General features: G+C 65.2%; 101 protein-coding genes, 7 tRNA genes, 1 other RNA gene and 1 riboswitch (2 of these 110 cut by a window edge). Of the genes, 56 read left to right on the forward strand and 53 right to left on the reverse strand.

Going from position 1 to position 115,343, the window contains the following annotated elements; all coding sequences use genetic code 11:
* Positions 1 to 1,968 carry the 3' portion of a transglycosylase domain-containing protein gene (locus V3G39_00355; protein ID XAS76520.1) on the forward strand. The gene continues 204 nt to the left of window position 1, outside the view, so only the last 1,968 of its 2,172 coding nucleotides appear in the window; its start codon lies off the left edge, out of view; its stop codon occupies positions 1,966 to 1,968.
* Between the two features lie 12 nt (positions 1,969 to 1,980).
* Here the strand turns inward: V3G39_00355 and V3G39_00360 are convergent, their stop codons facing one another.
* Positions 1,981 to 2,451, reverse strand: a complete 471-nt coding sequence (locus V3G39_00360; GenBank protein XAS76521.1) for a GatB/YqeY domain-containing protein — start codon at positions 2,449 to 2,451, stop codon at positions 1,981 to 1,983.
* Positions 2,452 to 2,487: 36 nt separating this feature from the next.
* Between V3G39_00360 and V3G39_00365 the strand changes: the two genes are divergently transcribed.
* The 7 genes from V3G39_00365 to V3G39_00395 all read left to right on the forward strand — a co-directional run bounded on the left by V3G39_00365 (position 2,488) and on the right by V3G39_00395 (position 8,207).
* Positions 2,488 to 3,423, forward strand: coding sequence for a metallophosphoesterase (locus tag V3G39_00365; GenBank protein XAS76522.1), 936 nt, complete (start codon positions 2,488 to 2,490; stop codon positions 3,421 to 3,423).
* A gap of 124 nt (positions 3,424 to 3,547) precedes the next feature.
* Positions 3,548 to 3,621 (forward strand) — tRNA-Pro (locus V3G39_00370).
* A 267-nt stretch (positions 3,622 to 3,888) separates the two neighbouring features.
* Entirely contained in the window at positions 3,889 to 5,217 is a 1,329-nt protein-coding gene (locus V3G39_00375) for a permease (GenBank protein XAS76523.1), read from the forward strand.
* On the forward strand, positions 5,214 to 5,633 hold the full coding sequence (locus V3G39_00380; GenBank protein ID XAS76524.1) for a metalloregulator ArsR/SmtB family transcription factor: 420 nt from the start codon (positions 5,214 to 5,216) through the stop codon (positions 5,631 to 5,633). The genes V3G39_00375 and V3G39_00380 overlap by 4 nt, the downstream gene beginning before the upstream one ends.
* A gap of 43 nt (positions 5,634 to 5,676) precedes the next feature.
* A complete protein-coding gene (locus V3G39_00385; protein XAS76525.1) occupies positions 5,677 to 6,381 on the forward strand; it encodes a response regulator transcription factor in 705 nt (234 codons plus the stop codon).
* The gene (locus tag V3G39_00390) at positions 6,378 to 7,568 is read left to right on the forward strand and encodes a HAMP domain-containing sensor histidine kinase (protein ID XAS76526.1); all 1,191 of its coding nucleotides are present in this window, start codon (positions 6,378 to 6,380) and stop codon (positions 7,566 to 7,568) included. The genes V3G39_00385 and V3G39_00390 overlap by 4 nt, the downstream gene beginning before the upstream one ends.
* A 12-nt stretch (positions 7,569 to 7,580) precedes the next feature.
* Positions 7,581 to 8,207: a DUF305 domain-containing protein gene (locus V3G39_00395; protein ID XAS76527.1), complete on the forward strand. Its 627-nt coding sequence runs from the start codon at positions 7,581 to 7,583 to the stop codon at positions 8,205 to 8,207.
* Positions 8,208 to 8,287: 80 nt separating this feature from the next.
* Here V3G39_00395 and V3G39_00400 read toward each other — a convergent pair whose 3' ends face one another.
* Genes V3G39_00400 through V3G39_00410 form a run of 3 tightly spaced genes read right to left on the reverse strand, consistent with a single transcriptional unit; the run spans position 8,288 to position 10,853 of the window.
* Positions 8,288 to 9,157, reverse strand: coding sequence for a DUF3105 domain-containing protein (locus V3G39_00400; GenBank protein XAS76528.1), 870 nt, complete (start codon positions 9,155 to 9,157; stop codon positions 8,288 to 8,290).
* A 53-nt stretch (positions 9,158 to 9,210) separates the two neighbouring features.
* A complete protein-coding gene (cobA, locus tag V3G39_00405) occupies positions 9,211 to 10,215 on the reverse strand; it encodes a uroporphyrinogen-III C-methyltransferase (protein ID XAS76529.1) in 1,005 nt (334 codons plus the stop codon).
* Positions 10,212 to 10,853 carry a pyridoxamine 5'-phosphate oxidase family protein gene (locus V3G39_00410; protein XAS76530.1) on the reverse strand — a complete coding sequence of 214 codons (642 nt, stop codon included), beginning with the start codon at positions 10,851 to 10,853 and terminating at the stop codon, positions 10,212 to 10,214. The genes cobA and V3G39_00410 overlap by 4 nt, the downstream gene beginning before the upstream one ends.
* A gap of 162 nt (positions 10,854 to 11,015) precedes the next feature.
* Between V3G39_00410 and V3G39_00415 the strand changes: the two genes are divergently transcribed.
* From V3G39_00415 to V3G39_00425, 3 genes are all read left to right on the forward strand, one after another.
* Positions 11,016 to 11,255: a hypothetical protein gene (locus V3G39_00415; GenBank protein XAS76531.1), complete on the forward strand. Its 240-nt coding sequence runs from the start codon at positions 11,016 to 11,018 to the stop codon at positions 11,253 to 11,255.
* 56 nt (positions 11,256 to 11,311) lie between these two features.
* Positions 11,312 to 12,469, forward strand: coding sequence for an SPFH domain-containing protein (locus V3G39_00420; GenBank protein ID XAS76532.1), 1,158 nt, complete (start codon positions 11,312 to 11,314; stop codon positions 12,467 to 12,469).
* Positions 12,470 to 12,588: 119 nt separating this feature from the next.
* Complete coding sequence (locus tag V3G39_00425; GenBank protein ID XAS76533.1) at positions 12,589 to 13,761, forward strand: acyl-CoA dehydrogenase family protein; 1,173 nt, start codon at positions 12,589 to 12,591, stop codon at positions 13,759 to 13,761.
* 28 nt (positions 13,762 to 13,789) lie between these two features.
* Here V3G39_00425 and V3G39_00430 read toward each other — a convergent pair whose 3' ends face one another.
* The 6 genes from V3G39_00430 to V3G39_00455 all read right to left on the reverse strand — a co-directional run bounded on the left by V3G39_00430 (position 13,790) and on the right by V3G39_00455 (position 21,593).
* Complete coding sequence (locus V3G39_00430; GenBank protein ID XAS76534.1) at positions 13,790 to 14,617, reverse strand: amino acid ABC transporter ATP-binding protein; 828 nt, start codon at positions 14,615 to 14,617, stop codon at positions 13,790 to 13,792.
* Positions 14,614 to 15,978 (reverse strand): ABC transporter substrate-binding protein/permease, encoded by a 1,365-nt coding sequence (locus V3G39_00435; protein ID XAS76535.1) that lies wholly within the window; start codon positions 15,976 to 15,978, stop codon positions 14,614 to 14,616. Before V3G39_00435 ends, V3G39_00430 begins: the two co-directional genes overlap by 4 nt.
* Before the next feature lie 165 nt (positions 15,979 to 16,143).
* Entirely contained in the window at positions 16,144 to 18,108 is a 1,965-nt protein-coding gene (locus V3G39_00440; protein XAS76536.1) for a penicillin-binding transpeptidase domain-containing protein, read from the reverse strand.
* Between the two features lie 66 nt (positions 18,109 to 18,174).
* Positions 18,175 to 19,227, reverse strand: a complete 1,053-nt coding sequence (locus tag V3G39_00445; GenBank protein XAS76537.1) for an aspartate-semialdehyde dehydrogenase — start codon at positions 19,225 to 19,227, stop codon at positions 18,175 to 18,177.
* 21 nt (positions 19,228 to 19,248) lie between these two features.
* Positions 19,249 to 20,295 carry an aspartate-semialdehyde dehydrogenase gene (locus V3G39_00450; protein XAS76538.1) on the reverse strand — a complete coding sequence of 349 codons (1,047 nt, stop codon included), beginning with the start codon at positions 20,293 to 20,295 and terminating at the stop codon, positions 19,249 to 19,251.
* Entirely contained in the window at positions 20,292 to 21,593 is a 1,302-nt protein-coding gene (locus V3G39_00455) for an aspartate kinase (protein ID XAS76539.1), read from the reverse strand. Before V3G39_00455 ends, V3G39_00450 begins: the two co-directional genes overlap by 4 nt.
* Before the next feature lie 151 nt (positions 21,594 to 21,744).
* Between V3G39_00455 and V3G39_00460 the strand changes: the two genes are divergently transcribed.
* On the forward strand, positions 21,745 to 22,551 hold the full coding sequence (locus tag V3G39_00460) for a phosphatase PAP2 family protein (GenBank protein XAS76540.1): 807 nt from the start codon (positions 21,745 to 21,747) through the stop codon (positions 22,549 to 22,551).
* Between the two features lie 32 nt (positions 22,552 to 22,583).
* Here the strand turns inward: V3G39_00460 and V3G39_00465 are convergent, their stop codons facing one another.
* From V3G39_00465 to V3G39_00490, 6 genes are all read right to left on the reverse strand, one after another.
* The gene (locus V3G39_00465) at positions 22,584 to 24,038 is read right to left on the reverse strand and encodes a hypothetical protein (GenBank protein ID XAS76541.1); all 1,455 of its coding nucleotides are present in this window, start codon (positions 24,036 to 24,038) and stop codon (positions 22,584 to 22,586) included.
* Between the two features lie 52 nt (positions 24,039 to 24,090).
* Positions 24,091 to 24,690 carry a recombination mediator RecR gene (recR, locus tag V3G39_00470; protein XAS76542.1) on the reverse strand — a complete coding sequence of 200 codons (600 nt, stop codon included), beginning with the start codon at positions 24,688 to 24,690 and terminating at the stop codon, positions 24,091 to 24,093.
* A gap of 6 nt (positions 24,691 to 24,696) precedes the next feature.
* Positions 24,697 to 25,392, reverse strand: a complete 696-nt coding sequence (locus V3G39_00475) for a lysophospholipid acyltransferase family protein (GenBank protein XAS76543.1) — start codon at positions 25,390 to 25,392, stop codon at positions 24,697 to 24,699.
* Complete coding sequence (locus V3G39_00480) at positions 25,385 to 27,727, reverse strand: DNA polymerase III subunit gamma and tau (GenBank protein ID XAS76544.1); 2,343 nt, start codon at positions 27,725 to 27,727, stop codon at positions 25,385 to 25,387. The genes V3G39_00475 and V3G39_00480 overlap by 8 nt, the downstream gene beginning before the upstream one ends.
* A gap of 51 nt (positions 27,728 to 27,778) precedes the next feature.
* Positions 27,779 to 28,534: a sigma-70 family RNA polymerase sigma factor gene (locus tag V3G39_00485; protein XAS76545.1), complete on the reverse strand. Its 756-nt coding sequence runs from the start codon at positions 28,532 to 28,534 to the stop codon at positions 27,779 to 27,781.
* Between the two features lie 133 nt (positions 28,535 to 28,667).
* On the reverse strand, positions 28,668 to 28,814 hold the full coding sequence (locus V3G39_00490; protein ID XAS76546.1) for a hypothetical protein: 147 nt from the start codon (positions 28,812 to 28,814) through the stop codon (positions 28,668 to 28,670).
* Positions 28,815 to 28,917: 103 nt separating this feature from the next.
* On the opposite strand from V3G39_00490, the gene V3G39_00495 reads away from it, so the two are divergent.
* Positions 28,918 to 29,604, forward strand: a complete 687-nt coding sequence (locus V3G39_00495) for a response regulator transcription factor (GenBank protein XAS76547.1) — start codon at positions 28,918 to 28,920, stop codon at positions 29,602 to 29,604.
* Between the two features lie 43 nt (positions 29,605 to 29,647).
* Here the strand turns inward: V3G39_00495 and ffs are convergent.
* Positions 29,648 to 29,744, reverse strand: an RNA gene (gene ffs, locus V3G39_00500) — signal recognition particle sRNA small type.
* An 85-nt stretch (positions 29,745 to 29,829) separates the two neighbouring features.
* Here ffs and V3G39_00505 point away from each other — a divergent pair.
* From V3G39_00505 to V3G39_00515, 3 genes are all read left to right on the forward strand, one after another.
* Positions 29,830 to 29,919: transfer RNA gene (locus V3G39_00505), tRNA-Ser, on the forward strand.
* A 159-nt stretch (positions 29,920 to 30,078) separates the two neighbouring features.
* Complete coding sequence (locus V3G39_00510) at positions 30,079 to 30,864, forward strand: LytR C-terminal domain-containing protein (protein XAS76548.1); 786 nt, start codon at positions 30,079 to 30,081, stop codon at positions 30,862 to 30,864.
* A 175-nt stretch (positions 30,865 to 31,039) separates the two neighbouring features.
* The gene (locus V3G39_00515) at positions 31,040 to 32,500 is read left to right on the forward strand and encodes a cytosine permease (GenBank protein XAS76549.1); all 1,461 of its coding nucleotides are present in this window, start codon (positions 31,040 to 31,042) and stop codon (positions 32,498 to 32,500) included.
* A 32-nt stretch (positions 32,501 to 32,532) separates the two neighbouring features.
* Here V3G39_00515 and V3G39_00520 read toward each other — a convergent pair whose 3' ends face one another.
* Positions 32,533 to 34,107, reverse strand: coding sequence for a helicase HerA-like domain-containing protein (locus tag V3G39_00520; protein XAS76550.1), 1,575 nt, complete (start codon positions 34,105 to 34,107; stop codon positions 32,533 to 32,535).
* A gap of 72 nt (positions 34,108 to 34,179) precedes the next feature.
* On the opposite strand from V3G39_00520, the gene V3G39_00525 reads away from it, so the two are divergent.
* The 3 genes from V3G39_00525 (at position 34,180) to V3G39_00535 (ending at position 35,104) form a co-directional block, all read left to right on the forward strand.
* A complete protein-coding gene (locus V3G39_00525) occupies positions 34,180 to 34,473 on the forward strand; it encodes a type II toxin-antitoxin system VapB family antitoxin (protein ID XAS76551.1) in 294 nt (97 codons plus the stop codon).
* On the forward strand, positions 34,470 to 34,964 hold the full coding sequence (locus V3G39_00530; GenBank protein ID XAS76552.1) for a LytR C-terminal domain-containing protein: 495 nt from the start codon (positions 34,470 to 34,472) through the stop codon (positions 34,962 to 34,964). Before V3G39_00525 ends, V3G39_00530 begins: the two co-directional genes overlap by 4 nt.
* A gap of 50 nt (positions 34,965 to 35,014) precedes the next feature.
* Positions 35,015 to 35,104, forward strand: a tRNA-Ser gene (locus V3G39_00535).
* Between the two features lie 208 nt (positions 35,105 to 35,312).
* On the opposite strand, the gene V3G39_00540 is transcribed toward V3G39_00535, so the two are convergent.
* Entirely contained in the window at positions 35,313 to 35,975 is a 663-nt protein-coding gene (locus V3G39_00540) for a hypothetical protein (protein ID XAS76553.1), read from the reverse strand.
* A gap of 361 nt (positions 35,976 to 36,336) precedes the next feature.
* Between V3G39_00540 and V3G39_00545 the strand changes: the two genes are divergently transcribed.
* Together V3G39_00545 and V3G39_00550 are read left to right on the forward strand one after the other, a co-directional pair.
* The gene (locus V3G39_00545; GenBank protein ID XAS76554.1) at positions 36,337 to 37,785 is read left to right on the forward strand and encodes an FAD-binding domain-containing protein; all 1,449 of its coding nucleotides are present in this window, start codon (positions 36,337 to 36,339) and stop codon (positions 37,783 to 37,785) included.
* A gap of 883 nt (positions 37,786 to 38,668) precedes the next feature.
* Entirely contained in the window at positions 38,669 to 40,105 is a 1,437-nt protein-coding gene (locus V3G39_00550) for a sugar porter family MFS transporter (GenBank protein XAS76555.1), read from the forward strand.
* Here V3G39_00550 and tadA read toward each other — a convergent pair whose 3' ends face one another.
* Entirely contained in the window at positions 40,106 to 40,612 is a 507-nt protein-coding gene (tadA, locus tag V3G39_00555) for a tRNA adenosine(34) deaminase TadA (protein XAS76556.1), read from the reverse strand. It lies immediately after the preceding gene.
* A gap of 20 nt (positions 40,613 to 40,632) precedes the next feature.
* On the opposite strand from tadA, the gene upp reads away from it, so the two are divergent.
* Complete coding sequence (upp, locus tag V3G39_00560; GenBank protein ID XAS76557.1) at positions 40,633 to 41,271, forward strand: uracil phosphoribosyltransferase; 639 nt, start codon at positions 40,633 to 40,635, stop codon at positions 41,269 to 41,271.
* 79 nt (positions 41,272 to 41,350) lie between these two features.
* Here the strand turns inward: upp and V3G39_00565 are convergent, their stop codons facing one another.
* Positions 41,351 to 43,024 carry an APC family permease gene (locus V3G39_00565; GenBank protein ID XAS76558.1) on the reverse strand — a complete coding sequence of 558 codons (1,674 nt, stop codon included), beginning with the start codon at positions 43,022 to 43,024 and terminating at the stop codon, positions 41,351 to 41,353.
* Positions 43,025 to 43,282: 258 nt separating this feature from the next.
* On the opposite strand from V3G39_00565, the gene V3G39_00570 reads away from it, so the two are divergent.
* The 6 genes from V3G39_00570 (at position 43,283) to V3G39_00595 (ending at position 47,972) form a co-directional block, all read left to right on the forward strand.
* Positions 43,283 to 43,456, forward strand: coding sequence for a hypothetical protein (locus V3G39_00570; GenBank protein XAS76559.1), 174 nt, complete (start codon positions 43,283 to 43,285; stop codon positions 43,454 to 43,456).
* A gap of 39 nt (positions 43,457 to 43,495) precedes the next feature.
* Complete coding sequence (locus V3G39_00575; protein ID XAS76560.1) at positions 43,496 to 44,389, forward strand: PH domain-containing protein; 894 nt, start codon at positions 43,496 to 43,498, stop codon at positions 44,387 to 44,389.
* A 48-nt stretch (positions 44,390 to 44,437) separates the two neighbouring features.
* On the forward strand, positions 44,438 to 45,013 hold the full coding sequence (gene def, locus V3G39_00580) for a peptide deformylase (protein ID XAS76561.1): 576 nt from the start codon (positions 44,438 to 44,440) through the stop codon (positions 45,011 to 45,013).
* Between the two features lie 88 nt (positions 45,014 to 45,101).
* Positions 45,102 to 45,956: an SMP-30/gluconolactonase/LRE family protein gene (locus V3G39_00585; GenBank protein XAS76562.1), complete on the forward strand. Its 855-nt coding sequence runs from the start codon at positions 45,102 to 45,104 to the stop codon at positions 45,954 to 45,956.
* Positions 45,957 to 46,055: 99 nt separating this feature from the next.
* Positions 46,056 to 46,128 (forward strand) — tRNA-Arg (locus V3G39_00590).
* A 122-nt stretch (positions 46,129 to 46,250) separates the two neighbouring features.
* On the forward strand, positions 46,251 to 47,972 hold the full coding sequence (locus tag V3G39_00595; protein XAS76563.1) for an MFS transporter: 1,722 nt from the start codon (positions 46,251 to 46,253) through the stop codon (positions 47,970 to 47,972).
* Between the two features lie 82 nt (positions 47,973 to 48,054).
* Here the strand turns inward: V3G39_00595 and V3G39_00600 are convergent, their stop codons facing one another.
* Positions 48,055 to 48,954, reverse strand: a complete 900-nt coding sequence (locus tag V3G39_00600) for an NADP-dependent oxidoreductase (GenBank protein XAS76564.1) — start codon at positions 48,952 to 48,954, stop codon at positions 48,055 to 48,057.
* A 180-nt stretch (positions 48,955 to 49,134) separates the two neighbouring features.
* On the opposite strand from V3G39_00600, the gene V3G39_00605 reads away from it, so the two are divergent.
* Together V3G39_00605 and V3G39_00610 are read left to right on the forward strand one after the other, a co-directional pair.
* On the forward strand, positions 49,135 to 49,893 hold the full coding sequence (locus V3G39_00605; protein XAS76565.1) for a beta-phosphoglucomutase family hydrolase: 759 nt from the start codon (positions 49,135 to 49,137) through the stop codon (positions 49,891 to 49,893).
* Positions 49,890 to 52,250: a glycosyl hydrolase family 65 protein gene (locus V3G39_00610; protein ID XAS76566.1), complete on the forward strand. Its 2,361-nt coding sequence runs from the start codon at positions 49,890 to 49,892 to the stop codon at positions 52,248 to 52,250. Before V3G39_00605 ends, V3G39_00610 begins: the two co-directional genes overlap by 4 nt.
* Positions 52,251 to 52,253: 3 nt before the next feature.
* Here V3G39_00610 and V3G39_00615 read toward each other — a convergent pair whose 3' ends face one another.
* Positions 52,254 to 53,054: a DUF3105 domain-containing protein gene (locus tag V3G39_00615; GenBank protein ID XAS76567.1), complete on the reverse strand. Its 801-nt coding sequence runs from the start codon at positions 53,052 to 53,054 to the stop codon at positions 52,254 to 52,256.
* A gap of 97 nt (positions 53,055 to 53,151) precedes the next feature.
* On the opposite strand from V3G39_00615, the gene corA reads away from it, so the two are divergent.
* The 8 genes from corA to V3G39_00655 all read left to right on the forward strand — a co-directional run bounded on the left by corA (position 53,152) and on the right by V3G39_00655 (position 63,693).
* Positions 53,152 to 54,309: a magnesium/cobalt transporter CorA gene (corA, locus tag V3G39_00620; protein XAS76568.1), complete on the forward strand. Its 1,158-nt coding sequence runs from the start codon at positions 53,152 to 53,154 to the stop codon at positions 54,307 to 54,309.
* A 269-nt stretch (positions 54,310 to 54,578) separates the two neighbouring features.
* Positions 54,579 to 56,399: a phosphoenolpyruvate carboxykinase (GTP) gene (locus tag V3G39_00625; protein ID XAS76569.1), complete on the forward strand. Its 1,821-nt coding sequence runs from the start codon at positions 54,579 to 54,581 to the stop codon at positions 56,397 to 56,399.
* A gap of 126 nt (positions 56,400 to 56,525) precedes the next feature.
* Entirely contained in the window at positions 56,526 to 57,335 is an 810-nt protein-coding gene (locus V3G39_00630; GenBank protein ID XAS76570.1) for a siderophore-interacting protein, read from the forward strand.
* Positions 57,336 to 57,359: 24 nt separating this feature from the next.
* A riboswitch (cobalamin riboswitch) is annotated at positions 57,360 to 57,517 on the forward strand.
* A gap of 90 nt (positions 57,518 to 57,607) precedes the next feature.
* Entirely contained in the window at positions 57,608 to 59,044 is a 1,437-nt protein-coding gene (locus V3G39_00635) for a hypothetical protein (protein XAS76571.1), read from the forward strand.
* The gene (locus tag V3G39_00640) at positions 59,044 to 60,054 is read left to right on the forward strand and encodes a hypothetical protein (GenBank protein XAS76572.1); all 1,011 of its coding nucleotides are present in this window, start codon (positions 59,044 to 59,046) and stop codon (positions 60,052 to 60,054) included. The genes V3G39_00635 and V3G39_00640 overlap by 1 nt, the downstream gene beginning before the upstream one ends.
* Complete coding sequence (locus V3G39_00645; protein ID XAS76573.1) at positions 60,051 to 61,208, forward strand: energy-coupling factor transporter transmembrane component T; 1,158 nt, start codon at positions 60,051 to 60,053, stop codon at positions 61,206 to 61,208. The genes V3G39_00640 and V3G39_00645 overlap by 4 nt, the downstream gene beginning before the upstream one ends.
* Positions 61,205 to 62,818, forward strand: a complete 1,614-nt coding sequence (locus V3G39_00650) for an ATP-binding cassette domain-containing protein (GenBank protein XAS76574.1) — start codon at positions 61,205 to 61,207, stop codon at positions 62,816 to 62,818. The genes V3G39_00645 and V3G39_00650 overlap by 4 nt, the downstream gene beginning before the upstream one ends.
* Positions 62,815 to 63,693: an ECF transporter S component gene (locus V3G39_00655; protein XAS76575.1), complete on the forward strand. Its 879-nt coding sequence runs from the start codon at positions 62,815 to 62,817 to the stop codon at positions 63,691 to 63,693. Before V3G39_00650 ends, V3G39_00655 begins: the two co-directional genes overlap by 4 nt.
* A gap of 117 nt (positions 63,694 to 63,810) precedes the next feature.
* Here V3G39_00655 and glpK (V3G39_00660) read toward each other — a convergent pair whose 3' ends face one another.
* Both glpK (V3G39_00660) and V3G39_00665 read right to left on the reverse strand, forming a co-directional pair.
* A complete protein-coding gene (gene glpK, locus V3G39_00660) occupies positions 63,811 to 65,340 on the reverse strand; it encodes a glycerol kinase GlpK (protein ID XAS76576.1) in 1,530 nt (509 codons plus the stop codon).
* A 50-nt stretch (positions 65,341 to 65,390) separates the two neighbouring features.
* On the reverse strand, positions 65,391 to 66,116 hold the full coding sequence (locus V3G39_00665) for an MIP/aquaporin family protein (protein ID XAS76577.1): 726 nt from the start codon (positions 66,114 to 66,116) through the stop codon (positions 65,391 to 65,393).
* Positions 66,117 to 66,339: 223 nt separating this feature from the next.
* On the opposite strand from V3G39_00665, the gene V3G39_00670 reads away from it, so the two are divergent.
* From V3G39_00670 to V3G39_00690, 5 genes are all read left to right on the forward strand, one after another.
* A complete protein-coding gene (locus V3G39_00670; GenBank protein ID XAS76578.1) occupies positions 66,340 to 67,113 on the forward strand; it encodes an IclR family transcriptional regulator in 774 nt (257 codons plus the stop codon).
* Positions 67,113 to 68,618, forward strand: coding sequence for a glycerol kinase GlpK (glpK, locus tag V3G39_00675; protein XAS76579.1), 1,506 nt, complete (start codon positions 67,113 to 67,115; stop codon positions 68,616 to 68,618). The genes V3G39_00670 and glpK (V3G39_00675) overlap by 1 nt, the downstream gene beginning before the upstream one ends.
* Before the next feature lie 94 nt (positions 68,619 to 68,712).
* On the forward strand, positions 68,713 to 70,440 hold the full coding sequence (locus V3G39_00680; protein ID XAS76580.1) for a glycerol-3-phosphate dehydrogenase/oxidase: 1,728 nt from the start codon (positions 68,713 to 68,715) through the stop codon (positions 70,438 to 70,440).
* A gap of 103 nt (positions 70,441 to 70,543) precedes the next feature.
* The gene (locus tag V3G39_00685) at positions 70,544 to 71,263 is read left to right on the forward strand and encodes a response regulator transcription factor (GenBank protein ID XAS76581.1); all 720 of its coding nucleotides are present in this window, start codon (positions 70,544 to 70,546) and stop codon (positions 71,261 to 71,263) included.
* Between the two features lie 18 nt (positions 71,264 to 71,281).
* Positions 71,282 to 72,799 (forward strand): ATP-binding protein, encoded by a 1,518-nt coding sequence (locus V3G39_00690; protein XAS76582.1) that lies wholly within the window; start codon positions 71,282 to 71,284, stop codon positions 72,797 to 72,799.
* 104 nt (positions 72,800 to 72,903) lie between these two features.
* Here V3G39_00690 and V3G39_00695 read toward each other — a convergent pair.
* Positions 72,904 to 72,995: transfer RNA gene (locus tag V3G39_00695), tRNA-Ser, on the reverse strand.
* Between the two features lie 227 nt (positions 72,996 to 73,222).
* Between V3G39_00695 and V3G39_00700 the strand changes: the two genes are divergently transcribed.
* Positions 73,223 to 74,740, forward strand: a complete 1,518-nt coding sequence (locus tag V3G39_00700; GenBank protein XAS76583.1) for an LCP family protein — start codon at positions 73,223 to 73,225, stop codon at positions 74,738 to 74,740.
* A gap of 160 nt (positions 74,741 to 74,900) precedes the next feature.
* Here the strand turns inward: V3G39_00700 and V3G39_00705 are convergent, their stop codons facing one another.
* The 4 genes from V3G39_00705 to V3G39_00720 all read right to left on the reverse strand — a co-directional run bounded on the left by V3G39_00705 (position 74,901) and on the right by V3G39_00720 (position 78,113).
* Positions 74,901 to 75,104, reverse strand: a complete 204-nt coding sequence (locus V3G39_00705) for a cold-shock protein (GenBank protein ID XAS76584.1) — start codon at positions 75,102 to 75,104, stop codon at positions 74,901 to 74,903.
* Positions 75,105 to 75,445: 341 nt separating this feature from the next.
* Positions 75,446 to 76,969: an AMP-binding protein gene (locus tag V3G39_00710; protein ID XAS76585.1), complete on the reverse strand. Its 1,524-nt coding sequence runs from the start codon at positions 76,967 to 76,969 to the stop codon at positions 75,446 to 75,448.
* Complete coding sequence (locus V3G39_00715) at positions 76,966 to 77,934, reverse strand: phosphotriesterase-related protein (protein XAS76586.1); 969 nt, start codon at positions 77,932 to 77,934, stop codon at positions 76,966 to 76,968. Before V3G39_00715 ends, V3G39_00710 begins: the two co-directional genes overlap by 4 nt.
* A gap of 92 nt (positions 77,935 to 78,026) precedes the next feature.
* Positions 78,027 to 78,113: transfer RNA gene (locus V3G39_00720), tRNA-Ser, on the reverse strand.
* 152 nt (positions 78,114 to 78,265) lie between these two features.
* Here V3G39_00720 and V3G39_00725 point away from each other — a divergent pair.
* Positions 78,266 to 78,715 carry a hypothetical protein gene (locus V3G39_00725; protein ID XAS76587.1) on the forward strand — a complete coding sequence of 150 codons (450 nt, stop codon included), beginning with the start codon at positions 78,266 to 78,268 and terminating at the stop codon, positions 78,713 to 78,715.
* A 217-nt stretch (positions 78,716 to 78,932) separates the two neighbouring features.
* Positions 78,933 to 79,208, forward strand: coding sequence for an HU family DNA-binding protein (locus V3G39_00730; GenBank protein XAS76588.1), 276 nt, complete (start codon positions 78,933 to 78,935; stop codon positions 79,206 to 79,208).
* 141 nt (positions 79,209 to 79,349) lie between these two features.
* Here the strand turns inward: V3G39_00730 and epsC are convergent, their stop codons facing one another.
* Both epsC and cysK read right to left on the reverse strand, forming a co-directional pair.
* Positions 79,350 to 79,928 (reverse strand): serine O-acetyltransferase EpsC, encoded by a 579-nt coding sequence (gene epsC, locus V3G39_00735; GenBank protein XAS78153.1) that lies wholly within the window; start codon positions 79,926 to 79,928, stop codon positions 79,350 to 79,352.
* Between the two features lie 41 nt (positions 79,929 to 79,969).
* Entirely contained in the window at positions 79,970 to 80,905 is a 936-nt protein-coding gene (cysK, locus tag V3G39_00740) for a cysteine synthase A (GenBank protein XAS76589.1), read from the reverse strand.
* A gap of 175 nt (positions 80,906 to 81,080) precedes the next feature.
* Between cysK and V3G39_00745 the strand changes: the two genes are divergently transcribed.
* Positions 81,081 to 83,315: a heterodisulfide reductase-related iron-sulfur binding cluster gene (locus V3G39_00745; protein ID XAS76590.1), complete on the forward strand. Its 2,235-nt coding sequence runs from the start codon at positions 81,081 to 81,083 to the stop codon at positions 83,313 to 83,315.
* Positions 83,316 to 83,374: 59 nt separating this feature from the next.
* Here the strand turns inward: V3G39_00745 and V3G39_00750 are convergent, their stop codons facing one another.
* The gene (locus tag V3G39_00750; protein XAS76591.1) at positions 83,375 to 84,571 is read right to left on the reverse strand and encodes a cytochrome P450; all 1,197 of its coding nucleotides are present in this window, start codon (positions 84,569 to 84,571) and stop codon (positions 83,375 to 83,377) included.
* A 163-nt stretch (positions 84,572 to 84,734) separates the two neighbouring features.
* On the opposite strand from V3G39_00750, the gene V3G39_00755 reads away from it, so the two are divergent.
* From V3G39_00755 to V3G39_00765, 3 genes are read left to right on the forward strand one after another with little or no spacing between them, the layout of a single operon-like run.
* On the forward strand, positions 84,735 to 85,157 hold the full coding sequence (locus V3G39_00755; GenBank protein ID XAS76592.1) for a hypothetical protein: 423 nt from the start codon (positions 84,735 to 84,737) through the stop codon (positions 85,155 to 85,157).
* The gene (locus tag V3G39_00760; protein XAS76593.1) at positions 85,154 to 85,783 is read left to right on the forward strand and encodes a hypothetical protein; all 630 of its coding nucleotides are present in this window, start codon (positions 85,154 to 85,156) and stop codon (positions 85,781 to 85,783) included. Before V3G39_00755 ends, V3G39_00760 begins: the two co-directional genes overlap by 4 nt.
* Before the next feature lie 34 nt (positions 85,784 to 85,817).
* Entirely contained in the window at positions 85,818 to 87,254 is a 1,437-nt protein-coding gene (locus V3G39_00765; GenBank protein XAS76594.1) for a hypothetical protein, read from the forward strand.
* A gap of 17 nt (positions 87,255 to 87,271) precedes the next feature.
* On the opposite strand, the gene V3G39_00770 is transcribed toward V3G39_00765, so the two are convergent.
* From V3G39_00770 to V3G39_00800, 7 genes are read right to left on the reverse strand one after another with little or no spacing between them, the layout of a single operon-like run.
* Entirely contained in the window at positions 87,272 to 89,203 is a 1,932-nt protein-coding gene (locus V3G39_00770) for an ABC transporter ATP-binding protein (GenBank protein XAS78154.1), read from the reverse strand.
* 23 nt (positions 89,204 to 89,226) lie between these two features.
* Complete coding sequence (locus tag V3G39_00775) at positions 89,227 to 90,957, reverse strand: ABC transporter ATP-binding protein (protein ID XAS76595.1); 1,731 nt, start codon at positions 90,955 to 90,957, stop codon at positions 89,227 to 89,229.
* Positions 90,958 to 90,960: 3 nt separating this feature from the next.
* A complete protein-coding gene (locus V3G39_00780; protein ID XAS76596.1) occupies positions 90,961 to 91,584 on the reverse strand; it encodes a TetR/AcrR family transcriptional regulator in 624 nt (207 codons plus the stop codon).
* Positions 91,585 to 91,626: 42 nt separating this feature from the next.
* The gene (locus V3G39_00785) at positions 91,627 to 92,280 is read right to left on the reverse strand and encodes an alpha/beta hydrolase (GenBank protein ID XAS76597.1); all 654 of its coding nucleotides are present in this window, start codon (positions 92,278 to 92,280) and stop codon (positions 91,627 to 91,629) included.
* Positions 92,280 to 92,855, reverse strand: a complete 576-nt coding sequence (gene dcd / locus V3G39_00790; protein ID XAS76598.1) for a dCTP deaminase — start codon at positions 92,853 to 92,855, stop codon at positions 92,280 to 92,282. The genes V3G39_00785 and dcd overlap by 1 nt, the downstream gene beginning before the upstream one ends.
* A 37-nt stretch (positions 92,856 to 92,892) precedes the next feature.
* Complete coding sequence (locus tag V3G39_00795) at positions 92,893 to 93,591, reverse strand: response regulator transcription factor (GenBank protein ID XAS76599.1); 699 nt, start codon at positions 93,589 to 93,591, stop codon at positions 92,893 to 92,895.
* Positions 93,588 to 94,856: a histidine kinase gene (locus V3G39_00800; protein XAS76600.1), complete on the reverse strand. Its 1,269-nt coding sequence runs from the start codon at positions 94,854 to 94,856 to the stop codon at positions 93,588 to 93,590. The genes V3G39_00795 and V3G39_00800 overlap by 4 nt, the downstream gene beginning before the upstream one ends.
* Positions 94,857 to 94,891: 35 nt before the next feature.
* On the opposite strand from V3G39_00800, the gene V3G39_00805 reads away from it, so the two are divergent.
* Positions 94,892 to 95,785 carry a DUF4352 domain-containing protein gene (locus tag V3G39_00805; GenBank protein XAS76601.1) on the forward strand — a complete coding sequence of 298 codons (894 nt, stop codon included), beginning with the start codon at positions 94,892 to 94,894 and terminating at the stop codon, positions 95,783 to 95,785.
* A 91-nt stretch (positions 95,786 to 95,876) separates the two neighbouring features.
* A tRNA-Gly gene (locus V3G39_00810) sits at positions 95,877 to 95,947 on the forward strand.
* Positions 95,948 to 96,006: 59 nt separating this feature from the next.
* Here V3G39_00810 and V3G39_00815 read toward each other — a convergent pair.
* Genes V3G39_00815 through V3G39_00830 form a run of 4 tightly spaced genes read right to left on the reverse strand, consistent with a single transcriptional unit; the run spans position 96,007 to position 99,064 of the window.
* Positions 96,007 to 96,555: a YbhB/YbcL family Raf kinase inhibitor-like protein gene (locus V3G39_00815; GenBank protein ID XAS76602.1), complete on the reverse strand. Its 549-nt coding sequence runs from the start codon at positions 96,553 to 96,555 to the stop codon at positions 96,007 to 96,009.
* A 1-nt stretch (position 96,556) separates the two neighbouring features.
* The gene (locus V3G39_00820) at positions 96,557 to 97,048 is read right to left on the reverse strand and encodes a Fur family transcriptional regulator (protein ID XAS76603.1); all 492 of its coding nucleotides are present in this window, start codon (positions 97,046 to 97,048) and stop codon (positions 96,557 to 96,559) included.
* Entirely contained in the window at positions 97,045 to 98,040 is a 996-nt protein-coding gene (cutA, locus tag V3G39_00825; protein XAS76604.1) for a divalent cation tolerance protein CutA, read from the reverse strand. The genes V3G39_00820 and cutA overlap by 4 nt, the downstream gene beginning before the upstream one ends.
* Positions 97,997 to 99,064, reverse strand: a complete 1,068-nt coding sequence (locus V3G39_00830) for a P1 family peptidase (GenBank protein XAS76605.1) — start codon at positions 99,062 to 99,064, stop codon at positions 97,997 to 97,999. Before V3G39_00830 ends, cutA begins: the two co-directional genes overlap by 44 nt.
* A 136-nt stretch (positions 99,065 to 99,200) precedes the next feature.
* Here V3G39_00830 and V3G39_00835 point away from each other — a divergent pair, with 136 nt between their 5' ends.
* A complete protein-coding gene (locus V3G39_00835; protein ID XAS76606.1) occupies positions 99,201 to 101,057 on the forward strand; it encodes an acyl-CoA dehydrogenase in 1,857 nt (618 codons plus the stop codon).
* A 54-nt stretch (positions 101,058 to 101,111) separates the two neighbouring features.
* Complete coding sequence (locus V3G39_00840; protein ID XAS76607.1) at positions 101,112 to 102,158, forward strand: aldose epimerase family protein; 1,047 nt, start codon at positions 101,112 to 101,114, stop codon at positions 102,156 to 102,158.
* A 1-nt stretch (position 102,159) separates the two neighbouring features.
* Here V3G39_00840 and V3G39_00845 read toward each other — a convergent pair whose 3' ends face one another.
* The 9 genes from V3G39_00845 to V3G39_00885 form a co-directional block, all read right to left on the reverse strand.
* Positions 102,160 to 103,635, reverse strand: a complete 1,476-nt coding sequence (locus V3G39_00845; GenBank protein ID XAS76608.1) for a rhamnulokinase family protein — start codon at positions 103,633 to 103,635, stop codon at positions 102,160 to 102,162.
* Positions 103,604 to 105,634: a bifunctional aldolase/short-chain dehydrogenase gene (locus tag V3G39_00850; protein XAS76609.1), complete on the reverse strand. Its 2,031-nt coding sequence runs from the start codon at positions 105,632 to 105,634 to the stop codon at positions 103,604 to 103,606. Before V3G39_00850 ends, V3G39_00845 begins: the two co-directional genes overlap by 32 nt.
* The gene (rhaI, locus tag V3G39_00855) at positions 105,634 to 106,800 is read right to left on the reverse strand and encodes an L-rhamnose isomerase (protein XAS76610.1); all 1,167 of its coding nucleotides are present in this window, start codon (positions 106,798 to 106,800) and stop codon (positions 105,634 to 105,636) included. Before rhaI ends, V3G39_00850 begins: the two co-directional genes overlap by 1 nt.
* Positions 106,801 to 106,839: 39 nt before the next feature.
* Positions 106,840 to 108,297: an L-fucose/L-arabinose isomerase family protein gene (locus V3G39_00860; protein ID XAS76611.1), complete on the reverse strand. Its 1,458-nt coding sequence runs from the start codon at positions 108,295 to 108,297 to the stop codon at positions 106,840 to 106,842.
* Positions 108,287 to 108,691, reverse strand: a complete 405-nt coding sequence (locus V3G39_00865) for an L-rhamnose mutarotase (GenBank protein XAS76612.1) — start codon at positions 108,689 to 108,691, stop codon at positions 108,287 to 108,289. Before V3G39_00865 ends, V3G39_00860 begins: the two co-directional genes overlap by 11 nt.
* 3 nt (positions 108,692 to 108,694) lie before the next feature.
* The gene (rhaS, locus tag V3G39_00870; protein ID XAS76613.1) at positions 108,695 to 109,777 is read right to left on the reverse strand and encodes a rhamnose ABC transporter substrate-binding protein; all 1,083 of its coding nucleotides are present in this window, start codon (positions 109,775 to 109,777) and stop codon (positions 108,695 to 108,697) included.
* A gap of 93 nt (positions 109,778 to 109,870) precedes the next feature.
* Positions 109,871 to 110,935, reverse strand: a complete 1,065-nt coding sequence (locus V3G39_00875) for an ABC transporter permease (protein ID XAS76614.1) — start codon at positions 110,933 to 110,935, stop codon at positions 109,871 to 109,873.
* The gene (locus V3G39_00880) at positions 110,925 to 111,944 is read right to left on the reverse strand and encodes an ABC transporter permease (protein XAS76615.1); all 1,020 of its coding nucleotides are present in this window, start codon (positions 111,942 to 111,944) and stop codon (positions 110,925 to 110,927) included. The genes V3G39_00875 and V3G39_00880 overlap by 11 nt, the downstream gene beginning before the upstream one ends.
* Positions 111,941 to 113,461: a sugar ABC transporter ATP-binding protein gene (locus tag V3G39_00885; protein XAS76616.1), complete on the reverse strand. Its 1,521-nt coding sequence runs from the start codon at positions 113,459 to 113,461 to the stop codon at positions 111,941 to 111,943. The genes V3G39_00880 and V3G39_00885 overlap by 4 nt, the downstream gene beginning before the upstream one ends.
* A gap of 253 nt (positions 113,462 to 113,714) precedes the next feature.
* Here V3G39_00885 and V3G39_00890 point away from each other — a divergent pair, with 253 nt between their 5' ends.
* Entirely contained in the window at positions 113,715 to 114,749 is a 1,035-nt protein-coding gene (locus V3G39_00890; protein XAS76617.1) for a LacI family DNA-binding transcriptional regulator, read from the forward strand.
* A gap of 25 nt (positions 114,750 to 114,774) precedes the next feature.
* Positions 114,775 to 115,343: the 5' portion of a (Fe-S)-binding protein gene (locus V3G39_00895; protein ID XAS76618.1), read on the forward strand. 169 nt of this gene lie beyond the right edge of the window; the window shows 569 of its 738 coding nt (coding positions 1–569); its start codon is at positions 114,775 to 114,777; its stop codon lies beyond the right edge, outside the window.

Below are 115,343 nucleotides of genomic sequence, written 5' to 3' on the forward strand. Positions count from 1 at the left end.
CTCGCCGCTGACGGCTCGACCATCGCCACACCGTTCAACGAGAACCGCATCGTGGTGCCACTCAGCAAGGTAGCGCCGATCATGCGTAAGGCGCAGGTTGCCATCGAAGATGAGCGTTTCTATCAGCACGGTGGCATCGACCCCAAGGGCCTGCTGCGCGCGGTGGCATCGAACGCCCAGGGCGGCGGCACCCAGGGCGCCTCGACCCTCACCCAGCAGTACGTCAAGGTCGCCCTGCAGAATCAGGCGATAGCCGCTGGTAACCCGAAGGGCGCCAAGAATGCCGTTGCCCGTGAAGGTCTGCAGGGGTATGTGCGCAAGCTGCAGGAGCTGAAGTACGCGACGTCGCTGGAACAGAAGTATTCCAAGGACCAGATCCTCGACGGTTACCTCAACATCGTCTATTTCGGCGATCAGCAGTACGGCATCGAGGCCGCATCGCAGCACTACTTCAGCGTGCACGCCGCCCAGCTGACCCTGCCGCAGGCCGCACTGCTCGCCGGTGTCGTCAACCAACCGACGACCTTCGACCCGGTCACCAATCCCAAGAACTCCGAGGCCCGGCGCAACATCGTGCTGCAGAAGATGTACCAGCAGAAGATCATCACCTTCAAGCAGTACTCGGACGCCTCCGTCATCCCCGTGCCCAGCATGTTAAAACTGAAGAACATCAGCGGTAACTGTTCGTCCTCGAAGTACCCCTACTTCTGCAGCTACGTCCAGAACTGGCTGTATCAGCAACCTGCGCTCGGCAAGACCCGCACCGAGCGCCAGGCGGCGCTCAAGAGTGGCGGTCTGACGATCAAGACGACCTTCCAGCCCAAGATGGCTGCCATCATCGACAAGCAGCTGCGCGCCAAGGTCCCCGAGAAGAACGCGACCGATGTCAACACTGCCGCGGCCGTCATCCAGCCGGGGACGGGGAATATCCTTGCGATCGGTCAGAACACATCGTTCAGTAATTCGCCAGGTAAAGGCAAGACCTCTCTGGACCTGAGCAATGCGAAGTTCAACTTCGGGTCATCGGCAAAGTTCTTCGCGATCGTCACCGCGCTGGAGCAGGGAGCATCGCCCGACAACACCATTGACGTCCTGCCGCAGAACGTTACGCAGAAGGATGGCAACCCAGGTCGTAATTTCCCCTTCAAATCTTTTCGGGGCCCCTGCTTCAACGGCGGCGGGTCGTGGGCTGTCGGTAACGACTTCGGAGTCCCGCCGGGGCCGATGACCTACTCCCGCGCGACGGCATGGTCGGTGAACACCGCGTTCGCCCAACTCGCGCAAACGGTTGGTATCTGCAATATCGCGGACACCATGGTCACGCTCGGACTCGACCGTCAGTCGCTGGCGCTGAACCCATCGGGGATCATCCTCGGAACCAGCCTCGCGTCACCGATCGAGATGGCAAACGCCTACGCGACGGCGGCCGCCGGTGGGAAGTACTGCACACCCCGCCCCGTGACCTCGATCCTCGACGGCAACGGTAAGTCGATGAAGCTCGCCATCCCGCCCTGCAAGCAGGTGATGACCCCGCAGGTTGCCGCGCAAACGAGCAAGATCTTCCAGGCCGTTCTGAACCCCGATGACCCCAAGGCAACCGCCCACCAGGACGCACTTGCCAATGGCCGCCCGGCGGCGGGTAAGACGGGCACTGTGAACGAGGCGAAGAACATCTGGTTCGTCGGTTACACCCCACAACTGTCCACCGCGGTCTGGGTGGGCCACGGCGGCAAGAGTCAGACTCCGTTGAAGAACATCACCCTGGCGGGGAAGTACTACGGCGACTACATCTTCGCCAGTGACCTGCCCGCACCGCTGTGGAAGAACATCATGGACCTTTCGCTGAAGGGGCAGCCGAACAAGAACTTCCCCGCCGTGCCCGGCTTTAAGGACAACCCGACGGGTACGCCATCCAATTCGTCCTCCGGTGCCACTGCTCCGTCGAACCCTCCCCCGACGACGCAGTAGGCGTCCGGACGCTCAGCCCTGGTTGAGAGCGGACCTCACCGATGCTGCGACCTTGCTGCCGTCGGCGCGACCGGCGATCTGCGGCTGCAGCACCTTCATGACCTGGCCCATGCCCGCCATCCCGGACGCGCCGGTGGACTCGATGGCTGCGGCGATCATCGCGTCGAGGTCTGCGTCGCTCAGCGGCGCGGGCAGGTAACGCTCCAGCACGACGAGTTCGGCGCGCTCAGCGTCGGCCAGCTCGGGGCGTGCGGCGTCGTCGTATGCGGTGGCAGCCTCGCGGCGCTTCTTGGCTTCCTTGGCGATGCAGCCCATCACCTCGTCCTCGGTCAACTCGTGTTTGGTGGTGCCACTGACCTCAGCGGTCCGCACGGCAGCGAGCGCCATCCGGAGCGTCTGAATGCTGGTCTTGTCCTTCGCTCGCATCGCGGCGGTGAGGTCGCTCTGCAGCGTGTCTTTGAGCTTCACGTCGTTCGTCGTCATACGGGGCAGTGTGTCACCGGGTGTGAGGATGGGCGGATGCACACTCTGGCCAAGGCCGTCGGCACTATGGGTGCCGCCTCGATCGGCGCCCTGGGGTGGGCGTCCCTGGTCGAGCGCAACTGGTACGCCGTCCGGCGTTACTCGCTGCCCGTCCTGCCCCGCGGCTGCGCACCGCTACGGGTATTGCATGTCTCAGATCTGCACCTCGTGCCGCGTCAGTCGCGTCGGATCGCGTGGGTGCGCGGGTTGGCCGCGCTGGAGCCCGACCTGGTGATCAACACCGGCGACAACTGCTCTGACATCAACGCGGTGCCTGCCGTACTGCAGGCCCTGGAGCCGCTGATGGACTGCCCCGGAGCGTTCGTACTCGGCTCGAACGACTACTTCGCCCCGACGTTCAAGAATCCGTTGCGCTACTTCAACCTGTCGCACCAGCGCGGCGTCAATGCCGGAGGCGCGCAACTGCCGTGGCCGGAGCTGGTCGCGGGCTTCACCGGCGCAGGCTGGTTGAACCTCACGAATGCCCGCGCGACGTTGAGCGTGCGCGGTGTCGACCTGGAGTTCGTGGGCGTCGATGACCCACACCTCAACTACGACCGCTATTCACGCGTCGCCGGTCCGGCCGATCCTGCCGCCGACCTCACGTTGGGTGTGCTGCACGCGCCGTATACGAGGGTGCTCGATGCGATGGCCGACGACGGGGCCCGCGTCCTGCTGGCCGGGCACACCCACGGCGGACAGCTGTGCGTGCCCGGTTACGGCGCGCTGGTGACCAACTGTGACCTGGACCGCCTGCGGGCAAAGGGCGTGTCACGGTGGTGGCCGGGCGCCGCGGGCACCCCTTCCTCGCGCGCTCCGCGCGACGCTGCGTGGCTGGAGGTGTCGGCGGGGCTGGGGCACAACAAGTACACACCGGTGCGTTTCGCCTGTCGTCCGGAAGCCACGCTGCTCACCCTGAGGCCCACTTCGTGAGGTCGATCTCGCTTTTGCCGGGCCTGCCCGCACCTCCCGATTGGGAGATGTCTCAGCCTTCGCGGTATCGTGACCAGTGCTGCATCCGACTCGTGCCTAATCCGTGCGACGGGTGCAGCAGCCACGGGGTGTGGCGCAGTTTGGTAGCGCGCGTCGTTCGGGACGACGAGGTCGCAGGTTCAAATCCTGTCACCCCGACAGGCACAAGGAGTGGCCCTGACCAGCGGAGACGCGGTCAGGGCCAGTTGCTTTTTCTGGCTTCTGGGCAAACCGGGCACAACCAGGGATCTCGCAGGCGTGCCCATCGGCAACGCGTCGACCGCACTGGCCGATGACTCCGCCACATCTGCAGAAGTTGAGCCATTTACTGAATAACCGGGGCACCCCGCAGACGACGGGAATGCATAGGTCTCATACCTTGTTACCCGTACGACTGCACGGGTATTCGGACTTCACGAGGTGGGCATGAACATTTTGAGCGGTATCGGAGACGGCCTGAACGAGGCGTTCTTCATGTTCTGGGCGACCCTGTGGGCGTTGGTGCTCGGATTCACCCTGTCCGGGGCGGTACAGGCGTTCGTCTCTCGAACCCAGATGCAGCAAACCCTGGGCGATCACGCCCCCAGGACGTTGGCGAAGTCCTCGTTCTTCGGGATGATCTCTTCCTCCTGCTCCTACGCTTCATCGGCGCTGGCCAAGAGTTTGTTCGCCCGTGGCGCGGATTTCACTGCGGCGCTGGTGTTCATGGTCGCCTCGACCAACCTGGTGTTGGAGTTGGGAATCGTGCTGTGGTTGTTGATCGGCTGGCAGTTCGCGCTGGCCGAATTCGTGGGTGGAGCGATCATGATCGTGCTGCTGGGTCTGGTCGTTCCCCGGGTGCTGCCGGCGAGTTGGACCGACGCGGCCCGTGACCGCCTGAACGAAGGTAACGACGGCGACGGATCCGGCAACGCCCCAGGTGAGCACGACGCATCGCAGGATGAGCCGCTGACCCAGCGGATCCGCAGCCGTAAGGGGTGGGGCGACGCGTCGGGATACACGATCAGCGACCTCACGATGTTGCGTAAGGAACTGTTCATCGGGTTCGTAGTGGCCGGGTTTCTCGCGGCGCTGGTTCCGACGTCCTTCTGGCAGTCGATCTTCTGGACCGGGCACGGGTTCGCCTCCAGCCTGGAGAACGTGATCATCGGACCGCTGCTGGCGATCCTCAGCTTCGTCTGCTCCGTCGGCAACGTGCCCCTGGCCGCGGCACTGTGGCAGGGCGGCATCAGTTTCGGTGGGGTGGTGTCGTTCATCTTCGCGGACCTGATCACGTTGCCGTTGCTGGCGATCTACCGCAAGTACTACGGCACCGCGATGATGCTGCGGATGCTGGGCGTGATGTGGGCGACCATGAGCATCGGTGGTCTTGCGGTGGAGTACCTCTTCAAAGCACTTCAGATCTCTGCTCCTGGGCGCCCGTCGCTGGTGGTGCAGACCGGGTTCTCGTGGAACTACACCACCGTGCTGAACATCATCGCCCTGGTCGGGTTCGCGATCATCTACTGGCTGTACAAGCACCGCGACGCCGCAGGTGGACGCTTCGCGCAGGACCCGACGTGTGGGATGCAGGTAGAGATCGCCCAGGCCCCCGCTCACCGCACCACCCACAGCGAGGACGGGACGGGTGAAACGGTGTATTTCTGCTCAGACGGCTGCGCGGCCCGGTATGACCAACAGCAGACGCGCCCGCAGTCCACCGTCAACCGCACAAGCAACGACGCGAACGCGCATCAGCACGGAGGAACCTCATGAGCATGTTGGACCACGAGCACCCGATCGACCCGGTGCGGGTCGCGCATGCCCGCTCCCGGCTTCCGTCGGCCGAAGACGCCGGGCGGTTGACGAGTCTGTTGTCGCTGATGGCCGACCCGGTTCGGCTGCGGCTGATCTACGCCCTGGACGTCACCGAGGAACTATGTGTCGGGGACCTGGCCCTGGCGTTGGAGGTCAGCGAGGACTCGGTCTCCTACGCGCTACGCCTGTTACGTACTGCGGGGCTCCTGGTCACCCGCAAACAGGGCCGGGTCGTCTACAACCGACTCGCCGACGACTTCCCCGCACCGCTACGCGACCACTGCCTGCGCCAATTGGTCGCCCTGACCCGCACCGACAGCCACATCAACGACACCGACATCAACGACACCGACAACAGCCAGGGCAGTGCCTGATGCGAGCGAACTGCCCGGTCTGCCGCCGCATCAAAGAAGCGATGTGAACGCGGCCCCGACCCGGGTGCTGGTCGTAGATGACGAACCAGCCCTGGCAGGGATGGTCGCCACCTACCTGGGCCGCGCCGGCCACGATGTCCAGATCGCCCACGACGGCCTGGCAGCGGTGGACCAGGCCCGTCAGTGGACCCCCGACGTAATCGTGCTGGACCTGGGGTTACCCGGCCTGGACGGGGTCGAGGTCTGCCGTCAGGTGCGCACCTTCTCGGACTGTTTCGTGCTGATGGTCACCGCCCGCGACGACGAGGTCGACGTGTTGATCGGCCTGTCGGTCGGTGCGGACGACTACCTGACCAAACCATTCCGGGTGCGTGAACTCGTCGCCCGCGTGGCTGTACTGCTACGTCGCGCCCGGGTCGGCACTGCACAGGACCCAGGCGCGGCCCCGGTACGGTTGGGCTCACTGATCCTGGACCCATCAACCCGGGAAGTGCGGATCGGCAAGGATGACGTGAACCTGACGCGCACCGAATTCGACCTGCTGGCAGCCCTGGCATCCCGGCCGCGGGTGGTCTTGTCGCGCCGGCAACTCATCGACCAGGTGTGGGGACCCGGATGGGTCGGGGATGAGCACCTGGTCGACACCCACATCGGCCACCTGCGCCGCAAACTCGGCGACGCAGCGCCCGGGCCGTCGTTCATCGCCACAGTCCGCGGCGTCGGCTACCGCGCGATCGCGCCAGCATGAGCCACACCGCACGTCGTCGCCCACGGTTGGTGACCCAGCTACTGGCAGCCCAGGTGGGTGTTCTGGTCGTAGCAGCTGTTGTCGCGACCCTCGTGGCCGTCACCGTGGGTCCGAGCCTGTTCCATGAGCACCTGCAACGAGCGGGGATGTCCGGCACGGGTGACATGTCGGTGCACGTGGAGGAGGCATTCACCTCCACCGGTCTGATCACCCTGGTGGCCGCTCTGGGTGCGGCCCTCGCGGTCGCGACGGGTGCCACCGTCCTGCTCGCCCGGCAGGTGACCCAGCCGCTGGGTGCACTGCACGAGGCAGCCCGACAAGTCGCCGGCGGCGGGTACAACGACGCGACCATGCTGCAGACGAGCGGCCCGGCTGAGTTCGCGGACGTAACCACAGCGTTCGTGCAGATGGCCACCCGGTTGCAATCGGTCGAACAGGTACGGCAACGGATGCTGTCGGACCTGGCGCACGAGATGCGCACCCCGCTGGCCACCCTCACCGTCTACCTGGATGCTGTCGATGATCGCGTCGCGGCGCTGGACGAAGGCACCACCAGTGTGTTGCGCGACCAGGTGATCCGGCTCGAGCGACTCGTCCGCGACATCAATACGGTCTCCAGGGCTGAAGAAGACCCACTGCACGTGACCACCCTCGACATCGCCGAACTGACCCGTACGCTCGTCGAATCGTTTGACAAGCCCGGGACGGACCATCGAATACGGGTAACCACCCCAGGGCCCAGCGTGCGCATCGCTGGCGACCGTGACCGACTCACCCAGGTGCTCACCAATCTGGTCGACAATGCGCTACGGCATGCCGGACCCACCGGGCAGGTCGAGGTCACCGTGCGGCACTGCGAAGGACAGGCGGTGATCACCGTGGCCGACGACGGGGACGGAATACCCGCCGGCGCGCTCCCGCACATCTTCGAACGGTTCTACCGCACCGACACTGCGCGCGATCGGGCGCACGGTGGCGCGGGGATCGGCCTGGCCATCTGCTCTGCGCTGGTGCGGGCCCACCACGGCACCATCACCGCGCGCAGCCCCGGCCCCGCAGAGGGAGCCACGTTCACCGTCACCCTGCCAGCTCAGATCTCCATGAAAACTCCATCCAATCGTGAGTCAAACCCAGGGACAGGCGACGCACAGTGGACACCACGTCCACCCCACGTGACCCCCACCTGAAAGGCCACATCCGTGCCCACCCGCCGCACCCTCATCACCACCCTCGCCTCCGCGACTGTCGCCCTGACCCTGGCCGCGTGTGGCGGCGCGAGCAGCAACGCCACCAGCAGCGCCACCAGCAGTGCACCGGTGACGAGTACCCCGGCCAGCAAGACGCCTGCGGGGCGAACCGGTGACATCTCCTTCGCCCAGCAGATGATCCCCCACCACCGCCAGGCCGTGCTGATGGCCGACATGGCCCTGCGCAACAAGACCGCGTCGGCGAAGGTCCGCTCGCTGGCGACCGAGATCAAGAAGGCTCAGGGGCCAGAGATCACCACGATGACCGGATGGCTCACCCGCTGGAACGCGCCCACCACCTCGGCAATGAGCGGGATGAGCGGGATGGATGGCATGCACGACATGGAGGGGATGATGAGCAAGGAGGACATGACCAGCCTCGGCGCCGCAACCGGAGCTACCTTCAACCGCCAGTGGCTGACCATGATGCTCGCCCATCACCGCGGGGCGATCACCATGTCGAACAACGTGCTCAAGACCACCAGCACCCCGAGCGTCCAGCAGCTCGCGCGGTCCATCATCAGCGGCCAGACCACCGAGATCACGACCATGCGCACACTGCTCGCCAGCACTGCCTGATCCAGCCTCAGGATGAACCGTCAGCACCGGGCGTGCTGGCGCCCGCCACCGCACCGGCTGTGCGGATCTCCCTGCTGTTCTCAGTTGGCCGCGGTGCCACTGGGGTTGGCGACAGTACCGCCGTCGGTGGCGGCAATTCCACCGGTCCCGGTGGGGACCCCGTCGACCGGCGAGCCGTATTCAGGGGTGTAGGTGGAGCTGTTGCGGAACGTATCGACGAACTTCTGCATCCGCGGATCGGTAGGGCTGGTGACCTGCAGTTGGTGCCCCCACGACGACAACACGATCGGACTCGGTAGCGAGTTGGATGCCCAGGGACTGAGGTCCATATATCGGTTCTTCGCGCCGACAAGCCTCGGATCCTGTTGCCCCAGAGACGCCTCGGGGATCAGCGACTGTCTGGTCACGAATGCCACCAGCTGATCCACCTGGGCGGTGGGCAGCTTCGGGTCATAGGTGATCCAGATCGCACCGTGCTCCAGGGTGTGCACAGCACGCTCGTTCGGCACCGGTTTGGTGTAGACGCCCGCGTTCATCCACGTCGCGTCGTGCGGGCCACCGACCGGTGGCGTCACGGCGTAGGTCACCGCACCGCTCACGTGGTCGTGCCCGAGCGTGCCCGCGTTCGCGGTTCCAGTGCCGGGGTATCCGCTGGTGTCCCATGCCAGGACCCCGGAGATACCCGAGGTGTCCTTGACCCTGGTCGGTGCCGGCTGGGTGGTTTTAGGTCCGGTCACGGCCGAAGGCAGCACCTGTTTGCCGGCTTTCAGACCGCCAGCCGATGTGCCGCCACCACCACCTCGAGTGGCGACGAACACCCCCACTCCAGCGATCACCACGACCAGGACCACCGCCAGCACGAGCGGAATCAGCCACCCTGGGCGGGGCCTCTGCTGCTTCTTGAGTGCCGCGAGTTTTGCAGCGCGATCGGACTGCGACGAATCAGGCATGCACACGATCCTAGGTTGGACACCACCGGCACCCGGATTCACCACGCAGGTTCTCAGCCGGATCCCGGCTGCAGCAGAACGTTGACGGTGGGGCCGATCACGGTAACCGCCGGCGGTCGTATGCCGCCGGATCTGGTCAGTTCGGCGATCTCACCCAACGCCCCCGTCACGCTGCGCTGACTCGGCATCCCGGCATCAGCGATCGATGCCGCGGGCGTTTGCGCATCGAGACCGTGCTCGATCAGGTACGTCGCGATCGCGCCGAGGGTACGCACCCCCATCAGCACCACAATCGTCAGTTTTGTCTGCGCAATGGCTGACCAGTCGACGTCGTTCCGCGCGTCGTCAGGTGCCACGTGGCCGGACACCACCACGAAACCCTGCGTCAGGTTGCGGTGGGTGACCGGCACTCCCGCAAGCTCCGGAGCAGCGATCGACGACGTCACACCAGGGATGACCCGCACGGGCACCCCAGCCTGCACGCATGCATTCCATTCCTCCCCGCCGCGGCCGAATACAAAGCTGTCGCCGCCCTTGAGCCGCACCACCGACCGTCCCGCCAGCGCCTGCTCGACGAGGATGGCGTTGATCTGTTCCTGTGGGGTGAACTGCCCCTTCGGAATTTTGCCGACGTGGATGACGAGTGGCCGGGGTTCCAACTCCTCCAGTACACCCAGCGGTGCCAGCCGGTCACACACGACGACGTCCGCCTCCCGTAAAGCCGCCATCCCGGCCAGCGTCAGCAACCCAGGGTCACCCGGCCCTCCCCCGACGAGCACCACCTGCCCCGAGCCCGACGAAGGCGCCGGGCGCACTGCGGACTCAGCCGGCCGAGCCAGCGGATCGCGTAGGACCACGTCGTACGCCGAAAGGTCGGGCTCACCCACCACCTGCACCAGGTTGCGGGACGCCAGATCGGCAAGCACCGGGTCGGTCGCGGATCCTTCGACGTGCACGCGAGCGCCGCCGTCGGTGAGCCTGTGCAGAATCTCCGCGACGCGCGGTCCCGCCTCCCTCACCAGCACCAGTGCGCCGTCGCCGGGTATCTCGATCCTCATCCCGAGTGCCCCCGCATCGCGGCTGCCCGTACCGCCCGCGGCACGACACGGCCCGGCAGCAGATCGGGCGCCGGCTCGACGACTCCGATCCGATCGGCGTATCGGATCACGCCCGCCCACGTGTCCGTGGCGATATCGTCCGCGTCGTCCTCCGGCCATCCGTCGGAGATCCGCAACGTCCACTTCTGCAGCGGTAGGTAGAGCACTTGTGTCGCAGCGAGTTCTTTTCGGGTCGAGCCGCGCACCTCGCCGGTCCGACCGGGGATCAACCGCTCGGTGATCGCCTCCAGGGCCTCCCGGTGCGCAGACCCGCTCAACGGTGAGAACTGCCCGAAGATGACGGCACTCCGGTACAGCATCGAGGATTCGAACGCCGAGCGCGCGACAACGACCCCGTCCAACGCGGTCACCGACACCGCCACCGCGACGCCTGAGGCAATAGCGCCCATCCATCGTGACCCGGTGGACCCGTGCACCACGATGCCGCCGTCGAACCGGGCCACCGCCGTAGGTAACACTGCCGGTCGACCGTCGTGCACGAAGGCGACATGGCCGAGCACACACGAAGCAAGAAGCTCCTCCAGCCGCGCCCGGTCGGTCGACATCTTCTCCGGCATCCGCGCTGGCCTGACATCCATTCCGGCATATTCGCAGGTATGACTCGACACCCGCAGGCATGCCCACCGGCAGGCGGGTCACAGCCTGGTTGCGACCTGGGAATTCCTTTCGTCTCCGAGTTTGCTGGGTGTAAATTATGAAGCACATGGCGACCGCGGGGGCCGCCCGAGCCGGAAAGTCGGATGAGCACTTCTGATCTGTCGCCAGTCGGCCTGCTCGGCCAACTGACGGTTGCAACACGCGGTGATGACGGACCGGGAGAAGCGGTCTTTCGCATCAGGGGTGGCACCGAGACCTTCCTTGCACATTCTCCCGAGCCGCTGATGCGCGGCCAGGAGATCGTCTGCGTCAAAGAACTCGGCGCTCGAGTGGTGGAGGTCGCCCCCTGGGGCGAACGCCTCGACTCGGGGCTCCGCCTGTAAGTCTTTTCTGCTGCGCCCCTCGCTGGTGCGCGGTCCTCATCTCATCAAGGAGCAATATGTTCGGGTATCGGGTTCCGCGTGCTGACCAGGCAATGCTCATCTCCGGCGGCAAGGGGTCCGGCACCCAACCATTCCGTGTCGTCACCGGCCACGGAGCATTCATCATCCCCGTCTTCCGTAAAGTGCAGTTTCTGAGCCTTTCGCTGTTCGAGGCCGAGGTGGAGGAGCCGTGCGTCACCAGGCAGGGCATCGCTCTGCACGTCAAGGCAGTCATCGCGGCGAAGATCGGCTCCGACAACGACTCGATCGTGAACGCAGGCCAACGGTTCCTGTCCGATCAGCACCAGATGTCGATCCTGACCGGACGCATCTTCGCCGGTCACCTACGCAGCATCATCGGATCGATGACCGTCGAAGAGATCATCACCGAGCGCCAGAAGCTCGCCACCGAGGTGCTCGAGGGCTCCAAGGAGGAAATGGGCCGGATGGGCCTGATGATCGACGCGCTGCAGATCCAGAACATCGATGACGGCGGGCTCGGCTACATCAAGGCGATGGCTGCGCCGCACAACGCGCGCATTCAGCAGCACGCTCAGATCGCGCAGGCCAACGCCAACCAGGCGTCTGCGGAGGCCGAGCAGCAGTCGCTGCGGATGCAGTCGCAGTTCGAGCGCGACACGGCGGTGACCAAGGCCGGCTACATGGCAGAGACCCAGTCCGCCCAGGCGAACGCGTCCACTGCGGGTCCGTTGGCAGAGGCACAGTCGCAGCAGCAGGTCCTGGATGCTCGCACGGTGCTGGCCCAACGCAACGCCATCCTGCGCCAACAGCAGTTGGTCGCCGAAGTGATCAAGCCTGCTGAGGCCGAGGCCGAACGGGTCCGCATCCTCGCGCGGGCCGATGCGGAGAAGGTGCAGATCCAGGCGGCTGCTGCGGCGTCCAGTAACCGGGTTGCGCTCGACCAGGCGTTGATCGAACAGTTGCCTCAGATCGTGGAGAAGGCTGCGGCGGGCCTGGCCGGCGCCAACATGACGGTCCTGAACGGTTCGGACGGGCTGTCGGATCTGGTCACCGGCCTCGCCGGTCAGGGCCTCGCCATCTTCAACGCGCTGAAGCACGATGTCGGCTCCGAGCATGACAAGGAAGCCCGGTCGGCCGACGGCAGCGCAGCCTCCACCGATGACAACACCAAGCGCATCGAGCCCCGCAACTGACATACGGGCCGCTTGCCTGAAAAGTTGTGGGAACGTGCGCGCTGTACAGAGCGCGCACGTTCCCACAACTTTGATCCGACGAAACTTTGCACACACCGCAGTAGGTGCATGATGGTCAGGTGACTGCCCACGCCGCCCTGGACAAGTTGACCGCCGTCGATTCCCTGCTGTCGGAGGAGGAACGCGACCTCGCCTCGATGGTGCGCTCCTTCGCCGACGACAAACTACGCCCGCATCTGCCGCAGTGGTACGAGGCCGGTGAGATCCCTGCCCGCGAGATCGCCAAGGAACTCGGCGCCCTCGGTGTGCTCGGGATGCACCTGGACGGGTACGACTGCGCAGGTGCCTCGGCCACGATGTACGGCCTCGCCTGCCAGGAGCTGGAGGCCGCCGACTCGGGCCTGCGCAGCCTGATGTCGGTGCAGGGATCGCTGGCGATGACCGCGATCCACCGCTTCGGCAGCGAAGAGCAGAAGCAGCAGTGGCTGCCCCCGATGGCCGCCGGTTCGGCGCTGGGTTGTTTCGGCCTGACCGAACCTGACTTCGGTTCCGACCCGGGCGGTATGCGCACGCGTGCCAAACGTGACGGAGACGATTGGGTCATCAACGGCTCCAAGATGTGGATCACCAACGGCACCGTCGCCGACGTGGCCGTCGTCTGGGCCCAGACGGAGGAAAAAATCCGCGGCTTCGTCGTACCGACCGACTCCAAGGGCTTCACCGCGACCGAGGTCGGTCACAAACTCTCGCTGCGCGCCTCGATGACCGCCGGGCTCTCCTTCGAGGACCTACGCCTACCCGGCGATGCCGTGCTGCCTGAGGTCTCGGGCCTACGTGGGCCGCTGACGTGCCTGTCCGAAGCGCGCTTCGGCATCATCTTCGGGGCGATGGGGGCCGCTCGCGACTGTCTGGAAACCGCCCTGGAGTACGCCGACTCGCGCATCATCTCCGGCAAACCGCTGTCGGGGTACCAGCTCACCCAGGCCAAACTCGCCGACATGACGCTGGAGTTGATGAAGGGCCAGCTGCTCGCGTTGCACATCGGACGGATGAAGGACGCAGGCACCCTGCAACCGGCTCAGGTCAGTGTCGGCAAGCTCAACAGCTGTCGTGAAGCAATCAAGATCGCCCGCGAATGCCGCACCATTCTGGCCGCGAACGGGATCACCACCGACTACCCGGTGCTGCGGCACGCCAACAACCTGGAGTCGGTGATGACCTACGAAGGCACCTCGGAGGTACACCAGCTCATCATCGGCCAGTCGCTAACCGGACAGGCCGCCTTCCGCTGACCCGCCGGACCACCTCACCGACCGGGGGTCAGAGCGGTTCGAGGATCCGGCGCAGGAATGCGCGGGTGCGCTCATGCTGGGGATCAGTGAGTACCTGCTCGGGTGGGCCGGACTCCACCACCACCCCGCCGTCGATGAACAGCACCTGATCGGCCACCTGCCGCGCGAATGTCACCTCATGCGTGACCACGACCATCGTGCGACCTTCGTCTGCCAGATCCCGCATCACCTCCAGCACGTCTCCGACCAGTTCCGGGTCCAACGCCGACGTCGGTTCATCGAAGAGCAGCAGGTCCGGGCGCAGGGCGAGCGCACGCGCGATACCGACGCGTTGCTGCTGCCCCCCGGACAGCTCGAACGGGTGCTTGTCGCCCTGATCGGCGAGCCCCACCTTCGCCAGCAGCTCGCATGCTTCGAGCCGTGCCTCCTGCGCAGGGCGGCGCTGTACGACGATCGGCCCCTCGGTGACGTTTTCCAGCACCGACCGGTGCGGGAAGAGGTTGTGACTCTGGAAGACCATCCCGCTGTGCGCGCGGTACTGCGCGATCAACCGGGTCTGGGCCTTCGGCAGTCGCCCGCCGCGTCCCGGTGTGATCGAGGAGAAATCCACGCGGGTGTCCGCAATCTGTACGGTGCCCGCGTCCGGGATCTCCAACGCGTTCAGGGAACGCAGCAGGGTGGTCTTGCCCGAACCCGACGGACCGAGCACCACGGTGACCGACCCGGAGCCCACGCTCAGAGAGATGTCGCTGAGGACCTCGTTGTCCCCGAATGATTTTCGCAGGCCCTCAACCTGTACCAGGTCACCGGTGTACTGACCGGTGGATGCCTGCTGGCTCGATGTTTTTCTACTCATTGCGCCACAAACCTGTTCAGTCGCCCTTCAAGACGGTCCTGGCCGAATGCCAGCACCACACACACGATCCAGTAGTAGAGGGCCGCGACTCCGTACAGCTGCAGATAGTCGAACGTCGGCGCGGCAGCGTCCTGGGCCTTGCGCAGCAGTTCGGTCACCAGAATCGTCGACGCCAGCGAGGTGTCCTTGACCAGCGAGATCAGCTCGTTGGACAGGGGTGGGACCGCAGTCCGCGCGGCTTGCGGCAGGATCACCCGACGCAACGCAGTGCGGTAGTTCATCCCGATCGTCGTCGCGGCTTCCCACTGGCCACGCGGGATGCTCTCGACCGCCGATCGGATGATCTCGGCTGCGTAGCCACCGACGTTGAGGCTGAAGGCAATTGCGGCAGCCAGGAACGCCGGGAACTTCACCCCCAGCTGTGGTAATCCGTAGAAGATGATGAACAACTGCACCAGCAGCGGAGTGCCTCGGATGATCGAGATGTAGAGCCGTGCGAGCGCGGAGGCCGCCGCTCGGGTGGACATCCGGGCGACCGCGACACCGAGGGCAATGATCAGTCCGGCCACGAAGCTGATCGCGGTCAACGGCAAAGTGCCGGTGATCAACCCACGCAGCATCGGCACCAGATTGCTACGGACCGTGTCCCAGCTGCTGACCTTGGTGGATGCGGCTTTGAAGTAGGTGTCGTAGATCTTCTGCAGCGAGCCGTCCTTCTTCATGGCCGCGATCTGCGCGTCGATCTGCGGCATGAACCCGCTGCCCTTGCGTGCCGCGAATGCCGACTGGCTCTTGTCCGGAGTCTCGGCAACGATCTTGAAATCCTTGGCACCGCTGGTGGTCAGGTAGTTCTGGACCGCCAATTTGTCGTTGACCACCACGTCCACCCGGCCCTGCGACAGCAGATCCATCGCGAGGTTGAGTTGCTCGACGGTCTTGGTACGGGCGCCCGCCTTACGCGCGACATCGCCCCAGTTGCTGGTACTGCTCTCGGCTGCGAGCCGGCCCTTGATGTCGGCCAGCGAGGTAATCCCCTTCTCGCCCTTGCGGGTAACCACGACGCCAGTCGTATCGACGTACGGTGTGGACAGGTCGTAGATGGCCTGCCGCTTGGGGTTCACGGTGATCTGGTCGGCGACCATGTCGATCCGACCGGCCTGCAACGCCGCGAAAAGGCTGTCGAACGGGACCTGCACGAACTGCACCTGCACGCCGAGCCGTCTGGCGATCTCCCGCACGACCTCTACATCGAAGCCGGTGAGCTTGCCGCTCTTCTCGAAGTCGAACGGCGGATAGGTGCCCTCGGTGCCGACTTTCAACACCTTGGGCACCTGGGCCGCCTGCGGACGAACTGCATTCACGGTGGTCACCGGGCCGGCTGACAGTGCTGCACCCGCGGCGGGAAACACCAGGAACCCACCGAACGCTACCGTCAGGAGCAGGCTGAGCCAACGATAAAACGGTAAGCGATGGTTATGGAGCACGCACAAACTGTAATGCCCCGACCGACGTGGCCCGGCACACGCTCAGCCGGTGGCAGCGGCCGTCAGGAAGCTCTGCACGATCGGCAGACAGGTCACCCCGCCGTACCCGCCCGTTTCGACGAACACCGCGAGCGCCAGATCGCCCTGCACGGCAATCATCCAGGAGTGGGTCTGCGGCGGGGTATCTGTGCCGTACTCCGCAGTGCCCGTCTTGGCCAGCACCGGCGCACCGGGCATCGACTTCAGACCGGCGGCGCCGCCCTCGGTCACGACGCCTCTCATCAGCGCCTGCAACGAGGCAGCTTCGGCGCTGGTCAGTGGTGTTGCCGGTGCCTTGGGGGCTGCCGGCTTGTCGGTGGGCACCAGGTAGGGCGACACCCGGCTGCCGTGCGCGACCGAGGCCGCCACGGTCGCCATTCCCAGCGGGGAGGCGAGCACCCGGCCCTGACCGATCATCGAGACCTGATGGTTGCCGCCGGTGTCTCCGGGCGGCACACTGCCGAAGAACGAGCCGTCGCCCGATGGCTGGGTCAGGCCCAAGGACTCGGCTGCCACAGCGAGGGAGGCCTGTGTCGCCCGGTCGGCTCCGCGGATCATCACCGTGTTGCATGAATTGGCGATCGCCGTCTTGAACGGAATTCTGCCCAACTTGTCCTTGGGGTAGTCCGGAAAGTTCTTCACGATCCGGCCCTGCACCGAAATGGTCGGGGTGCAGTCGACGGTGTCGGTGATCTTCAGTCCGGCGCGCAGCAGAGCGAGCGAGGACACGACCTTGAAGGTCGAGCCCGGCGCGTATCTGCCGAGGAATGCGGTGTTGTATCCGTTGGATCCCGCGCCCGAGGCCGCCACGAGGATCTCGCCGCTGGACGGGCGGATCGCGACCAGTGCCGACGCGCTTCGCTGCGCCTTGAGCAGCTGCTCCGCGACGCCCTGCAGATCCTGGCGCAGCGTTGTGCGCAGTGGCACCGGGGCGGTCCCGCCGAGACTGGTGAGCACTCGCGTCGACTGGGGCCCGTCCGCGCCGGGCAGCACCGCGTTGATCCGCAGGGTCGGCGCACCCCGCAACTGTGCGTCGTACCTACCCTGCAGACCCCCGGACCCGACCATGTCGGCCCCGGACACCGGATTTCTGCTCGTGGCAGTCGCCTTGACCGAATCGGCGGTCGCCGGGCCCACCGTGCCGAGGATCGCCCGCGCGAAAATCGATGAGGATGCGAGCGGCCGCCGGTCGTTCAGCAGTACCGCGCCCGGTATCGCCCTGATCTGGGCGGCTTTCGCGTCGGGAACGGTCTCGGTGCGCAACACGATCGCCTCGACGAAGGCCGCCGGACCTCCGGCAGCGACCTGCTTCGCGTAGGCAGGCGCATCAATTCCTACCAGCGTCGCCAATTTCGTCGCCGCAACCTGTTGCCCGGCGGCGCCAACCTTCGTCTTGTCGATCCCGACCCGGTAGACGGGCCGGTATTTCACGATGGGCGCACCTGCCCCGTCGGTGATATCGCCACGGTCGACAGCCACGGCAACCGCGGTGAGGTGCTCGCCGGTGTGCAGATCAGGATGCACCAGCGACGGCGCCCAGGGCGTACTCCACTTCCTGCCCGCCGCGTCCTTCTCCACTGGCGATATCGCAACCTTGTGGGCGTAGCTCCACTGCCGGCCATGCACTGCCCAGGTCGTCATCAACGAGACCAGTTTGCCGTTCGTGGTGGTCTTCGCCGGGTCGGCGACCACTGTGGTCACCCGCACGGTGTGCGCCGTCGCCCCCAGTCCCCTGGTGACCGCCGCGAAAGAGGCATCGACACCCTGCGCCGAGACCGGACTACCTGCAAAACGGCCCGATTGCAGCGCTGTGGCCAGCGCAGTGGCCGCCTCGGCACTGCCGTCATCCGTTGATCCAGACCCGCTGCAGGCAGCCAATACTGCGGCAGGTAGCGCCAAACCGGCCGACAGGACAACCCGACGGGTGGCTGTCGATGGGGTATCCCGCGGCACAGATCGGTGGGTCATGGCCGACACATTAACCCGATTCGACGACCGCGATTCCCCGGCGACCACGGTCAGGAGACCACAAGTTCAGGAGACCACAAGCTCTGCAATCTCCAGCAGGTTCAGCGCGGAGCCCTTACGCAGGTTGTCACCACACACGAAAAGGTCTACCGAACGGGGGAAGTCCTCCAGCTGCCGGATACGGCCGACGAAAACCGGGTCAGCGCCCACGACATCGGCCGGGGTCGGCCACTCCCCCGTCTCCGGGTCGTCCAGCACCACCACCGAGTTCGCATCCTGGGTAAGCGCATCGACGATCTCCGCGCGGTGCACACGCTGCTCGAACGTGGCGTGCACCGTCATCGAATGTGATGTCGTGACCGGCACCTGCACACAGGTCGTCGCGACCCTCAGCGTCGGCGCCTCAAGGAGCTCACGCAGCTCACGGCGTACCTCCAGCTCCTCCTGCGAGGAGCGACCGTCTCCCTTGCCGCCGACCCACGGCACGACATTGAAGGCAATCGGGCCGGGGAACGGACTCTCGCCGGAGACGTCGGACAACTTGCGGCGGACATCGCCAGGATACTGACCCACGCTGCGGTCTCCGCCGAGCTCGTCCACTTCGTCGTACAGCCGTTGCACGCCGACCGATCCGGCGTCCGATACCGCCTGATAGGTCGAGATGATCACTTCCTGCAGCCGCCATCGACGGTGTAGGGAGGCGAGCATGTTCACCATCGTCAACGTCGTGGCGGTCGGGCTGGCGATGACTCCCCCGCCCCCTGCGTACCGTTTCGCGGCTGCCGGATTGAGCTCGGGAACCACCAGGGGCACGCCCGGTTCCTCCTCGAAGGCACCCGAGCTGTCGACGACGACCGCCCCGGCCGCGACTGCGCGCGGCCCCCACTCGCGGGCGACGTCGTACGGCACCGCGAACACTGCGACATCGACGCCCACGAACACCTGGTCACTCAGCTCGTGCACAGGAACGTCGCGCACGGTGTTGCCCGCCGAACGTGATGATGCCACCAGCCGCACCTCACCCCATACGTCACGACCGGTCGGTAAGAGCTGCAACAGTGCCTGACCGACCAGTCCGGTAGCCCCGACGACCGCCAACGTCGCGCGATTCTGCGTCATTCTATGATCAGCTCTCCCCATTCAGCGACTGGAGGCGATGACCTCCGCGATCTGCACCGTGTTCAGCGCCGCCCCCTTGCGGAGATTATCGCCGGACACGAAGAAGACGAGCCCGTGCTCGCCCTCCACCGACTGATCCTGCCGGATACGCCCGACGTATGACGCATCCTTGCCCGCCGCCTGCAACGGCGTGGGCACGTCGGTCACGACGACCCCGGGTGCATCACCGAGGATTTCGGCTGCCCGCGCGGCCGTGATGGGTCGTTCGAACTCGGCGTGGATCGCGAGGGAATGACCGGTGAACACCGGAACCCGCACGCAGGTGCCGGACACCAGCAGATCGGGCAGTTCCAGGATCTTGCGCGACTCGTTGCGTAGCTTCTGCTCTTCGTCGGTCTCCAGCGAACCGTCGTCAACGACCGATCCGGCCATCGGCACCACGTTGTAGGCAATGGGCGCGACGTAGATGTCGGGTGGCCCGACCGCTACGGCTGCGCCGTCCAGCGCGAGAGCTTCGATGGCGCCTGCCGCTACTCCCTGCCGCACCTGGCCCGCGAGCTCGCGCACACCGGCGAGCCCCGAACCGGAGACTGCCTGGTAGGTGGCGACGGTCAGGCGCCGTAGTCCGGCTTCGTCGGACAACGGCTTCAACACCGGCATCGCGGCCATCGTCGTGCAGTTGGGGTTGGCGATGATGCCCTTGGGCGGGTCGGCGATCCGACCCGGGTTCACCTCGCTGACCACCAACGGTACGTCGGGGTCACGGCGCCAGGCCGAGGAATTGTCGATGACGGTCACGCCCGCAGCAGTGAACTTCGGCGCGAGTGCCGCTGAGGTCGATCCACCGGCGGAGAAAATGGCAATGTCCAGACCGCTCGGGTCTGCGGTCGCCGCATCCTCCACGGTGTAGTCGTCGCCGCACCAGGTGATGATTTTGCCTGCCGAACGCTGAGAGGCGAACAGCCGCAAGGACGCAACCGGGAAGTCACGCTGTGCCAGCAGATCCAGGACGACGGCACCGACCTGGCCGGTTGCTCCGACGACACCGACCTGCAGTCCGTCATTCATCGTCCGCTCCCTCCGTGGACCACGGCCGTCTCTCCCTCGCTGCCGTCCAACCCGAACGCAGTGTGCACTGCGCGTACCGCGTCGTCGAGCTGGTCATCACGGGTGATCACCGAAACCCGGATCTCGGAGGTGGAGATCATCTCGATGTTGATCCCGTTGTCGGCCAACGCCTGGAAGAACGTTGCGCTCACACCGGGGTGGCTGCGCATACCGGAGCCGACGAGGGAGAGTTTGCCAATCTGATCGTCGTACTGCAGCGAGTCGAACCCGATGTGCCCCTTGGCAGCCTGCAGGACCTGGACGGCACGCTGGCCGTCCGTCTTCGGCAGGGTGAACGACACATCGGTACGACCGGTCGCCAGCGCGGACACGTTCTGCACGATCATGTCGATATTGATCTGGGCTGCGGCGATGGCCTGGAAGATCTGGGCAGCCATACCCGGGGAGTCACTCACTCCGACGACGGTGATCTTGGCCTCGCTACGGTCGTGCGCGACGCCGGCGATGATCGGGTCTTCCACGGGTGCTCCTTCGGAATCGTTGACGGTGCTGCTCGAGGTGGCGTTCGGGTCGATGACCCAGGTGCCTTCGCTATGGCCGAACGAGGACCGCACGTGGATCGGCATCCCGAACCGGCGGGCGTACTCCACGCACCGCAGCATCAGGATCTTGGCACCGGAGGCAGCCATCTCCTGCATCTCTTCGTTACTGATGCGGTCGATCTTGCGGGCAGTAGGCACGATCCGCGGATCGGCGGTGTAGACACCGTCGACATCGGTGTAGATCTCGCACACATCGGCTTTGAGCGCGGCAGCGAGGGCGACGGCCGTCGTGTCCGAACCACCGCGACCCAGTGTGGTGATTTCGTTGCTGCCCTGGCTGACGCCCTGGAATCCGGCCACGATCACGATGTGACCGGCTGCGAGCGCCGCCTCGATCCGTCCCGGCGTGACATCGATGATGCGGGCTTTGCCGTGCGCATCGTCGGTGATGACCCCCGCCTGGGACCCGGTGAAGGATCGCGCCGAGTCGCCGAGGTTGGCGATGGCCATCGAGACCAGGGCCATCGACATCCGCTCACCGGCGGTCAGCAGCATGTCCAATTCGCGCGATGGCGGGGCCGGGGAGACCGCATCGGCCAGATCCAGCAGGTCATCGGTGGTGTCACCCATCGCTGAAACCACCACGCACACCTGATTTCCCGCCTTACGGGTATCAACGATGCGACGCGCGACACGCTTGATGCTGTCGGCGTCGGCGAGGGAGGAACCGCCATACTTCTGGACCACGAGACTCACGAGGCCCAAGAGTAATGATGTCCATATTTTGAGACATACAGCGACCACGCTTCAAGACGCTGCAGCCGGCGCATTGATGGTGTGACGAGCGCGACACGCTGGAGAGGGCTCTGAAGATGCGAACGCCGACCAGGGGTGACATCCTGGCACGATGGCTATTCGACCCACGGGGCTGGTTACGACCATGCCCGAGGTCGGGCACAGGGCTATTCTTCCGTCCGCTCTGCGGCTGTACCGCGCACCGGTGTGGTGGTACGAAGTCGCCCTTATCGTCGTCTTCGACCTGCTGTACGAGCGTCTTCGCAACCTGGTTCCGGACCACGAGATCATCGCGGTGGACAGAGGCCTGCGGGTACTGCACCTCACTCAGGTGATGCATGTCAACTTCGAACTGTCGGTCAACCACTTCTTCGCCGCACATGATGCGTTGGCCCAATTCGCGAACTACTACTACTCCTTCCTCAACATCCCGGTCACCGCCGGCATCTTGATATGGCTCTACGTCGCCAGGAAGCGTTACTACCGCTCCATTCGGTCGATACTCGCCATGACGACACTGTTCGGGCTGGCCGGGTTCTACCTGCTGCCGATGGCGCCCCCACGCCTGCTGGGTGTCGGATTCATCGACACCCTGGTGCAGTTCGGCACTCCCGGCTCGTGGGGCGATGCGTCCGTCGCATCTTTTTCCAACCAGTTCGCGGCAATGCCGAGCCTGCACTGCGCTTGGGCGCTGTGGGCAGGTCTGACCGTCCACCACCTGGCCAAGAACAAGATCGTGCGCGTTGTCGCGCTCATCTACCCGATGATCACCTTCATCGTCGTGATCGGTACCGCCAACCATTTCGCCCTCGACGGCATTGCCGGAGCCGCCATCGTTGCGCTCGCCTTCGGCATCCACCGTTCGATGCACGGCCGCGGCGCCTACGAGCCCGCGCCGCTGCTGCCCGACTACTGCTGAACGCCCGGCGCCTCTTCAGCGCAGACCCTTCATCAACGCCGTCGGTAGATCGTCGCGCCTTGCACCGTTGCGGTCCTCAGGTAGCGGCTGCTGACGAACGAGTTCAGCTGTGGGAAGTCACTGAGCGGATACAACCGATACCCGTACAGGTCCGAGGTCGAGGTATCGATGATCAGCTGGGGCGGGTGCGCCTGCACCGAGTCCATCATCGCCCGCGCAGCACCCGGAGTCGCGCTCACCAAAGTGGCCGGACCGAAGGTTCGGTTTCCCGACCTGCCCACGATGAAATCGGAGTGCACGAGCGCACCACCGAGCGGTCGATCCGCCAACCACTGCACCTGCGGCAGATTTCCCCACACCAGCACCGGTTGACCTGGCGAGGTGTGCGCTGCGACGTATCGGGCCAGCGGCCGTGCATCGGGCAGGGTTCGGAACGACCCCGGTGTAAACGCGGCACCGACGGCCAGAGCCGTGGTGGCCGCCAGGACGACGGCTGCTGTTCTGCGGGCCCGCGGACCGCACGACGCGAGCGCCGGGGCAGCGAGTAGTACCAGCGGTGGCAGGGACTGCATCCAGTAGTGCGCGAAGAACCGAAAACCTGAGATCCACGCCACGGTCGCCGTTGCCCACCACAACCACAGGTCGATATCGATACTGACTGCTCGTCGCAGCGAGCCGGCCCGACGTAAGCGCACGACGATGCCGACACAGAGCACCAGGTGCAGCCCGACCAGCAGTGCAAGGCCGCCGGAAAAACTGACCCAGACCATCGACCAGTTCGGAGCGGCCAGCAGGAACCCCTCGTTGGACGCGAAAACCCAGTGCCACGCCTGCCTTGCCGGTAACCACGGCAACAGGCCGGCCCCACCCACCGCGAAACCCCCCACGAAATACGCCAACTGCGACCAACGACGACCTCGACCGATGGCAACGGCGGCAGGCAGCAGGCCGATCAGCCAGGTCTGGCGGCACAGGACGGCGGCGGCAAGCGCGAGCCCAGCCAGCACAGCAGTAAGCGCGGTACGCCGCCGCGCCAAGACGATGGCCAGGGCACCGGGTGCCAGAGCGAAGTGCGCGTAATTGGCGCCCTGTCCGCTGTCCGGCAGAAAGGCCGCGGCGCCGGTGACCAGCAGCACCCCGGCCCAGACCCGCTCGGATCTGCTGCGCAACGCGACGTCGGAGGCTACGGCGCAACCGGCCACCGCCAGGAACAACGCCGCGAGCACGTGCACGGGTCGCAGATCGACCGAGCCGAACAGCCGAAAGGTGCCCTCGTACAGAAAAGTCGGCAGCGGCGGTTTGCGGTCGATAGCGTCGATGTAGAGGCGGCCCCCGTCACGCAGGGTGATCGCCTGATCGGCAATCGTCGCCTCGTCGGGGTCGAAGAGCTGCAGGACATAACCCGGTATCCGCACCGCGAGCGCCAGCAGCGTCAGCCCGAGGCACAACACTGCGAATCGCGGGATGTCGGCAGCGTCGGGCTCCACCGGTTCCAGTGGCTCTACCGGTTCAGCCGGTGCACTCCCTGCCCCTGCCGGATCAACCACTGATCAGGCGGCGACCCTCGAAGGCACGGCCCAGGGTGACTTCGTCGGCGTATTCGAGGTCACCACCCACCGGCAGGCCCGACGCCAGTCGTGAGACGGACATCCCCAGTGGCGAGAGCAGTCGGGAGAGGTAGGTGGCGGTTGCCTCGCCGTTGAGGTTGGGGTTGGTCGCGAGGATGACCTCCTCGATCGGCTCAGCACCGAGTCGACGCATCAGCTCGGTGATGCGCAGGTCATCCGGGCCGATTCCGTCGATCGGGCTGATCGCGCCGCCCAGCACGTGATAGCGACCGCGGAACTCACGGGTGCGTTCCATGGCCATGATGTCCTTGGGTTCCTCGACCACGCAGATAGCGGCTTGGGAGCGCCGCGGGTCCGAGCAGATCCGACACAACGCCTCCTCGGAGACGTTGAAACACATCTCGCAGAAGCGCACCTTGTCCTTGACCACCGAGAGCACATCGGTCAGCCGCTGTACATCGGCACGGTCGGCCTGCAGGAGGTGGAACGCAATACGTTGGGCCGACTTCGGACCCACCCCGGGCAGTCTGCCGAGCTCGTCGATCAGGTCCTGGACCACACCTTCGTACACAGTTGGTCAGCCTACGTGCCCGTCGGCGGTCGCCGGTCGCTCGTTGTAGTCACTACAGCGGGGCTGCCCGGACAACTCAGCGACCGCGTCCATGATGTGATCGGTCAACCCACGTCGGGCCCGGCCGGACGGCATGTCGGCATAGCCGAGCAATGGGTCGATGGGCTTGCCGAACCGGACCGTGAACGGCGCGCGGTGGACACGGTTGTCACCCGGCGGCTGCACCCGGTCGGTGCCGACCAGGCCGACCGGCACGACGGGCACGCCAGCAGTAAGTGCCAGGTAGGCAACACCGGTATGGCCACGGTAGAGGCGCCCGTCCCGCGAGCGGGTGCCTTCGGGGTAGATGCCGAACGCATCCCCCTGAGCCAGCACATCGAGCGCCAGCTGCAACGACTTCGCGGCCGACTGGGCATCATCGCGTTCGATGGGGATCATCCCCATCGTCTCGAACCACAGCCGCGACGCCGTGCCCTTGACGCCGGTGCCGGTGAAGTAGTCGGACTTGGCCAGGAACCGCACCTGACGCGGTGCCACGAGCGGGATCACCACGCTGTCGATGAATGAGAGGTGGTTGCTCGCGAGCAGCACGGGACCGTCCAGCGGCACATTGTGAGCGCCCTGCACCTGCGGTCGCATGATCAACCGGGTGGCGGGGGCGACCACCGATTTCGCCGCCCGATAGAGAGTGCGGTCAGTCACGGTGATCCTCGATGACCACGCCGCCGAGGATGGAAGCCACCACAGGGATGCCCACCTCGCCCGCGTCCTCGACGTCCTCGTCGTCGCGGGAACCCTCGTCACCCTCGTAGTCCGCAGGTACGGGCTGAGGCGATTCGGCTGGATCACCCTGCCGGGCAGCGTCCTGCTCGCCGTTGGACTCCGCTGCAACCGGCGATTCGGGCCCGCGGGCCCACCCCGGAGCCGGCGCCTCGGACGCGCCCCACCCGCCCGGCTCGACGACCGGGGCGGGACGACGCCGCGCGGGGATGCGCGAGGAACGTCGTGCGGGCGCTGAGTCAGCATCGGAAGTGGTGCCGGAATCGTTGCCTGCGCCATGGGAGAGGTTGGCGTCCTCCGGACCGGGTGGCGGCACTCTGTGCTCAGCGGGCAACACCTCGTCGACGACATCCCGGGTCTGCGTGGCCGGGGCAAAATCGCCGGCGCGGTCGGGAACTGTATCTGCGACCTCGGCGGCGGGTCCGACATCGGCGGGGCTCGACAGGTCCGGCGGTGCACCTGTGTCGCTGTGCGCGTGGACCGTCACCGTGATGCCCAGAATCTCGTGGACAGCCTGGGCGACGACATCACGATGCGCACTGCGTTCAACGGTCGACGCGAGCCCGGCGCTGCTCAGTGACAACACCAACCGCGGGGAGTCGTACTCCTGCACCTGGGCGTGCTGGCTGAGCAGAGCCCAGGTCACTCGCCTGATCCGCGCGATCGCATCGAGCACATCCGGCCAGGCGCGACGTACGGCGTCCGTGTCGACGGAACCGATGCGTGATACACCGCTCGCAGATCCAGTTGCCGGTGCGTCGGTGCGGCGGTCGTCGGTTGCAGGTCCGTCCGAGGCAGACCCGGATGGGGTGGATTCGGATGGAGTGGGTTCGGCAGCCGACTGCCGTCGCGGGCTGCCCTCGTCCTCCGCCGGCTCCTCGGTAGCGCCCTTGACGGGCGCGCGATCTGGAATGTCCCGGCCCTGGGAGCGGACTGCGGTCGCATCGTGGTCGGGCTCGACGCGTCGCGGCGCGGCAGGTTCAGCAGGCGCTGCGCGTTCGGTAGTGGCGGGTTGCGCGCGGTCCGGCACCGCAGCCGGGGACGAAGCGCTCGGCTGCGGCGCTGCGGGCTGGACGGGCGCGGCAGTCGGCGAGCCTTCGATGTCCAGCCGACGTTCCACGCGATCCAACCGGGCTGCGTACCCCGCCTCACCCTGGGCACCCGGCAGCAGGACCCGTGCGCAGATCAGCTCCAGCTGTAGTCGGGGCGCCGTCGCGCCGGTCATCTCGCTCAGCCCGGCGTTGACGATGGTCGCGGCGCGGGTCAGCGTTTCGGCTCCGAACGCTGCAGCCTGCTGGCGCATCCGCTCCAGTTGATCCTCTGGCACCCCACGCAGCACCTGAGCGACCCCCTCGGGGACGGCAGCGACGATGATCAGATCCCGCAGGCGCTCCAGCAGGTCCTCCACGAACCGTCGCGGATCATGACCTGACTCGATGACCTTGCCGACCTGCCGGAAGGTTGCTGCGGCGTCGACGGCGGCGAGCGCATCCACGGTGGCGTCGAGTAGCTCGCTGTCGGTAAAGCCCAGCAGCGCCGCCGCACCGGCATAGGTCAGGCCGCCGGCGTCGGAGCCCGAGATCAACTGATCGAGCACCGACAGCGAGTCGCGCACCGATCCCCCACCCGCGCGGGTGACGAAGGAGAGCACACCGGGCTCGACCTGAACCTGCTCGGACTCGCAGAGCTGCCCCAGATAGTCGGTGAGGCGTTGTGGCGGCACCAGATGGAACGGGTAGTGGTGGGTACGTGAGCGAATGGTGCCGATGACCTTGTCCGGCTCGGTCGTCGCGAAGATGAATTTCACGTGTGGTGGCGGCTCCTCGACGACCTTCAGCAGGGCATTGAAGCCCTGCGTGGTCACCATATGGGCCTCATCGATGATGTAGATCTTGTAGCGGCTGCTGGCGGGACCGTACGCCGCACGGTCCCGTAGGTCGCGCGCGTCGTCCACCCCACCATGGCTGGCCGCATCGATCTCGATCACGTCGATCGTGCCGGCCCCTCCTCGGGCGAGCGCAACACACGAATCACAGGTGCCGCAGGGACTCGAGGTCGGACCCTGCTCGCAATTCAGGCAGCGCGCGAGGATGCGGGCACTGGTCGTCTTTCCGCAACCGCGCGGCCCGCTGAAGAGGTAAGCGTGATTGACCCGGTCGGTCTCCAACGCCCTCATCAGGGGCAGCGTGACGTGCTCCTGACCGATGACGTCGGCGAACGTCTCGGGCCGGTAGCGGCGATAAAGGGCGGTGCTCACGTGGGCACTCTATTGGTCAGGTCCGTCAGGGACCGTTCCTCGCCGCACCGCTCACGACGCTGCGCACCACGTGGCACCGAGGTCGGGGAAGGATTCCGCCAAGCTCGCTCGTAGTCGGGCCGAGACCGCGGACAGCAGCCGCGACACCTGCATCTGGCTGATGCCCAGTCGTTCGCCGATCTGCTGTTGGGTCAGATCATGGCCGAAACGCAGCTGGATCAGCAGTCGCTCCCGCGGGGTGAGGGCCCGCAGGCTCTGGGTGAGTGCGAGACGAATCTCCACGGCATCGATCTGCGAGGGCTGCGGGTCAGCGAGGCGATCACTGATCGAGAGCCCGGTATCTTCGGTGAGCATGCTGTCCAATGACGCGGCCGTGTAGCAGGAGGCGACTTTGCGCGCTTCGTGCACCAGTTGCACGTCGATGCCCAGGTGATCGGCAACATCACGCGCGGTCGGCACATCGGCCATCGACTGCTCCAACGCACGGGTGGCCAGCACCACATCGGTGTAGGTGTCGTAGAGGCCGCGCGGTGGGCGGACGGCCCACCCATGATCGCGGAGATGCCGTTTCAACTCACCGTGGATGGTGGCGCCGGCGTAGGCGGCGAAGCTGTGACCGAGCTGCGCATCGAAGCGACCGGCGGCCAGGACGAGAGCCACCGCAGCCACCTGCTGCAGGTCCTCCAACTCAATTCCGCGGTGGGCGTAACGGCGGGCGATGCTGCGGGAGAAGCCGATGTGATCGCGGACCAGGTCGTCCGGCGTTGAGCTGGAAGTAGGGGGTTTACTGACGCATGATGTGGTCAACGCAACAGATTTCTTTCCGTGCGGTGTCGGCCCAGCTGCTCTAGGCCGACATCTTTGGTTGTACTGATCCGGTACTGCACGGGGTGCGCGGCTGGAGCCGCAGCCCCCCGTGGGTTCTGAGCTCGCCGATCGGTTACCAGACCCGTCGCCGAGACCCACCGATCGGCACCAGGTTGATGACTACGCCGATGACGAGCAGGACGATTCCGACCCAGAGCAGGAACTTCACGCTTGCCACAAGCAGGGCGAGCACGATGAGGATGATGCCAAGAACGATCATTAGGTTCCCTAAGCAGTTGATAGAACTCCGATTGACTGGACTACTTGAGGTTTCCACCCTTTGGGGGGCAGCGGTACACCCCTAAGGGGGGTTAACGTCAGGCATGGGTGAAATGTCCGGCGCCGAGCCGAAGAACCAACCGCACCAACCGATTACGGTCGCGCTCGTCGATGATTACGACGTCGTCCTGCTGGGGGTCAAGCAGATCATCGACCAGTACAGCGACCGCGTCGTGGTGACCGAGATCGACACCAACCGACCTGTCCAGAAGGACGTCGACATCGTGTTGTACGACGCGTTCGCTCAGCCGGAGGCCGACAAAGATGCGATAGGCGTCCTGCTCGCCAGTTCGCATGCCTCCCGTGTCGTGATCTACACCTGGAATTTCCAAGCAGAACTCATCGAGCAGGCCAGTGCGCTCGGCGTGCATGGATACCTGTCGAAATCGTTGCCGGCCAGGGACTTCATCACCTCCCTGGAGGCGGTGCACGCGGGTGAGGTCATCGTCAACGGCACACCTACGCGGGGCCGCACCATCACCGGCCTGGACTGGCCGGGTCGCGGCGAAGGACTGAGTGACCGCGAGTCAGAGGTGTTGGCGTTGATCACCCAGGGGTTCAGTAACGCCGAGGTGGCCCGCCGCACATTCCTCAGCCCCAACACCGTGAAGTCCTACATCCGCACGATCTACCGCAAGATCGACGTCTCGAGCCGTACCCAGGCGGTCCTGTGGGGCATCGACCATGGCTTCTCCCCCGATCATCACCGGATCGACGGTTGGCGGGTGTGACGCCAGCAATCGACGACAGCAGCCGAACACACCGCCGTCGGACGTAAAGGATCCCCCACGCACCTGGAAGAGCACGCCTGCCCTTGCTGCATTCCTGCCCTGGGGGAGTTCGGCGCGGTACCACCGCGTGGAGGACCGTGAAACAGTCTAAGACACTCTCGGCCCACGGGCCCAGTTGGACCGATTCACACCCGGACGCTCCGAGCGGGTAACCTCTGCTCGCCTGGAGGATTCGCATAGTGGCCTAGTGCGCACGATTGGAAATCGTGTTGGGGATGAAACCCCTCAGGGGTTCAAATCCCCTATCCTCCGCCAATGTTGGACAGCCGATCCGCGACAGCGGCTCGGCTGTTTCCAATCAGATTCATCATGGGTCGGGAAAGCGGGCGCGCCGCCGCCCACAACAGGGGCTATGCCCGGCACACTGGTGGCGCTCGACCTGTTTACTTCAGCCACACACGTCACAGAGGCATCATGCGCACCAGGGGAACCGTCGCCATCGCGGCCGTCGTCGCGACCTGCTCGCTCCTGGTCGGCTGCAGCGCGCAGCCGGCGCCGGCGAAGAAATCGACGTGCTCGACCGCAGGCCTACCCACCCCGACAGTCACCATCCCGGCGTCGTACATCCACCTCAATGTCATCAATGCCTCCAACACCGCCGGGTTGGCGGGCAAGGTGGCCACCGACCTGTCGTGGCGCGGCTTCAAGGTCATCGGTACGTCGACCGTATCCGCCGACAACCCCCGCCCGGTTCCCAAGTACGCCGAGATCCGTTACGGCACGGGCGGTTACCAAATCGCGCTGACGCTCGCCGCGCAGGTCGCGCACGCGACGCTGTACGACGACGGGCGGACCAACCCCTCGATCGACCTGGTGCTCGGCTCGGCCTTCAAACTCACGGCGCTTCCGCCGCCGGCGGCCACAACGGTGACCGTCAACGTGTACAACACGACCCCGCGCGCCGGTCTGGCGACCGATGTCGCCAAAGAAATGCGGGCGCGCGGGTTCAAGACCGATCAGGTGGGCAACGACCCGCTCGGAAGCTTCAACCCCGACCTCATCGCCATCGTGCGCTACGGCGCCAGGGGCGAACCGGCGGCACGACGGGTGGCTTTGTCAGTGGCGGGCTCAAAACTTGTCCTGGACGGACGGAAGGACACCTCTGTCGACCTGGTGCTGAGCACCAAGTTCAAGGCCCTCGTGCCCGCCGCGCAGGCAACCGCGCCCGCCATACCCCCACCGAAACGCACCTGTTCCTGACCTGCTGGGTATCCATGGGGCGCGGTCGCCCGCTTTCAGCACTTTCCCAGAATTTGCTGCATTCGCACAGCTTCACATCAGGTAATCTGCAGGAATAGCGTGCTGTGACAGCCATTTTCGCCGATATATAGATTACCCAACGGTAACGCCGGGGTCGGGGTGCACAGTGTGAAATATGACGAACACGCCAGTTGCCAAGCCCCGTAGCGGCGGCCTGGAAACTCGATCGATCGACTACGTCCCACTCACCGAGCGGCACGGCAAGTTGTGGCACCTCGGGCCGTTGTGGTTCATGACCAACGCCCAGATCGCGACGCTCACCGTCGGCCTGGTCAGCATCGAGGGTGGTGCGAGCCTGGACTGGTCGATCATCGCCATCGTCGTCGGCATCCTCATCGGCACCCTCTTCATGGCTTTCCACTCCGCGCAGGGCCCGCAGCTGGGCCTTCCGCAGATGATCCAGTCGCGACCACAGTTCGGCTACGTCGGCGCCCTACTGGTCTGGTTGTTCGCGTACGTGCAGTACGCGGGCTTCAACGTCTTCAACACGGTGCTCGCCGGTGACTCGGTGCAGCAGAGCACGCACACCTCGTGGCTGAAACCCTGGTACATCATCGTGACGATCATCGCGGCAGTCGTCGCGATCGTGGGGTACGACCTGATCCACCGCGCCGAGCAGTTCCTGACCTACGCGATGCTCGTGGTCTTCGGCATCGTCACAGTGATGCTCTTCACGCTGCACTACCCGGCCGGCACCTTCGCGCTCGGACAGTTCCGCGCGGCGCCCTTCCTCGGCCAGTTCGGGGTCGTGGCGGGTTATCAGATCAGCTGGGCGATCTACGTGTCGGACTATTCCCGTTATCTGCCGCCGGACGTCACGGTCCGCAGAACCTTCTACTGGACCTACGGCGGGTCAGCGGTCGGCGGCGCGTGGATGATGATCATCGGCGCAGTGCTGTTCGCCTGGAAGGGCAAGAACTTCAGCGGCAATGCAATTCCCGAGCTCTACCAGGTCGGCAACAAGGTCTTCAACGGCTTCGGCGTGGTTGTCCTGATGCTCGCGGCGTTGGGGTTGATCTCGGTCATCGCCCTGAACATGTACGGCGGTTCGCTCACCTTGATCAGTGCCGCGGACTCGCTGCGAAAAGTGCGTCCGACCCTGAGTCTGCGGATCGCCACCGTTGTGCTGACGGCTGTGCTGTCGGTGGTCGGGGCAATTGCTGCATCGGCCAACTTCCTGGGCAACTTCACCGACTTCCTGGACTTGATCCTCTACCTGTTCATCCCGTGGACGGCAGTCAACCTGGTCGACTACTACGTGGTGCGGCGCGGGCACTACGCGATTACCGAGATCTTCAAACCCCAGGGCATGTACGGCCGCTGGGGCTGGGCCGGGATCGTGGCCTATCTGGTGGGCTTTGTCGCGATGACACCGTTCTTCGTCGTCGGGACCGTCTACACCGGATTTATCGCAAAGGCCATGGGTACGGTCGATATCTCGTTCTTCGTGGGTCTGCCCGTGGCCGGCATCCTCTACTGGCTGTTCACCCGCCACCTCGACATCGACGCCGAGATCAAGGTGGCGGATCAGGAGGTGCAGGAGCTGGAGAAGGCAGCACTCGAGGGCACCCTGTGAGGTCAGCGCTGGTGCCGCCAGCGGTGGTGAGGTCAGCGGCGGCGGCGCGCCGTGCCGAACAGACTGCGGGTGATCTCGCGGCCCAGGGCCGACCCGGCCGACCGCATCATCGAGCGGAAGACCGGTGAGCTGGTCACCTCCTGGATGACCCCCCTACCTTCCTTCTCCTCCTCGGCGCCATTCGCCCGCGGAGCCGGGCGAGACCCGGCCGGCGCTACCGGCTGGGATTCCTGCTCAGGGGGCGCCTGCGGTGCCTTGGCCAGTCGGGCGTTGAGCATCTCGTAAGCAGACTCGCGATCCACCGTTTCGGCGTATCGCGGAGTGAGGGATGAGGCGCCCAGCACGGCGTCGATCGTCTCCTGCGAGCTCGGCGCCATCAGGGACTGGGGCGCCAGCATCCGGGTCCAGGCAACGGGCGTCGGCGCGCCGTTCTCGGACAACACGGTCACCACCGCCTCACCGATACCGAGCTGGGTGAGTAGCTCTTCCAGGTCGTAGCCGCTGTGCGGAAAGGTCTGCACTGTCGCCTTCAACGCCTTGGCGTCTTCGGGTGTGAAGGCACGCAACGCGTGTTGCACGCGGTTGCCCAGCTGGGACAACACGTCGCTCGGTACGTCTTTGGGCGTCTGGGTGACGAAGAAAATGCCGACACCCTTGGACCGGATGAGCCGGACGGTCTGCTGAATGGCGTCCAGGAAGGCCTTGGACGCGTTGTCGAAGAGCAGGTGGGCCTCGTCGAAGAAGAAAACCAGTTTCGGCTTGTCCACGTCGCCGACTTCGGGCAGATCGTGGAACAGGTCCGCCAACATCCACATCAGAAAGGTGGAGAAGAGCGCGGGTTTGTCCTGCACCGCGGCCAGTTCCAGGCAGCTGACCACGCCGCGGCCGTCCGGCGCGACCCGCAGCAGGTCAGCGGTGTCGAATTCGGGCTCCCCGAAGAAGTCGTCCGCGCCCTGGTCGCTGAACGCGATCAGATTGCGCAGGATGACACCGGCGGTTGCCGACGAGAGCCCACCCAGTCCTTCCAGGTCCGCCTTGCCATCCTTGGAGGTCAGGTGAGCGATGACTGCGCGCAGGTCCTTCAGATCCAACAGGGACAGCCCTTGACTGTCGGCCCAGTGGAAGACCAGCCCGAGGCTCGACTCCTGAGTGGCATTCAGTCCCAGCACCTTCGACAGCAGCGTCGGACCGAACGAGGTGATCGTCGCCCGGATCGGCACGCCCTTGCCCAGTCCGGCCAGAGAGTAGAACTCCGTCGGGTAGGAGGTGGCGACCCACTGCTGCCCGACGTCGGCGGCACGTGCCGTGATCCTGTCCCCGGATCGGCCCGGAGACGCTATGCCGGACAGGTCGCCTTTGATGTCGGCCAGGAAGACAGGCACCCCCTGGGCACTCAACTGCTCGGCCATCAGCTGCAGTGTCTTCGTCTTGCCGGTGCCGGTCGCGCCCGCGACCAGGCCGTGGCGGCTCATCATCGACAATGGCAACCGCACCGGTACGTCGGCGTGGGCCTGCCCGTCCAGCACGGCTGCGCCGAGTTCGAGAGCCGCCCCGTCGAAACCGTATCCGGCTTGGATCTGGGCAAGAGTTTCCGCGGAAGTGGTCACAAACGCGACCTTACTTGGCCGATGGTCGCGGGCTCCCACGATCGGGGCACTTCCAGCCGTAGCATCGGCGACGTGATCTTCAAGGCTGTCGGGGAGGGCCGCCCCTACCCCCACCACGGGTTGGAGACACCCGCTGACTGGAGCGCGGTGTCTCCGAGGACTGTGCGTCTGGAACACCTGACCACTACCAAGCGCCACCTGGACCTGGCGTTCGTGCTGGCTGCGGACTCCACCTTCTACGGCGACATCTTCGCTCACGTCGTGGGATGGAACAGCGAGTTCTATCTCGAAGACGGCCTGCACCGCGCACTCAGAGCGGCACTGCAGCAGCGGCCGATCCTGCATGCCCGGGTGCTCATGCTGTGAGCCTCAACGGTCTACAGATCGCCCGCCGGCGCCGTCAGGTCCGCGCCACGATCGTGCTCGCGCTCGCTGCGCTCCTGGTCACCGTCGGGCTCCTGTTTGCAATCCGTAACATCAACGCGCCGGGTGCGCTCCCATCAGGTTCCGCCACCTCCACCTGCGCGGCGAAAGCACTGCCGCAGGCGGGGTTCACCTTGAACATCTACAACGCCTCGGGCCCTTCCGGCAGCGCCAGCTCTGTCGCTACCCAGTTCGCGACAGGCGGTTTCAAGATCGGCACGGTCAGCAATGACCCCTACAAGCAGAAGATCGACGGGGTTGCGCAAATTCGTTACGGCAAGGGCGGTGAGGCCTTCGCGAAGCAGTACGTCGAGCGGGCGGTGCCCGGCGCGCAACTCACCCCCGACGGCCGTACCGACAACTCCGTCGACGTGGTGATCGGCAAACAGTTCCGTGCCACTGTCGCCAAGACTCCCACCGCGAAGACCTGCTGATCGCAAAACCCATTTCGCCACCACCGGACGACTCGGGTACTCTCGTCGGCGGTGGCGTGTCCGAGCGGCCTAAGGAGAACGCCTCGAAAGCGTTTGTGGGTGAAAGCCCACCGAGGGTTCAAATCCCTCCGCCACCGCCAGGGGCTGGCGACACAAGTTGTCGGCCGGAGCGACAAAAGTCGCTCGATGAAGTCGGGACCATCGTTTTGATGGTCCCGACTTCGTTGTTTCAGTAGCCCTGGTGGTCGCGGAGAGTGTGGGCGCCTGTGGCGCTAGCTCATCTAAGGCGTTTGGGCAGACCTGGTCATGTTGAACTGCCCCGGGTGGTGAGCTGAGAGCTTCGGTCGCTTAGATGTCGCGGGCCGGTTCGGCGCCGGGGGGTCCTGTTTTCGGGCTCCGGGGTGGGCGCGGGATGGAGAGCACGCCGTTGTCGTCGGGTTCCGCTTCTTCCAGGAAGGTTCGGACTTTTCGGATTCCTGCACTTGCTAGCAGGATGGAAGCCACGATCGAGTTCGCGGGGACCCCACGTGATCGGCGTCGGCTGGGTGCACCAAGTGCTTCCCTGGCCTCGTCTTTGCTGAATCCGTGGAACCCTTCCTGCGTTTCACGCAGCAGGTAGTAGACCCGACTGTGTTCTGGGGACGCGTACGGCAATGTCTGACGGTATTTGGCACCGTCGGAGGGCTGGATGGTGATGGTGCCTTGGCGGCACACCTTCGGCGGGTGCTGCTGGAGGTCGTCGCTGGGCGTGATGCGCGGTCGCAGGTCAACGCGCTGCCCATTGATGGTGGTCGTCGGGCGGGATTCTTCTGAACGGAACTTGAGGAGGCATTTCGCGGTCGGGTTCGCCCCAGAGGCCGGGCAGCCCACTCGTTCTGCTATCCCAGGTCGCGGTTTTTCCTTGGCGTGGAGGCCGTATCGGTCTCGTTCGGCGATCCGGGTGGCGTAGACCTCGGGGCTGATGGTCTTGGCGCGTACGTCCTCGGTGGCAGTGACCAGGGCAGTCGACATCGCTGCACAGTAGTAGCGCCCTTCCACTAAGGGCGCTCCTCCTGCGGAGCCTTGTGCACATTCAATGGGGTCAACGGGTCGCTTTCGCTGCGCCTTCACAATGACAGCAAACTTTCACTGAGGGTTCCGGGACTGCCCAGGGTTTGGTTGACAGGTTGACCTGCCACCTATTTGTGCAGCAGTCCCACGGAATCGGCTCGGATCGAGCAGGTCTTTGTGTGCCTCGGCGGTGTCAGCGAGGTGGACGACAGGTTGTTCACAGTGGCGGCTCTCTCGTTGGCAACGAAGTGGGTGTCGATCAGAAGTAAGGCCGCGGACCGTGGCGATATGTGACAGAACGTTAGACGTTGGAGTAACGCAGTTGCCTACCGAAGCCGTCAGCTCAGTTCAATTGTTCAGCAGTGCACCCGCCGTCCCACACCGGTTTCGGTCGGCGCGGTGCGACGATGTTTCCCGTGGCCGTCATAAAACCGTTGTCGTGGGGTCCGATCCGCATGCGTGGACCACGGTGAGTGCCACCGCTGGGGCAGCGCGACCGGGCACCATGTTGCCCACCCCGTCCGTGGGCGAGGAGGTCGCTTGGGTGCAGCGTTACCTCGGCCACCTCGCGCTCGAGCCCGAGGTGAGGGCCAGCCCCGAGTTTCGCGGCGGGCAGAGCGCGGCTGATATTGCTCTGGCGACCTTCGACGTGACGGGGTATGCACGGGCTCGAAACGAAGTTTGGCCCGAGCGGACGCGCGGCGCCAGCCGCTTAAGCCCCTTCATCCGTCACGGTCTCATCGACCTGCCCACGCTGTGGGCGCACGTCGCCGCCGGGCCCGTGGGCGACCGTGACAAGTACCGCGACGAGCTGCTTTGGCAGGAATACGCCCGCCACCTGCACGCCAGGCTCGGCGACGCCATGCGTCGGCCGCTGCGCCACGAGCCTCCCCGCCGCGACCGCGTCGGGCAGTGGGGCTGGAACCGCGAGATGGCGTGCGTCGACCTCGCCGTGGGAGAGCTCGAGACCAATGGCTGGCTGGTCAACCAGACCCGGATGTGGCTCGCTTCGCAGTGGTCTGTGCGGGCCGGGTTCGACTGGCGGGACGGGGCCGAACACTTCGAGCGCCATCTGCTCGACGGGTCAGCGGCCGCCAACCTGCTGGGTTGGCAATGGACCGTTGGGACCGGCACCGGAAAGCCGTACGGCTTCAGCCGCTGGCAGGTGCGCAAGCGCGCTCCTGGCCTCTGCGAGACCTGCCCGCTCAACGACCACTGCCCCATCGAGGGCTGGCCCGACTCTGATAGCGGGCCCACGGTGCCTGACCTGGACCCCCGACTGCGTGTAGACCCCAGCGCCCACGTCACCGCTGGGCCGGCATCGGTGGAGAAGCTCGACAATGATCACGCCCCCGAGGCGGCGTGGGTGACGTGGGAGTCGCTCGGCGACGGCGATCCGGCGCTGGAGGCCCATCCCGACCTGCCAGCCGTGCTCGTCTTCGATGAGAGGCTCCTGGAGGTCCGGCAACTCTCGGGCAAGCGTCTCGTCTTTGTCGCCGAGACGCTTGCCGATCTCGCCACCCGCCGAGAGGTCGAGGTGCATCTCGGCGACCCGGCTACGGTGCTCGCCGGTCGCCGGCTGGCCGCCACCGCCGCTCCGGTGCCGGGGTGGCGCCGGCTCGCCGCCCGACTCGAAGTCGAGCGGCATCCGTGGCCGTGGCTAGTGCGCCCCGGTTCCGGCCCGGTCACAAGCTTCACCACGTGGCGTCGCTCTAGCGGCGCCCCCACGACGGGTGCGGCCCGCGCCGGCTCGCGACGACCCCGTCAATGAGGCGCCCTGCGCTGGAAGCAATCCCACCATCGCTTTTGTCCAGCCTCAACGCGCTCCTGAACGTGGATCCCAACCCGCCTTCATGGACTCAGCAGCGGAACGCTCAGGTCGGCGTCGCCATCTGAACCGCCCCGGCATGTCCGGAGACTTTGGTCTGCCCGGGGTTCCGCGGAGTCGTGGTGGAAGTGCGATGGAACGATGGCGAGCAAACGCGGGGAACCACCTCTCTCGGTCTAGGCGTCGCCGCGCGTTGCCTACTGACGAGCAGACGGTGATTGTTCGTTTGAGTACGGGAGCGGCCGACCTCTGCCAATCGGATCTAGCCGAACGTGCACGCAAATACTGGCGCGCATCCATAGCAACACTTACGGATCGAGAGCCCGTAACACTCGTCGCGGCGAGTGGGGGTTTCGTAATCGGAGCATGGGAATTGCTCAGCTACGCCCGAAGCAACAGCCACCCGGGCCGGGTCAAATTTCAGCTCGGCGAACCCCGCGCTGACCTGCTGAACTGCGAGTTTCACGAATCAGGAAGTAACCCGCTCCGATACTGCCCTGGGCCGCGTCCTTGACCAGGTGGGAAATCAGCTGACTTGGCCCGGGAAACATGTACTGGTCGGCAGCGAAACTTCGCAGGTCAGCGCACTTGTGTCACCAGCCCGCCAGTCTGAGGCAGGCCCCGGGTTCATCCGCCCGGGGTCGTTTCATATCCGCGTCGCTTCGTATCTGCCGACACTCCCACAGGCGCCGACGAGGTCTCCGCCCTCAGCGCACGCGACGTCGCGATGCATCTCGATTCGGTATACCTCAGCGTCACGCATACCCATTGGGGCCCTATCCGGGACTACGGTTCTAAGACTGTTGGATCGAGGATGGGACCCATCATGAGTGAGACCGCTCCAGAGCCGGTCAGCAAGGCGAAAGTCATCGTCGCCAGTGTCTCGGCGGCGGTCGGTGCATTCCTCTTCGGGTTCGATTCCTCCGTCATCAACGGCGCTGTCGATGCCATCGCGTCGGGTTTTCAACTCAGCGCTTTCCTGAAGGGTTTCGCGGTAGCCATTGCATTACTCGGCTGTGCGGTCGGCGCCTGGTACGCCGGGCAGCTCTCGGACCGACTCGGTCGTAAAAAGGTCATGCTGATCGGCGCGGTGCTCTTCTTCGCCAGCTCGATCGGCTCCGCCTTCTGCGGCAGCGTCTGGGATCTGATGGTCTGGCGGGTCGTCGGCGGGTTCGGCATCGGTGTCGCTTCGGTCATGACGCCGTCCTATATCTCCGAGATCGCACCGGCAAAAATGCGCGGATCGCTCACCTCGGTCAACCAACTCGCCATCACCATCGGAATCTTCGCGGCCCTGCTGTCCGATGAACTCCTGCAGAACTCTGCCGGCGGAGCCGCCAAAGCCGCGTTCTTCGGGATGTCTGCCTGGCGCTGGATGTTCCTGGTCGGCGTGGTGCCCTCGGTCGTCTACGCGGTGGTCTCGTTCCTGCTTCCGGAGTCGCCGCGGTACCTCGTGCGCGCCGGAAAGAACGACCAGGCCCGCGACATCCTGCACAACATGGGTGAGCCGGACCCGGAGAAGAAGGTCAAGGACATCAAGGACTCAATCCAGGAGGAGGACCGCACCAGCTTCGCCGACATCAAAGGTCCACGCCTCGGGTTGCGACCGCTGGTGTGGGTCGGCATCATCCTGGCAGCATTGCAGCAGCTGGTTGGAATCAATGCGATCTTCTACTACTCCAGCACGCTGTGGAAGTCGGTAGGTTTCTCCACCGCCGATGCTTTCAAGACCTCGGTGATCACTTCCGTGATCAATGTCGTGATGACCTTCGTGGCAATTCTGTTCGTCGACAAGTTCGGACGCAGGTTGCTCCTACTGATCGGCTCCTGCGGGATGTTCCTCGGTCTGGGGATGGCGGCCCTGGCATTCTTCAACTCCACCAAGGTCAACGGGGAGATCTCGCTGCCGGGCTCATGGGGCATCGTGGCGTTGATCGGCGCCAATCTCTTTGTGATCTTCTTCGCCGCGACCTGGGGACCGATCGTCTGGGTGCTGCTCGCCGAGATGTTCCCCAACCGGCAACGCTCCTATGCACTGGCGATCGGCACGGTCAGCAACTGGCTCGCCAACTTTGTCGTGACGGTGCTGTTCCCCTACCTGTCCAACCGCATCGGGCTGGGCTACCTCTACGGCATCTTCGCGGCCTTCGCGGTGATCTCCTTCTGGTTCGTCCTGTCGATGATCCCCGAGACCACGGGCCAGGAGTTGGAGGACATGAGCGGCGGCACCAAGCGCGAGAACACCGCGTCCGCCGCCAGCTGATCAGCGAACCTGCGGCGCGGCTTTTCCAGCACCACGACGGGCCCGAAAGAATTCAGTCAGCAGTAGCGCACATTCACGTTCCCGGACACCTCCGACACAGCTCACCCGGTGCGGCGACGGGTTGTCGCTGATGACGTCCCAGGCACTGCCGCAGGCTCCGGCTTTGGCGTCCTGGGCGCCGAAGACAATGCCCGCCAATCGGGACTGCATCACTGCCCCAGCGCACATCAGACACGGCTCGAGAGTCACCACGAGCACACAGTCGTCCAGCCGGTAGTGGCCCAGATGTGCTGCCGCCGCACGGATCGCCAGCATCTCGGCGTGACCCAGCGGGTCGGCGCTACCAACCCGCCGATTGAGGCCGGCCCCGATCACTCCGCCGGACGCATCCACCACCACTGCGCCCACCGGTACGTCATCGGTCAACAGCGCGTCGCGCGCCTGTTCCAACGCCAGGCCCATCCATCCGTCGTGCGGCGTCTCAAGCGCGCCGGAAGTGCTTGCCATCACGCCGTAGAGTCTGATCCATGCGAGTCCAGGTCGCCAACCATCCGCTTATCGCGCACAAGCTCACCTATCTGCGGGACGAGCGCACCGACAGTCCGACCTTTCGACGGCTGACCGAGGAGCTGGTCACCTTGCTGGCGTACGAGGCGACCCGCGCCGTCCGCGTCGAACCCTTCAGTATCAACACTCCCGTCGCGCCGACGACCGGCATCAAACTCGCCAGCCCCAAACCACTGGTCGTGCCGATCCTGCGGGCCGGTCTGGGCATGCTGGAGGGAATGGTGCGTTTGCTGCCCAGCGCGGAGGTCGGGTTCCTCGGGATGCAGCGCAACGAGGAGACCCTCGAAGCGATCACCTACGCCAACAGGCTGCCCGATGATCTGTCCGGGCGGCAGTGTTATGTGCTCGATCCGATGCTCGCCACCGGTGGCACCCTGGCGATGGCGCTGAGGTTTCTGGCCGAACGCGGCGCCGACGACATCACCGCGGTGACGTTGCTCTGCGCACCGGAGGGCATCGAAGCCCTTGACGCCGCGCTCGCCGACCTGGACGTGCCGATCACCCTGGTCACCGGCGCCATCGATGAGCGACTGAACGAAAAGGGCTACATCGTGCCCGGCCTCGGCGATGCCGGCGACCGGCTGTACGGCGTGGTCTGAACACTTCCGGCCCCATCAGGGGCAACAACGCGCCCGCATCCCATCGGGGATGCGGGCGCGCTGTCGCGTCCTGGGTGGATCAGGGTGTTGCGCCGAGTTCCTCTTCTTCCAGGGCGGCCTCCTGCTGGGAGTGTTCGATGTAGATGTGCACCTGCTCCGGGCTCAACCGGGTGTAGTACGCCAGCGCCATGATCAGCCCCGAGAAGATGAACGTGACCACGAACGCCGACTCGAAGCCGAGCACGTTGGTCCCGCCGTCGTAGTTACCGATGTAGGACATGATCGCCAGACCACCGAGCCAGGGGATGTACCAGAGGCCACCCCGCCAGTCCCACTGCTGTTCTTTGCCGCGGGCGTTGTTCACGCCCCACATGACACCGAGCAGGACGACGCCGATCAGTACCGCGATGAAGAGCTTCTCGTTGGTCTTCCAGCCCGTCCAGTAGACGATCAGGTTGGCCGACCAGAACGCCAGGAAGGCGATGACCTTGGCGGCGGGGAGCCGGAACGGCCGCTCCTGGTCCGGGATCTGGGTGCGGAAGGCAAGCAGCACCAACGGGCCGGAACCGAAGGAGAGCACAGTCGCCGAGGTGATGAAGCCAACCAGCTGCTGCCAGCTGGGGAACGGCAGGAAGAGAATCAGGCCCACCACGAACGCCAGGAACATGCTGATCAGCGGTACCCCGTCCTTCGTTGTCTTGGCCAGCGCCTCGGGAGCGTTCTTGTTGCGCGCCATCGCGTAGGAGATGCGTGAGGTGACGGTGGTGTAGATCAGGCCGGTGTCGGCCGGGGAGACGATTGCGTCGATGTAGAGCAGCGTCGCCAGCCACCCGAGCCCGAGGATGGAGGCCACCGCAGCCAACGGTCCGAAGTCGTCGGCGAAGTTGACGTTGGCCCAGCCCTTGGAGATGTCGGACGGGTTCAACGAACCGATGAAGGCGATCTGCAGGCCGACGTAGATCAGACCGGTGACCAGCACCGAGCCGATAACGGCGATCGGAACGTTGCGCTTGGGGTTGTCGGTCTCCCCCGCCAGCTCGATGCCCTGACGGAAGCCGAGGTAGGAGAACACGATTCCCGATGTAGCGATCGCGGTGAAGACACCGTGCCAACCCTCCGGCTTGAACCCCTGCGAAGTGAAGTTGCTGCCCTTGAACTGCGTCAGCAGGAACGCAATGATCACCGTGACGATGATCAGCAGCTTCCACCAGACCAGCACGTTGTTGACGCGGGCAAACCACCGGATGCCGAAGTAGTTGATGACCACGAAAACAGCCATTGCGACGACCGCTGTGCCCAGACCGAGGCCCGTCAGGGTGTGTACGACAGAACCGTCCAGCGTGTGCTTGGTGGTGAACGGTGCGTATTTGGTCGCATAGGTCAGTGCGCCCTCTACCTCGATCGGGGCGACCGCCATACAGGCGACCCAGGTGATCCACCCGGTCATATAGCTGGCGAACGATCCGAACCCGATGTGCGGGAAGCGCACCACCCCACCGGACAACGGGAACATGGTGCCCAGTTCGGCATAGCAGAGTGCGATCAGCAGAATCATCAGGGCACCCAGCGCCCAGGAGATGATCGCAGCAGGCCCTGCAGCACGAGAGGCGTTCAGCGCCCCGAACAGCCACCCCGATCCGATGATCGATCCGATACTGGCAAACAGCAGGCCGACGGTGCCTACATGTCGACGCAGATGTGGATCCTCGCCTCCCTTGCCCGGAGGAGCATCTTCGTGCGGTGTCGACGTCATCAGCACACCTTTCCGGCTCCCCGAAGGGCAGCCTTGTCAGCATTCCTTGCTCGAACATCAACAAGCTATCCATGTCTGGGGGTCAGCTACCAGCAAAATTGTGGATGTAACCAATTTGTGTCACAACGAGACGCGGGTCATGGGCGTCGCGACACTCCGAGACTCGTCGTTGGCGGTGTCCCACGCGCCACTCCTGGCACAATCACCGGTGAGTAGTGCTGCGCTCCCTGCCGGCACCAATGTGTTTGCGGAGGAACGATGGCCACCGACCGGGTGAAGAAGATCGTCATCTGGGTGGTCTTTGCTTTCCTGATCTACTCGATCATCTCCGACCCCCATCACTCCGCTGACATCGTGCGCAACATCTGGGGCGTGTTGAAGTCGGGCGTGCAGCACATCGGCGATTTCTTCCACGACATCCTCAACTCGTAGCTGCGCATGGCCGGGGTGAGTCCACGCGCCGAGAGGGCCATGCGTAAATTTCTGCTGGACCACGAGCGCATCGTGGTCGCAGTGCATCAGCATTGGATGCGCGTTTTCGGCGTGGTTGCCGCCACCATCACCGGTTTCATTCTGGCCGTGCTGATCACTTTGATCAGCCCTGGGAGCGTCGGCCGGATCGTCGTCTACGCGTGGTGGCTGTGGTTCGCGTTGGCCTTCTACTGCCTCGCGCAGCTGGCGTTGTGGCGCCACGACTGGTTCGTGGTGACCGAACGTCGTTTGCTGCTCACCCACGGCCTGCTCGCGCAGCAGATCGGCATGATGCCGATGGCCAAGGTCACGGACATGTCGTTCAACCAGTCGTTCGTCGCGCGTTTTCTGCACTACGGCACGTTCGTCATGGAGAGTGCCGGCCAGGATCAGGCGCTGCGGAACATCGACTACATCCCGAACGCCGCCATCTACTACCGGCTGATCTGCGAGCAGATCTTCGGTGAGGACGATCCGGATGACGAGGACGACAACGACACGCGGCGCCACCATCGTGGCCGGAAAGGCGGCTCCAATGACTACAACGACCCTCGGGACTTCAACGACTACGACTACGACGACGACTACGACGACTCTTCGGATCACACCGACCCGTTCGGGCTTCCGGTGCCAACGCCGCCTGTTCAACTGCCGCAGAAGCTGACCCACGCGCAGCGACCAGCACCGTCATACGGCCCGAATCGTCGCCGGATCGTCCGTGCGGCCGCACTGCCGCAGGCACCCGACCCCAGCTGGTCGGTCAGCCACGAGGACGCGTCGCCGCCACAGGAGGTCCGCCCGCCAGGCGGAGACGACCCCCACCCCGACGACCCGTACCGCGGCGAGGTGGACCCCTACCCCGACAACCCGTACCGCGGTCGGGGCCCGTCGTGAAACACTCCCCGATGCATCCACCGCGCTGATCTCGGGAGTGAATAACGTATGACGGTCCGTCCGATCACAATCATCGGGCACAAGGCCCTGCACCAGTCGACGCGACGCGTCCAAACGGTGACGGACGAGGTGCGCGAGTTGGTTGCCGACATGTTCGAGACGATGGACGCAGCGGATGGAGCCGGTCTCGCCGCCAACCAGGTCGGGGTGCGGCTGCGGATCTTCGTCTACGCCTGTGCTGCAGCCGATGAGGTGATGCAACGCGGCGTGGTGATCAATCCGGTGTTGGAGAAGGGGCTCGTAGCCCCCGGTGAACCCGATCCGCACGAAAGCTTGGAGGGCTGCCTGTCCGTACCCGGTGAGAGTTTCCCGACGGCCCGCTCGGACTGGGCTCGCGTGACCGGCACCGATCTGGACGGGAACACCGTCGAGGTCGAGGCTCAGGGCGGCACCCTGGCCCGTTGCCTGCAGCATGAGACAGATCACCTGGACGGCAAGCTCTACGTGGAGCGCCTCACACCGACCCACCGCACGGCAGCACGCGCGACGGTGAAGGAACGCGGCTGGGAGGCCGCACGGCTGACGAAGTGGAACCCGACGGAGCAGGACGCCGAGGACGTGTGACCGCTTCCCCTACTGGCAGCAGTTGCACGCTCCACAGGTCGCCCGCCTGCTACTGACGTCACATGCTCGTCGGTCGTACAGTTTGAATATGCGCGCCACCGAGATCTCGCAACCCCATGCCTTCCACGGAGAAGGGCCCTGTTGGGACCGTGAGTGGGGTGGTCTGAAGTACGTCGACATGCTCGCCGGGGATGTGTTGTCACTGCGACCCGACGGTGGAGTGGACCGGATGCATGTCGGCAAGATCGCCGCCGCGCTGCGCCCGCGCGGGGCGGGCGGGGCCATCGTGGCCACCGAACGCGGCTTTGCGTTGGCGAGCAAACCGGACCTGTCGGACCTGCAGGTCATGGAGTCTCTCTGGAGCGACCCGAGCATCCGCTTCAACGACGGCGGCTGTGACCCGATGGGTAACTTCTACTGCGGAACGATGGCCTACGACCAGAAGGAGGGCGCAGCCTCGCTCTACCTGCTGAGCACCGATGGGCTCGCCTCGCAAGTGCTCACCGGGCTCACCGTGTCGAACGGACTGGCATGGACCGGCCTGGGAGACAAGGGTTTCCACAACGACACACCCACTCGCATCGTGTGGACCTTCGACTGGACACCCGAGGGTATGAGCGAACGGCGCCCGTTCGTCACGTTGCCGGAAGACCTCGCCGGAAGCCCCGACGGACTGTGCGTGGATGAGCAGGGCGGTGTGTGGACCGCGCTCTACGGCGGGTCTGCAGTGCACCGCTATTCCCCGGAGGGCGCCCTGGACCAGGTCATCGAGCTACCCGTGACCAATGTGACGGCGTGCACCTTCGGTGGCGATGACCTGCGCACCCTGTTCATCACCACCAGCCGGGAGAACGTGCCGGACGGCGAGCAACCGCTCGCCGGGGCGGTGTTCAGCTGTGAGCCCGGAGTGGGCGGGTTGCCTGCGCGACCCTTCGGGGCCTGAACCGGCCACCTGCGGCCGGCGGGTTCCGATTTCGTGTGTCGGTGGTGAGACGGTAACGTACGCTTCCGGCAGTTCGACGGCCTCGAGGTCGTCACTCCAGCACCCGTAGCTCAACGGATAGAGCATCTGACTACGGATCAGAAGGTTGGGAGTTCGAATCTCTCCGGGTGCACGCTGTGTTGAGACAGTAACGAAAACCCTGGCCCGCGAAAGCGGTTCGGGGTTTTTGCTTGACAGCAGGCGGATGTAGGCAGATTGTGAGCTACGCCACATTCGAATACGGAAGCGATGCAGATGTCCTCAACCGCTGGTCCCGCGTCTCCCGCCCGATCTCAACCGTCCCGCGGGAACCCGCTCGTACATCGGCAGTTGGCGCACTATCCGTCGACAAACCCCCGGTTCGCCTACCTGGCCATCACCGTTGCAGCGACCGTGGTCCTCTACTACGAGCTCTACATCCCCGGCGCCGTTGCCACCCAGATCATCACCTACTTCCACATCAGCTTCAGTCAGTTCGTCTTCATCTCGGTGGTCGGCAATCTGGTCGGGGCGTTCGGGTCGTTGGCCGCCGGGTTCGCGGACCGGTGGGGTCGCGCCAACCTCGTGGTGGGCGGTCTCTTCCTGACCGGATTGATCGTGCTGTTCGCTCTTCCCCACGCGTCCAACGGCACGGTCTACCTGCTGGAATTTGCGGTGTTGTCGATGGTGGAAGGCATGATCCTGGTCGCCACTCCCGCCCTGATCCGTGACTTCTCCCCCCAACTCGGGCGGGCCTCAGCGATGGGCTTCTGGACGTTGGGTCCGGTCCTCGGATCGCTGATGGTCACCGAGGTCTCCAGCCACACGCTCGGAGCGCACCCGGACTGGCAGTTCCAGTTCTACGTATGCGGCATCATCGGCCTGGTCGTCGCGGTCATCGCGTTGCTCTTCCTGCGCGAACTGTCCCCCGGCCTGCGCGACCAGCTGATGGTTTCGATGAACGACCGGCAGCTGATCGAGGCACGCGCCTCCCAGATCGACGAGAGCAAGGTGCACCAGGGCCAGTGGCGTCAAATGATGCGCCTGGACGTGGTCGGATCGGCGTTCGCCATCAGCATCTTCCTGATCTTCTACTACATCGCGGTCGGCTTCTTCGTTGTCTACTTCGCGACGATCTTCGGCTACACCCCGGAGCGCGCGAACGCGCTGGCGAACTGGTACTGGCTACCGAATGCCATCGCTCTGGTCGTCGCCGGACTGATCTCCGACAAGCTGGGCGTGCGCAAACCGTTGATGATCGTCGGCGCGGTGGTCAGCGCCATCGGCTTGTTCATCTTCGCCCTGAAGGCAACCACCCCCGGTACGTCGTACGAGACATTCCGCGCGCTGCTGATCCTGATCAGCGCGGCGCAGGGTGTCACCTACTGCGCGTGGATGGCCTCGTTCACCGAGACGGTCGAAAAGCACAATCCCGCAGCGACCGCGACTGGTCTGGCGACCTGGGGATGGACCATTCGGATTGTCATCTGCCTGACGCTGGTCGGATTCGGTGCCGCTCTTCCCGCCACGTCGATCCTGGTCGACAAGGGTGCTGAGGTGAAGACACTGGCGACCCAGTACGCGCCTCAACTGGCCACCGTCGGCGGCATAACGCCGGTGAACCTTGCTGCGCTGGAGAAGAATCCGACGTCTCCAGCAGCAGGCGCAGCCGCGGTCGGTGACCTGATCAAATCCGGGGTGGCAAAGTCTCCTGCGGATGCAGTCAAGCAGTTGACCTTCCTCGGCACCCACCCCATCCCGGCTGCGGACGGTGCCTACCTCAAAGCCAATGGAGCAGACGTCCAGAAGGCCGCCAAGGACAGCCCAGGCCAGTGGAAGACGTGGTGGATGATCTGCGCGGGAGCAGAATTGCTCTTCATTCCGTTCGTCTTCCTGATGGTCGGCCGATGGAGCCCGCGCAAGGCCCGCGAGGATGCTGCAGCACATGAGGAACTCGTGCAGCGGGAACTCGCCGCACTGCAGCCGCAAACCACCTGACACCCACGCTTGCTGATCGGCCCGGTCACCCGCTGTGGGGTGGCCGGGCCGATCAGTAGGTGGTCCCTCAGACAGCGATCCCTCAGACAACGATCACGAACCGGCCGCGGACATGGCCGGCAGCACTGGCAGCGTGCGCGTCGCCGGCCTGCTCGAGACTGAACACTCTCTCCACCGGCAACGTGAACGAGCCGTCCTGGAAAAGTTTCGCGGCCTCTGCGTACGCCGCCTCGTTGTTCTCCGGCTGCGTCGTGACCCTGGCGCCCTTGCCGGGTGCGCCGAAGTCCGCGATCGACACGACCGCGCCGGCATCACCGGTGAGCTCGATGAGTTCGTCGATCACGCCCGAGCCGGCGATATCCAGCGCCGCATCGACACCGTCCGGCGCGAGGCCACGCACCCGCTCGACCAGTCCGGCGCCATAGGTGGTGGCGGTGGCGCCGAGCTCGTGTAGGTAGTCCTGGTTCTTTTCGCCACCGGTGGCGATGACGGTGATACCGCGATGGACGGCAATCTGCACGACCGCTGAGCCGACCCCACCCGACGCGCCGCTGATTAGCAGGGTCTGCCCCGACCGGACGCCGACCAGATTCAGGATGCGCACCGCCGTCTCGACCGGGACTCCGTACCCGGCAGCCTCCTCGAACGACATCCGCTCGGGCTTGGCGGCCCAGTGGTCCAGGATCGCGTACTCCGCGTAGGCCGCTGAGCCCGCTCCGAAAACGGCATCCCCGACAGCAACACCGTCGGCGCCCTCGCCGACCTCGTCCACGACGCCGGACGCGTCCAGGCCCACCCCCGCCGGAAACTCCAGCGGCAGCTGGTCCTTCATGTATCCGGCCCGCACCTTCCAGTCCAGTGCATTGACACCCGCAGCACGCACGGCAATACGGATCTGGCCGTTTCCGGCGTGCGGCTCATCGACCTCAGCCACACGTAAGACCTCGGGGCCGCCGTACTCGCTGAACTGAACTGCCTTCATGACTGCACTCCTCGCATCGCGGCACACCGCGTCGATAGTGAGCGGCACGCTCCGATGGCACAACGGTCATCGAAGCGCGGATAGTCCCGATAACCACCCGTACACCGCATGGCTTCCGTTGGTCACCAGGCAGTCGCAGTAACCTGCAGCAGGACCTCACTGCCACACCGAAGGACGACGATGCTCGGCTTACCGGACGCCATCACCACCTGCCTGTTCGACCTGGACGGAGTCCTCACCGACACCGCCAGCGTGCACCGCACCGCATGGAAACAAACTTTCAACGAATTCCTGAAGGCCCGCGACGGGGACGGATTCACCCCCTTCGATGCCGGCAGCGACTACAACCGGTACGTCGACGGCAAACCTCGCCAGGACGGCGTGCGTGACTTCCTCACCTCGCGAGACATCCAGCTGCCCGATGGCAGCCCCGATGACGACGCGGATGCGGACACGATCTACGGGGTGGGCACCCGGAAGAACAACCTCGTCCATGAAGCGATCAAGCGCGACGGCGTCGATGTCTATGACGGCTCGCGTCGTTACCTGCAGGCCGCCCGCGACGCCGGCCTGCGTCGCATCGTCGTGTCGTCCTCGGCGAACACCGAGATGGTGCTGGAGGTGACCGGCCTGGCGCAGTACGTCGAAGGTCGCGTGGACGGCACGACCCTCGCGCAGCAGCACATCAAGGGCAAACCCGCACCCGATTCGTTCCTGGCCGGCGCCAAGCTCGTCGACGCCACCCCCGCCCAGTGTGTTGTCTTCGAAGACGCCACCTCCGGCGTCGCCGCCGGCAGAGCGGGCAACTTCGGTTACGTCGTCGGTGTCGACCGCGTAGACCACGCTCAGGCGCTGCTCGAGAACGGGGCGACCGTGGTTGTGCAAGACCTCGCCGAGCTGCTCCAGAGCGATTCAACCGGTGAGGACACCGACGCATGAGCGAGCATTACGAGGGATTCGTCGTCGAGCCGTGGCGGGTACGCGAGCTGAACCTGCAAACCGAAAACTTCGCCCAGGCAGAGTCGATCTTCGCACTGTCCAACGGCCATATCGGCGTACGCGGCAACCTCGATGAGGGTGACCCGTCGGGGCTGCCCGGCACTTACCTCAACTCCTTTTTCGAGAGCCGGCCGCTGCCGTACGCCGAGGCGGGGTACGGGTATCCCGAATCGGGCCAGACCGTCGTCAATGTCACCAACGGAAAAGTGATCCGACTGTTGGTCGATGACGAACCGTTCGACATGCGGTACGGCGCTGTACGTCACCACGAACGCACGCTGGACATGCGCACCGGGATCCTCACCCGCGACGTCTTGTGGGAATCGCCCGCCCGGCGGATGGTCCGGGTGCGTTCCCAGCGTCTGGTGTCCTTCACCCAACGCGCCATCCTGGCGATCTGGTACCAGGTGGAGGCGGTCGACAAACCGCTGCGCGTCGTCATCCAGTCCGAGATGGTTGCAAACGAAGAGCTGCCCGTCACCTCTGCAGACCCTCGCGTTGCGGCTGCGCTGAAGAAACCGTTGAAGTCCGAACATCATCTGGCGGGTGACACCCGCGCCCAGCTGATCCACCGCACGAAGGCGAGCGGTCTACGCGTCGCCGCGGCATGCGACCACATCCTGCACGGCGACCACGACTACGAGCCGCATACCTTCATCCAGCCGGACTGGTCACGGATGACGATCGGTGCACATCTGGACCCTGGTGAGACGCTCGGTCTGACCAAATTCGTCGCCTACGGCTGGTCCTCCGAGCGCACCGTGCCGGCCCTGCGCGATCAGGTGGACGGCGCCTTGTCCGCAGTCATCAACACCGGTTGGGACGATCTGGTCGCTGAGCAGAAGGACTACATCCAGGACTTCTGGGACGGCGCCGATGTGCAGGTCGACGGCGATGACAGTGTGCAGCAAGCCGTGCGTTTCGGTCTGTGGCACGTGCTCCAGGCCGGCGCCCGTGCCGAGGGTCGCGCAATCCTCGCAAAGGGCCTGACCGGACCCGGATACGACGGGCACGCCTTCTGGGATTCGGAGCAGTTCGTGCTCCCCCTACTGACTGCGACTGCCCCTGATGCGGCCCGCGACGCTCTTGTCTGGCGCCAGAGCATCCTGGATCTGGCACGTGAGCGCGCCGAGACCCTCAAACTCAAGGGTGCCGCCTTCCCGTGGCGCACCATCCGCGGTGAGGAGTGTTCGGCCTACTGGCCGGCAGGCACGGCCGCATTCCATATCAACGCGGACATCTCGGTCGCTGCAGCGCGCTACGTCTTCTGGACGCAGGACGAGGAATTCGACCGCGAGACCGCCCTACAACTGCTCGTGGAGACCGCCCGGTTGTGGGCCGACCTCGGCTACCACGGCGATGACGGCAAGTTTCATATCGACGGCATCACCGGGCCGGACGAGTACTCCGCAGTGGTCGCCGACAACACCTACACCAACCTGATGGCCGCGCGGAACCTGCGGTACGCAGCCGACACCGCGGAGCGCTGGCCCCAGGAGGCCATCGCGCTCGATGTGACGCGGGAGGAGATCAGCGGTTGGCGAGCCGCCGACGAAGCCATGGCCATGCCCTTCGACGATGAGCGCGGCGTGCACCAGCAGGACCGAGGCAGCACCGAGCGCGAGGTCTGGGACTTCGCGGCGACCGACAAGGCGGGCAACTACCCGCTGCTGCTGAACTACCCCTACTTCGACATCTATCGCAAACAGGTGGTCAAACAGGCCGACCTGATGCTGGCGATGCACTGGTGCGGCGACAACTTCACGCTGGAGCAGAAGGCGAAAGCGTTCGAGTACTACGAGCCAATCACCGTCCGGGACTCCTCCCTGTCGGCCTGCACCCAAGCCATCCTGGCCGCTGAGGTGGGTCACCGCGAGCTTGCGCATGACTACCTCACCGAGGCCGCGCTGATGGATCTACGCGACCTGGAGCACAACACCGGCGACGGCGTGCACGTCGCCTCGCTCGCCGGCGCATGGCTGGCGCTGGTATGCGGATTCGGCGGAATGCGCGATCACGGCGGCCAACTGTCGTTCACGCCGGCGCTGCCGAAACGGCTGACCCGACTGGCGTTCACGCTGCGCTGGCGAGGCTGCAAGGTGCGCGTAACGATCCACCCCGACCACGCGGTCTACGAGCTGGAGGACGGCTCGGGCGCCCACACCGATCTGTCGCACTACGGCGAGGTCTTCACCCTGACGACCGCCGAACCGGTGACTAGGGCCTTCACCCCGGTAGAGCCGCTCACCCCGCGACCAAAGCAACCGGCCGGTCGCGAGCCCATCACCAGCGAATAGCGCCTACTTCTTCGTACCGGGCGGATTGGGCTGGGTGGCGCCGTAGCGGGCGGCTACCCCGCCCGTCCCGGTCGGTATCCCGTCGACCGGCTCGTTGGTCTCCGGGCTGTAGGGCTTGCGGTGCCGGAAGGTGTCGATGAATCGCTGCATCCGCGGATCGGTCGCATTCTTCAGCCGCAGTTGGTGGCCCCAGGAGGACATCACCACCGGTGCGGGAAGTGTGTTGCCGCGCCACGGGGACAGGATGATGAAACGGTTCGCCTGACCGGCCACCTTGACGCCACCCGTGCCCTTCGGTTCGGGGATCAGGCTCTGACGGCCCACGAAATCCACCAGCTTCTGTACCTGCGCCTTGGGTAACGTCGGGTCGTAGGTGATCCAGACCGCGCCGTGCTCGACCACGTGCACTGCCCGTTCGCTGGGCACCGGCTCGGTGTAGACGCCGGCGTTCATCCACACAATGTTGTGCGGCCCACCCGCCGGTGGGGTCATTGTGTAGGTGACCGGTCCAGGCACGTGCGACACATGGATCGCCGTGCCGTTCTGGGTCGCGAGCGTCATGTAGCTGCTCTGGTCGTAGGCCACCACACCGGGTATGCCGGATGTGTCGCGCACCAGCTTGACCGGTAGCTGCACGGTGCGGATACCCGCCGGCGTCGAGGGGATCACCTGCTCGGAGTCGACCGAACCAGCGCGGGTGAACCACCAGCCGAGGCCGCCCGCGACCACCAGCACCGCGACGAGCGCCGCAATGATCACTGCCCGTCGGCTGTGCCCGGCGCCCCCACCGGTAATGGTGCTCATCGCAGCACTGTAGGCGGGGTTCCCGTTGCGCTCATCACGTCGTACGTCGTTTGGCTGAATACGGGGAGAACACACGCTTGCGAGCTACAGTCGAATCGTGTCGAACTGGAGGACGCGGGTCCGTGTACAACCGCAGCTCTGGGCGCCGGGCAACCCCGCCGGCGTCTCCAGAGGCGATGCTGCACGCCGGGTCGAACGCGTAACGCCGACATCCGATTCCGACGACGGGGCAGAGTCCACGGTCGTCCAGAAAGCCATTTACTTGGACGGCGTACGCCAGACAAATCCACACAGCATCAGCGCGATCATCCACCGGCTCGCCGAGCCGGACAAGGCCGTCGCCTGGGTGGGCCTGGCGAAAGCGTCACCGGCCCAGATCCGACAGGTCGGCGACATCTTCGCGCTGCACCGGTTGGCTGTCGATGACGCAATCAACGCCCATCAGCGGCCCAAGCTCGAACGCTACGACGACACCCTCTTCGTGGTCCTGCGACCGGCGACCTATCACGACGACACAGAGACCGTGCACCTCGGCGAGATCCATCTCTTCGTAGGTCCGGACTTCGTGGTCACGGTGCGCCCCACCGACGAGCCCGAGCTCGGACCCGTCCGACGGCGGATCGACGACGATCCGCACCTGATGGCGCTGGGACCCGACGCGGTGCTCTATGCGGTCCTCGACTTCGTCGTCGACGGATACAAGCCGGTGCTGGAGGGCCTCGAGATCGACATCGATCAGATCGAGGAGCAGGTCTTCGAATCGGATCCGGCGGTGTCGCGGCGCATCTACGAGTTGTCCCGCGAGGTACTCGCGCTGCAACGGGCAACCAAGCCGCTGCTGGATATTTTGCAGGCACTCCGCCGCGGTTACGACAAGTACGACACCGACGAAGAACTACAGCGCAATTTACGCGATGTCGAAGATCACGCAGTCATCGTGGTTGAACGCGTCGATGGATTCCGACAGACCCTGATGTCGATCCTCTCGCTCAACTCCACCCTCGTCGCGCAGACCCAGAACGAGGACATGAAGCGCCTCGCCGAAGTCGCAAACAATCAGGCCGACCAGGTCAAGGCAGCCACCTCATGGGCTGCCATCCTGTTCACTCCGACCGTTATCGCCGGGATCTATGGGATGAACTTCCACGCGATGCCCGAGCTCAATTTCCGATACGGGTACCCGATGGCGATCGGTCTGATGCTGCTGACCGTCATCACCATGTACACCGTCTTCAAGAAGAAGAACTGGCTGTAGCTCCTTGTCCGTCTTCCAAACCATCGGCCCTGTCCTGAGCTCACTTCGTTCGCATCGGCAGATCCGTCAGTGTTGGGTTTTGTCAGGTAAACGTTGCGTTGCGTCGCCTTTGCAACGCGAGCTGACGGGAAAGCCACAAAGGGCACCGACCGTGTGATCGGCGTCACATTCGATATCCTCCGGTCCGGTGGAGAGCTCGCGTCGGCCCCGATACGTTCGGGCCAATCCACCCATTCCATGCGGTGAACAACGCCCACAAGGACGGTCACATGAGCCTGCACACCTCCACTCCAATCGGCACCACCCACCCGAAGTTGGCAGCATGGGTGGCCGAAGTCGCGGAGCTGACAACTCCGGATGAGGTGCGTTGGGTGACCGGCTCCGACGAAGAATGGACCGAGCTGACCGGCAAACTCGTCGCCGCCGGTACCTTCACGCGACTGAACGAGGAGATCAAGCCCAACTCCTTCCACGCCGCCAGCTCACCGGAGGACGTCGCCCGGGTCGAGGAACGCACCTTTATCTGCAGCCAGGATGAGAAGGACGCCGGCCCGACCAACAACTGGATGGACCCACAGGAGATGAAGGACCTCATGCGCGGGCTGTACGCCGGGTGTATGAAGGGCCGCACGATGTACGTCATCCCCTTCGTCATGGGTCACCTCAATGCCGAAAGCCCCATGTTCGGTGTCGAGATCACCGACAGCGAATACGTCGTGGTGTCCATGCGGGTCATGGCGCGCTGCGGCGCCAAGATCCTGGACCGCATCGAAGAACTCGGCGACGCCGCACGCTATGTACCCGCGCTGCATTCGGTCGGCGCGCCGCTGGCCGACGGCGAACAGGACGTGAAATGGCCGTGCAATGAAGAGAAGTACATCGTGCAGTTCCCCGAGGAGCGACTGATCTGGTCGTTCGGCTCCGGGTACGGCGGCAATGCGCTGCTGGGGAAGAAGTGCTACTCGCTGCGGATCGCCTCGGCGATGGCGCGCGACGAGGGCTGGCTCGCCGAGCACATGCTCATTCTCAAGCTCATCTCCCCCGAGCAGCAGACCTACTACGTCGCAGCGGCGTTCCCCAGCGCCTGCGGCAAGACCAACCTGGCGATGCTCAAGCCGACCATCCCGAACTGGACCGTCGAGACGCTCGGCGACGACATCGCGTGGATGCGCTTCGGCAAGGACGGGCGGCTGTACGCCGTCAACCCCGAATTCGGCTTCTTCGGCGTCGCGCCCGGCACCAACGAGCACACCAACCCGCACGCGATGACGACCATCAACAAGGGTAATTCGGTCTTCACCAACGTTGCGCTCACCGACGATGGTGACGTCTGGTGGGAGGGCCTGGAGAACGAGCCGGCACACGCCACCTCCTGGAAGGGCAAGGACTGGACGCCGGACTGCGGCGAACTGTCCAGCCACCCGAACAGCCGCTACTGCACGCCGATCACCCAGTGCGACATCCTCGCTGCGGAGTACGACGACCCGCAGGGCGTGCCGATCTCGGCGATCCTGTTCGGTGGTCGCCGCAAGACAACCGTGCCGTTGGTAACGGAATCACGCGACTGGCTGCACGGCACCTTCATGGGCGCGACTCTCTCGTCCGAGACAACGGCCGCTGCCAAGGGTGAGGTCGGCATCGTGCGCCGCGACCCGATGGCCATGCTGCCCTTCATCGGCTACAACACCGGTGACTACTTCCAGCACTGGGTCGATCTCGGCAAGGACGCCGACGCGAGCAAGCTGCCCAAGATCTTCTACGTCAACTGGTTCCGCCGCGCGCAGGACGGCTCCTTTTTATGGCCGGGGTTCGGTGAGAACTCCCGCGTGCTGAAGTGGGTCATCGAGCGGATGGAGGGCAAGGCCGCCGCGATCGAGACCCCGATCGGTCACGTACCGACGCCGGAGTCGCTGGATGTGGACGGTCTGGACATGACCCTTGCTGAGCTGGAGGCTTCTCTGGCGGTGGATACCGAGGAGTGGAAGGCCGAGATCCCGCAGATCGAGGAATGGTTTGCCAAGTTCGGCGACACGCTGCCGACCCAGCTGCAGATCGAGCTGGACGGCCTGAAAGCCCGCCTCGGCGTCTGACCCCTCCCCCCCTCCCCTTCTCGCCGAGTGGCATAGACAAGTTGCGAGTGGCGCACTCCTGAGTGCGCCACTCGCAACATTTGTCTGCCACTCGGCGGATCGGGGCACGCGAATTAGGGTGGCCTTATGAGTTCGAAGAACAAGCGCCCGCAGCACGTCCTGCACGTCGTCAGCAGCGAGCGTGTCAGCCCGCACATCATGCGGGTGCGTTTCGGCGGACCGGCAGTGGCTGCGATGGGGCGGCCCGATGCGACCGACAGCTACCTCAAACTGTTGTTCACCGATCCGGCGCACCGCCTCACCCCGCCGTACGACATCGACGCTCTGCCGGTGGAACAACGCCCGGTACGACGTACCTACACGATCCGCAGTTGGAATGCCGACGCCACGATCAGCATGGATTTCGTCACCCACGGTGACCAGGGCATCGCCGCTCCCTGGGCCATGCAGGCGCAGCCCGGTGACCTGTTGGCGGCAACCGGTCCGGGCAGCGGATACCGCCCGAGTGGTGCAGCGAACTGGTACCTGCTGGTCGGTGACGACTCCGCCCTCCCCGCGATCAGCGCTGCACTCGAGGCGCTGCCCGAAAACGCACGCGGCCACGTCGTCGTCGAGGTCGATTCCCCTGCCGACGAGCTGCTGCTGACCTCACCCGCTGGTATGCACCAGCAGTGGCTGTACCGCCGTGGCGCCCCTGCGGGCGAGACATCGCTGTTACCGGACGCCGTCCGGGCCCTCGACTGGCCCGAGCAGGGCGCCGAGGTCTTCGCGCACGGCGAGCGCGGCTCGATGAAGGAGCTACGTAGGATCTTCCGCGACCTCGACGTACCGAAAGAGTCACTCAGCCTGTCCGGATACTGGGCGTTCGGCCGCAACGAGGACCGCTTCCAGGCCGAGAAGCGTGAACCCATCGGCCAGCTCGAGCCGCAGGACTGAGCGAAGATTCGACCCCGATTCGCCTGCTAAGGTCAGCCTCGGCGTCCGCTTACAGGACGCTACGTGAATTGTCAGGGGAAGCCGGTCAGATTCCGGCGCTGTCCCGCAGCCGTAGACGGCCCGCGATCATCAAAGACGCGATGTCGTAAGCCGGAATGCCTGCACTCGCGTCCATCACAGACTGTCGTGGACAGCAGTCTCTCGTGGTGCGTCCGAGTGGACGCGTGCCGCGCAGAAACGGCAAACTCCACCGGATTACGGAGTACTTCCTGATGAATAAAACCGCTCGCCGCACAGGTATCAGCGCCATCTCCGCCGCCGCGACCATCGCTGTCGTTGCGTCCTACACCGGTTTCGCCGGTCAGGCCTCTGCCGCCTCGACCACCGGTGATCCTGCCGCCGCTTCGTCGTGGCTGATCTCCCAGCAGGCTGCCGACGGTTCGATGCCGAGTCCCTACGGAGCCGGCTTCACCGACTGGGGATTGTCGATCAACGTGCTCTGGGCGATGAAGGCCGGGGGTGCGTCCAGCGCTGCCGTCAACAAGACCTGGGGCGCAATCTCCAGCAACCTCAAGGACTACGCAGGACCCGGTGACTACGGCATCAGTGCGGGCGCCTCGGCCAAAGCGCTCTTCGCCGCCGACGTCGTGAACGCCGACCCCACGAAGTTGGTGCAGAAGGACAAGAGCGTCATCAACATCCTGACTCAGACCAGCGATCTGGTGCTGACCTCCGGTGCCCAGAAGGGACGTCTGAAGGACCCCGTTGCCAATGGGGCCGACTACACCAACGCAATCACCCAGGCGCTCGGCGTGCTCGGTCTGGCAGGTGCGGGTCAGCGGGGACAGGCAGTCTCCAAACCGTTGGTGCAGAGCACCGTCGACTTCCTGGCCACCCAGCAGTGCTCGGACGGCTATTTCCGCCTCAGCTTCAACGACAACCTCAGTTGCGACGCGGCTGCCAAGACCAAGGCCGGTGCGCCCGCAGACCTGGACAGCACGTCGTATGCGTTGCAGGCATTGATGCTCGCGAAGCAGGACGGGTACATGGTGCCCGCCAACGCAATCACCGCGGGCGTCGGCTACCTGAGCAAGGTCCAGCGGGCGAACGGATCATTCGGGACGAACACCAACAGCACCGGTCTGGCTACTGCTGCGCTCGCAGGCGGAGGTGCAGCTTCTGCCGCGATGCGCGGGACTGGATATATTGCTGGCCTGCAGGCCGTCGGCTCCAAGGTCAAGGGCACCAAACTGGCCTCGAGCAATGGCGCGATCGCCTTCGATCAGAGTGGATATGACGCCGGCCTGAAGGACGGCATCACCTCGACGGCAGCCGACCAGTGGCGCCGAGCGACCGCAGACGCGCAGTTCGGTCTGGTACGAAAGCCCTTGGGCTCTCTGCTGAAGGATTCGGCACCGACGACCAGCCCGACCGGTCCGTCCTCGTCGACGTCCACTGCGACAAGCACGTCAACCGGCACCACGACCTCGACGAGCACAGCTACCGGCACTTCGACCTCGACGAGCACAGCTACCAGCACTTCGACCTCGACGAGCACAGCTACCAGCACTTCGACCTCGACGAGCACATCCACCGGCACTTCGACCGCACCGGGCGCGCCCAGCACATCGCCGACGGGTAGCCCGACGGACCCCACCGAGCCCCCCACTCCGACCGTTACCACCACCACCCTTCCGGTGACGGGCTGATGCTGACCCGCACTCGCAACAGCATTGCCGCGGTGGCCATTACGATGGCCACCGCGGGCGGTGGTCTGATCACCGCCGCACCGGCGCAGGCGGCCACCAGCTATGACGGTTACTGCAAGGATGCGACCGGAACCACTGTTGTCGTCGATTTCCGATCACTCGGGGGCGGTGTTGTAATCCGTTGCGCGACAGCGCCCCTCGGAGGTAGCGGGACCGGCCTGAACGCCTTGCAACGAGCCGGGATCCCGACCACCGGCACGCAGCGGTACGGCAACGCATTCATCTGTCGGCTCTACAACAAACCGTCGGCCTCGCAGAGTCTGGCAATTGCCGGCAACTCCAGCTACAAGGAACGCTGCCTCAACACCCCACCCACTGCCGCGCACTGGGCTTACTGGTCCGCCAACAACGGCGGTTCCTGGGTGTCCAGCTCGCTCGGAGTAGCGAGTCACACCGCGATCCGTGGCGGTTTCGAGGGCTGGTCGTTCACCCTCAACTCCGGTGATGCCGCACCACGGGTGAATCCCACCCGCCCCAGGCCCGCCGCCGCGCCGCAGCCGCCGGCGGCGTCCAACCCGCCGGCCACTTCGAAAACCACGCCGAAACCACAACCGAAGCCCACGACGTCGGGAACCGGCACGACGCCGTCCTCGTCGGCAACCGGTGGCAGCACGTCAGCCACCAGACCCGGTACTTCGCCAGCACCCGGTACGAAGAGCTCGACATCCACTGCCGGCGGGGCGAAGCCGTCCGCCAAGAAGCCATCGGCCTCCCAAAGCTCCAGCGCCTCGACGACTTCGAAATCAGCTGCTGGTTCCTCGTCCGCCAGTGGTACCCGCACAGGCGCGGGCGGTGTTCCGGTCGCCAACTCAGATCAGCTTGCGGCGCTGGCCAAAGAGCAACAGGCTTCGGGCTCCGCGATCAACCTGCCCACCGTGCTCGGTGTCGGTCTCCTTGCCGTGCTGGCGCTCGCCGGAGGTGGCGTGCTGGTCTACCGCCGGTTCCGGTGAGCAGCCGTCCACGCTCGGTGCGGGCGCCTCGCGCGTCCCGCCTGCCCCGGACCGTCCACCCCATCGCCTGGTGGGTGTGGGCGATCGGGATGGCGACCGCGTCGACGTGGACGACCAACCCGTTGTTGTTACTGCTGCTCATCGCGGTGACGACAGCGGTGGTGCTGGCTCGTCGCGGTGATTCGCCGTGGTCCCGGTCCTTCCGTCTTTACGTGCGCCTCGGCATTCTGATCGTGGTGCTGCGGGTGATCTTCCGAATCATCTTCGGTGGCGGCGAGGGCAACGACGTCCTCTTCCATCTGCCGTCGATCCCGTTGCCGCAGTGGGCCGCCGGAATCCAGCTGTTCGGTGACGTCAGTGCCCAGTCCCTGCTCGGCGGCCTCTACGACGGTATGCGGTTGGCGACGATGGTGATCTGCCTGGGCGCAGCCAATGCCCTGGCCAATCCCAAACGCCTGCTGAAGTCGATGCCAACCGGCCTGTACGACGTGGGCACGGCGATAGTCGTGGCGGTCTCGGTCTTCCCCCAGCTCGCAGACAGTGTGCTGCGGGTACGCCGCGCGCAACGACTGCGCGGTGGACTGCCCAAACGACACGTCATACGCGCCCTGCTCATCCCGGTGCTCGCGGACGCGCTGGACCGCTCCCTGCTGCTGGCCGCCGCGATGGACTCGCGTGGCTACGGACGGACCGGTGAAAGTTCACGCCGGTCCGCTGCAGCGACGGGCGCGCTGACGATCCTGGGTCTGATCGGGGTGTGCGCCGCGGTCTACAACATCCTGGACAGCAACAGTCCGACGTTGCTGAAGTGGCCGGTGCTCCTACTCGGCCTGGTGCTGGCGGCCAGCGGATTGGTGGCTGCGTCCAGACGCAGCCGCACAAGTCGATACCGGCCCGACCCGTTCGATGCCGTGCCGATCCTGATCGCCGCGGGCGGGGTGGGCGTCGCCGCCGTCATGTATGCGGCGACCCGTTATCAGGCCGTTCATCTCGTGCCCAGCCTGCAGCCGCTGCAGTTCCCGGTCATCGACGGGCTCCCGCTGCTCGCCGTCGTGCTGGGTCTGCTGCCGATTCTGATCGCACCGCCGACTCCACGGACCACCCTGGTCACCCCCGTCCGGTCATGGTCCAAGGCTCTCGAGGACGCGGCATGATCCGGCTGGAAGACGTCGGTGTCTGGTACGACGATGACGCACCACCGGTGTTGAGAGAGGTTGACCTGCAGATCGACGAGGGCGAGTTGGCCCTGGTGGTCGGGGTCACCGGAGTCGGCAAGTCCACCCTTCTCGGCCTGTTCAACGGCCTGGTCCCGCACTTCACCGGCGGGCGGCTGCACGGCCGGGTCACCGTCGGCGACTACGACACCCGTATCCATCCACCCCGTGAAATGGCCGATGTCGTCGGACGGGTCGGTCAGGACCCGCTCGCCGGATTCGTCACCGACACCGTGGAGGAAGAGCTCGCCTACGGGATGGAGCAACTCGCCGTACCCGCTTCGGTGATGCGCAAGCGGGTCGAGGAGGTGCTGGACCTGATGGGTATCGCCGAGCTGCGCGACCGCCCACTGCACACCCTGTCCGGAGGGCAGCAGCAACGGGTCGCCATCGGGGGTGCGCTCAGCGCCGGACCGAAGGTGCTCATCCTCGACGAGCCGACCTCGGCACTGGACCCGGGCGCGGCCGAGGACGTCATCGCTGTCGTAACGCGGCTGGTGCACGATCTGGGTACGACCGTCGTGATGGCAGAGCACCGGATGGAGCGGGTACTGCAGTACGCCGATCAGCTGATCCTGTTGCCTGGCGAGGGCCGGGTGCGCAGCGGTCTGCCCGCACGTCTGATCGCCGACTCGCCCGTGGTGCCGCCCGTCGTACGCCTGGGCCGGGAGCTGGGGTGGGCACCGCTGCCGCTGTCGATACGCGACGCCCGACGGATGGCCGGCCCCACCCGCGAGCGCCTGGCCCACACCGCGCTGCCCCCGGTTCTACGCATTGCCCAGGACGGCCCGGACGCAGTGCGGGCGCGCAAGGTCACCGTCGCATACGGCGGGCTGATCGCGGTCCGTGAAGTGGACCTCGCCCTGCGCCCCGGGTCGGTGACCGCGCTGATGGGTCGCAACGGGTCGGGCAAGTCCAGCCTGCTCTGGGCGCTACAGGGTGCTGGTCGGCGAGCGTCCGGGCAGGTCGAGGTACTCGGCGCCGACCCGGCACAGTTGTCGCCCGACGCAGCACGTCGGCGCATCTCGCTCGTGCCCCAGTCGGCGACCGACCTGCTCTACCTGGAGACGGTGGCCGCCGAATGTGCCGCGGCCGACCTGGGAGCGGGTGCCACACCGGGCACCTGCCGGGCACTGGTGGACAGACTGGTGCCCGGCGTACCCAGTGCCCACCATCCGCGCGACCTGTCCGAGGGCCAACGCCTCGCGGTGGCCCTGGCTGTACAGCTGAGCGCCGACCCGGCGGTGCTGCTGCTGGATGAGCCGACCCGCGGCCTGGACTACCTCGCCAAGGCGCAGCTCGTCCACGCACTGGATGCGCTGGCTGCGCAGGGTCGCTGCGTGCTGGTGGCAACTCACGATGTGGAGTTCGTGGCGCAGGTCGCTGATCGCGTCGTGGTGATGGCGCAGGGCGAGATCATCGCGGACGGCCCGACGCCCGAGGTCGTCAGCTCCTCACCGATCTTCGCCCCCCAGGTCGCGAAGATCCTGGCTCCCCGACCGTGGTTGACCGTTGACCAGGTCCGGGCATCGCTGACAGGAACACCGTGACCGATCAGAAAATCACCGGCCGGGCACCAGGTGGCGACCTCAGCGGCGACCTGGTCACCACCCTGGACCACCCCGCCATCCGGTTCACCCGAATGTCCGGCCTGGTGCTGAGCCTGGTGTCGGTGGCCGGCCTGATCATGTTCGCGTGGCCGCTGCTGGTGAAGGTGTCGCCCGCGGCCACTGGGCACAGCGTCGACGCACCGTTCATCTTCATCGCGATACTGCCGCTGCTGGTGCTGATCGTGCTGGCCCAGCTCTCCGAGGGCGGCATGGACTCCAAGGCCCTCGCGATGTTAGGTGTGCTGTCGGCGATCGAGGCGGCGCTGCGACCGTTGGGCGCCGGGACGGGAGGCGTCGAGACAGTCTTCTTCCTGCTCATTCTTGCCGGGCGGGTCTACGGGCCGGGGTTCGGTTTCGTGCTGGGTTGCACGTCACTTTTCAGTTCCGCACTGCTTACCGCGGGGGTCGGGCCGTGGTTGCCGTTCCAGATGCTGTGCTCGGCCTGGATCGGACTGGGCGCCGGGCTGCTGCCGCGCAAGGTCCGCGGCAAGCGGGAGATCACGATGCTGGTCGGGTACGGCATCGTGGCCGCGTACGGTTTCGGGCTGCTGATGAATCTGTGGTCCTGGCCCTTCGCCACCGGCGTCGAGGTGTCCTACTACTCGGGTCAGCTTTCCTATGTCCCCGGCGCCTCGGTGTTGGACAACCTGCACCGTTTCGGGATCTACACGCTGCTGACCTCGACCGGCGGCTGGGACACCGGGCGCGCGATCACCGACACGATCGCGATTGTGACGCTGGGTCCGCCTGTGCTCGCGGTGCTGCGGCGCGCCGCACGGCGGGCGTCCTACGACCCGATCCGCTCCACCGACTGAGGCCCGTCGGACCGAACCTCTCCTTATATACATAGCGCGCCTGAATAGGTGCAGGACGAAGGGCCCGCAGCACAGTCGCTGCGGGCCCTTCGTCGTTCAGTTGTTAAGGCGCAAACCTCAGTACATGTCGGACGGGTCCTTGTCCGTCCAGTTCAAGGTGCGCTCGACGGCCTTGTTCCACTTGGAGTAGAGCCACTTGACCTTGTCGTCGTCCATCTTCGGTGTCCATCGCTTGTCCTCGGCCCACTGCTTGCGTAGTTCGGCCTCGTCCTTCCAGAACCCGACGGCCAGACCGGCGGCATACGCCGCGCCCAGAGCAGTCGTCTCGGACACAACCGGGCGGATGACCGGCACCCCCAGGATGTCGGCCTGGAACTGCATGAGGGTCTCGTTGACGACCATTCCGCCGTCGACCTTCAGCTCGGTCAGCGCGACGCCGGAGTCGGCGTTCATCGCATCCACGACCTCACGGGACTGAAAAGCCGTGGCCTCCAGCGCCGCACGGCAGATGTGGTTGCGGTTGTTGAAGCGGGTCAGACCGACGATCACACCGCGCGCATCCGAGCGCCAGTGCGGCGCGAAGAGGCCGGAGAACGCCGGCACGATGTAGACGTCACCGTTGTCCTCGACCTTTTTGGCGTACTCCTCCACCTGCGGGGCCGAGTCGATCATCTTCAGGTTGTCCCGCAGCCACTGCACCAGCGAACCGGTAACCGCTACCGAACCCTCCAGGGCGTAGATCGGTTTTGCGTCACCGATCTTGTAGCAGACGGTGGTGAGCAGGCCGTTCTTGGACATCACCTTCTCTTCACCGGTGTTCAGAAGCAGGAAGTTACCGGTGCCGTAGGTGTTCTTGGCGGTACCGATCTCGAAGCAGACCTGACCGAAGGTCGCGGCCTGCTGGTCGCCCAGGATGCCCGCGATCGGGACCCCGGACAGCGGACCGGCTTCGCGGACCTTGCCGTACTCCTCCGAGGATGAGCAGATTTTCGGCAGCATCGACTTGGGCAGGCCCATCAGGGCGACGATCTCGTCGTCCCAGTCAAGGGTGTCCAGATCCATCATCAGCGTCCGGGAGGCATTGGTGACGTCGGTGGAGTGCACGCCGCCGTTGACACCGCCGGTGAGGTTCCACAGCACCCAGGTGTCCATATTGCCGAAGAGCAGGTCACCGGCTTCGGCCTTCTCGCGCGCGCCGTCGACGTTGTCCAGGATCCAGCGGGCCTTCGGACCGGAGAAGTAGGTCGCCAACGGCAAACCGACCTTCGCCTTGAAGATGTCAGCGCCCAGCTCGTTCGCGCCGGCGAGTTCGTCGCAGATGCGCTGGGTGCGGGTGTCCTGCCAGACGATCGCGTTGTAAACGGGCTTACCGGTCGTCTTGTCCCAGACCACCGCAGTCTCGCGCTGGTTGGTGATACCGATCGCGGCCACGTCGCTGGTCGAAGCATCGGCGTTGACCAGGACATCGGAGCAGACCTGCCGGGTGTTCTTCCAGATCTCTTCCGCGTCGTGCTCGACCCAACCGGACTTGGGGAAGATCTGCTCGTGCTCCATCTGCGCCGTCGCGACGATCTTGCCATCGTGGTCGAACAGAATGCAGCGGGTGCTGGTGGTGCCCTGGTCTATCGATGCAATGTATTTAGCCATGGTGCTGATCTCCTAGATAAGTGCTGCTCATGCTGATGTGGGGGTGCGGATCACATGTAGATACGGGCGACCAGCGCCGCAAGGACAGCGCCGACAAGGGGTCCGACGACGGGCACCCATGAGTAGCTCCAGTTGCTGCTGTCCTTGTTGGGGATCGGCAGCAGTGCATGCGCGATACGCGGCCCGAGGTCACGGGCCGGGTTGATGGCGTAACCAGTAGGACCACCGAGGCTGTTACCGATAGCGAGGACGACGAACGCGACGGCTAACGGACCGAGCTGCGACGGCGTCTTGCCGGAGACCAGGATGAAGAAGATCAGCACGAAGGTGCCGATGATCTCGGTCACGAGGTTCCATCCGTAGGACTTGATCGCCGGACCGGTGGAGAAGATCCCCAGCGACGGGGCATCCAGACGGTCATCGAACTGCTTCTTGTACGCCAGCCAGGCGATTACTGCGCCGAGGAAGGCACCGAGGAACTCGCCCGCGAAATAGACCAGCGTCGATCCGAAGGTCACGCTGACGCCCTTGGCATATTCGGGTGCACCGTCGACCAGCAGACCCACAGTGACAGCAGGGTTCAGATGAGCACCGGACTTGTAAGCGGCATAGACACCGCCGAAGACGCCGAGCCCCCACCCGAAGTTGATCATCAGGGTGCCGCCTTCGAAGCCACCCGATTTGGGAAGCACGGCGTTGGCTACCACGCCGATACCGAGCGTGAGCAGGATCGCGGTCCCGATCACCTCGCTGAAAAACACCGACCACAGACTCATATATCTCCTTCTTCGCCGCGGAGTGTTGCGCGGGATAGCGGTTCGAGTGATCTGAATCACACGGTGGCTGAATTTTGAGTGGGAACTTCCACCATGGATAGTGCCGAACTCTATGACGCACGTCACAGGGGCGCCACCCTGTCCGTTCGGCATTGCCGAACAAACTCCTGTTCGGCAATGCCGAACGACTCGAAGGAGGGCATCAGTCCGCGGCTAGGCTGCAATGGTGGCCAAATCAGTGCAGTCCGTGGAACGGGCTGCCAGCATGCTGCGCCTACTGGCCTCCGAAACCGAGCCGCTTCGCCTGATGCAGGTCTGCACTGCGCTCGATTTGGCGAAGGGCACGACACACGGCCTCTTGCATACGCTGGTCGAGGTGGGTTTCGTCACCCAGGACACTTCGGGCCGCTATCTGCTGTCCCCCGATCTGCCGCATCTCGGGTCCACCCACCTCGACCTCAACGAGTTGCGCTCACTCGGGTTGAACTGGACCGACACGCTGGCCGCGCGCACCGGTGAGTCGGCTCGACTCGCGGCCTTCCACGATGGCCAGGTCGTGGTTGCCCACCACGTCTTCAGAGCCCGCACCTCCCGATCCCGTCAGGAGGTACAGACCGGCTTCATGCTCCCCCTGCATGCCAGCGCGCTGGGCAAAGTGCTGCTGGCTTTCGACCCGGGTGCGGCGCGCAGCATCATCGGTACCGACCTCACGAGCCTGACCTTCCGGACCGTGGTCAATCGCAGTCAGCTGATGCGCGAACTCGCCGATGTTCGAGACGACGGATGGGGGGCCTGCGTCGAGGAAGCAGAACCAGACCTGGCGGATATCGCCGCACCGGTACGCGACTCCAGCGGACACGTGGTGGCTGCCATCGGCATCCACGGCGCGGTGGGCAACCTCTGCGACGAGCAGCTGCGGCCGTGGCCGCAGCTGACCCACGAGGTGACGACTGCGGCCCGACAGATCTCCCGTGTCCTTGGTCATGGAGCACTGTGATGAAGCAGCGGTACGTCGCGGCGCTGGATCAGGGCACGACCTCCACCCGATGCATGTTGTTCGACTCACGCGGTCAGATGGTTGCGCTCACCCAGCGTGAACACCGTCAGTACTACCCACGGCCTGGCTGGGTCGAGCACGACGCCGCCCAGATCTGGGACATCGTGAGCAAGATCGTGCCCCGCACCCTGGCCGATGCAGGCGTGAGCGTGGATCAGGTGGTCGGTCTGGGTATCACCAATCAACGCGAGACCACCGTGGTGTGGGACCGATACACCGGTGTGCCCGCACACCGGGCCATCGTCTGGCAGGACGTCCGCACCGCCGACCTGTTGCCCCGGGTCGTCGAGGGGATCGGTGCGCAGGTGATGCAGGAACGCACCGGTCTGCCGTTGTCGACGTACTCCTCGGGACCCAAACTGCGGTGGCTGCTTGAGCAGGACCCCTCACTGCGGGCCCGCGCAGAACGGGGTGACCTGCTGTTCGGGACGATGGATACCTGGCTCGTCTGGAACCTGACCGGAGGGCCTGACGGTGGCCGACACGTCACTGACGCCACCAATGCCAGCCGCACCATGTTGATGGATCTGGACACCCTCGACTGGGATGGCGAACTGTTGGCTGCCATGCGGGTCCCCCGGGCGATGCTTCCCCAGATCGCCCCGACGATCTCGACAATAGGGATGACGCGCAGCCCGGTCGCCGGTATCCCGATCACGGCCATGATCGGAGACCAGCAGGCCTCGCTCTTCGGCCAGACCGCGTTGGAGCCGGGCGAAGCCAAATGCACCTTCGGTACCGGCAGCTTCCTGCTGCTCAATACCGGCACCGAAGCGGTCCGCTCGCGGCGTGGACTGATCACCACCGTGGCCTACGAACTCGAAGGGCAACCTCCGGTGTACGCACTGGAAGGTGCGATGGCTGTAGCGGGAGCGTTGGTGAAGTGGTGCCGCGACAACCTCGGGCTGATCCGGTCGGTGGCAGAGATCGAGACCCAGGCGCTTACCGTGCAGGACAACGGCGGCTGCTACATCGTCCCCGCCTTCGCGGGACTCTTCGCCCCCCACTGGGAGAGCGAGGCGCGCGGCATCATTGTCGGCCTCACCGGTTACGTCACCAAGGCGCATATCTGCCGCGCCGTACTCGAAGCCACCGCGTGGCAGACCCGGGAGGTGGTCGAAGCCATGAACCAGGACGCGCAGGTCCCCCTCGCAACGATCGCGGTCGACGGTGGGATGACCGCCAACAACCTGCTCATGCAGATAGTCGCCGATGTCCTCGACGTCCCGATTGTGCGGCCGATGATGGCCGAGACCGTCGCGCTCGGCGCGGCCTACGCCGCAGGGATCGGGGCCGGCTACTGGCCCGACCACCAGGTGTTGCGCGAGTACTGGCAACCGGCAGCGGAATGGCTCCCCGCGATGGACCCGAACCGGCGCGATGCGGAGTGGGCAAACTGGCGCCGCGCGGTCCGGTCCTCGATCGAATGGGGCCATCGGGATTGACCACCGGACGGTGCGTGACGAACTGCCCGACTGCCCAGGTGGCTCCGGACATGCATAAACTCACAATCGACGTCAACCAACGAGGAGCCACGACATGGTGATGCAACCCTTCAGCGCGACGCTTTCGCCTGAACAGCACCAGCAGGCCTGGAATGACCTGCAGAACATCCACTTCGACGTGCTCGTCATCGGTGGTGGAGTCACCGGCGCTGGAGCAGCCCTGGACGCTGCGACCCGCGGTCTCAAGGTGGCGATGGTCGAGGCCCGCGACTTCGCGAGCGGTACGTCCTCCCGCAGCAGCAAGCTGTTCCACGGCGGTTTGCGATACCTGGAGCAGCTGAACTTCAGCCTCGTTGCCGAAGCGCTCAAAGAGCGCGAGATGATGATGACGACGATTGCGCCGCACCTGGTGCACCCGGTGCCTTTCCTCTACCCGCTGAGCCACCGGGTCTGGGAACGGCCCTACGTCGCCAGCGGTCTGATGCTCTACGACAACATCAACGGCAAGCAGTCGGTGCCGCGACAGAAGCACCTGACCCGGACCGGTGCGCTGCGCCTCTTCCCGAGCCTCAAGAAGGACGCGCTGACCGGCGCCGTCCGGTATTTCGACGCTCAGGCCGACGATGCCCGGCACACCATGACGGTGGTTCGCACGGCCGCCAACTACGGGGCTGTCGTCCGCAACTCCACCGAGGTCGTCAAGATGCTCAAGGAAGCCGATCGGGTGGTCGGTGCGGTCGTCCGCGATGTCGAGAGCAGCGAAGAGATCGAGGTCAAGGCGAAGGTCGTCGTCAACGCGACCGGCGTCTGGACCGACGACGTGCAGAAGATGGCCGGGGGCCGGGGCAGATTCCATGTCCGGGCGTCCAAGGGCGTGCACATCCTGGTGCCGCGCGATCGAATCGCCGGCGAGGTCGGCCTGATCCTGCGCACCGAGAAGTCAGTGCTCTTCGTCATCCCGTTCGGTCAGCAGTGGATCATCGGGACCACCGACACGGACTGGGTCTACGACCTCGCGCATCCGGCCGCAACATCCAAGGACATCGACTACATCCTCGAACACGTCAACACGGTGCTGACCACCCCGATCGACCGCGACGACATCCTCGGCGTGTACTCGGGCCTGCGCCCGCTGCTCGCCGGCGAGAGCGAGGACACCAGCCAGTTGTCGCGTGAGCATGCAGTTGCGCGTCCGCAGCCCGGTCTGATCTCGATCGCCGGTGGCAAGTACACGACGTACCGGGTGATGGCCGTCGACGCCATCGACGCGTGCGCGGAGGATCTCGGTGAGCTCAAGCCGTCGGTCACCCAGTACGTGCCGCTGATCGGCGCGGAGGGCTACAAGGCGATGCTCAACCTCAAGCACGAACTCGCCGCCGAGACCGGTCTGTCAGACTGGCGGATCGAGCACTTGCTCGGTCGGTACGGCTCCAAGCTGCACGAGCTGCTTGCACTCGGTGACGACGACCCGTCGATGCTCGAGCCGGTCAAGAACGCGGAGCAGTACCTGCGTGCCGAGTTCAAGTACGCCGTGACACATGAAGGCGCCAAGCACATCACCGACGTGCTGGCCCGGCGGACCCGCATCTCGATCAACACCAAGCACCGGGGCACTGACTGCGTTCAGGAATGCGCGCAGATCATGGGCGCCGAGCTCGGCTGGGACGAGGCTACGACAGAGCACGAGGTTGCTGCGTACGTCGAGCGGGTCCAGGCAGAGCGGGCGAGCCAGGAGCTGATGACCGACGAAGAGTCGGACGCCGCGCGCCGCGAAGCTGCCGAAACCCGTGGTGGGCTGCGTCAGGTCACCGCGACGAAATAGATCTGGGATACAGCGCGCCAGGCCCGATCTGTCAAAGGCTTCCCACAGGTAAGACACAGGTCGGGCCTGGACGGCGTACAGGGCAAACCGGTCTACTGGGCGTATGGCTTCTCCTGCGTTGAAACATCCCGATGGCAGCAAGGTGCGTGTGCTGGTCGTCGATGACGAGTCCAACCTCGCCGAGTTGCTCAGCATGGCGCTGCGCTACGAGGGGTGGGACATCAAATCTGCGGGCACCGGATCCAGCGCGGTGCGGGTCGCCAAAGAGTTCAAACCGGATGCCGTCGTGCTCGATATCATGCTGCCGGACTTCGACGGTATGGAGGTGCTGCGGCGGCTGCGCGATGACGATCCCACGCTCCCGGTGCTCTTCCTCACCGCGCGGGACTCCGTCGAGGACCGGATCGCGGGCCTCACGGCGGGCGGTGACGACTATGTCACCAAACCGTTCAGCTTGGAGGAGGTCGTCGCGCGGGTCCGCGCGCTGCTACGACGCTCGGTGCAGTTGACCGAGCCGGCCTCCCCCACCCTGGCCGTCGGCGACCTCACCCTCGATGAGGACAGCCACGAAGTAATGCGCGCCGGGATCGAAATCACCTTGACCGCAACGGAGTTCGAATTGTTGCGGTACCTCATGCGGAACCCGAAGCGGGTGCTGTCCAAGACGCAGATTCTGGACCGGGTCTGGCATTACGACTTCGGTGGCCAGGCCAACGTCGTCGAGCTCTACATCTCCTACCTGCGTAAGAAGATCGATGCCGGTCGTGCCCCGATGATCCACACCATGCGGGGCGCCGGATACGTGCTCAAGCCCGCCGCCTGAGCATCCGCGCCGCTGACAGTGAATACTGCCCTGCGCCCCTCCGGGTGGACACTGCGAACGAAGCTGGTCTCGTCGGTGCTGGCGCTGACGGTGTTCGTGATCTTCGGTATCGGTGCACTCATCGTCTGGGAGTTGCAGCGCACCCTGCACAACAAGGTCGACAGTCAGCTGACTACCTCAGCACAACAGATCAAAAACGGTCCCCCCGATTCTGCAGCCCTCGCCAACCAAGGCAATGGCAGCGGCGACTCACTTCAGGTGGACATGTCTGGCGGTCAGATAATTTGCTCCGACCCCACTGGTAGCTACATCTTCCCCAACTGCAACCAGGGCCAGCGTCGAGCGAACATCTATCGCCTGGGTGAGAGACCCATCCGGCTCACTGATCGTCAGGTGCAGCTCATGCTGAATACCCACCTGAGCATGCGACCCAGCACTGTGACGCTCCACAAGACGGTTCAATACCGGGTTGTCGAAGTGCAGCACTCAGTGCCGTTGGTGAACCAGCAGCCCATCGAGGTCACGACGATCATCGGGTTGCCGCTGCGTGACAACAAGGACACCGTGCAGCGGGCGGCGTTGGCCGTCATCTTGTTGTCTGTAGCCGGACTGATCCTGGTCGGACTCGGGTCGGCCTACCTGGTGCGTCGCAATCTGGAGCCGCTACGCCGAGTCGCGGCGACGGCAACCCGGGTCTCCACCTTGCCGCTGTCCACCGGTGAAGTCATCATGCAGGAGCGCGTCGCGCCGTCCGACACCGACGAGCGCACAGAGGTCGGCCAGGTGGGCGCGGCGCTGAACCAGATGCTCGACCACGTGACGGGTGCGCTGACCGCCCGCCAGGAGAGTGAGACTCGAGTACGGCAGTTCGTTGCCGACGCCAGTCACGAGCTACGGACACCGCTCGCATCGATCCGTGGGTATGCCGAGCTGTCCCGTCGCGAGCATGAACCGGTCCCCGAGGGCGTGCAGCATGCGATGAGCCGCATCGAGTCGGAGTCGACCCGGATGACGGCCCTGGTCGAGGACCTGCTGCTGCTGGCACGCCTGGACTCCGGACGACCCTTGGAACGGGAGCCGGTCGATGTGACCCTGCTGGTGATGGAGACGACCTCCGACGCCCGAGCGGCCGGACCCGACCACCGGTGGGCTCTGGACCTTCCGGAGGAACCCGCTGAGATGATCGGCGACGAAGCGCGGATCAGGCAGGTCCTGATCAATGTGCTGGCGAACGCCCGACGGCACACGCCACCGGGCACGTTGATCACCACCCGCGTCGGCGACACGAGATACGAGACGGTCATCCGCGTCACGGACAACGGCCCGGGTATTCCCCCGGAGCTGCTCCCACACATCTTCGAACGGTTCATCCGCGGCGACTCCGCACGGACCCGCACCGAGGGGTCGACCGGGCTGGGGCTGGCGATCGTCTCGGCCGTCGTCAGCGCGCACGGCGGTCGCCTGGAGGTCGCGTCACAACCGGGCGAAACATCGTTCACCATCTATCTGCCGCGTGCCGCAGCAGTGCCAACCTGAGCAGTGACAACCTGAGCGGATGATCGCGGGAGATGTCGAACATGCAGACAGCCCGAGCCGGCTGGCTCGGGCTGTCATCCGATGTCGTTGCTGACATCACTGTGCGGAGGCGGAGGGATTTGAACCCTCGATGGGGTTTTAAGCCCCAAACCCGCTTAGCAGGCGGGCGCCATAGACCTGACTAGGCGACGCCTCCAAATGCAAGCGTCCGCAAGGTTACCGGGGTCCTCGCGCCGGACCAAACCGGCCACTACAGATCGAACGCTGGGGTGCCGGTGCCGTAGTAGTGGACAATGGCGGACACTGAGCTTGACCTGTTGCAGGACCAACACGCGGAAGTAGGACATGGCGGAACGTGGCGGACCCGATCCATCAGACCATCGGGCACAGCTGCCTCGGTCGAGTCGTGATGGCTCCGGCAAGGTGGCGCCGCAACGAGGTCCTGCATCGGACACCGGATCCACCCCGTCCCGGCACGACGTCCGCGAATCACGCGTCCACGAAGTACGACGGGCGATGTTGCTGACAGCGTTGAGCGCGGTGCTACCCGGACTGGGGCTCGTGTTCACCCGCAAGCGCCGCCTCGGCCTGCAGCTGCTGGTCGGATCGGCTGTCGCCGTCGCGATCCTGCTGTGGCTGCTCCTTCGTAACGGTGTCATCCGAGGTGCTGCAAGTCTGCTGTCCACCGGTGGGTTGTACTTTCTGCTCTTCGTCTGCCTGATCGGGGGGCTGCTGTGGCTCGGCGCGATCGTCGCCACGTACGCCGAGACGACCGGTCGACGGTGGCCCCATCAGACCCGGTGGATGCACCGTCTCTTCGCGGTCATGCTCTGCGTGGCGGTAGGAGTGCCGGCTGCTGTCGCGTCGAACTACGTGTGGGTCACCAAAGGCACCCTGGACACCGTCTTCACCGGCCGGTACGGAGGACGCGATGCCGGTCAACGGGGCCCGGTCGGCGGCACCGACCCCTGGAAGTCGGTCCCCCGCGTCAACATGCTCTTCCTCGGCTCCGACGCCGGCGCCGACCGCACAGGCGTACGCACCGATTCGATCATGGTGGCCAGCATCGACACGCACACCGGCGACACGACACTGGTCAGCGTCCCCCGCAACCTGGAGCGGGTGCCTTTCCCCGCGACCAACCCGCTGCACAAGATCTACCCGAACGGCTTTTACTGCCCGTCGCGCGGCGCAGGTCACGACTGCCTGATGGACGCCATCTGGACCGAGGCGGGCACCAACTATCCGGCCCTTTTCCCCAAGGACGAGAAGAACCCCGGGCTGGACACCACGCGTGAGGTGGTCAGCGCGATCGTCGGGATGCCGATCGACTACACCGTCGTGATCGACCTGCTCGGCTTCCAGCGGCTGGTCGACGCCATGGGCGGAGTGAAAATCAACGTCCCGAAGGGCGGCATCGCGATCGGCGGCAGGATCGCGAACGGTCGCATCGTGCCGGGCAGCATCACCGGTCGCGTCCCGGAGGGCTACCGGAAGCTGAACGGGAATCAGGCGCTGTGGTACTCCCGCAGCCGCGTGGAGAACAGCGACGATGATCGCACGAGGCGTCAACGCTGCATGGTCAATGCCCTGATCGACCAGGCCAACCCGTTCACCATGGTCACCAAGTTCACCGACGTGATGGCAGTGGCCCGTCAGAGCATCACGATGGACGTGCCCCAGAGCCGCTTGGACGCCTTCGCCACCCTGGTCACCAGGATGAAGAAAGGGAATGTACGCAGCGTCAACTTGAGTTACCCGACCATCGCAAGCGGTAATCCCGACTTCGCGAAGATCAAGCGCCTGGTCAAGAGCGCCATTGACCGCCCACACACGGTCAAAAAGCCGACTCCCGCTAAAACGACGACCCCGGGTAGCTCCTCGAGCCCCTCTCCCAGCACCACCGCGAAGCCCATCGAGAACACCTCCGACTCCTGCTGAAACGTCGCTCACGGTCGACCGGTGCGCTCACTCAGCACCGATTGACCGCGCGGAATCATCCACCAAGACGACAGAATGCCCCACCACCCTGCGGGTGGTGGGGCATTCTGCAGGAGGTCTATCGCGGCGAGCCGCGGTGCTCCTTAAGCCTGTTGGTGACTCAGGCGTTGACGACGTTGGTCGCCTGCGGGCCCTTGTCGCCCTGGGTGATCTCGAACTCCACGCGCTGCGCTTCGTCGAGGCTCTTGTATCCGTTGGTCTGGATGGCGGAGTAGTGAACGAAAACGTCCGGTCCCCCACCGTCCTGAGCGATGAAGCCGAAGCCCTTTTCAGCGTTGAACCACTTGACGGTGCCCTGTGCCATGAGCGGTAACTCTCTATCTTTTCTGGAATGGAACTCCACTTGTGCGAAACTCCGGCTGCCGTTGGGAGGTGCCCCGCAGAGCGTGAACCGTGGCCCACATACAAAATGCCCGCTAACCTGCTGCGGGCACTTCATCGTCCTGCGAGAAACTCCAACTGCAACCAAGTAGGACGCTAGCACGAATGCATGGACGGCGCCTACCCCCCGTGAGCCACCACATCGACCCGGCCCACCTCTTGTCCTACGCCGTGCCCCATCTGACATCGCGCACCGTCATCCACGCATCCAGAAGACACCCGTGCGTCGCCATGGCTACCGCAACGCCGACCTGCAAGGCCGCGCTACCTGACTGCGTCTCCCCAGACAGCGTCATCGCGGATCTGCGCCTTGAGAAGTTTCCCGGCAGCGTTGCGGGGCAACGGGGCATCACTGATGCGAACATACTGCGGGACCTTGTAGTCGGCCACCCGCCCTGCGACATGCTTGAGTACCTCGGCCACGTCCAGGTCAGCGTCGCCGACGAGCACGACACCGACCTTCTCGCCCATGACCTCATCCGGGACACCGACGACGGCGGCCTCGATGACACCTGGAGCATCCGACAGCGCATCCTCCACCTCGATGCTCGCGACGTTCTCCCCACCGCGGTTGATCATGTCCTTCGCGCGGTCGACGATGGCGATCCGGCCCGCGTCGTCGACCGTCACGATGTCGCCGGTGCGGAACCATCCGTCAGCGGTCGTCGCAGGCGCGCGCCCACCCCAGTAGTGCTGCAGCACATTGGGTCCGCGGACGAGCAGCTCTCCGCGATCCCCGCTACTTCGACCGGCGGGATCAATCGCGATATCCACGACGGGCGCCGGGTACCCGATGCTGTCGGCGTGTTCTGCGGCCTCCGTATCGGGTAGGACGCTGACGATCGAGCAGGTCTCCGTAGCGCCGAATCCGTTGAAGACCCGTGCCGAGGGGAAGGCCGCCTGCAGCGAGCGGACGAGCGACGACGCGATCGGGGCGCCGCCGTAGCCCACGACGTGCACGCCGCTGACATCAAGATCGGCGAACGAAGGTTGGCGCAACATGAGGTTGTAGATCGCGGGCACCGTGACCAGGAAGGAGATGCGCTCGTCCACAATGCTGGCCATCATCACGCCGAGGTCGAGCGCAGGCAGCACCACGGAGGTACCTCCCACGTGCAGCGCGGTCAGTAGTTGGGCGTTGCATCCGGTGACGTGGAACAACGGCACCGAGATCAGCGTGCGGCACCCGGCGCCGATGCCTGGATCGATGCCCATGCAGCGCACCATCGTCTCGGAGTTGGACAGGAACGCCAGGTGCGTCGTCGGCACACCTTTGGGACGGCCGGTCGTGCCGGAGGTGTAGAAGATCGCCGCGATCTCCTGTGCCCGGGCACCCGAGTCGATGTGCGGCTCACCGTCCGGCAACGCAACTCCCGGCAGGAGCTGCACGGATGCGCCCGAATCAGTGAGCACGAACTCGATTTCGGGTGCGGCGAAGCGGGTATTGACCGCGACGACAACACCGCGGGCGAGCAGGACACCCCAGAACGCGACGACCCAGTCGGTGCCGGCCGGAAGCCGCAGCGCCACGCGGTCCCCTGGCGCGAGACCGCCGGCAACGAGTCCGCCGGCGACCCGTGATGCCCGATCCAGCAGCCGTGCATAGGTAAGTCGGTCGCCGCCGATCTCCACGACGGCTTCGACCTCGGGCGTGCGGGCAACCACATCCAGTAGCTCGCGGACGAGCGTCTCCGGCAGTGCGTCATAGACGCAGACGCCGTCGGCGCGGCGGTGCGTACCGGAGGTGTCGAACGGGTTCGACCCGCGCGGCAGTGCCTGCACCGTCATACCCGCGCTCCGCCGAGGTAGCGCGCCGGGGTGTCGACGAGCATCGTGGTGATCTGCTGCTCGCTCACGCCGTGCCCACGCAGAGCGGGCAGCACGTCATCGTGGATGTGGGTGAAATTCCAGTTCGGCGCAACCTGCTCGGCCACCCCGTCGGGTAGCCAGTCCATGTGACAGGACGCGTCGTGCGACAGCACCATCCGGTCGGCGAAGCCCTCCTCGGCGAGTTTCGCGACCGTTGCCACCCGCTGGTCGGTGGGCAGGTAGATGTCCAACCCGAAGCGGTCCATTCCCAGGATCGAGCCGCCGTCAATGAGCTCATGCAGGTAGTCCAGGTCGGCGGAGTCGCCACTGTGTCCGAGGACGATGTTGGCCGGGTCGACGCCCTTGTCGCGGAAATACTGCTGCGCAACCAGACCGGTCCGATGCGCGACGCTCGTATGCACGGTGATCGGAACTCCGGTCTGCAGATGCGCCGCCGCGACAGCGTCGAATACCCGCGACACCCCCGGGGTGAGGGCGTCATCGATGGCGCACTTCAGCAACCCGGCGCGGATGCCGGTGCCCCCGATACCAGTCGTGATGTCGTTGATGAACATGTCGATCATCACGTCATCCCCGCCGAGCAGGGTGCCCGGGCCGTGGAAGTGGAAGTAGTGCGGGACGTCGTTGTAGGTGTAGAGGCCCGTCGCCGCGACGATATTGATATCCACCTGCTCGTTGACTGCGGCGACCCGGACCACATCACGGCCCATTCCGAGCACGGTCGGGTCGACGATGGTGTCGACCCCCACTGCCTTCATGGCCTGCAGCCGGGCTACCGCGTCGGCCACCCGGGCCTGCTCGTCCCACCGCTGCGGAAAATTGCGCTCGATCTCGTCATCGCGGATGAACACATGCTCGTGCATCAATGTCGTACCCAGGGCTGCGCTCTGCACCGGGCCGCGGATCGTCTGGACCTGTGTCATGGCCACTCCTTCGGTCGTCAGGCGGAAGGGGCTCACCCGCCTATGACTGACCGTAATGGTGACCTGTGTCACCTGCACAGGTATCCGACGCGCGGAGGGCGAGGGATTCGAACCCTCGAGACGGTTACCCGCCTAGCGGTTTTCAAGACCGCCGCACTAGGCCACTATGCGAGCCCTCCTTGCTCGACGTGTGCCACTACGCATCGTCAACGCCGAACGCTGGTCATCCTAGTTCGCCAGAGCTGCGAGTCCAGGCGCCCGGCGGATCGAGCCCTGCACGGGGTCTCGCGGATAGAGTCGGCACCGACACCACCTTCTTAGGAGAGCAGACATGGGCAAGCTGTCGTTCCTCGTCGGACTGGCCGCCGGTTACGTCCTCGGCGCCAAAGCCGGCGAACGCCGTTACGAGCAGATCAAACTGCAGGCCTCGAAGGCGTGGGAGCACCCCGCCGTCCAGGAACAGGTCACCAAGGCCGGCGAACAGATCCGTGAGCGTGGCCCGGAAGTCGCGGCCGCCGCGGGGCAGGCCGCAGCGCGAGGCGCCGGGCAGGCCGTCAAGAATGCGGCAAGCGCCGGATTCCACGCCGCTACCGGCAAAAAGCAGGGTCCCGTCGTTCAGGGAAGCATTGCCGACGGCGCACCGGACGTGGTCGAGGGCCCCACGGAGGCCGATGGTGCGCTGCACGACCTCGACCCAGGGGTTGGGCAGGTGCCGATGGACCGCGACGACACGGTCCCCGTGGATGCCGATACCGACAGCGCAGAGACCAAGCTGACCTAGACCCGCAGTCCCGACCCGGGGCGTGTTTTTTGACACCGGGGCTCAGGCGTCTACGGTGAGGAACGAGCGCGCGCCGCGGAATACCGCAGTTATCGGACATATTCCGGGTAGCGTCGACGTCGTCGGCCAACCCGTCGGCGGACGGTTACGGCACTGTCGTCACCGCAAATGTTTTACTCGGATCAGTTTTTCTCTCAGACAAATAGACAGGATCTCCATGAACCGCACTGACCTTGCGAGCACCATTGCCCAGCGCACCGGCGTCAGCGTCAAGGACGCCACGTCCGTGATCGCTGGCTTCAACGACGTCATCCTCGAGGCCATCGGCCGCGGCGAGAAGGTCCAGCTGCCCGGTCTGCTCACCATCGAGCGCGTCGAGCGGGCCGCCCGCACCGGCCGCAACCCGCAGACCGGCGCCGAGATCCAGATCCCCGCGTCGCACGCAGCCAAGGTGACCGCGGGCAGCAAGCTGAAGGCCGCTGCCAAGGGCTGAACCCCTCCCAGCTCAACGAAAAGGTCCCCTACCGTGATCGGCAGGGGACCTTTCTCGTTGCACACTGGTTGCATATTGTCGCCAGGGCGTAGCTATTGCAGCACCCTGAGCAGAAGATGCGACCCCTGCGGCTGAGGCTGGTCAGATGTGGATGGCGGGATCGATCCAGTCGCCGTACGGATCCTCCCCGGATCGCGGAAACCGCACCCTGGCCGGTATCCCGGTCGCGATGGCCTGTGGCGGCACGTCCTTGACGACGACGGCGTTGGCGCCGATCTGAGCCTCGGATCCGATCTGGATGGGCCCCAGCACGCTGGCGCCGGACCCGATCGTCACACCGTTGCCGACGGTCGGGTGACGTTTGATGCGGTTCATCGAACGGCCCCCGAGGGTGACCCCGTGGTAGAGCATGACGTCGTCGCCGACCTCAGCCGTTTCCCCGATCACCACGCCCATACCGTGATCGATGAAGAACCGCCGCCCGATGGTGGCTCCGGGGTGAATCTCCACCCCGGTCGCCGCACGTGCGGCCTGCGACACCATGCGGGCAGGCAGTCGCCATCGCCCACCCCTGGACCACATCCGGTGGGCGGCCCGGTGCACCCAGATCGCCTGAAGCCCCGGAGAGGTCAGCACCATCTCGGTGCGGGAGCCGGCCGCCGGATCGCGGGCGATCGCTGCGTCGACATCCTCGACGAACGTCGCGACGACGCCCCGCAGTCCGCAGGCCGCGCGACCGTCCGTGAGAGAGGGCGGCACGGTCAGTCGACCAGGCCCTCGAAGAGAACCGTCGACAAGTAGCGCTCACCGAAGCTGGGGATGATCACCACAATGGTCTTGCCTGCGTTCTCCGGGCGGGCAGCGACCTGCGCAGCGGCGGCGAGCGCCGTACCCGAGGACAGTCCGACGAGCAGGCCCTCCTCGCGGGCGGCGCGACGGGCCCACTGCACCGACGTCTCGAGGTCGATGTCGATGACCTCGTCGTAGATGTCACGGTCCAGGATCTCGGGCACGAAGTTCGCGCCGAGCCCCTGGATCTTGTGCGGACCGGGCTTGCCGCCGTTCAGGATCGGTGATTCCTTGGGCTCCACCGCGATCATCTGCACGCTCGGCTTGCGTTCCTTGAGCACCTGACCGATGCCGGTGATCGTGCCCCCGGTGCCGATGCCGGCGACCACGATGTCGACCTTGCCGTCGGTGTCGCGCCAGATCTCTTCGGCCGTCGTACGGCGGTGCACGTCCACGTTGGCCTGGTTCGCGAACTGGCGGGCCAGGACTCCGCCGCGCTCCTTCGCGATCTGCTCGGACACGTCCACCGCGCCCTTCATGCCACCGGTGGCCGGGGTCAGGACCAATTCGGCCCCGAAGCCGCGCAACAGCGCGCGGCGCTCCTTGCTCATGCTCTCCGGCATGGCGAGCACCACGTTGTACCCCTTGGCCGCTCCGACCATCGCGAGCGCGATACCGGTGTTACCCGATGTCGCCTCCACGATCGTGCCGCCCGGCTTCAGCTCGCCGCTGTCCTCGGCCGCCTTGATGATGGCTGCGCCGATGCGGTCCTTGACGGAGGCACCGGGGTTGCCGTACTCAAGCTTGGCCGCGACGACCGTGCCGGTGTCACCGGTGTCGATGATCCGGTTGATCCGTACCAACGGTGTGTTGCCGATGGCCTGGGTGACGTCGTCGAGGATGGGCATGCAATCCGCCTTACTGATAGGGCCTCTGTCGAGGCATGACCGCGTTCGCTGCTGTGACAACGGCCGGGGAGTTATGCCTATTCCAACAGGTGGTTATCACGACGGCAATGCGGAGATCCGGGTAAGGCGCGCCCGCGCCGCTACTGACGGGTAGTGGCGCCGTAGGATCGCGGACATGTCCGCACTGCAGATCGTCGCCGGCCTGATCGTGGTCGTCATCACCCTGGTCGGAATCGCGCTGCTGGTCCGCGCCGTACGCCGAATGCTCGCGACCTACCGGCTGGGCCGGCCTGCAGCCCGCACCGACCGGCCCGGCGCCCGCACCGTCACGCTGCTGCGCGAGTTCCTCGGGCACACCCGCATGTCGCGGCTGCCCGTCGTTGCCGTGGCGCACTGGTTCACGATGGTGTCCTTCGGGTTGCTGTTCTTCACCCTGCTCACCGCCTACGGCCAGATCTTCGACCCGACCTTCGCGCTACCACTACTCGGACATTTCTTCCCCTACGAGTGGCTCGCCGAACTCTTCTCATGGGGAGGGCTGATCGGGATCTGCTACCTGATCTGGAACCGCCGCAAACTGCACCCGGCGCGTGCAACCGGTCGCGACGGTCGCTGGTCCCGGTTCTTCGGATCCACCTACTGGCAGGCGTACTACGTCGAGCTGACGATCCTCGGCGTCGTGCTGTGCGTACTCGCGCTGCGGGGATTGGAATACCGCATCGACCAGGGCGCCACCGCATTCCACTACCCGATGACGTTCTTCATCGGAAACGCGTTCAACGGACAGCCGGATCACACCGTCAAGGCGTTGATCGTCGTCATCGCGATGCTCAAGATCGTCATCTCGATGGCGTGGCTCATCACCATCGGGCTCAACGTCACCATGGGCGTCGCGTGGCACCGCTTCCTCGCCTTCCCCAACATCTGGTTCAAGCGGGATGCCGACGGCCGGACCGCGCTGGGCGCTTTGGCCCCGATGATGATCGGCGGCGAGCCGGTCACCATGGAGAGCCTGGAAGAACTCGACGAAGACGCCGTACTGGGTGTCGGAGCGGTCGAGGACTTCACCTGGAAGGGCCTGCTGGACTTCTCCACCTGCACCGAGTGCGGGCGTTGTCAGAGCCAGTGCCCAGCGTGGAACACCGAAAAGCCGTTGTCCCCCAAGCTGTTGATGATCACGTTGCGCGATCACGCAGCAGCCAAGGCGCCCTACCTGCTCGCTGCAGAGTCCGCGCGTGATGCGCTGCCCGAAGCAACCAGGACCGTCGGCCTGATGCCGCTGATCGGGCACACCGGGTACGACGTCGCGAGTCCTCTTGCCGCCTACAACCCGCATGGACCCGATGCGGTCATCGATCAGGACGTGCTGTGGGCGTGCACCACCTGCGGCGCATGCGTGGAGCAGTGCCCGGTCGACATCGAGCACGTCGACCACATCGTCGATATGCGCCGCAACCAGGTGCTGATGGAGTCGGCCTTCCCGAGCGAGCTGTCCGGGCTGTTCAAGAACCTGGAGAACAAGGCCAACCCGTGGGGTATGTCGGCGCGGGCCCGCTTGGACTGGGCCAAGGGGCTGCCGTTCGAGGTCAAGGTCTTCGGCCAGGACATCGAGTCGATGTCGGAGGTGGACTACCTCTTCTGGGTGGGCTGCGCGGGGGCTTATGAGGACCGCGCGAAGAAGACAACTCGTGCGGTGGCCGAGCTGCTGGACACTGCCGGGGTGTCGTTCGCCGTGCTCGGTGACGGCGAGGCGTGCACCGGCGACCCGGCACGGCGGGCCGGCAACGAGATGCTCTTCCAGGCGCTGGCCAGCCAGAATGTCGAGACCCTGAACGGGGCGGGTGCGACGAAGATCGTCGTCACGTGCGCGCACTGCTTCAACACCTTGAAGAACGAGTACCCGCAGGTCGGGGGCGACTACGAGGTCGTGCACCACACGCAACTGCTCAACCGTCTGGTTCGGGACAAGCAGCTCGTACCTGTCGCGCGACCGGATGAGGCGGACAAGACCGGCGCCGCGTCGACCGCCAGCACGGTGACCTACCACGACCCGTGCTACCTGGGTCGGCACAACAATGTGTATGCCGCGCCGCGTGAGCTGATCGGTGCGCTGCCCGGTGTGGAGTTCAAAGAGATGGAACGCTCAGGGATCAATTCCTTCTGTTGCGGCGCCGGCGGCGCGCGCATGTGGATGGAGGAGAAGCTCGGCACCCGCATCAACCTCAACCGGACCAGGGAAGCGGTGGCGACGGGCGCGGACCGGATCGCGATCGGCTGCCCGTTCTGCCGGGTGATGTTGACCGACGGACTGACCGCGGAGCAGGCGGCAGGCGACGCGCGCGAAGAAGTCGAGGTGGTCGACGTGGCGAACATGCTCCTCGCGGCCGTCCGTCGCGGCCCGACGGACTGATCCACCTGAAGTTGTGTGAACGGGTGCGCCCTAGAGAGCGCACCCGTTCACACAACTTCTCACCGGCGCCGGGTGGGCGTGAAGACGATCGGGAATTGCAGGGCGCCGGTGTTGCCCGACACCGGTAGCCACCTGCCCGGCCCGTCCGGCGCGGCGTCGGGCATCCGGGCAGCCAACAGCGGGAGCGCAACAGCCATATCGGTACGGGCGACGAAGTGGCCCAGACAGTGGTGCACCCCGCCACCGAAGCCCAGGTGCGGCGGGCTCTGATCGACCCGGGTCACGTCGAATGACGGATCCGGCATCGCCCGCGGGTCGGTGCCGGCAGCATGCGAGAGTACCTGCACGATGCCTCCGGCGGGGATATGCACGCCGTGCAGATCCACGTCGTCAATGGCCTCCCGCGTCACCCAGGTGACGGTCGGGTTGACCCGCATCACCTCTTCCACGGCAGCGCGCCCCAGGTCAGGTCGCTGCCCGAGCAGTCGCCACTGATCGGGATAGGCCAACAGCGTCTGCAATGCCAACCCCAGCTGATTTCGGGTGGTTTCCATCCCGGCGAAAGCCAGGAACACCAGAGAGACCGACAACTCGCGACGGGTCAGTCGGGAGTCACCCTCGTGAGCCTTCAGCAGGGTGGTGACCAGATCGTCACGAGGATGTGCAGCACGGTCCTGGATGACGTCCTCTACATACCCCGTCAGACCGACAAGTGCCGCCTCGATCCGCGGCAGATCTTCGCGCAGATTGGTGCCGAAGGACTTGCCGAGGTCATCGGCCCAGTGCGCAACCTGGGGCCACTCGTCCGTCGGTAGCCCCAGCAGCACACAGAGGATGCGCGCGGCATACGGCTCGGCGAACTGCGACACGAACTCCACCTCGCCCTGCGGGGCGAATTCGTCGATGAGTTCGCTCGCGAGGGAGGTGAACCCCGGCTGCATCGCCTCGATCGTGCGGCGCCGGAATGCCGGGTTGAGCAGCCGCCTCAACCGCGTGTGGTCGGGGCCGTCGAGGCTGAGCAGCACCTCCTGCCACCATGCGACGAACGGTCCGTCGTGCACGCCGTTCTGCGCCGGCCACCGCGCGTTGCCCTGCCGGAACCTGCGGTCGGTGAGCAACGCACTGGCCTCCGCGTAACGCAACACCGCCCAGCCGTAGGGCGTCTGCGCGCACCAGTCCGCTGCACGGGCGGCATGCACCGAATCTGACGTGACGTCGCACGCGGGATCGGACAGGTCCAGGTAGCGCGGGCTCATCCCCGAATGCTGTCACTCGCGGGCCGACTCCGCAGATCTTCTACCCGACCGATCTCACCGATCTCACCGAGCACTGTCCACATCGCTGCACCCGCAGACACTTGTCCACACGTCGAATGGCGCCCGCAGCGGGTCCCACCTGCCGCAGACGACGCTGTCGGACATGTCAGCTGATGCAGAACAGATCCGAGTCGCGGCCCGTGCCGTCAGCCGGTTCGCGGGGGACGCGCGAGCGGCAGGGGTTGCCGTCACCGGCGCAGGTCATACCCGTTGGGAAAGCCTCGGCGCCAGGGAGTTCCGGGATCGCCTCGCCGAACGCCACCGCGAATTCAATTCTCGGGCGGGTGATCTGGAGGAGTTGAGCCGGTTGTTGATGAGCCATGCCCAGCATGTCGAGGCCAACCAGTTGGCCCTGTTGAAAGCCGCACTGGCCGTGGAGAAAACAGCAATCGCGGCTGCCGAACTTGCGGGGACGATCCAGCACGGAGCGAGTGATGCCGCGGACTACGCCGTGCAGTCGGGCAGGAACCTGCTCACCACCATGAACCCGTTGAACGGTCTGCACTCCATGGGCCGTGTTCGATGAGCACCGCGGTAGTGCAGCTTTCGGCTCCCAGCGACGAAGCACAGCAGTTGCAAGCCATGCTCGCGGTCACCTATCCGCGGATAGAGATCGTGGCTGCCACCCCGACGCGGGTCGTGTCGTTTCAGGCCATTTACCAGGACGACGATTTCGTACTGGCCGGCGGAGCCGTCGGGGGGCCAGTGGTGACCTGCGGGACCGGGCCGGCTGCCGGCCTACCTGGTGCGATCGGTCAGCTTCTGCAAGCCCTCAGCGCGGCGACGTCGATCCCCCTGACTCCCCGGTTCGGACAGGCTCCCGTGCTGGTACCCGATGCGCTGGTCCTGGCCGAAGACGTACGGGCGGGGGCGTTGGATGATCTGGTAACCGCTCTGCGGGTAGCTCACCTGGACCGTGTTCCGACGTGGTTGAGCGATATGGCTCATGGCGTCTGCGGGACCTTCCTCGTGCTGGTGACCGACGCCCACACGACTCGGATCGGTCTGCACCTGGTCGGACTTCCCAGCGGGTGGGGAGTGCTCGACGACACCGGCGGTGCGCTGTCGATGACGCCCCGGCACTTCGGGGACGTGCTCGTCGAACTGAACGAGATGTGCCTCATCGCCGCCTCGCTGGTCGTTGACCTGTGATGCGTGACGTGTGATCCGTGACGCGTGACGTGTGATGGATGACGGGCCAGTCGCAATCAGCGGTGGTGCGGGCTCGACGGAGGCCCACTACGACGACATGCTGACCAGTGCCAGATTGGTCGATACCGCTGGTGACGCGGCGAGGGATGCGCAGATCCGTCTGGTCCGGACGATGACTGCTCTACCTACCGCCGGCGCGGTCCTGTCACCGGGCTCTGCGCTGCAGGTAGCCGGTCAGGGCGCGCAGCTCACGATCGGATCCAGCAGTTTGATTGCGCTCGGCCTGGAACTGGAGATCATGGCGCGCGGGGTCCGCCTGAGCGTGCAGCTCTACCAGGCCAAGGACACGGCAGTTGCGGCCACCCTGACCACCTTCCACTTCGGCACTGCACTTCCTCATGTCGCAATCGTCCTGGCCGGCGTCGCCGATGTTGCGATCCACGAAACTGCACTGGACATCGTGCTCGGTCCGATCCGCGACCCGCACCGGTACCCGGTCAACCCCATTGCAGTATTCGCGCGACACTTCCAGACGCATCTGTCCGCCGCTGAGCGGCACGACCCGGGCATCGTGGACGATGCCGTCCGCGCAGCACGGATCATGACGTGGGGTGTGCCCGGAATGGGCGGCAGCTTCGAGCATCAGGTCGCGACCATCCTGGCGGCCGGCTCGCACGTGGGCCTACTTCGCGATTCCACCCCGGTGAGGGTGACCCCGGTGAGCACCGTCTCCACCGTCAGCCCTGCAGCTACCGGCAGTATCGCCGGGCTGGTCAAAGCCGAAGCGGATACCGAAAGCGCGGGGAACTCCGCACGATCACGGCTGACGGTTGATCACCGGGTGGACGCCCAGGGCCACGGCCACTGGGTGGTCAATGTCCCCGGCACCGAAAGCTGGTCACCGACGATGCCACCCAACCCCTCGGATGTGACCGCCAACCTACGCGGCATCGCAGGGGTGGACTCCAGCTTGTATCCGGCGGTGAGCACCGCACTTGCCATGGCGATGGCCGCGAAAGGCATCAAACCCGGCACCGAACCGGTCATGTTGGTCGGCCACAGCCAGGGCGGGATCCTGGCAGCGCGCCTCGCCGCCAACGCGCAGTTCCGCACCCGCTACAACGTCACCCACCTGCTGACCATCGCGGCCCCGGAGTCGCGGATCACGATCCCGAAATCGGTGCAGGCACTGTCCATCGAGCACACCGCAGACCCCGTGCCACGGCTGGACACGATCGGCAGAACCGACGCCAAGAACCGCATCCGAGCCGTCATCGATCCCCGATCTTCGATGGATCCCACAAAAAAGGGCCTGATCGACGAGCACGACGGGCAGCTGTATGCCAGGACCGCCAAGAGGTACCTGGGCCCGGACAACACAAACCCGACGCTACGTCGTTGGTACACCGACACACACGGCTTCATGAATGGGACCGGCGACCGGTACACCTACAACCTCAGTCGTCCATGAAGAGTTACTTCCGGCCATCAGACGCCGACGGTTTCCTCCTCATCCACGGCGGCACCTTCGAACTGCGACATGTAGAGCCGGTAGTACGCGCCGCGTTCCTGCATCAGCTGTTCGTGCCCACCCTGCTCGACGATCGCGCCGTCCTGCATCACCAGGATGGTGTCGGCATCCCGGATCGTCGAGAGCCGGTGTGCGATCACGAAACTGGTCCGATCCGACCGCAGCGCAGCCATCGCCTGCTGCAACATCACCTCGGTGCGGGTATCGACCGACGAGGTTGCTTCGTCCAGAATCAGCAGCGCCGGGTCCGCCAGGAACGCCCGGGCAATGGTGATCAGCTGGCGTTCACCGGAGGACAGATTCGAGGCTTCCTCGTCGATCACCGTGTCGTACCCGTCGGGCAGTGCGCGAACGAACCGGTCCACGAACGTCGCCTCGGCGGCAGCCAGGATCTCTTCGTCACTGGCGCCGATGCGGCCGTAGGCGATGTTCTCCCAGATCGTGCCGTGGAAGAGCCAGGTGTCCTGCAGGACCATCCCGATGCGGGACCGAAGCTGCGAGCGCGGCACCGACGCGATGTCGATCCCGTCGAGCCGGATCGCTCCGCTGCTCAGATCGTAAAAGCGCATCACCAGGTTCACCAGCGTCGTTTTTCCGGCACCTGTCGGTCCTACGATCGCCACTGTCCGGCCCGGCTGGACCTGCAGCGACAGGTGCTGGATGAGGGGACGGTCGGCCTCGTACCCGAAGGACACATCCTCAAAATCCACCCGGCCGATGGTGTGGCCCAGCTTCCCTGTCCCATCTGTACTTTCTTCGGGAGCATCCAGCACCTCGAAGACCCGCTCGGCGCTCGCGACCCCGGACTGCATCAGATTGACCATTGACGCCAGCTGGGTCAGCGGCTGGGTGAACTGCCGCGTGTACTGGACGAACGCGGTGACTTCGCCCAGCGTCATCGTGCCGGACGCTATCCGCAAGCCGCCGAGCACACATACGACGACGTACTGCAGGTTGCCGACGAACATCATGATCGGCATCACCAGGCTGCTGATGAACTGGGCGCGGTAACTGACATCGCGTAGTTCGGCGTTCTTCTCATCGAACGCTGCCCGCACCTGGGGAGTACGACCGAAGACCTTGACGAGTTCGTGCCCGCTGAAAGTCTCCTCGATCTGCGCGTTGAGCTCACCGGTGTGTTTCCACTGAGCCACGAAATAACGCTGCGAGCGCTTCATCACCGCGCGGGTCACCAGCATGACCAACGGAATGGCGATCATCGCGATCAGCGTCAACCACCACGAAATGGTCAGCATCATCGCGACCACCCCGAAAACGGTCAGCCCGTTCACGAACAGTTGGCTCAACGTCTGCTGCATCGACTGGCCGATATTGTCGATGTCATTGGTAACGCGCGAGAGCAGTTCGCCCCGCGGCTGACCATCGAGGTACCGCAGTGGCACCCGGCCGACCTTGTCCTCGACCTCGCTGCGCAGGGCGCACATGGTGCGTTGGATCGAACGGTTCAGCAATCGGGCCTGCACCAGTTGGGTGCCCGAGGCAAACAGGTAGCACCCGAGCACGATGAGCAGGACCCGGGCCACCTGTCCGAAGTCGATACCGATCCCGGGCACGAGGTGCAGACGGTCCAGCATGTCTGCGTAGGTGCTCTCACCGCGTGCCCGCAGACCGGCCACTACGCTCTGCTTGCTCGCGCCGGCCGGTAGTCGGCCCGATATGGCACCGGAATTGATGGCGTCGACTGCGGTGCCGAGGATCCTCGGCGCAATGACGCTCAGCGTGACCGAGGCGATGGTCAACACGAACACCGCGATCATGCTGGCGCGCTCGGGCCGCAGCAGGCCCACGAGCCGGCGGCTGGAACCCTTGAAGTCCTGCGTCTTCTCAGCCATCCCCACGCCCATTCCTGGGCCGCCCTGCCGCCGCATCGGCGGACGATGGCTCTGGGTGCTCATGCCGCCTCCTGCACTCGCTGGGACTGGACGATTTCCCGGTAGGTCGGGCAGCTCCGGGCAAGTTCGTCGTGTGTGCCCACTCCCACCACGGCGCCGCCATCGAGCACCACGATCTGGTCGGCCTCAGCGATGGTTGAAATTCGTTGCGCGACAATAAAAACTGTCGCATCGCGAAGTTTGGGTGCCAGCGCTGTGCGCAACCGTCTGTCCGTTGCCAGGTCGAGCGCCGAGAACGAATCATCGAACAGATAGATGCGTGGCGAAGCGACCAGCGCGCGGGCAATACACAGTCGCTGACGCTGACCACCGGACAGATTGCTGCCGCCCTGATTGACGGGGGCATCCAGCCCACCGTCCAGGCCCTGCACGAAGTCGGTGGCCTGCGAGATCGCAATGGCTTCCCACAGCTGCTCATCGGTGACCTCGGGGTTGCCGTAGCGAAGGTTCGAGGCAATGGTTCCGCTGAAGAGATACGGCTGTTGCGGCACGATCCCGACGTGGCCCCACAAGTCGTTCGGATCCATGTCGCGCACGTCGACGCCGTCGACGCTGACGCTGCCTTCACTCGCGTCGAACAGTCGGGCCACCAGCGAGATCAGCGTCGACTTACCCGACCCGGTGGAGCCGATCACGGCGACAGTCTGCCCGGGGCGCGCCGTCAGGTTGACCCCCTGCAAGACCGGCTTGTCCGCGCCTGGATACTGCATCGACACACCCTCGAACCGGACGATCCCGCTGACCTCGTCCGGGACGACAGCATGTAACGGTGGCCGCACGGAGGGCTGAGTCTGCAGCACCTCTTGGATCCGCTCGGCGGCGACCGCCGCACGCGGGATCAACATGAACATGAATGTCGCCATCATCACCGAACTCAGAATCTGGATCAGATACGTCATGTACGCGGTCAGCGAGCCGATCTGGATCTGGCCGCTGCCGACCTGATGCCCGCCGAACCACCAGACCGCCACCGTCGAGAAGTTCATCACGAGCAACACGGTGGGAAACAGTGATGCCATGAGGTATCCGACACGGGTCGAGGTGTCGGTCAGCTCCTCGTTCGCCTTCGCGAAACGGGTCCGCTCGTACGGTTCCCGGACAAAGGCCCGGATTACCCGGACCCCCGAAAGATGCTCGCGCAGCACCCGGTTCACCGCATCGACACGCACCTGCATCTGTCGGAACCCGGGAACCATCCGGCGCACGATCAGCCCGACGGACACCCCGAGGGTAACCATCGCGACGATCATCAACGGTGCGAGCGGGGCGTCCTCACGTAGCGACATGACCACTGCGCCGACCATCATGATCGGCGCCGAGACCATCAGCGTGCAGGCCATCAGCAGCACCCGTTGGACCTGTTGAACATCGTTGGTGTTGCGGGTGATCAACGACGGGGCGCCGAACTGGTTGACCTCCCGAGCCGAGAACTGGGTGACCTTCCCGAAGATCGCCCCCCGCACGTCGCGTCCGAACGACATAGCGATCATCGACCCGAAGAATGCCGACGCCACTGCTGCACCCACCTGTACGACTGTGATGAGCAGCATCCAGCCGCCGAGCCGCCAGATCAGACCCGTGTCACCGCGGGCGACGCCGTTGTCGAGGATGTCAGCGTTCAGCCCCGGCAGATACAGCTGGCAGGCGACGCTCATCAGTTGGGCGATGACCAGTGCAACCAGTAGCGCTGCAAACGGCCGAAGGTAGTGCCGCAGTAGACGAGCCAACATTGTTCAGGCCTTCCGTGCGGATAGAGCCGATGACCCCGGTCGCCGCAACGCTCCGTACAGCAGGATGTCGACCGTCTGCTCGGGCGTGAGCGTGCGGCCGTGTGCAATTTCGTGATGACTTCCGGCAAAGGCCAACAGACGCACGATATGGACGAATTCCGCTACCGGCAGTGCGAGTTCGCCTTCGTGTCGCTCCAACAGCTGATGCAGTACTGACGCCGTGTCAGCACGGATTCGATCGGCGGATTCGCTGACTACGTGTCCCGGTGGCGCGCTCAGCCCCAGTGCTCTCATAATTTTGAAAGTGGCGCCGAGCCGGGCGTGGAGCACGCGGACGATATCGACGAGCAGGTCCCGCAACGGCTGCTCCGCGTCTATCCGGCTCAGTTGCCGCAAGAACTGCCCCGGATCGAAGGTGCGCTGCACGACAGCCGCGCGCAGCTCTTCTTTCGTGGCGAATACCCGAAAGATGGTGCCTTCGGCGATGTGCGCGGCCTGGGCGATCTGCCGTGTCGTGGGCATCGTTTCGTGCTCACGCATCGCCTCGATGGTCGCCTCCACAATCGCCGCCCTACGTGCCTCAGGAGTCATTGCGGCAGCGCGGCGCGACGTCGGCGGTACAGGCATACTCGCGAATCTAACATGAGTGAGCACTCACTCATGTCGGCACTACGTAGTGACGTCGCGCAGCGTTCGGGTGAGGAAGCGTGCTGCCATCGAATGCACCCGACCCGCGCGCCACATCAGCGGATGCGACCCGCTGACCGACTCGAACCGCGCATCTCCGCCGGCCTGCTGAATCCGACGCACCAGATCCTCGGACGCTTCGGCATCGGTGACCGTGTCGATGGAGCCGTGCACGACAAGCGTGGGCTTGCCCAGAAAGTCGTGCCCGTTGTAGGCATCCGACATCCAGGGGGCCAGTGATACGACGCTGCGGACCTCCGGACGCGTGACCACCGCAAACGCCAACCGGCCGCCGAGCGAGTGTCCGAGCAGACCGATCGGTAACCCGGGGTAGGTCGCAACCAGCCGGTCCAGTGCCCATTCGGCGTCCAGAATCGGCGAGCCGGCAGCGCCGTTCCAACCTCGAACGGCATTGCGCAGCAGCGCAACTTTGAGGTGGCCACCGGTGCGCCCGTGAATCGCGCGCGCAGCCAGGACCAGCCGCAGGTACCCGGGGTCGAATCTCGGCGTCGGCACCATGCTGCGCGGTGCGCCCCCGTGCAACGCGAGCACAATGCCTCGGGCCCGATATGCCGAGGGAAGTATGAGATGCGGTTGCGCGCCGTCATGCCTGGGGCCGACCTCCGTGCGCGCCACTAGACCTGTGTGCGGTGGAAGTTGCTGAACGACCGGCTGGCTGTGGGGCCGCGCTGGTTTTGGTAGTGCGAGCCGTACTTCGCGCTGCCGTAGGGGTTCTCGGCAGGGGAGGACAGCTGGAAGAAACACAGCTGTCCGATCTTCATGCCCGGCCACAGTTTGATCGGCAGAGTCGCGACGTTGGACAGTTCCAACGTCACGTGACCGCTGAATCCCGGGTCGACAAATCCCGCCGTCGCGTGGGTCAACAGGCCGAGACGCCCGAGGCTGGACTTACCCTCCACTCGCGCTGCGACGTCGTCGGGCAGCGTGACCTGCTCATACGTCGAGCCGAGCACGAATTCTCCCGGGTGCAACACGAAGGGCTCGCCCGGCTCAGCTTCCACCAACCGGGTCAGATCGGCCTGGTCGGCCGCCGGGTCGATGAACGGGTATTTGTGATTGTCGAAGAGCCGGAAATACCGGTCCATCCGGATGTCGATACTGGAGGGCTGGATCATCGTCGCGTCGTACGGGTCGATGCGGACCCGCCCCGCGTCGATCTGCGCGCGGATGTCGCGATCTGAGAGAAGCACAGGGCGAGATTACCGGGCCAACCAGGCAGGTCTGCCCTCAACCGGACTCCGCGAGAGTGGCAAGGACCGCGATACCGACCCGGTTACGCACTCCCAACTTGAGTTGAGCGCTGGCGAGATGGGTCTTGATAGTGGCCTCGCTCAGGAAGAGCTCGGCAGCGATCTCACCGTTGCTGAGTTCACGGGCAACGGCCCGCGCCACGGCGAATTCGCGCGGGGTGAGCTGGGTGAAGGCAGCCCTGGCCAGTTCGCGATCCCGTGAAGACGGTGTTGCAACCTGTTCGAAAAGCGCTCCGACGCTCGCCGCTGAGAGCGCCCCCCGACCCGCGTCAACATCGCGGACGGCATCAATGATGTGCCCGGGAGAGGCCGTCTTCAGCAGGAATCCGGCGGCCCCTGCCCGCACCGACCGCACGACTACATCGTCCAGATCGAACGTGGTCAGCATGATCACACGCGGTGCACCAGGCAGCTGCGCGATGGCCCTCGATGTGGTGATGCCGTCCTGCCGCGGCATTCGCACATCCATCATCACCACGTCGGGCGCCGTACGAGCAATCGCCGGGATGGCCTGGTCACCGTCGTGCACGGCTTCGACCACATCAATGTCGCCCGCTGCCTCCAGAATCATCCGCAGGCCCTGACAGACCAGCGGATCGTCGTCGACCAGTAGGACCCGGATATGACGACCCGCCGCACTCGGCGCTGTCCAGCTGGGTGTGTCGGCAGAACTCACGCCGGACCGCCCTTGTTCAACCGAGCCCACGGCAACAGCATCGCCACCCGGAAGGCGCCCTGCGGGTCGATGGTCGCGCGGAACTGACCGCCACAGTCTTCAACCCGCTCGCGGATCCCGGTCAGCCCGTTTCCCATTACCAGCTGTGCCCCGGAGTGCGGCCGACACCAGTTCGTGGTGACCACCTCGATTCCCGATTCCGGGGAACCCTGGACATTCAAACGTACCGGCGTGCCCGGCGCGTGCTTGCGCGCGTTCGTCAACAGCTCTTGGATGATGCGGTACGTGGTGTGACTGATCTGTGGGTGCAGCGTGGCCGCCTGGTCGATGAAAATGGAGGACAACACCGAATTGCCCGCGTCCAGTGATTCGGAGACCAACATTGGTATGTCTGCCACCGTGCGTACCTGCTCGGCGACGTCAGGCGAGTCCGGTGTCCGCAGCACAGTAAGCAGCGAACGCAGGTCGGCCATCGACTGCTGGGCGCCGTCTCGAACCAGCGCTGCGCTCTGCGCCATGCGGGGATCGGCGCCGGCCGACACCTCCAGCGCTCCTGCGTGCAGGCAGAGAAGAGAGAGTCGATGGCCGAGCACGTCGTGAACTTCCCGTGCGATCCTCTCGCGCTCGGCCTGTCGGGCGACCTCCGAGCCGAGGATGTCCAGTTTCAACCGCGAAGCGTTGCCGGTCTCCTGTGCTGCGGTGAGTTGGCGGCGGGCTCGGATCGCGACCGCGATCAACACCGTCGAACCCACCAGGACGGCACTGACCAGGGCCACCAGCCACCACGGGAACTCCCGACCCGGATCAATGGTGAAGATCGAGCGCCAGAACGACTGCACCGGGTAGCGACCTCTGGTGTCACGTCGCACTGACACCACAACCGCGGCGATCACCGCGATCACGGTGACCGGGACCTGCCAGTCACGGACCAGAACCACCACCGTGACGAGGCCCACCAGGGGCAGGAATCCGTCGATGGGCAACACGACGGAGGCTGCGCAGGCCGCGAGGGTCAATGGGACCGGCCATCGGCGGCGCCATACGAAGAGGACGATCAGGACGACGTCCAGGGTGAGGGCAACACCTTCGAGTGCATTCGTAGGGATCGTGGCGCCCTGCAGTGTGATTCCAGCACGGCGAGCGCCGGCTGCAGAGATCGCCAGAACACCACTGCAGACGGCGGCAATGACGATCAGCGTCGTGCGTACCGTGCTCCACCGCAGCCGGGATCGCCACCACGAGATAAGCAATCCGGCAGGCTCCATCCGCCCAATGTAGGGCCGGGGTCAGACAACTGACGATGACCGATCGGTTGGACCATGCTGCTGCGAATCCACCGATCGGCCAGGATGCTTCGAGCCGGTCGGCCGATGTGCCGGACCACCTGTTGACGCTGGACTTGAGTCACTCAGTCATCGACCCAGCGGGAGACACGACCATGTCCGACCAGTACCCACCCTCGAACGGCAACCAGCCCTCATGGGGTCCAGGAAACCCACCCGGGAACGGTGGCGGCCCACCGAAGGGGAACTGGAACCCGCCCTCGCCTCCCGCGCCGCCGGCCCCGAAGCGCAACTGGTTCGCGCGGCACAAGATCCTCACCGGCATCGGGGCCCTGATTCTGATCGCTGCTGCGGCATCTGCGGCGGGCGGCGGCGGATCGAGCGCTGCATCAGGATCCCCTTCGTCGGACACATCCATCTCCACAGCCGGTCCGACATCCGCGAAGAGCGCAGCGAGCACCCCGAAAACGTCATCTTCGCCGACAAAGAAGCCCACCGAGGCCAGCGCACGCAAACCAGGGATCGGTGCCCCCGTCAAGGACGGCAACCTGCAGTTCGTAGTGACCAAGGTCCGGACCGGGGTATCTCAGGTCGGCGATGAGTACCTCAACCAGAAGGCCCAGGGCCAGTACGTCCTGATCTCGATCACGGTGACAAACGTCGGTAAGAAATCCGAGACGTTCTCCGATTCGGATCAGAAGGTGCAGGATGCACAAGGCCGCACCTTCAGCGCGGACAGCGCCGCAGGGATCTACCTCAAGGACAACCAGGTCCTGTTCGAGACGATCAATCCCGGAAACAGCGCACGTGGGGTACTCGCCTTCGACATGCCCGTCGGTGCCACACCCGTGTCGATCACCCTGAAAGATCTGTCGCTGTTCTCCGGCGGCACCACGGTCGCGCTGAAGTAGCCGAATCCGATTGCCCCAGTGCTGATCTCACACATCACGACCTCCCGCGATTACCCGGCCCGGGCGCGCCGGTGTATCGTCTGGCAGGTTCGCGAGTGTAGTTCAGTGGTAGAACATCAGCTTCCCAAGCTGAATATGCGAGTTCGATTCTCGTCACTCGCTCTACGCAGCAAAAGCGCCCCGCCCGACAAACCTGTCGGGCGGGGCGCTTCGCGTGGCGCTCAGGACTGGTGGGTGCCCATCAGCACGGCCCGGCCGAGGCCCTTGAAAACCAGGTTGAACGCGACAATTGTCGGTGAGACCGACGCGTCGACGCCGAGGGTTTTCGCGCCTACGGCATGTACGACGAAGTAGTAACGGTGCGCGCCATCGCCTTCGGGTGGCGCGGCACCGGTGAAGGCGAAACTGCCGGCGTCGTTGCGGACATGGAAGGAGGCACCGGGCGTCTGTGCACCCTCTGCGCCGGCTCCGGCGTCCAGGGAGGTCACCGACGCCGGCACATCCACCAGCGTCCAGTGCCAGAACCCGGACGGGGTCGGTGCATCCGGATCGAAGCAACTCACGACGTAGGACTCGGTGCCCTCCGGCGCACCGGACCACGACAACTGCGGCGAGGTATCTCCACTGGCGGCAACCTGCCCGGATTTCAGCGGCTCGCCGTGAGTGACGTCATCGCTGGTGAGGGTGAACGACGCCACCTTGGGCAGCGAATCGTATGGGTCGGGGGCTACGGGGCGTTCGAAGTTCGGCATGCCCTCGACAGTACCCACGTCAGTGATGCTCGGGATGAGCCCCGTGCTCCCTGCCCCCGGTGCGACACTCCGAACAGATGCCCAGCAGTGCGGCGTGATCGGGCACGAGATCGAAGTCCAGCTCCTCGCGCACCCGCTGCTGCAGCCCTTCCAGCCACCCGACAGGGATGTCGAAGAACCGCAGACAGACCGTGCACTGCAGGTGCGCGTGCTCCGGATGGGTGCTCTCGCCCGATACCGACGGTGCCACGTGGTAGATCGTCGGCCCACCCGGCACGTGGGTATGCGCGATGACCCCGATGGACGCCAGCGACTGCAAGGTGCGGTAGACAGTCGCCCTGTGCACCCCCGACTCGCGGGCGTCGACCTGCGTCGCGATCGCCTCGGCGTCCAGATGCCCACGACTCAGGTCCAGGACCTCCAACACCGCACGACGGGCCGGCGTGACCCGCTCACCGGTCTCGCGTAGCTGTTCCAATGCTTTTCGCACCGCGTCCGATTCGCCGATCATGATGCACCACGTTCCATCAGTGTGCCCAGGGTGGATCGCAGCTTGGAGGCAATCGTTGCCTGACGCACTCCGCGCGCCGCGAGATGATCGGTGACGCCGTCCAGGAAAGCGATCCCACCGTGCACGAGCTCGACCTCCATCTCGTGCCAGGACCGGTCCTGTTCCGGGTCGATGAAGTTACGCGCCGTGACGAGGTCATCACAGGTCGTCGCCAGGTGGACGCCACCACCACTCAGATCCCATTCAGTACGCCGGGTATCGACACGGCACACCGGGTGTACCGCCCGATCCGCGATGACCGTCGCCAGGTGGTCACGGAAGAGCTGCGGCAGCGTGCCGTCGTCCTGCACCGAGTCCAGCGGCAGCCAGATCTCCTCGCGGGCGTCCTCGCCGCGCGGCAGCTTCAGGTGCCACCCGGCATCGGTGCCACCGAGGCGGCGCCGCACTGTGATGCCCTGCCGCGCAAGGGTCACGTCGTCGGTATCGAAATACGTTGCCACGAGATGGAACCGACGCTCCCCGGACACCACGCTGACTGCCGGCCAATCCGCGGGGTCCGGTGGCTGCTGCTCGTCCTCCAGCGAGAACTTCCGCTCGATCTCCAGATGGGAGGTCGGCGTGACGCGGACACTCTGGCGCAACCACTCGGCGTACGCCGGGTCGATCGCCACCAGCGGGATGGCCACGATCGAGGGGGCCGGCTCGCTGTGCAGATCGCGTACCCGATCAGCCAACACCTCGAACGCCGCGCTGGTGGTCGCCGCGAACAGCAGGACCTCGCGACGGTGGCTCACCTCGCCGGGGGCAGTGCGATAGATCGACGTCGTCGGGGCCAACTGCTGAATGCCGGCAGCAAGACCCTCGGCGACGAGGGCCTCCGCGATACGTAATGCCTGCTCCTCGTCCACCGCGGTGATCTGAACCTGCACGAACTGCGACGTCACGTCGTCATCCTTGCTCATCATCGGCGTGCGGCTCGCAATGTGCGTCACGGTAGGACGTCATCTGCCCGAGAGTCCGCGCCGCGAGCGCAGCATGACCGATGGCGCGCGTCACGCAATCAGCGGCTGCTTCCAGGATGCCGTGCATGCCGGCGGCATCCGGCGCGTCCCGGGAACCGGTCGCGAGCGTGAAGACCGTGTCGCCGTCCAGCATGGTGTGCACCGGCCGCACGGCACGGGCCAGCCCGTCGTGCCCGATGCCCGCGACCTTCTGACATTGCGCTTTGGTGAGGCGGGCGTCGGTAACGATGACCGCGAGTGTGGTGGCGCGGCCGGGTTGCAGGTCGTCGCCGCCCGACCGTTCTGCCGCCGCCTCCCACGAATGCGCCGGACGTGCGTGCTCGTGCGGGTGCAGGCCCTCGAACTCGCCCGCGAGGCCGAACCGAGCGGCATACAACTCACCGGTCCTCGCATCCACGGCGGAGCCGAACGCGTTGGCCACCACGAGAGCGGCCACAACGGTGCCATCGGCCAGCAGCTGGCTGGCCTCACCGACTCCGCCCTTCAGCTCGCCGAGTTTGGCTCCGGTGCCCGCACCGACGCAGCCCTGCGGCCGTACACCTGACTCGCCGTCACCTGACATGCGTGCGTCGGTGTAGGCCTCCTGACCGAAGCTCGCGTCCGGCCGCGTCCAGTACTGACCCCCGCGCAGCAGGTCGAAGATGACGGCTGCGGGCACGATCGGCACCACCTGGCCGGGCGCCCCGATCCGGAAGCCGACGCCCGCCTGCGCCAGTTCATGCATCACCCCGTCAGCCGCTGCCAGCCCGAACGCCGAGCCGCCGGACAACACGATCGCGTCGACGCGGTCGATGACGTTACGCGGATCCAGGAGGTCGGTCTCCCTCGTGCCGGGCGCACCGCCGCGCACGTCGACACCCCCCGTCGCACCGCCGGTGGGCGCCAGGATGCACGTCGAACCGGTCAGCCAACCATCGCCGACGCGCTGGTAGTGACCGACGCCGATGCCGGGCACGTCGCTCAGGGAGTTGGTCGGGCCTGCCGCTGGACTCACTTCGGCATCGTCGCACGCGGTCCCGCACGCGTGGCGGTCCCGAGTCGACACCACCCCGCTCGGGTCGGACTACTCACCGGTAGGAGTATTGTTACTCACCAGTATTCGCGAGACCACCATCTTCAGGAGTTGGCCGATGAGCCATTACAAAGCCAATGTGCGCGACCTCGAGTTCAATCTCTTCGAGGTCTTCGGCCGGGGTGAGATCCTCGGCCGCGGGCCCTACGCGGAGGTCGACGTCGAGACCGCCACTGAGATGCTCACGCAGATGGCCGTCCTCGCCGAGGGTGAACTCGCGGCTTCCCTGGTCGACAGCGACCGGAATCCGCCGGTATTCGACCCCGGGACCAACTCCGTGACGATCCCGGAAAGCTTCAAGAAGAGTTACGCGGCCTACCAGGAGTCCGGCTTCTGGGGCGTCGACCTGCCCGCTGAGCTCGGGGGCACCGTCGTACCCCCGTCACTGAAATGGGCGCTCGGCGAACTGGTGCTCGGTTCCAACCCGGCGGTCTTCATGTATGCGGCCGGATACTCCTTCGCCAAGCTCCTCTACCTGATGGGCACGCCGGATCAGCAGAAGCTGGCTCAGCACGTCGTTGACCAGCACTGGGGCGCGACCATGGTGCTGACCGAGCCGGACGCCGGTTCGGATGTCGGCGCCGGAGCCGCGAAGGCCGTGCAGCAGCCCGACGGCACCTGGCACATCACCGGCGTCAAGCGCTTCATCACCTCCGCCGAGCACGACATGACAAGCAACATCGTGCACTTCGTGCTGGCCCGACCCGAAGGCGCCGGAGCGGGCACCAAGGGTTTGTCGCTCTTCGTCGTACCGAAGTTCCACGTCGACATCGAGACCGGTGAACTGGGCGAGCGCAACGGCGCGTACGTCACCAATGTCGAACACAAGATGGGCATCAAGGTCTCCACCACGTGCGAGGTCACCTTCGGCGACAGGCAACCCGCGGTAGGCACTCTGCTGGGCGATGAGCACAACGGCATCGCGCAGATGTTCCGTGTCATCGAGAACGCCCGAATGCTGGTTGGCACCAAGGCGATCGCCACGCTGTCAACCGGCTACCTCAATGCGCGCGAGTTCGCCAAAGTACGCGTACAGGGCGCTGACATGACCAACGGCGCCAAAGACGCGCCGCGCGTCACCATCACCCACCACCCCGATGTACGACGCTCGTTGATGCTGCAGAAGTCCTACGCCGAGGGATTACGCGCTTTGATGATCTACACCGCGACCCAGCAGGACATCGTCGATGCGGAGATGCTCACCACCGGTTCGGAGCAATTCGGTGCAGCATCCCCCGCGCTGCCGGCCTCGAAGCTGAACGATCTGCTGCTGCCGCTGGTCAAGGGAGTCGGTTCCGAGCGTGCGTGGACCCTGCTGGGTTCGGAGTCCCTGCAGACGTTCGGCGGCTCGGGTTTTCTGGAGGACTACCCGATCGAGCAGTACGTCCGCGACGCGAAGATCGACACGCTCTACGAAGGCACCACCGCCATCCAGGGCATGGACTTCTTCTTCCGCAAGATCGTCAAGGACCAGTTCGCGGCCCTCGGGATGCTTGCAGAGCAGATCCTGCAGACGGTCAAGGGCGGAGCCGGTGACGACAGCCTCGGGCGCGAACGCGAGCTGCTTGGTCAGGGCGTCGAGAACGTGCAGGCGATGGTGGAGAACATGGCGATGACGGCGATGAAGTCCATCGACGGCGAGCCGGACGCTATCTACAAGGTCGGTCAGAACACGACCCGCCTGCTGCTGGCGGCCGGCGACCTCACTATCGCGTGGCTGCTGGTGCGTCAGGCCGAGGTGGCGCAGGCCCGCCTGGATGCCGGCGACGCAGGTCGCGACGAGGCGTTCTATCAGGGCAAGGTCGCGGCAGCGCATTTCTTCACCACGACCGTGCTGCCCCGACTGACCTCCGACCGGGAGATCGTGGAAGCAATGGACAACGACCTCATGACGCTGCCCGAAAACGCTTTCTAGACCTGAGCGCCCCTGCCCTGGTGCACGCGGTCTCTGGTGAGAGACTTCGTCGTTGTGATTGAGAAGACGACGTCTGCCCTCGTTAACCATGACGTCGAGGTCATCACGATCTCGACGGGGGCGGGTACTGCGGTCCTGACGAATCTAGGCGCCCGGTTGCTCGAACTGCACCTCCCGGACAGGAACGGCAAGCTCGCCGACATCGTCCTGCAGCGGCCGAGCCTGGCCGATCTCGTCGACGACGACACCTACATGGGGTCCACGGCTGGTCGCTGCGCCAACCGGATCCGTGGTGGCGAATTACGTATCGACGGGACTGACCACCAGCTCTCTCTCAACGAGGGTTCCCACCATCTGCACGGTGGAACCCACGGCTTCGACCAGCAGATCTGGGCGGTCACGTCGGACGGCGCCGACGCTGAAGTGACCTTCAGTCGTGTCTCACCCGGCGGCGAGGAGGGCTACCCCGGTGTACTCACCACCGACGTCACCTACCGGTTCGACGGCGCGAGCCTGAGCATCCAGATCCGGGCGACCACTGACGCGAGCACCGTGGTCAACATCGTCAACCATTCCTACTTCAACCTCGCAGGCCACGAGAGCGGAGACGTCCTGGGCCATCTCCTACAGGTCCACGGGTCGTACTACACGCCCGTCGACGCAGAGCTGCTGCCGACCGGGGAGATCCGCGCGGTTGCCGGCACGCCGTACGACTTTCGCGAGCCCACCGCGATCGGAGCCCGGATCCACGACGTGGTCAACGCTGCGGCCGGCCGGGTCTCGTCCGGTGATGTGGGCTACGACCACAACTGGGTGCTGGCCGGCACCGGTATGCGCGAGGTGGTCAGGGTCAGCGATCCGGGCAGCGGCCGGACGATGACCTTGAGCGCCGACCAACCCGGCGTTCAGATCTACACCGGCGGCTACCTGGCCGACGTCAGCGCGAAGGCCCCGGCGGGCAAGTACGCCGCTTTCGCCGGTTTCACGTTGGAGACGCAGACCTTTCCCGACGCGGTCCACCACTCGCACTTCCCGCAGCGGGTACTACATCCGGGTGAGACCTACCTGCACCGCATGCGGTTCGACTTCACCACCGCCTGACTCAGCGAGGTCGACGCGCACCGCGTTCTTCTGGCAGGTAGGTACGTAGGACGGCGCCGGTCAAGGTTTGACGTAGCTGCATGAGGTCGCCGTGCAGCGCCCCCGTTGCTCGTGCTTGCACCAGCACGTTGCCGAATGCGGCTGCTTCGACCGGTCCGGCGATGACCGGCAGGTTGCATGCGTCGGAAGTGAGTGCGCAGAGCAGTTCGTTCTGTGCGCCACCACCGACGATGTGCACGACGCCCACCGGATGACCAGACAACTCCACCGACTGTCGTATGGCGACCGCATAGGCCGCCGCGAGGCTGTCCAGGATGCAACGGGTCAGCTGCACCGGACCGGACGGCACCGCTTGACCGGTCCGTGCGCACTCGGCTCGGATGCGGGCAGGCATGTCACCGGGTGGCAGGAACTGCGGCAGGTCGGTGTCGAAGACGGGTCCACCGTCGGGTAGGTCTGATGCGCCGGCGAGAAGCATTGCCAGATCAGCGGGTTCACCATCGAATGTCCACTGGCGCTGGGACTCCTGCAGCAGCCACAGGCCCATGACGTTGCGCAGGAAGCGCACGGTGTTGTCGACGCCGAGTTCATTGCTGAACCGCGCCGCCCTGGCCTGCGGGGAGGTGACAGGTTCGTCCAGCTCCACACCCACCAGGGACCAGGTGCCACACGAGATGTAGGCGAAATCTGGGCGCGTGGCGGGCACGCCGACAACGGCCGAAGCCGTGTCGTGCGATCCCACGGCAATCACGGGTACCTCGCCGACACCACACGCCGCAGCTACCTGCGCGGTCACTGCACCGATGCACGTACCCGGGCGGACGACCGGCGAGAGGAGATTCGGGGGTAGCGATAACTGTTCCAGCAGGTCGATGGACCAGTCACGCGTGCGGACATCGAGCAACCCGGTGGTCGAGGCGTTGGTCTCCTCGCAGACGCGCGCACCAGTCAGCCAGTAGCCGAAGAGATCGGGAATGAGTAGCATCGCGCGCGCACCATCCATCGACGCATCCTCGCGCGCCGCGATCCACTGATAAATCGTGTTGAACGGCAGCGCGAAGACTCCAGTGCGCTCATAGAGCCGGTCGGCGCACACCAGCGTCTCGACCTCGGCGGTCATCCCCGCCGTCCGATCGTCCCGGTAATGCACAGGGTTGCCGATCAGTGCACCGTCGCCGTCGAGCAGTCCGTAGTCAACAGCCCAGGAGTCGATACCGATACCGGACAGTGCAGAGTCGCTGAGGGCACCGGCGGCGCGGATGCCGCCGGTCACCCCAGCCCACAGACGCAGGATGTCCCAGTGCAGCGTGCCGTTCAGGCGCACCGGTTCGTTGACGAACCGGTGCGCCTGAACGAGGTCGACGCGCCCGTCGTGCACTGTCCCCAGCATCACCCGCCCGGAGGAGGCACCCAGGTCGACCGCGGCGTATGACGACATCCGGGCCTCAGCGCAGGAACGCGGCGGCCACGCCAGCATCGACAGGAATGTGCAGACCCGTGGTGTGCGACATGTCCCCACCGGCCAGCGCGAACACGGCTGCGGCCACATGCTCGGGCAGGACCTCGCGTTTCAGCAGGGTGCGCTGAGCATAGAAGGCACCCAGTTCAGCCTCTGGCACCCCATAGACGGCTGCCCGCTGGGCACCCCATCCTCCCGCGAAGATGCCCGAACCACGCACGACTCCATCGGGATTGACTCCGTTGACACGTACGCCGATGCCACCCAGCTCGGCCGCGAGCAGGCGCACCTGGTGGGCCTGGTCGGCTTTGGCCGCGCCGTACGCCACATTGTTGGGTCCGGCGAACACGCTGTTCTTGCTGGAGATGTAGACGATGTCGCCGCCCATCTGCTGCTCGGCCATCACCCGCGCGGCCTCCCGGGAGACCAGGAACGAGCCGCGGGCCATCACGTCGTGCTGTAGATCCCAGTCCGCGGCAGTGGTCTCTGCCAGCGATTTGGAGATCGACAGTCCGGCGTTGTTCACCACTAGGTCCACGCCGCCGAACCCGCGTGCAGCTGCGGCGAACGCCTCGGCAATACCTGCCTCGTCAGTGACGTCGACCGTCACGGCAATAGCCACATCGGTCGACCCCAGTTCTGTCGCCACCCGGGCGGCTGCGGCACCATCGCGGTCCGTGACGACCACGCACGCGCCCTCGGCGGCCAACCGGATCGCGATCGCCCGACCGATACCCGAGCCGCCACCGGTGACCAGCGCGACACGGGTGGCCAGCGGCTTGGCCTTCGGCATCCGCTGCAGCTTCGCCTCTTCCAGCAGCCAGTACTCGATGCGGAACTTCTCCGCCTCATCGATCGGTGCGTACGTCGAGATGGCTTCGGCTCCGCGCATCACATTGATGGCATTGACGTAGAACTCACCGGCTACCCGGGCGGTCTGCTTGTCCTTGCCGAAGCTGAACATGCCCACCCCCGGCACCAGGACGATCGCCGGGTCGGCGCCGCGGATCGCCGGTGTCTGCTGCGTCGCGTGCCGCTCGTAGTACGCGGCGTAATCCTGCCGGTAGGTCGCGTGCAGCTCCCGTAGCCGTGTCTCGACGTTTTCCAGCGGGGCGGTCGGTGGCAGATCGAGCACCATCGGACGGACCTTCGTGCGCAGGAAATGGTCCGGGCAGGAGGTACCGAGCGCAGCCAGCCGCGGATGCTCGGTCGCCGACAGGAAGTCCAGCACCTCGGCGCTGTCGCTCCAGTGGCCGATCTGCGGGCGGTCGGTAGAGGCCATCCCACGCAGGATCGGCGCGAGCGCTGCGGCTCGTGCCGCCCGCGAGGACGGGTCCAACGCCTCATACCCCGGAATCGGCGGGCCGAACGGCTGCGACCGACCGCGTTCGGCGATGAACGCCTGCGCCGCCGAGATGATCTCCAACGAGCGCGCCTCACACTCCTGGCTCGTGTCGCCCCAGGCAGTGATCCCGTGGCCGCCGAGAATGCAGCCGATCGCCTCCGGATTGTCACGGGCAATTGCGGCGATATCCAGGCCCAACTGGAACCCGGGCCGCCGCCACGGCACCCAGACCACCCGGTCGCCAAAACACTCCTGCGTCAGGCGCCCACCATCCGCCGATGTAGCGAGCGCGATACCGGAATCCGGGTGCAGATGATCCACATGCGGCGCATCGACCAGCGCGTGCATAGCGGTGTCGATGGAGGGTGCAGCACCGCCCGAGCCGTGCAGACAGTAGGCGAACGCGGCGACCATCTCATCTTCACGGTCGACACCGGGGTAGACGTCGACGAGCGCACGCAACCGGTCCAGCCGCAAGGCTGCAAGACCGGCGGACGTCAGCGTGCCAAGGTCGCCACCGGAGCCTTTGACCCATAGCAATTCCACCTCCTGGGAGGTCGCCGGGTCGGTCTGGACACCCTTGGCGGAGGTATTGCCGCCGGCGTAGTTGGTGTTTCGCGGGTCCGCGCCAAGCCGGTTGGACCGGGTGATCAGGTCATCGACGGTCGACATCAGGCTCCCCACCCGGCCTGCGTGCCGCCCACGCGGTCGGCGACGATTCGTTCGGCATATCCACTGTCGGCGTAGCCCTTCATCGGGTCATGTTCCAATCCTTGGTCGGCTCGCAGATCTGCGAGAAACGGTCGTACATCGGTGTTGTAGGCGTCCATCAGCACCCCATTCGCAGCCAGGACGTCCCCTGCGGCCTGAGCCTGTTCGAGCGCGACGAGGTCCAGGATCATCGCCTTGGCGGTGGCCTCCTGCACATTCATCACCGAGCGGATCTGCCCAGGAATCTTGGCTTCGATGTTGTGGCACTGGTCGAGCATGAAATTGACCTCGCTCGACGGGTCGAATCCGCCGCCGAGGCGCACCTCCAGCAGGATCCTGAACAATTGAAATGGATCAGCGGAGCCCACCATGAGGTCGTCGTCGGCATAGAAACGGGAGTTGAAGTCAAACGCACCCAGCTTCCCGGCACGTAACAGGAAAGCGACGATGAACTCGATGTTGGTGCCTGGCGCGTGATGGCCGGTGTCCACGCAGACCTTCGCACGGTCGCCCAATTCCATACAGTGCGCGTACGAGGTGCCCCAGTCCGGCACGTCCATGGTGTAGAACGCCGGCTCGAAGAGCTTGTACTCCAGGATCAACCGTTGCTCACCAGTCAGTCGGTCGTTGACAGCAGCGAGCGCCTCAGCGAGCCGGTCCTGACGAGCGCGGATGTTGTCCTGGCCCGGATAGTTCGTGCCGTCGCTGAACCATAGTTTCAGGTCTCGCGAACCTGTTTCGTCCATGATGTCAATACATTCCAGTAAGTGCTCCAGCGCCTTGCGCCGGATCCGGGGGTCTGGGTTGGTGACGCTGCCGAGCATGTAATCGTCGTCCTGGAACACGTTTGCATTGACAGTGCCGAGCAGGACGCCCTCGTCGCGCGCAAACCGCCCGAGCTTGTCCCAGTCGTCCACCCTGTCCCAGGGGATGTGCACCGCCACCGAGCCGGCGGCGCCGGTCATCCGATGCACCATCGCGGCGTCGGCAATCTTCTCGAACGGATCACGCGGCACGCCCGGCTGGGCGAAGACCTTGAAACGGGTGCCGGAGTTGCCGAAGGCCCACGAGGGCAGCTCGATGCGCTGTGCTCGCAAGACCGGTGCCGCGGCATCGAAGTCGACCATGGTGTCGTGCCTGCTTTCAGAAGAGGTGATGTAGCACCGTTACGGCGCTACTTCGATCAGTTGAATATCAAGTAGGTCTGCCACACAACGAAGTTCCGGGAGCAGGTTGCCCACCCCAAGTGCCCAGTGATGGCTGATGCCGGACGCGCTCCAGGCATCGGTCCAGATTCCCGGGTCACAGCCGAAATCAACGCGCGAGGTGGTGTTGCCGATCCGCAGCAGCGGCCCGGGCACCACCTCGCCGACGGAGGCGATGAAGTCGAACCGGCCGTCTCGACGTTGGGCGATCCCGAAGGTGGTGACCGGGCCGTGGCGTACATCGAACTCCACCGAGACGCCCCACCCACGTTTGCCGTGGAAGGTGCCCAGGCCGCGCAGCAACGGGCGCCGGGCGCTGATTGCCAGGTGTGCCGGGCCGTCGTGACCCATCTCCACGACATCGTCATGGAAGTTCAGTGCCTGAAATTCAGTGAACGATCCTCCACCGCCGAGCCGGTCGACGATCAGCATCGCCAGTGAGGTCCGCAGCTCGTACTCGCCGACCGTGGGGATGCCACGTGCGGTGAGCAGCGAGGCGCCCAAGATCATCCCAGCCGCGAGACGCTCGTGGATCTCGCCGTCGCGACCACGGTGGTAGTAGGCGAGGCTGTCCAGGCCGAAGTCCTCGACGAGAGTGTCGAGACCGACTGAAACCCTGGCGCCCCAACGGAAGTCGTCGTCCACGACGCTCGCATCGAGCTCGAACGTATCCCTGGCGAGCACCATCCGGTCCTCGACCTGAGCGTCGCTGACCTGCTGGACGGCCACCCGCAGGTCATCGAACTCGACGACCTCCAGGTGCCCGCCGAAGTGGACCGGCACGAGCGTGAGGTCGGTCGACACATCGAGCATCCCCGGGTAGAGATGGCCCATCAGGCCGTGCCGACCCTCGCGCAACGTCGCACGCACGCCGGCCGCCTTCACCCAGCGACCGATCCGCACCCAGGCGCGCTCGTCCTCCAGGTAGCCCGATACCGACCGGAAGTCGATCCCCGCCCGTTCAAAGGTGTTTGACATCTCCGGCAACGGGCACGCGCCGCAGTACGCGAGCCAGGCGCCGGTGTCGAAGCTCTCGTGATCCATTGCCTCGGTCGGTTGCAGATTGATCAACAGCACCGGTGCACCGCTGCGCTGCGCGATCGGCAGCAGCATGGATGCCGTCAGATACGTCGTGAGAAAACCGACAATCAAATCACATCCGGCGGCCCGCAACTGCTCGGCGGCCCGAGCACCGTCCTGCTCGTCGGAGATAAAACCCACATCGATGACATCACAGTCGAGGGCCTGCATCTGTTCGGACACCCGCAGCGCGCTGCGTTGCAACTGCGGCAGCAGGGTCGGGAACTGCGGCCAGTACGCGCCGAGTCCGCCGGAGACCAGACCGATGCGGGTACGCCGCACGCGTACCCGTGCCGGCCCGGTGCCCGCAGGAGGAGCAGATCTGTCGTCAACACTCATGGTTCTGCTCCTCACCGTTCCTCGGCTGCCCTTCATCGGCCAGATCGGCCAACTGCTCTTCGAGGGTGAAGACCCGCTCGAGCAGTTGCCGTCCCTCGTCGGGTCGGGCACCGTCCAGGTCCACGAAGAAACGAGACATCTCCTGCTGCCACTGCGCATTCACTGTTGTTGCCGCCATCGCCTGCTCCGCTGCAGCGAGATCAACGGCCTCGACGTAGCCGATCAGCAACCCGTCCGGCGCCAGGAACAGCGAATAGTTGTGCCACCCGCTGTCCCGTAGCGCCAGGAGCATCGCGGGCCAGACGGCCTCGTGACGTAGGCGGTACTGCGCGAGCAGATCCGGGCGGACCCGCAGCAGGAAGCAGTAGCGCTGCATCACGACGTCATCCGCCATCGATCAGAAGTTGAACTTGTCGATGTTTGCCTTGTTGAACACCGTCGGCGGTCCGAGCACGACCGAGGGGCTGTTCTGCGCGTCACCGGCCAGCACTGTGTAGCTGCCGAGGGTGCCCGCCTTGAAGGTGGCGCCGGCCTTGACCGAGGTAATCCCCGAGGCAAGGCTCGCCGCGGCGTATCCGGCGAGATATCCGAGCTTGCTCGGGTCCCACAGCTCGAAGGACTCCACGGTGCCGTCCTTGATGTATGCCTTCATCTGAGAGGGCAGGCCGAGGCCGGTCAGGGTGACCTTCACTTCTTTGTGCGTGGACAGGTACTGCGCTGCGGTCGAGATACCGACCGTGGTCGGGGAGATGATTCCCTTGAGGTTGGGGTAGGCGGACAACACACCCTTCAGGACCGTCAGCGACGTTGCCGGGTCGTCATTGCCATACACGGTCGTGACCAGCTTCATCTTCGGGTACTTCTTCAGCTGCTCCTTCATGTACCCGATCCAGGCGTTCTGGTTGGTCGCGCTGGCTGCGGCCGACAGGATCGCGATCTCACCGGTGTTGTTGATCTGCTTGGCGAGCAGGTCGACCTGGCTCGTGCCGATCCTCTTGGTGTCAGCCTGATTGATGAACAAATGCTCCGGAGCGTTCCCGCAGGAGATGTCGGAGTCGAAGGCGACGATCTTGATACCTGTCTTGGCCGCCTGGTTCAAGGAGGGGCACAGCGCCTTGGGGTCGTTGGCCGCAATCACGATCGCGCTGGCCTTGGCCTGGATCGCCGCCTGAATCGACGGGATCTGCGCAGCTGCAGTGGCAGCGGTGCCGCTACTCACGACGACCTTCCCACCCAGCTCTTTGAGCGCCGCCTCGCCACCCTTGTCCGCGAGGACTTCGTACGGGTTCTGGGTGTCCTTGGGGATGAAATAGACAGTCTGGCCTTTTTTGATCGCGCCTGAGGAATTCACCGAGGCGGGAGCCGATCCCGCTTTTGCGGGCTTGGTCGACTGCGAGGAGCAGGCTGCCAATGATCCAAAGACCAGGGCAGTGGCAGTCAGCGCGCCGACGCGCCGCGCCGAGGGAGAAAATACATTCATTATGAAACCTTTCATATGTGACTGGAATCGTGGCGGCCGAGGAGTCGCCCAGGTGAACGTTTCGTGCAGTGATGGGTTGAAAGAAGATGCTGCTCAGGCCGTCTGCCGGGTGCGCACGACGCGAGCTCGGGCGCGCCGGTAGATCTCGGCACCGTTCGGCACCACGACACTGATCAGCAGGAGGAGGCCGGTGACCACCTGTTGCTTCTCCGGCTGCACCTGCATCTGGGTGAGGATCACCTGCAGCGAACCGAAGATCGCGACCGCGATCACCACCCCGATGACCGTGCCTCGACCACCGAAGATCGACACTCCTCCGAAGAGCACGATGGCCACAACGTTCAGCTCCAGACCGATGCCCGCGGAGTAGCTCACTGATGCGTTCTGCAGGGTAAGCAGGATCCCGGCCAGTGCCGAGATCAGGCCGGAGAACACGTAGAGCCCGAAGCTGATTCGCGACACCCGGATACCGCTGAATCGGGCGGCCTCCGGCTGCAATCCGATCGCGTACAGCGAACGACCCAGCGGCGTGTAGTGCAGCACGACACCGCATCCGATCGCCAGCACGATGAAGATTCCGGTGGTGTAGGAGATGCTCATCCCAGGAATCGACTCCGTACCGATATTGGTCAGCGCCGCCGGGAACTGCTGGTCACCCACGCCGGGCACGGTCAGCGAACCGAGGAGCACCTGGGCCAACCCTCGAAAAAGCGTCAGAGTGCCGATGGTGACAGCGATGGACGGCAACCCGAGCCGTGAGATGAGCACGCCATTCAGCGCTCCCCCGATGACGCCGACCAGCAGAGCCCCCAGCATCGCCGGCCAGATCGCCCATCCGTGATGCCACAGGAAGCCCATGGTCGCGCCCGACAGGCCCAGCATCGAGGCCACCGACAGGTCGATCTCACCCGTCATGATGATGAAGGTCATCGGCATTGCCATCAGCGCGATGAAGCCGATGTTGATGCCGATGTAGAAGATCGATGACCCGGTCAGCAGCGACACGCCCTGGGTACTACCGAAGATTACGATACCGATCAGTACAACGACCAGGCCGGTCTCCCACCGGGCTGACCGGCGTAGCAGGGAATCACGGGTGGGGTCGGTCCCTTCGTAGGCGCGTTCGTCCTGCGGCGCGCTGAGCACATCAGAGGTCACGGTGAGCACCTTCCGCATCGCGCAGCTTGCGGGCGACCCGCAGGCTGAGCCATCGATCGAAAGCGATAGCGGCGAGCAGCAGAGCTCCGGCGATCGCTCCGTTCCAGAAGGCGCTGATGCGAGCCGCGACCAGCGCCTGGTTGACGGTGTTGAGTAGTAACGCGCCCAATGCGGCGCCGACGATAGTCCCACTGCCGCCGAAGATCGCGACGCCGCCGACCACCACGGCCGCCACCACCGTCAGTTCGTACCCCAACCCGGAGTTGTTGTTGACCTGGGCGTACTGCGCCACGAAGAGGGCTCCGGCAAAACCGGCGAGTGCGCCACTGATGACAAAGGCGGTGAAGATCCGTTTGGCCGCGGGCACGCCGGCCAGGTCTGCGGCTTCGGGGTTGGAACCGATCGCGTAGAACTCCCGACCGCTGCGAAAGCTGCGCATGGCGTACGTAGCGGCGATCACGATGACAGCGACGATGATCGCCAACCACGGCACGCCGAGGAATGTCTTGTACCCGACTGCGGTCATGGATGTCGGGATGACACTGGCGTTGATCTGTTTGCCGTTGACAACGACCCCGTCGACGCCGCGGATCACGTAGAGCATGGCGAGGGTCACGACGAGACTGGGCACCTTCAGCAGCGCGACGATCAGTCCGTTGATGGCGCCGATCACTGCTCCGATCAGCACGGCGATCACGAATGCGGACCACACCGGGATCTGGCGGCTGCCGAACAGGTCACCGATCACGTAGGCCGACAAGCCGAGCGTCGAAGCGACCGACAGGTCGACGTTACGCGTGACGATGACCAGCGTTTCCCCGACAGCCATCAACGCCACCAGAGCCGCACCGCTGAGTAGTTGTTGGACGCTGCCCGCATCCAGGAAGTGGCTGTTGACCGAGGTCGTGATGACGACGACGACAGCGATTGCCACCACGATCCCGAGCTCGCGGGCTCGCAGCAGATTCGCGATCCGGCCACTTTTCAGCGGCTGCAGGACGGCGGTCATGCGGCGGGCACCTGTGCCAGACCGCTGGCTGCGCGCATCACGGTTGCCTCGTCGGCATCGGCGCGATCGAGGGCGGCGGTGATGCGGCCTTCGTGCAGGACGACGACCCGGTCGGCCATCCCCAGCACCTCAGGCAGCTCCGAAGAGATCATCAAAATTGCCATTCCATTCGTCACGAGAGAGTCGAGAATGCGGTGCACTTCGGCCTTGGTGCCGACGTCGATGCCGCGCGTCGGCTCGTCGATAATGAGGACGGAGGGGTTACGCGCCAGCCACTTACCGAGCACGACTTTCTGCTGGTTGCCACCCGACAACGTCGATACCGGACTGGACATCCGACCGAACTTCAACTGCAGGCGCTTCGCCCAGATACTCGCCAGTCGGCGCTCCGAGCGAGCCCGGATCAAGCCCTTCGAGCGCAGCTCCTTCATCGAGGCCATTCCCACGTTCTGGTCGATGCCCATATCCATCACCAGACCCTGTTGGCGTCGATCCTCAGGTACCAGGCCGACCCCGGCGGCCATGGCCGCCCGCGGATCACCGGCAGCCAGTTCCTGCCCGTCGACTCTGACCGTGCCGGAGGTACGTGTATCAATACCGAAGATCGCGCGAGCGACCTCTGTGCGCCCGGCTCCGACCAGGCCCGCGAGAGCGACGATCTCGCCACTGCGCACAGTGAACGAGATATCGCTGAAAACGCCCTCGCTGCACAGTGACTCCACTTCGAGCATGGGCTTGCCCGGGGTCGTCACGGTTTTCGGGAACAACGAGCTGAGGTCACGGCCCACCATGGCGCGGATGATGGTGTCGACGTCGAGATCAGCGACCGGCGCCGTGCTCACGAAACGACCATCGCGCATGATCGTGACCCGCTGACAGCTGGCGAAAACCTCTTCCAGATGGTGACTGATGAACATCACTGCAGCGCCTTGTTCACGCAGCGTCGCCATGACATCGAAGAGTCGCTGCACCTCCACACTGGTCAGGGCGGCGGTGGGCTCATCCATGACCAGTACCCGCGAATTGAGCGAGAGTGCTTTCGCGATCTCCACAATCTGCTGGTCCGCGACAGACAGCCCTTTGGCCACTCGTGCGGGATCCAGCGCGACACCCAGCCGGGCGAAGACCTCCCGGGCATCGGCCTCCATCTTCGAGCGGTCGATCCGTCGCCCGGTGGTCAGCGGTTGACGACCCAGGTAGATGTTCTCGGCGACGCTGAGATCGGGAAAGAGGGTGGGCTCTTGGTAGATGATGGAGATGCCCGCGGCTTTGGACTCTGCGGGACCGCGAAACAGTCGAGGCTCACCGTCGACGGTGAGCACCCCGGCATCCGGGGCGTGTACGCCGGCCAGGATCTTGACCATGGTCGACTTCCCCGCACCGTTCTCGCCCAGCAGCGCGTGAGCTTCGCCCGGGTAGAGCGTGATCCGCCCGTCCGCCAACGCCTGTACCGCTCCGAAGCTCTTCTCGGCATGATCGAGAACGAGCGTCGGAGTGAGCTGACTGTCGTCGGTCACGAGTGCCCCTCTGATCGGCTGCGTGAGTGAAAGGTTTCACTCAATGGCAAAAACCTAGCTGCTGATTTGTGTGACGTCAACCACATTTCCCAAAATTCTTCAACCAGGAACTGGGATATTCCGGGGTAGAGTGAGAGAGGCCTGTCCGGCGAAACTACCTGGATTAATTGATACGTTTTAGATGATCCATGACGGATCGTCACCCTGAAGCCGGGCTTCGGGTCTCACTACTTGCACTCCGAGGAGGGCACTCATGCCGGGATCGGTCAGTGTCGTCGATGTCGCACGCCACGCTGGGGTGTCCCTCGGAACCGTCTCCAATGTGTTGAACCGGCCCAGTCGCGTTTCGGTGAAAACCCGTGAGCGTGTGTTGAACGCCATCGAAGAGCTGGGTTTTGTGCGCAACGAGGCTGCGCGTCAGTTGCGGTCAGGAAGCAGCCGCACGATCGGCCTGGTCGTGCTCGATATCGCGAACCCGTTCTTCACCGACCTCGCTACAGGGGTGGAGCGCGCCGCCGCCTCGTCCGGACTGTCCGTGGTTCTGTGTAACAGCTCAGACGACGCGAAGCGCGAGGCGCACTACCTGAGCCTGCTCCAGGAGCAGCGGTCCTTCGGCATCCTCATCACACCCGTAGGCGCCCGCAACCCCGCCATTGCGCGTATCCGCCAGTCCGGCACCCCTGTCGTCCTGGTCGACCGGGGATCTGGACGCGCGCAATGCTCGGTCTCGGTCAACGACCGGATCGGCGGGGAGTTGGCGGTCGGCCACCTCATCGCCCAGGGGCACCGACGGATCGCCTTCGCTGGTGGTCCTACGTCGTTGCGCCAGGTCGCTGAACGACTCGAGGGAGCCCGCAATGCCATCGAATCCGCGGGCCTGCCGCCGGCTGCCCTACAGGTTATGGACACCAAAGCCCTCACCGTCGCCAGCGGACGGGCAGTCGGCGTGCAGCTGTCGCAAGTGTCCGTGACGAAACGTCCTACAGCAGCTTTCTGCGCCAATGATCTGCTGGCCCTGGGAGTGCTGCAGGACGCGATGCTTCGGCGACTGGATGTGCCCGGGGATCTCGCGATCATCGGATACGACGACATCGACTTCGCCAGCTCTGCCACCGTCGCGCTCAGTTCGGTCCGACAGCCGCGGTCCGAACTTGGGCGCGCTGCAACCGAGTTGCTGGTGGACGAGGCGACCAATGCCAAGGAGCATCGGCATCGCCAGGTGGTGTTCGAGCCTGAACTGGTGGTGCGGGCCTCGACTGCCGGCGAGTCCGACCGCAGCTGCACGTGACGATCGCGATGACGAGGAGAGACAGATGCGCTTAGCGTTGTTCGCGACCTGCCTGGTGGACGGGCTCTTTCCCGACGTGGGCAAGGCAACGGTCGCCGTCCTACGCCGTCTCGGGCAGGAGGTGGAGTTTCCCTTGGAGCAGACCTGCTGCGGGCAGATGCATGTCAACACCGGGTACGGGCGCGAGGCCTACCCGCTGGTGCGTCGTTACGTCGACACATTCGAGCCGTATGACGCGGTCGTGACACCCAGCGGGTCCTGCGCCGGCGCGATCCGACATCAGCATCTCGAGCTCGCACGCCAGTTCGGCGACGAGGCTCTCCTCCGGCGGGTCGAGAGCATCGCCCAGCGCACCTACGAACTGTCCGAATTCCTGGTCGACGTGCTCGGCGTGACCGACGTCGGCGCCAGCTACCCGCACCGGGTGACATACCACCCGACCTGCCACTCCCTGCGCGTGTTGAGGGTCGGTGATCGGCCACTGCAATTGCTGCGCGCGGTCGACGGGCTGGACCTGGTGGAACTGCCGGACGCCGACACGTGCTGCGGCTTCGGCGGCACCTTCGCACTGAAGAACTCACAGACCTCCACCGC

It is taken from the genome of Dermatophilaceae bacterium Sec6.4 (assembly GCA_039636865.1).
In the GTDB taxonomy this organism is placed as follows: Bacteria; Actinomycetota; Actinomycetes; order Actinomycetales; family Dermatophilaceae; genus Allobranchiibius.

Coding starts and splice junctions, on each gene's coding strand:
- V3G39_00770 (XAS78154.1), bottom strand. CDS start 89,203: ATGCGGCGGCAGGGCGGCCCAGGAATGGGCGTGGGGATGGCTGAGAAG.
- V3G39_00685 (XAS76581.1), top strand. CDS start 70,544: ATGGCTTCTCCTGCGTTGAAACATCCCGATGGCAGCAAGGTGCGTGTG.
- V3G39_00630 (XAS76570.1), top strand. CDS start 56,526: ATGAGTTCGAAGAACAAGCGCCCGCAGCACGTCCTGCACGTCGTCAGC.
- V3G39_00710 (XAS76585.1), bottom strand. CDS start 76,969: ATGACGGTGCAGGCACTGCCGCGCGGGTCGAACCCGTTCGACACCTCC.
- V3G39_00730 (XAS76588.1), top strand. CDS start 78,933: ATGAACCGCACTGACCTTGCGAGCACCATTGCCCAGCGCACCGGCGTC.
- tadA (XAS76556.1), bottom strand. CDS start 40,612: ATGGCAAGCACTTCCGGCGCGCTTGAGACGCCGCACGACGGATGGATG.
- V3G39_00440 (XAS76536.1), bottom strand. CDS start 18,108: ATGACCCACCGATCTGTGCCGCGGGATACCCCATCGACAGCCACCCGT.
- V3G39_00515 (XAS76549.1), top strand. CDS start 31,040: ATGACGAACACGCCAGTTGCCAAGCCCCGTAGCGGCGGCCTGGAAACT.
- V3G39_00625 (XAS76569.1), top strand. CDS start 54,579: ATGAGCCTGCACACCTCCACTCCAATCGGCACCACCCACCCGAAGTTG.
- V3G39_00605 (XAS76565.1), top strand. CDS start 49,135: ATGCTCGGCTTACCGGACGCCATCACCACCTGCCTGTTCGACCTGGAC.
- upp (XAS76557.1), top strand. CDS start 40,633: ATGCGAGTCCAGGTCGCCAACCATCCGCTTATCGCGCACAAGCTCACC.
- V3G39_00835 (XAS76606.1), top strand. CDS start 99,201: ATGAGCCATTACAAAGCCAATGTGCGCGACCTCGAGTTCAATCTCTTC.
- V3G39_00775 (XAS76595.1), bottom strand. CDS start 90,957: ATGTTGGCTCGTCTACTGCGGCACTACCTTCGGCCGTTTGCAGCGCTA.
- V3G39_00400 (XAS76528.1), bottom strand. CDS start 9,157: ATGCCTGATTCGTCGCAGTCCGATCGCGCTGCAAAACTCGCGGCACTC.
- V3G39_00745 (XAS76590.1), top strand. CDS start 81,081: ATGTCCGCACTGCAGATCGTCGCCGGCCTGATCGTGGTCGTCATCACC.
- V3G39_00880 (XAS76615.1), bottom strand. CDS start 111,944: ATGACCGCCGTCCTGCAGCCGCTGAAAAGTGGCCGGATCGCGAATCTG.
- rhaI (XAS76610.1), bottom strand. CDS start 106,800: ATGGTCGACTTCGATGCCGCGGCACCGGTCTTGCGAGCACAGCGCATC.
- V3G39_00670 (XAS76578.1), top strand. CDS start 66,340: ATGGTGGCCAAATCAGTGCAGTCCGTGGAACGGGCTGCCAGCATGCTG.
- V3G39_00705 (XAS76584.1), bottom strand. CDS start 75,104: ATGGCACAGGGCACCGTCAAGTGGTTCAACGCTGAAAAGGGCTTCGGC.
- rhaS (XAS76613.1), bottom strand. CDS start 109,777: ATGAATGTATTTTCTCCCTCGGCGCGGCGCGTCGGCGCGCTGACTGCC.
- V3G39_00640 (XAS76572.1), top strand. CDS start 59,044: ATGCTGACCCGCACTCGCAACAGCATTGCCGCGGTGGCCATTACGATG.
- V3G39_00490 (XAS76546.1), bottom strand. CDS start 28,814: ATGATCGTTCTTGGCATCATCCTCATCGTGCTCGCCCTGCTTGTGGCA.
- V3G39_00390 (XAS76526.1), top strand. CDS start 6,378: ATGAGCCACACCGCACGTCGTCGCCCACGGTTGGTGACCCAGCTACTG.
- V3G39_00460 (XAS76540.1), top strand. CDS start 21,745: ATGGCTATTCGACCCACGGGGCTGGTTACGACCATGCCCGAGGTCGGG.
- glpK (XAS76576.1), bottom strand. CDS start 65,340: ATGGCTAAATACATTGCATCGATAGACCAGGGCACCACCAGCACCCGC.
- V3G39_00585 (XAS76562.1), top strand. CDS start 45,102: ATGCGCGCCACCGAGATCTCGCAACCCCATGCCTTCCACGGAGAAGGG.
- def (XAS76561.1), top strand. CDS start 44,438: ATGACGGTCCGTCCGATCACAATCATCGGGCACAAGGCCCTGCACCAG.
- V3G39_00510 (XAS76548.1), top strand. CDS start 30,079: ATGCGCACCAGGGGAACCGTCGCCATCGCGGCCGTCGTCGCGACCTGC.
- V3G39_00550 (XAS76555.1), top strand. CDS start 38,669: ATGAGTGAGACCGCTCCAGAGCCGGTCAGCAAGGCGAAAGTCATCGTC.
- cysK (XAS76589.1), bottom strand. CDS start 80,905: ATGCCCATCCTCGACGACGTCACCCAGGCCATCGGCAACACACCGTTG.
- V3G39_00375 (XAS76523.1), top strand. CDS start 3,889: ATGAACATTTTGAGCGGTATCGGAGACGGCCTGAACGAGGCGTTCTTC.
- V3G39_00445 (XAS76537.1), bottom strand. CDS start 19,227: ATGACGCAGAATCGCGCGACGTTGGCGGTCGTCGGGGCTACCGGACTG.
- V3G39_00575 (XAS76560.1), top strand. CDS start 43,496: ATGCGTAAATTTCTGCTGGACCACGAGCGCATCGTGGTCGCAGTGCAT.
- V3G39_00750 (XAS76591.1), bottom strand. CDS start 84,571: ATGAGCCCGCGCTACCTGGACCTGTCCGATCCCGCGTGCGACGTCACG.
- V3G39_00680 (XAS76580.1), top strand. CDS start 68,713: ATGGTGATGCAACCCTTCAGCGCGACGCTTTCGCCTGAACAGCACCAG.
- V3G39_00800 (XAS76600.1), bottom strand. CDS start 94,856: ATGGAGCCTGCCGGATTGCTTATCTCGTGGTGGCGATCCCGGCTGCGG.
- V3G39_00595 (XAS76563.1), top strand. CDS start 46,251: ATGTCCTCAACCGCTGGTCCCGCGTCTCCCGCCCGATCTCAACCGTCC.
- V3G39_00380 (XAS76524.1), top strand. CDS start 5,214: ATGAGCATGTTGGACCACGAGCACCCGATCGACCCGGTGCGGGTCGCG.
- V3G39_00715 (XAS76586.1), bottom strand. CDS start 77,934: ATGACACAGGTCCAGACGATCCGCGGCCCGGTGCAGAGCGCAGCCCTG.
- V3G39_00665 (XAS76577.1), bottom strand. CDS start 66,116: ATGAGTCTGTGGTCGGTGTTTTTCAGCGAGGTGATCGGGACCGCGATC.
- V3G39_00565 (XAS76558.1), bottom strand. CDS start 43,024: ATGACGTCGACACCGCACGAAGATGCTCCTCCGGGCAAGGGAGGCGAG.
- V3G39_00415 (XAS76531.1), top strand. CDS start 11,016: ATGAGCACTTCTGATCTGTCGCCAGTCGGCCTGCTCGGCCAACTGACG.
- glpK (XAS76579.1), top strand. CDS start 67,113: ATGAAGCAGCGGTACGTCGCGGCGCTGGATCAGGGCACGACCTCCACC.
- V3G39_00725 (XAS76587.1), top strand. CDS start 78,266: ATGGGCAAGCTGTCGTTCCTCGTCGGACTGGCCGCCGGTTACGTCCTC.
- V3G39_00420 (XAS76532.1), top strand. CDS start 11,312: ATGTTCGGGTATCGGGTTCCGCGTGCTGACCAGGCAATGCTCATCTCC.
- V3G39_00410 (XAS76530.1), bottom strand. CDS start 10,853: ATGGATGTCAGGCCAGCGCGGATGCCGGAGAAGATGTCGACCGACCGG.
- V3G39_00570 (XAS76559.1), top strand. CDS start 43,283: ATGGCCACCGACCGGGTGAAGAAGATCGTCATCTGGGTGGTCTTTGCT.
- V3G39_00760 (XAS76593.1), top strand. CDS start 85,154: ATGAGCACCGCGGTAGTGCAGCTTTCGGCTCCCAGCGACGAAGCACAG.
- V3G39_00600 (XAS76564.1), bottom strand. CDS start 48,954: ATGAAGGCAGTTCAGTTCAGCGAGTACGGCGGCCCCGAGGTCTTACGT.
- V3G39_00890 (XAS76617.1), top strand. CDS start 113,715: ATGCCGGGATCGGTCAGTGTCGTCGATGTCGCACGCCACGCTGGGGTG.
- V3G39_00850 (XAS76609.1), bottom strand. CDS start 105,634: ATGTCGACCGTCGATGACCTGATCACCCGGTCCAACCGGCTTGGCGCG.
- V3G39_00430 (XAS76534.1), bottom strand. CDS start 14,617: ATGAGTAGAAAAACATCGAGCCAGCAGGCATCCACCGGTCAGTACACC.
- V3G39_00865 (XAS76612.1), bottom strand. CDS start 108,691: ATGGCGGATGACGTCGTGATGCAGCGCTACTGCTTCCTGCTGCGGGTC.
- V3G39_00635 (XAS76571.1), top strand. CDS start 57,608: ATGAATAAAACCGCTCGCCGCACAGGTATCAGCGCCATCTCCGCCGCC.
- V3G39_00365 (XAS76522.1), top strand. CDS start 2,488: ATGCACACTCTGGCCAAGGCCGTCGGCACTATGGGTGCCGCCTCGATC.
- V3G39_00615 (XAS76567.1), bottom strand. CDS start 53,054: ATGAGCACCATTACCGGTGGGGGCGCCGGGCACAGCCGACGGGCAGTG.
- V3G39_00765 (XAS76594.1), top strand. CDS start 85,818: ATGGATGACGGGCCAGTCGCAATCAGCGGTGGTGCGGGCTCGACGGAG.
- V3G39_00650 (XAS76574.1), top strand. CDS start 61,205: ATGATCCGGCTGGAAGACGTCGGTGTCTGGTACGACGATGACGCACCA.
- V3G39_00450 (XAS76538.1), bottom strand. CDS start 20,295: ATGAATGACGGACTGCAGGTCGGTGTCGTCGGAGCAACCGGCCAGGTC.
- V3G39_00845 (XAS76608.1), bottom strand. CDS start 103,635: ATGCTGGCGTGGCCGCCGCGTTCCTGCGCTGAGGCCCGGATGTCGTCA.
- V3G39_00860 (XAS76611.1), bottom strand. CDS start 108,297: ATGAGTGTTGACGACAGATCTGCTCCTCCTGCGGGCACCGGGCCGGCA.
- V3G39_00610 (XAS76566.1), top strand. CDS start 49,890: ATGAGCGAGCATTACGAGGGATTCGTCGTCGAGCCGTGGCGGGTACGC.
- V3G39_00360 (XAS76521.1), bottom strand. CDS start 2,451: ATGACGACGAACGACGTGAAGCTCAAAGACACGCTGCAGAGCGACCTC.
- V3G39_00755 (XAS76592.1), top strand. CDS start 84,735: ATGTCAGCTGATGCAGAACAGATCCGAGTCGCGGCCCGTGCCGTCAGC.
- V3G39_00805 (XAS76601.1), top strand. CDS start 94,892: ATGACCGATCGGTTGGACCATGCTGCTGCGAATCCACCGATCGGCCAG.
- V3G39_00820 (XAS76603.1), bottom strand. CDS start 97,048: ATGATCGGCGAATCGGACGCGGTGCGAAAAGCATTGGAACAGCTACGC.
- V3G39_00540 (XAS76553.1), bottom strand. CDS start 35,975: ATGTCGACTGCCCTGGTCACTGCCACCGAGGACGTACGCGCCAAGACC.
- V3G39_00780 (XAS76596.1), bottom strand. CDS start 91,584: ATGCCTGTACCGCCGACGTCGCGCCGCGCTGCCGCAATGACTCCTGAG.
- cobA (XAS76529.1), bottom strand. CDS start 10,215: ATGAGGATCGAGATACCCGGCGACGGCGCACTGGTGCTGGTGAGGGAG.
- V3G39_00495 (XAS76547.1), top strand. CDS start 28,918: ATGGGTGAAATGTCCGGCGCCGAGCCGAAGAACCAACCGCACCAACCG.